This is a genomic window from Pseudomonas frederiksbergensis (assembly GCF_003732705.1).
GTDB lineage: Bacteria > Pseudomonadota > Gammaproteobacteria > Pseudomonadales > Pseudomonadaceae > Aquipseudomonas > Aquipseudomonas frederiksbergensis_F.
In genome coordinates, this window is the sequence record NZ_MOBR01000009.1 from 401,434 (window position 1) to 500,182 (window position 98,749).

At 59.4% G+C, this 98,749-nt stretch carries 90 protein-coding genes, 2 tRNA genes and 2 pseudogenes; 46 read left to right on the top strand and 48 right to left on the bottom strand.

Annotation, left to right across the window (positions count from 1 at the left end; translation table 11 throughout):
* Positions 1-133: 133 nt before the first annotated feature.
* The 5 genes from BK667_RS13480 (at position 134) to BK667_RS13500 (ending at position 5,481) form a co-directional block, all read left to right on the top strand.
* A complete protein-coding gene (locus tag BK667_RS13480; protein ID WP_123597892.1) occupies positions 134-1,159 on the top strand; it encodes a LacI family DNA-binding transcriptional regulator in 1,026 nt (341 codons plus the stop codon).
* Between the two features lie 155 nt (positions 1,160-1,314).
* The gene (locus tag BK667_RS13485; protein ID WP_123508238.1) at positions 1,315-2,097 is read left to right on the top strand and encodes a sugar phosphate isomerase/epimerase family protein; all 783 of its coding nucleotides are present in this window, start codon (positions 1,315-1,317) and stop codon (positions 2,095-2,097) included.
* Positions 2,090-3,064 carry a sugar kinase gene (locus BK667_RS13490; protein ID WP_123508237.1) on the top strand — a complete coding sequence of 325 codons (975 nt, stop codon included), beginning with the start codon at positions 2,090-2,092 and terminating at the stop codon, positions 3,062-3,064. The genes BK667_RS13485 and BK667_RS13490 overlap by 8 nt, the downstream gene beginning before the upstream one ends.
* Positions 3,065-3,183: 119 nt before the next feature.
* The gene (locus tag BK667_RS13495; RefSeq protein ID WP_123508236.1) at positions 3,184-4,482 is read left to right on the top strand and encodes an MFS transporter; all 1,299 of its coding nucleotides are present in this window, start codon (positions 3,184-3,186) and stop codon (positions 4,480-4,482) included.
* A 21-nt stretch (positions 4,483-4,503) separates the two neighbouring features.
* Entirely contained in the window at positions 4,504-5,481 is a 978-nt protein-coding gene (locus BK667_RS13500; RefSeq protein WP_123508235.1) for a 2-hydroxyacid dehydrogenase, read from the top strand.
* A 115-nt stretch (positions 5,482-5,596) separates the two neighbouring features.
* Here BK667_RS13500 and BK667_RS13505 read toward each other — a convergent pair whose 3' ends face one another.
* The 5 genes and pseudogenes from BK667_RS13505 to BK667_RS13520 form a co-directional block, all read right to left on the bottom strand.
* Positions 5,597-6,784 (bottom strand): pyridoxal phosphate-dependent aminotransferase, encoded by a 1,188-nt coding sequence (locus tag BK667_RS13505; RefSeq protein WP_123597893.1) that lies wholly within the window; start codon positions 6,782-6,784, stop codon positions 5,597-5,599.
* A 40-nt stretch (positions 6,785-6,824) separates the two neighbouring features.
* Entirely contained in the window at positions 6,825-7,688 is an 864-nt protein-coding gene (locus tag BK667_RS33955; RefSeq protein ID WP_375539170.1) for a methyl-accepting chemotaxis protein, read from the bottom strand.
* A pseudogene (locus BK667_RS33960) lies at positions 7,683-8,483 on the bottom strand (MCP four helix bundle domain-containing protein); the annotation flags it as partial. The pseudogene BK667_RS33960 and the gene BK667_RS33955, both read right to left, overlap by 6 nt.
* 714 nt (positions 8,484-9,197) lie before the next feature.
* Positions 9,198-10,340 carry a glycerate kinase gene (locus BK667_RS13515; protein WP_123597895.1) on the bottom strand — a complete coding sequence of 381 codons (1,143 nt, stop codon included), beginning with the start codon at positions 10,338-10,340 and terminating at the stop codon, positions 9,198-9,200.
* Between the two features lie 227 nt (positions 10,341-10,567).
* Entirely contained in the window at positions 10,568-11,680 is a 1,113-nt protein-coding gene (locus BK667_RS13520; RefSeq protein WP_123597896.1) for a sugar diacid recognition domain-containing protein, read from the bottom strand.
* Between the two features lie 170 nt (positions 11,681-11,850).
* Between BK667_RS13520 and BK667_RS13525 the strand changes: the two genes are divergently transcribed.
* The 3 genes from BK667_RS13525 to rarD all read left to right on the top strand — a co-directional run bounded on the left by BK667_RS13525 (position 11,851) and on the right by rarD (position 15,594).
* Positions 11,851-13,161, top strand: coding sequence for an MFS transporter (locus BK667_RS13525; RefSeq protein WP_123597897.1), 1,311 nt, complete (start codon positions 11,851-11,853; stop codon positions 13,159-13,161).
* 201 nt (positions 13,162-13,362) lie between these two features.
* The gene (locus tag BK667_RS13530) at positions 13,363-14,376 is read left to right on the top strand and encodes an aldo/keto reductase (protein ID WP_123597898.1); all 1,014 of its coding nucleotides are present in this window, start codon (positions 13,363-13,365) and stop codon (positions 14,374-14,376) included.
* Positions 14,377-14,706: 330 nt separating this feature from the next.
* Positions 14,707-15,594, top strand: a complete 888-nt coding sequence (gene rarD / locus BK667_RS13540; protein ID WP_123508228.1) for an EamA family transporter RarD — start codon at positions 14,707-14,709, stop codon at positions 15,592-15,594.
* Positions 15,595-15,728: 134 nt separating this feature from the next.
* On the opposite strand, the gene hppD is transcribed toward rarD, so the two are convergent.
* Both hppD and BK667_RS13550 read right to left on the bottom strand, forming a co-directional pair.
* Positions 15,729-16,805 (bottom strand): 4-hydroxyphenylpyruvate dioxygenase, encoded by a 1,077-nt coding sequence (hppD, locus tag BK667_RS13545; protein WP_123508227.1) that lies wholly within the window; start codon positions 16,803-16,805, stop codon positions 15,729-15,731.
* 252 nt (positions 16,806-17,057) lie between these two features.
* Positions 17,058-18,002 carry a DMT family transporter gene (locus tag BK667_RS13550; protein WP_123597899.1) on the bottom strand — a complete coding sequence of 315 codons (945 nt, stop codon included), beginning with the start codon at positions 18,000-18,002 and terminating at the stop codon, positions 17,058-17,060.
* A 69-nt stretch (positions 18,003-18,071) separates the two neighbouring features.
* On the opposite strand from BK667_RS13550, the gene BK667_RS13555 reads away from it, so the two are divergent.
* The 3 genes from BK667_RS13555 to BK667_RS13565 all read left to right on the top strand — a co-directional run bounded on the left by BK667_RS13555 (position 18,072) and on the right by BK667_RS13565 (position 21,132).
* Positions 18,072-18,944 (top strand): LysR family transcriptional regulator, encoded by an 873-nt coding sequence (locus tag BK667_RS13555; RefSeq protein WP_123508225.1) that lies wholly within the window; start codon positions 18,072-18,074, stop codon positions 18,942-18,944.
* Positions 18,945-19,006: 62 nt separating this feature from the next.
* Positions 19,007-20,542, top strand: coding sequence for an EAL domain-containing protein (locus BK667_RS13560; protein ID WP_123597900.1), 1,536 nt, complete (start codon positions 19,007-19,009; stop codon positions 20,540-20,542).
* A gap of 224 nt (positions 20,543-20,766) precedes the next feature.
* The gene (locus BK667_RS13565; RefSeq protein ID WP_123408041.1) at positions 20,767-21,132 is read left to right on the top strand and encodes a histone-like nucleoid-structuring protein, MvaT/MvaU family; all 366 of its coding nucleotides are present in this window, start codon (positions 20,767-20,769) and stop codon (positions 21,130-21,132) included.
* 215 nt (positions 21,133-21,347) lie between these two features.
* On the opposite strand, the gene BK667_RS13570 is transcribed toward BK667_RS13565, so the two are convergent.
* Positions 21,348-21,872 (bottom strand): DUF4946 domain-containing protein, encoded by a 525-nt coding sequence (locus BK667_RS13570; protein ID WP_123508223.1) that lies wholly within the window; start codon positions 21,870-21,872, stop codon positions 21,348-21,350.
* A gap of 145 nt (positions 21,873-22,017) precedes the next feature.
* Here BK667_RS13570 and gloA point away from each other — a divergent pair, with 145 nt between their 5' ends.
* Positions 22,018-22,539, top strand: coding sequence for a lactoylglutathione lyase (gene gloA, locus BK667_RS13575; RefSeq protein ID WP_123508222.1), 522 nt, complete (start codon positions 22,018-22,020; stop codon positions 22,537-22,539).
* 185 nt (positions 22,540-22,724) lie between these two features.
* On the opposite strand, the gene ahpF is transcribed toward gloA, so the two are convergent.
* The 3 genes from ahpF to BK667_RS13590 form a co-directional block, all read right to left on the bottom strand.
* Positions 22,725-24,290 carry an alkyl hydroperoxide reductase subunit F gene (gene ahpF / locus BK667_RS13580; RefSeq protein ID WP_123597901.1) on the bottom strand — a complete coding sequence of 522 codons (1,566 nt, stop codon included), beginning with the start codon at positions 24,288-24,290 and terminating at the stop codon, positions 22,725-22,727.
* Between the two features lie 131 nt (positions 24,291-24,421).
* On the bottom strand, positions 24,422-24,985 hold the full coding sequence (ahpC, locus tag BK667_RS13585) for an alkyl hydroperoxide reductase subunit C (RefSeq protein ID WP_123597902.1): 564 nt from the start codon (positions 24,983-24,985) through the stop codon (positions 24,422-24,424).
* 146 nt (positions 24,986-25,131) lie between these two features.
* Entirely contained in the window at positions 25,132-26,076 is a 945-nt protein-coding gene (locus tag BK667_RS13590) for a site-specific integrase (protein WP_123508219.1), read from the bottom strand.
* A 177-nt stretch (positions 26,077-26,253) separates the two neighbouring features.
* Between BK667_RS13590 and BK667_RS13595 the strand changes: the two genes are divergently transcribed.
* Positions 26,254-27,264, top strand: a complete 1,011-nt coding sequence (locus BK667_RS13595; RefSeq protein WP_123597903.1) for a DNA-binding protein — start codon at positions 26,254-26,256, stop codon at positions 27,262-27,264.
* On the opposite strand, the gene gorA is transcribed toward BK667_RS13595, so the two are convergent.
* Positions 27,261-28,619, bottom strand: coding sequence for a glutathione-disulfide reductase (gorA, locus tag BK667_RS13600; RefSeq protein WP_123597904.1), 1,359 nt, complete (start codon positions 28,617-28,619; stop codon positions 27,261-27,263). The genes BK667_RS13595 and gorA overlap by 4 nt on opposite strands.
* A 129-nt stretch (positions 28,620-28,748) precedes the next feature.
* Positions 28,749-29,588 carry a UTP--glucose-1-phosphate uridylyltransferase GalU gene (gene galU, locus BK667_RS13605; RefSeq protein WP_123408027.1) on the bottom strand — a complete coding sequence of 280 codons (840 nt, stop codon included), beginning with the start codon at positions 29,586-29,588 and terminating at the stop codon, positions 28,749-28,751.
* Between the two features lie 259 nt (positions 29,589-29,847).
* Between galU and BK667_RS13610 the strand changes: the two genes are divergently transcribed.
* Positions 29,848-30,036, top strand: a complete 189-nt coding sequence (locus BK667_RS13610; protein ID WP_054050563.1) for a hypothetical protein — start codon at positions 29,848-29,850, stop codon at positions 30,034-30,036.
* Positions 30,037-30,173: 137 nt separating this feature from the next.
* Positions 30,174-30,455 carry a hypothetical protein gene (locus BK667_RS13615; protein ID WP_054050561.1) on the top strand — a complete coding sequence of 94 codons (282 nt, stop codon included), beginning with the start codon at positions 30,174-30,176 and terminating at the stop codon, positions 30,453-30,455.
* 11 nt (positions 30,456-30,466) lie between these two features.
* On the opposite strand, the gene BK667_RS13620 is transcribed toward BK667_RS13615, so the two are convergent.
* Both BK667_RS13620 and BK667_RS13625 read right to left on the bottom strand, forming a co-directional pair.
* The gene (locus tag BK667_RS13620) at positions 30,467-30,697 is read right to left on the bottom strand and encodes a hypothetical protein (RefSeq protein ID WP_054050560.1); all 231 of its coding nucleotides are present in this window, start codon (positions 30,695-30,697) and stop codon (positions 30,467-30,469) included.
* Positions 30,698-30,768: 71 nt separating this feature from the next.
* Positions 30,769-31,125, bottom strand: coding sequence for a hypothetical protein (locus tag BK667_RS13625; protein WP_123597905.1), 357 nt, complete (start codon positions 31,123-31,125; stop codon positions 30,769-30,771).
* 211 nt (positions 31,126-31,336) lie between these two features.
* Between BK667_RS13625 and BK667_RS13630 the strand changes: the two genes are divergently transcribed.
* The 6 genes from BK667_RS13630 to ada all read left to right on the top strand — a co-directional run bounded on the left by BK667_RS13630 (position 31,337) and on the right by ada (position 34,976).
* Positions 31,337-31,642 carry a DUF1883 domain-containing protein gene (locus tag BK667_RS13630; RefSeq protein ID WP_054050556.1) on the top strand — a complete coding sequence of 102 codons (306 nt, stop codon included), beginning with the start codon at positions 31,337-31,339 and terminating at the stop codon, positions 31,640-31,642.
* Positions 31,643-31,671: 29 nt separating this feature from the next.
* Entirely contained in the window at positions 31,672-31,848 is a 177-nt protein-coding gene (locus tag BK667_RS33260; protein WP_185058211.1) for a hypothetical protein, read from the top strand.
* Between the two features lie 125 nt (positions 31,849-31,973).
* Complete coding sequence (locus BK667_RS13635; RefSeq protein ID WP_123597906.1) at positions 31,974-32,474, top strand: methylated-DNA--[protein]-cysteine S-methyltransferase; 501 nt, start codon at positions 31,974-31,976, stop codon at positions 32,472-32,474.
* Positions 32,471-33,160 (top strand): 2OG-Fe(II) oxygenase, encoded by a 690-nt coding sequence (locus BK667_RS13640; RefSeq protein ID WP_123597907.1) that lies wholly within the window; start codon positions 32,471-32,473, stop codon positions 33,158-33,160. Before BK667_RS13635 ends, BK667_RS13640 begins: the two co-directional genes overlap by 4 nt.
* Positions 33,150-33,830 carry a DNA oxidative demethylase AlkB gene (alkB, locus tag BK667_RS13645; protein ID WP_123597908.1) on the top strand — a complete coding sequence of 227 codons (681 nt, stop codon included), beginning with the start codon at positions 33,150-33,152 and terminating at the stop codon, positions 33,828-33,830. Before BK667_RS13640 ends, alkB begins: the two co-directional genes overlap by 11 nt.
* 78 nt (positions 33,831-33,908) lie before the next feature.
* Positions 33,909-34,976 (top strand): bifunctional DNA-binding transcriptional regulator/O6-methylguanine-DNA methyltransferase Ada, encoded by a 1,068-nt coding sequence (gene ada, locus BK667_RS13650; protein WP_123508209.1) that lies wholly within the window; start codon positions 33,909-33,911, stop codon positions 34,974-34,976.
* A 167-nt stretch (positions 34,977-35,143) separates the two neighbouring features.
* Here the strand turns inward: ada and acuI are convergent, their stop codons facing one another.
* Positions 35,144-36,127, bottom strand: a complete 984-nt coding sequence (acuI, locus tag BK667_RS13655) for an acrylyl-CoA reductase (NADPH) (RefSeq protein ID WP_123597909.1) — start codon at positions 36,125-36,127, stop codon at positions 35,144-35,146.
* A 180-nt stretch (positions 36,128-36,307) separates the two neighbouring features.
* Here acuI and BK667_RS13660 point away from each other — a divergent pair, with 180 nt between their 5' ends.
* The 10 genes from BK667_RS13660 to BK667_RS13710 all read left to right on the top strand — a co-directional run bounded on the left by BK667_RS13660 (position 36,308) and on the right by BK667_RS13710 (position 47,070).
* Positions 36,308-38,755 (top strand): autotransporter, encoded by a 2,448-nt coding sequence (locus BK667_RS13660; RefSeq protein ID WP_123597910.1) that lies wholly within the window; start codon positions 36,308-36,310, stop codon positions 38,753-38,755.
* Between the two features lie 204 nt (positions 38,756-38,959).
* Positions 38,960-40,024: an NAD(P)H-dependent flavin oxidoreductase gene (locus BK667_RS13665; protein ID WP_123597911.1), complete on the top strand. Its 1,065-nt coding sequence runs from the start codon at positions 38,960-38,962 to the stop codon at positions 40,022-40,024.
* 282 nt (positions 40,025-40,306) lie between these two features.
* Positions 40,307-41,074: a molybdate ABC transporter substrate-binding protein gene (gene modA, locus BK667_RS13675; RefSeq protein WP_054050541.1), complete on the top strand. Its 768-nt coding sequence runs from the start codon at positions 40,307-40,309 to the stop codon at positions 41,072-41,074.
* Complete coding sequence (gene modB / locus BK667_RS13680; RefSeq protein WP_123508203.1) at positions 41,075-41,755, top strand: molybdate ABC transporter permease subunit; 681 nt, start codon at positions 41,075-41,077, stop codon at positions 41,753-41,755.
* Positions 41,756-41,758: 3 nt separating this feature from the next.
* A complete protein-coding gene (gene modC, locus BK667_RS13685; protein WP_123597913.1) occupies positions 41,759-42,838 on the top strand; it encodes a molybdenum ABC transporter ATP-binding protein in 1,080 nt (359 codons plus the stop codon).
* A gap of 78 nt (positions 42,839-42,916) precedes the next feature.
* On the top strand, positions 42,917-43,954 hold the full coding sequence (locus BK667_RS13690) for a DNA topoisomerase IB (RefSeq protein ID WP_123597914.1): 1,038 nt from the start codon (positions 42,917-42,919) through the stop codon (positions 43,952-43,954).
* A gap of 230 nt (positions 43,955-44,184) precedes the next feature.
* Entirely contained in the window at positions 44,185-45,810 is a 1,626-nt protein-coding gene (locus BK667_RS13695) for an ABC-F family ATP-binding cassette domain-containing protein (RefSeq protein WP_123597915.1), read from the top strand.
* Positions 45,811-45,907: 97 nt separating this feature from the next.
* The gene (locus BK667_RS13700; RefSeq protein WP_054050533.1) at positions 45,908-46,129 is read left to right on the top strand and encodes a hypothetical protein; all 222 of its coding nucleotides are present in this window, start codon (positions 45,908-45,910) and stop codon (positions 46,127-46,129) included.
* A 129-nt stretch (positions 46,130-46,258) separates the two neighbouring features.
* Positions 46,259-46,489: a hypothetical protein gene (locus BK667_RS13705; RefSeq protein WP_054050531.1), complete on the top strand. Its 231-nt coding sequence runs from the start codon at positions 46,259-46,261 to the stop codon at positions 46,487-46,489.
* A gap of 296 nt (positions 46,490-46,785) precedes the next feature.
* Positions 46,786-47,070 (top strand): hypothetical protein, encoded by a 285-nt coding sequence (locus tag BK667_RS13710; protein ID WP_123508199.1) that lies wholly within the window; start codon positions 46,786-46,788, stop codon positions 47,068-47,070.
* A 66-nt stretch (positions 47,071-47,136) separates the two neighbouring features.
* On the opposite strand, the gene BK667_RS13715 is transcribed toward BK667_RS13710, so the two are convergent.
* The 10 genes from BK667_RS13715 to gabT form a co-directional block, all read right to left on the bottom strand.
* A complete protein-coding gene (locus BK667_RS13715; RefSeq protein ID WP_123508198.1) occupies positions 47,137-47,355 on the bottom strand; it encodes a hypothetical protein in 219 nt (72 codons plus the stop codon).
* Between the two features lie 172 nt (positions 47,356-47,527).
* Positions 47,528-47,614 (bottom strand) — tRNA-Leu (locus BK667_RS13720).
* A 352-nt stretch (positions 47,615-47,966) separates the two neighbouring features.
* Positions 47,967-48,446: a DUF3757 domain-containing protein gene (locus tag BK667_RS13725; protein ID WP_123597916.1), complete on the bottom strand. Its 480-nt coding sequence runs from the start codon at positions 48,444-48,446 to the stop codon at positions 47,967-47,969.
* Between the two features lie 208 nt (positions 48,447-48,654).
* Positions 48,655-48,728, bottom strand: a tRNA-Cys gene (locus tag BK667_RS13730).
* 228 nt (positions 48,729-48,956) lie between these two features.
* A complete protein-coding gene (locus BK667_RS13735) occupies positions 48,957-50,300 on the bottom strand; it encodes an OprD family porin (RefSeq protein WP_123508195.1) in 1,344 nt (447 codons plus the stop codon).
* 65 nt (positions 50,301-50,365) lie between these two features.
* Positions 50,366-51,571, bottom strand: coding sequence for an acetyltransferase domain-containing protein (locus BK667_RS13740; protein WP_123597917.1), 1,206 nt, complete (start codon positions 51,569-51,571; stop codon positions 50,366-50,368).
* 27 nt (positions 51,572-51,598) lie between these two features.
* On the bottom strand, positions 51,599-52,369 hold the full coding sequence (locus BK667_RS13745; RefSeq protein ID WP_259698028.1) for a DUF4198 domain-containing protein: 771 nt from the start codon (positions 52,367-52,369) through the stop codon (positions 51,599-51,601).
* Between the two features lie 385 nt (positions 52,370-52,754).
* Complete coding sequence (locus BK667_RS13755) at positions 52,755-53,243, bottom strand: Lrp/AsnC family transcriptional regulator (protein ID WP_008055821.1); 489 nt, start codon at positions 53,241-53,243, stop codon at positions 52,755-52,757.
* 45 nt (positions 53,244-53,288) lie between these two features.
* On the bottom strand, positions 53,289-53,945 hold the full coding sequence (locus tag BK667_RS13760; protein ID WP_123598015.1) for an HAD family hydrolase: 657 nt from the start codon (positions 53,943-53,945) through the stop codon (positions 53,289-53,291).
* Positions 53,946-54,040: 95 nt separating this feature from the next.
* Complete coding sequence (gene gabT / locus BK667_RS13765) at positions 54,041-55,333, bottom strand: 4-aminobutyrate--2-oxoglutarate transaminase (protein WP_123597918.1); 1,293 nt, start codon at positions 55,331-55,333, stop codon at positions 54,041-54,043.
* Positions 55,334-55,605: 272 nt separating this feature from the next.
* Here gabT and BK667_RS13770 point away from each other — a divergent pair, with 272 nt between their 5' ends.
* The gene (locus BK667_RS13770; RefSeq protein WP_123597919.1) at positions 55,606-56,532 is read left to right on the top strand and encodes a 2-hydroxyacid dehydrogenase; all 927 of its coding nucleotides are present in this window, start codon (positions 55,606-55,608) and stop codon (positions 56,530-56,532) included.
* A 139-nt stretch (positions 56,533-56,671) separates the two neighbouring features.
* On the opposite strand, the gene BK667_RS13775 is transcribed toward BK667_RS13770, so the two are convergent.
* The 13 genes from BK667_RS13775 to BK667_RS13845 all read right to left on the bottom strand — a co-directional run bounded on the left by BK667_RS13775 (position 56,672) and on the right by BK667_RS13845 (position 72,772).
* Positions 56,672-57,751: a tartrate dehydrogenase gene (locus tag BK667_RS13775; protein ID WP_123597920.1), complete on the bottom strand. Its 1,080-nt coding sequence runs from the start codon at positions 57,749-57,751 to the stop codon at positions 56,672-56,674.
* Positions 57,752-57,778: 27 nt separating this feature from the next.
* The gene (locus tag BK667_RS13780) at positions 57,779-59,236 is read right to left on the bottom strand and encodes an NAD-dependent succinate-semialdehyde dehydrogenase (RefSeq protein ID WP_123597921.1); all 1,458 of its coding nucleotides are present in this window, start codon (positions 59,234-59,236) and stop codon (positions 57,779-57,781) included.
* A gap of 228 nt (positions 59,237-59,464) precedes the next feature.
* Complete coding sequence (argE, locus tag BK667_RS13790) at positions 59,465-60,622, bottom strand: acetylornithine deacetylase (protein ID WP_123508187.1); 1,158 nt, start codon at positions 60,620-60,622, stop codon at positions 59,465-59,467.
* Positions 60,619-61,773 carry an NAD(P)/FAD-dependent oxidoreductase gene (locus BK667_RS13795; RefSeq protein ID WP_123508186.1) on the bottom strand — a complete coding sequence of 385 codons (1,155 nt, stop codon included), beginning with the start codon at positions 61,771-61,773 and terminating at the stop codon, positions 60,619-60,621. Before BK667_RS13795 ends, argE begins: the two co-directional genes overlap by 4 nt.
* Positions 61,770-63,146: an FAD/NAD(P)-dependent oxidoreductase gene (locus BK667_RS13800; RefSeq protein ID WP_123597923.1), complete on the bottom strand. Its 1,377-nt coding sequence runs from the start codon at positions 63,144-63,146 to the stop codon at positions 61,770-61,772. The genes BK667_RS13795 and BK667_RS13800 overlap by 4 nt, the downstream gene beginning before the upstream one ends.
* Complete coding sequence (locus BK667_RS13805) at positions 63,128-63,436, bottom strand: (2Fe-2S)-binding protein (RefSeq protein WP_123597924.1); 309 nt, start codon at positions 63,434-63,436, stop codon at positions 63,128-63,130. The genes BK667_RS13800 and BK667_RS13805 overlap by 19 nt, the downstream gene beginning before the upstream one ends.
* Positions 63,433-65,274 carry an ABC transporter ATP-binding protein gene (locus tag BK667_RS13810; protein WP_123597925.1) on the bottom strand — a complete coding sequence of 614 codons (1,842 nt, stop codon included), beginning with the start codon at positions 65,272-65,274 and terminating at the stop codon, positions 63,433-63,435. Before BK667_RS13810 ends, BK667_RS13805 begins: the two co-directional genes overlap by 4 nt.
* A gap of 1 nt (position 65,275) precedes the next feature.
* A complete protein-coding gene (locus BK667_RS13815; protein WP_123597926.1) occupies positions 65,276-66,151 on the bottom strand; it encodes an ABC transporter permease in 876 nt (291 codons plus the stop codon).
* Positions 66,148-67,104 carry an ABC transporter permease gene (locus BK667_RS13820; RefSeq protein ID WP_123597927.1) on the bottom strand — a complete coding sequence of 319 codons (957 nt, stop codon included), beginning with the start codon at positions 67,102-67,104 and terminating at the stop codon, positions 66,148-66,150. The genes BK667_RS13815 and BK667_RS13820 overlap by 4 nt, the downstream gene beginning before the upstream one ends.
* 45 nt (positions 67,105-67,149) lie before the next feature.
* The gene (locus tag BK667_RS13825) at positions 67,150-68,787 is read right to left on the bottom strand and encodes an ABC transporter substrate-binding protein (protein WP_123597928.1); all 1,638 of its coding nucleotides are present in this window, start codon (positions 68,785-68,787) and stop codon (positions 67,150-67,152) included.
* An 83-nt stretch (positions 68,788-68,870) separates the two neighbouring features.
* A complete protein-coding gene (locus BK667_RS13830) occupies positions 68,871-70,145 on the bottom strand; it encodes an NAD(P)/FAD-dependent oxidoreductase (protein WP_123597929.1) in 1,275 nt (424 codons plus the stop codon).
* A 25-nt stretch (positions 70,146-70,170) separates the two neighbouring features.
* Positions 70,171-70,839: a haloacid dehalogenase type II gene (locus BK667_RS13835; RefSeq protein ID WP_123597930.1), complete on the bottom strand. Its 669-nt coding sequence runs from the start codon at positions 70,837-70,839 to the stop codon at positions 70,171-70,173.
* A 460-nt stretch (positions 70,840-71,299) separates the two neighbouring features.
* Positions 71,300-72,772: an aldehyde dehydrogenase family protein gene (locus BK667_RS13845; RefSeq protein ID WP_123597931.1), complete on the bottom strand. Its 1,473-nt coding sequence runs from the start codon at positions 72,770-72,772 to the stop codon at positions 71,300-71,302.
* 242 nt (positions 72,773-73,014) lie between these two features.
* Here BK667_RS13845 and BK667_RS13850 point away from each other — a divergent pair, with 242 nt between their 5' ends.
* Positions 73,015-73,860, top strand: coding sequence for a GNAT family N-acetyltransferase (locus BK667_RS13850; protein WP_123597932.1), 846 nt, complete (start codon positions 73,015-73,017; stop codon positions 73,858-73,860).
* A 40-nt stretch (positions 73,861-73,900) separates the two neighbouring features.
* Positions 73,901-74,608: a cupin domain-containing protein gene (locus BK667_RS13855; protein WP_123597933.1), complete on the top strand. Its 708-nt coding sequence runs from the start codon at positions 73,901-73,903 to the stop codon at positions 74,606-74,608.
* Here the strand turns inward: BK667_RS13855 and BK667_RS13860 are convergent.
* On the bottom strand, positions 74,601-75,491 hold the full coding sequence (locus BK667_RS13860) for a LysR family transcriptional regulator (protein ID WP_123597934.1): 891 nt from the start codon (positions 75,489-75,491) through the stop codon (positions 74,601-74,603). The two genes, BK667_RS13855 and BK667_RS13860, sit on opposite strands and share 8 nt — an antisense overlap.
* A gap of 91 nt (positions 75,492-75,582) precedes the next feature.
* Here BK667_RS13860 and BK667_RS13865 point away from each other — a divergent pair, with 91 nt between their 5' ends.
* Together BK667_RS13865 and BK667_RS13870 are read left to right on the top strand one after the other, a co-directional pair.
* Positions 75,583-76,554 carry an NAD-dependent epimerase/dehydratase family protein gene (locus tag BK667_RS13865; RefSeq protein ID WP_123597935.1) on the top strand — a complete coding sequence of 324 codons (972 nt, stop codon included), beginning with the start codon at positions 75,583-75,585 and terminating at the stop codon, positions 76,552-76,554.
* Positions 76,555-76,611: 57 nt separating this feature from the next.
* Positions 76,612-77,400, top strand: a complete 789-nt coding sequence (locus BK667_RS13870; protein ID WP_123597936.1) for a transporter substrate-binding domain-containing protein — start codon at positions 76,612-76,614, stop codon at positions 77,398-77,400.
* A 51-nt stretch (positions 77,401-77,451) separates the two neighbouring features.
* Here the strand turns inward: BK667_RS13870 and BK667_RS13875 are convergent, their stop codons facing one another.
* Positions 77,452-78,693, bottom strand: a complete 1,242-nt coding sequence (locus BK667_RS13875) for an OprD family porin (protein ID WP_123597937.1) — start codon at positions 78,691-78,693, stop codon at positions 77,452-77,454.
* A gap of 262 nt (positions 78,694-78,955) precedes the next feature.
* Between BK667_RS13875 and BK667_RS13880 the strand changes: the two genes are divergently transcribed.
* Both BK667_RS13880 and BK667_RS13885 read left to right on the top strand, forming a co-directional pair.
* Positions 78,956-79,903 (top strand): LysR family transcriptional regulator, encoded by a 948-nt coding sequence (locus BK667_RS13880; RefSeq protein WP_123597938.1) that lies wholly within the window; start codon positions 78,956-78,958, stop codon positions 79,901-79,903.
* Positions 79,904-79,993: 90 nt separating this feature from the next.
* Entirely contained in the window at positions 79,994-80,797 is an 804-nt protein-coding gene (locus BK667_RS13885) for a putative hydro-lyase (RefSeq protein WP_123597939.1), read from the top strand.
* Between the two features lie 4 nt (positions 80,798-80,801).
* Here BK667_RS13885 and BK667_RS13890 read toward each other — a convergent pair whose 3' ends face one another.
* Entirely contained in the window at positions 80,802-81,692 is an 891-nt protein-coding gene (locus BK667_RS13890; RefSeq protein WP_123508169.1) for a helix-turn-helix domain-containing protein, read from the bottom strand.
* A 244-nt stretch (positions 81,693-81,936) separates the two neighbouring features.
* Here BK667_RS13890 and BK667_RS13895 point away from each other — a divergent pair, with 244 nt between their 5' ends.
* A complete protein-coding gene (locus tag BK667_RS13895) occupies positions 81,937-83,247 on the top strand; it encodes an ABC transporter substrate-binding protein (protein ID WP_123597940.1) in 1,311 nt (436 codons plus the stop codon).
* An 82-nt stretch (positions 83,248-83,329) separates the two neighbouring features.
* A complete protein-coding gene (locus tag BK667_RS13900; RefSeq protein ID WP_123597941.1) occupies positions 83,330-84,103 on the top strand; it encodes an L-iditol 2-dehydrogenase in 774 nt (257 codons plus the stop codon).
* Positions 84,104-84,165: 62 nt separating this feature from the next.
* Here BK667_RS13900 and BK667_RS13905 read toward each other — a convergent pair whose 3' ends face one another.
* Positions 84,166-85,176 carry an MBL fold metallo-hydrolase gene (locus BK667_RS13905; RefSeq protein WP_123597942.1) on the bottom strand — a complete coding sequence of 337 codons (1,011 nt, stop codon included), beginning with the start codon at positions 85,174-85,176 and terminating at the stop codon, positions 84,166-84,168.
* 95 nt (positions 85,177-85,271) lie between these two features.
* Here BK667_RS13905 and BK667_RS13910 point away from each other — a divergent pair, with 95 nt between their 5' ends.
* The 3 genes from BK667_RS13910 (at position 85,272) to BK667_RS13920 (ending at position 87,735) form a co-directional block, all read left to right on the top strand.
* Complete coding sequence (locus BK667_RS13910; protein WP_123597943.1) at positions 85,272-86,186, top strand: LysR family transcriptional regulator; 915 nt, start codon at positions 85,272-85,274, stop codon at positions 86,184-86,186.
* 104 nt (positions 86,187-86,290) lie between these two features.
* Complete coding sequence (locus BK667_RS13915; RefSeq protein WP_123598016.1) at positions 86,291-86,725, top strand: hypothetical protein; 435 nt, start codon at positions 86,291-86,293, stop codon at positions 86,723-86,725.
* 284 nt (positions 86,726-87,009) lie between these two features.
* Entirely contained in the window at positions 87,010-87,735 is a 726-nt protein-coding gene (locus tag BK667_RS13920; protein WP_123508164.1) for a helix-turn-helix transcriptional regulator, read from the top strand.
* A 118-nt stretch (positions 87,736-87,853) separates the two neighbouring features.
* On the opposite strand, the gene BK667_RS13925 is transcribed toward BK667_RS13920, so the two are convergent.
* Positions 87,854-88,453, bottom strand: a complete 600-nt coding sequence (locus BK667_RS13925; protein ID WP_123508163.1) for a LysE family translocator — start codon at positions 88,451-88,453, stop codon at positions 87,854-87,856.
* 541 nt (positions 88,454-88,994) lie between these two features.
* On the opposite strand from BK667_RS13925, the gene BK667_RS13930 reads away from it, so the two are divergent.
* Together BK667_RS13930 and BK667_RS13935 are read left to right on the top strand one after the other, a co-directional pair.
* Positions 88,995-89,681, top strand: a complete 687-nt coding sequence (locus BK667_RS13930) for an acyl-homoserine-lactone synthase (RefSeq protein ID WP_123597944.1) — start codon at positions 88,995-88,997, stop codon at positions 89,679-89,681.
* A 136-nt stretch (positions 89,682-89,817) separates the two neighbouring features.
* Positions 89,818-90,684 carry a helix-turn-helix transcriptional regulator gene (locus BK667_RS13935; RefSeq protein WP_123508161.1) on the top strand — a complete coding sequence of 289 codons (867 nt, stop codon included), beginning with the start codon at positions 89,818-89,820 and terminating at the stop codon, positions 90,682-90,684.
* Between the two features lie 61 nt (positions 90,685-90,745).
* Here BK667_RS13935 and BK667_RS13940 read toward each other — a convergent pair whose 3' ends face one another.
* From BK667_RS13940 to BK667_RS13950, 3 genes are read right to left on the bottom strand one after another with little or no spacing between them, the layout of a single operon-like run.
* On the bottom strand, positions 90,746-93,820 hold the full coding sequence (locus BK667_RS13940; RefSeq protein WP_123597945.1) for an efflux RND transporter permease subunit: 3,075 nt from the start codon (positions 93,818-93,820) through the stop codon (positions 90,746-90,748).
* On the bottom strand, positions 93,817-94,920 hold the full coding sequence (locus tag BK667_RS13945; protein WP_123597946.1) for an efflux RND transporter periplasmic adaptor subunit: 1,104 nt from the start codon (positions 94,918-94,920) through the stop codon (positions 93,817-93,819). The genes BK667_RS13940 and BK667_RS13945 overlap by 4 nt, the downstream gene beginning before the upstream one ends.
* The gene (locus BK667_RS13950) at positions 94,917-96,338 is read right to left on the bottom strand and encodes an efflux transporter outer membrane subunit (RefSeq protein ID WP_123597947.1); all 1,422 of its coding nucleotides are present in this window, start codon (positions 96,336-96,338) and stop codon (positions 94,917-94,919) included. The genes BK667_RS13945 and BK667_RS13950 overlap by 4 nt, the downstream gene beginning before the upstream one ends.
* Before the next feature lie 526 nt (positions 96,339-96,864).
* On the opposite strand from BK667_RS13950, the gene BK667_RS13955 reads away from it, so the two are divergent.
* Positions 96,865-98,205: a diaminobutyrate--2-oxoglutarate transaminase family protein gene (locus BK667_RS13955; RefSeq protein WP_123597948.1), complete on the top strand. Its 1,341-nt coding sequence runs from the start codon at positions 96,865-96,867 to the stop codon at positions 98,203-98,205.
* 189 nt (positions 98,206-98,394) lie between these two features.
* Here the strand turns inward: BK667_RS13955 and BK667_RS33395 are convergent.
* Positions 98,395-98,749 (bottom strand): annotated as a pseudogene (locus BK667_RS33395) (hypothetical protein); the annotation flags it as partial.

Genomic DNA, 98,749 nt, shown 5'->3' on the forward strand with positions numbered 1-98,749 from the left:
ATCCGTCGGCGTTCATGACGTAGCGGTCAACCATTCACTTGACGGGGGATTTGGTTTTGGTGTTTCCTGAAACCGGTTTCAGCGCTTTCACGAAGCGCTCGACCTAATAAATCCAATAAAAAGGTTTCAGACCGTGAACTCATTTTCCGCCGCCCAACGCAGCCGCGTCACCATGCTCGATGTCGCCGAACACGCTGGCGTGTCCAAGGCCAGCGTTTCGCGCTTTATCGGCGACGACCGTGCCCTGCTTTCCGATGCCATTGCCCAGCGCATCGAGCAAGCCATCAGCGAATTGGGCTATCGCCCGAACCAGATGGCCCGCGGCCTTAAACGCGGGCGAACCCGCCTGATCGGCATGCTGGTGGCCGATATCCGTAACCCTTATTCGATTGCCGTGATGCATGGCGTGGAAACCGCTTGCCGTCAGCACGGTTACAGCCTGGTGGTGTGCAACACCGATCGCGATGACGAACAGGAACGTCAGCACCTGGCGTTGCTGCGCTCGTACAACATCGAAGGCTTGATTGTGAACACCCTGGGTCATCACCGCGATGAGCTGCGGGAGCTGCATCGGGAAATGCCGCTGGTGCTGGTGGATCGCAAGGTCGAGCATCTCGAGAGCGACCTGGTAGGTTTGGATAATCCCGCCGCCGTTGAACTGGCCCTCACCCACCTTGAAGAACGTGGCTACCGCGATGTGTTGTTGGTGACCGAACCGTTTGACGGCACCAGTTCGCGGATCGAGCGGGTCAGCAGTTTCAAGGCGCAGATCGAGCAGCGTTCGGCCCTGCATGGGGCTGTGGTCGAAACCGGCAGCGACCTGACTTCACGTTTGAAAACCTTCCTCGACACACCCGGCCCAGGGCCGAAAGCGCTGTTCTGTGCCAACGGGATTGCGGCGTTGGCCGGCACGCATTCGTTGCGTGAACTGGGCTGCGACCTGTTCAAGGATGTCGGGCTGATTGCCCTGGATGATCTGGATTGGTATCCGTTGGTGGGCAGCGGGATCACCGCCCTCGCCCAGCCGACGGCGGAGATCGGCGCGAGTGCGTTTGAGTGTTTGCTCAAGCGCTTGCGCGGGGATGTCGGGGCGGTAAGGACAGTGGATTTTGCGGCGCGGTTGATTGTGCGTGGGTCGACGCAGGGGGATTTGCGGTGATTGTTATGGCCTCTTCGCGAGCAGGCTCGCTCCCACATTTGGAATGCATTCCCCTGTGGGAGCGAGCTTGCTCGCGATGAGGCCCGAAAGAACACCCCAAATTCCAGCCCTATTTTTTTGAATAAAAATGAAACCGGTTTCAGAGGTAGATAACAATGAATAAACCACCCGTTTCCATCAGTCTGTCGAGCTACGGCGCCGATCTGGTTCGCCAACGCGGCCAAGGCAGTTTCATCGATCTGTTGGCCGCCGCCGGTGCCACGCGCATTGAATGGCGCGAAGAGTTGCTGACTCATGAAGAGCCGGCGCTACTGGCCGACGCCACCCAGGCTCGCGGTCTGGAAAGCGTGTATTCCTCGCCCATGGAACTGTGGCTGGCCGGTCAATCGAAACCCAATCCAGAATTGGCCGTGACCTTGCAACGGGCCCAGGCCTTCGGCGCCAAGTGGCTGAAAGTCTCCCTCGGTTATTTCACCGACAACAATGATTTGCAGGCCTTGGCGCGACAGTTGAGTCAAAGCCCGGTGCAACTGCTGGTGGAAAACGACCAGACCTTGCACGGCGGACGCATCGAACCGTTCCAGCGTTTCTTCACTGAAGTCGAGCAACACAACCTGCCGATCAAGATGACCTTCGACATCGGCAACTGGCAATGGCAAGACCAGTCCGCCGCCAGCGCCGCGCGGTTGCTCGGCCGACACGTCGGTTACGTGCACTGCAAAGCGGTGGCGCGCCGGGCCGACGGCAAACTCGTGGCGATGCCGCCCAGCGCCAGCGACCTGCATTTGTGGGAACAACTGCTGCGGCACATGGCCCAAGGCGTAATGCGGGCCGCGGAATATCCGCTGCAAGGCGACGACCTGGTGCAACTGACCACCGAACATGTCGCCACCCTCGCCCGCCTCGGTCAATCACGGTTGGAGAGCGCTCATGTCTGAGTTCGATATTCTGTCGTTCGGCGAAACCATGGCGATGTTCGTCGCCGAGCAGAACGGCGACTTGGCCGCAGTTGGCCACTTCCACAAACGCATTGCCGGAGCCGACAACAATGTCGCCATCGGCTTGTCACGGTTGGGTTTCAACGTCGCCTGGTTGAGCCGGGTCGGGGCAGATTCCCTGGGGCGTTTCGTGATCGATACGCTGGAGAAAGAAGGCCTCGATTGCCGCCATGTCGAGATCGACTCGGCGCACCCGACCGGTTTTCAACTCAAGTCCCGCGCCGACGATGGCAGCGATCCGGTGGTCGAGTACTTCCGTCGCGGTTCGGCAGCCAGTCATTTGTCGGTGCAATCGATCACTCCCCAGCTGTTTAACGCAAGGCATTTGCACGCCACCGGCATCCCCCCGGCGCTCTCCGCCAGCGCCCGGGAAATGTCCTTTGAGTTGATGACTCGCATGCGCGACGCCGGGCGCAGCGTGTCCTTCGACCCGAACCTGCGGCCGAGCCTGTGGGCCAGCGAACAGCAGATGATCAGCGAGATCAACCGTCTCGCCGCCCTCGCCCACTGGGTGCTGCCGGGATTGAGCGAAGGTCGCTTGCTCACCGGTTTCGAAGACCCGGCCGACATCGCTGCGTTTTACCTCGACCAAGGGGCAGAAGCGGTGGCGATCAAGCTGGGACCCCACGGCGCCTATTACCGCACGCATCTGGACCAAGGCTTCGTGGCTGGCGTGCCGGTGGAAACCGTTGTCGATACCGTCGGTGCTGGCGATGGCTTTGCGGTCGGCATGATCAGCGCCCTGCTGGAAAACCTGAGTTTTGCTGAAGCCGTGCAGCGGGCCAACTGGATTGGCAGCCGGGCGGTGCAGAGCCGGGGGGATATGGAGGGGTTGCCGACCCGCGCCGAATTGCCAAGCCACATACCTGATCGTTCCCACGCTCCGGCGTGGGAATGCAGCCCGTGACGCTCTGCGTCACCGGGGACGCGGAGCGTCCCTAGAGGCATTCCCACGCAGAGCGTGGGAACGATCCACCGAACACCGTTACCTGCTGCGACAAAAACAACAAGCTCAGGAGCACCATTATGAAAACCGCAACACTCGCCGCCCGCCGCTGGTGGTACATCATGCCCATCGTGTTTATCACCTACAGCCTGGCGTACCTGGACCGCGCCAACTATGGGTTCGCCGCCGCCTCCGGGATGGCCGCCGACCTGATGATTACACCGGGCCTGTCGTCCATGCTTGGTGCGCTGTTCTTCCTCGGCTACTTTTTCTTCCAGGTGCCGGGGGCTATCTACGCCCAGAAACACAGCGTGAAGAAGCTGATTTTCGTCAGTCTGATCCTCTGGGGCGGCCTCGCGACCCTGACCGGGATCGTCTCCAACGCCTATTGGCTGGTGGTCATCCGTTTCATGCTCGGCGTGGTTGAAGCCGCGGTGATGCCGGCGATGCTGGTCTATCTGTGTCACTGGTTCACCCGTGCGGAACGCTCCCGCGCCAACACCTTTCTGATCCTCGGTAACCCGGTGACGATGCTGTGGATGTCAGTGGTGTCCGGGTATCTGGTGCAGCACTTCAGTTGGCGCTGGATGTTTATCGTCGAAGGTTTGCCGGCAGTGATCTGGGCGTTTATCTGGTGGCGTCTGGCCGATGACCGTCCGGCCCAGGCCAAGTGGCTCAGCGACCAGGAAAAACAGGATCTGGAAAGTGCCCTGGCTGCCGAACAGGTCGGGATCAAAGCGGTGAAGAACTACGCCGAAGCCTTCCGCTCGCCGAAAGTCATCGTGCTGGCCTTGCAGTTTTTCTGCTGGAGCATTGGCGTCTACGGGTTTGTGCTGTGGCTACCGTCGATCCTCAAGGCTGGCTTGCAGATGGACATGGTCGAAGCCGGTTGGCTGTCGGCGCTGCCGTATTTGGCGGCGGTGATTGGCATGCTCGCGGTGTCCTGGGGTTCGGACAAGTTGCAGAAGCGCAAACGTTTCGTCTGGCCGCCGCTGCTGATCGCTTCGATTGCGTTCTACGGTTCCTACGCCTTGGGCGCGGAACATTTCTGGTGGTCCTACACCTTGCTGGTGATCGCCGGGGCCTGCATGTATGCGCCGTACGGGCCGTTTTTTGCGATCGTCCCGGAAATCCTTCCGGCCAACGTCGCCGGTGGCGCCATGGCACTGATCAACAGCATGGGCGCCCTCGGTTCGTTCGGCGGCTCTTATCTGGTCGGTTACCTGAACAGCACCACCGGTTCCCCCGGTGCTTCGTATCTGTTGATGAGCGGCGCGCTGATGCTCTCGGTGGTGCTGACGATTTTCCTCAAGCCCGGCGCCAGTGACCGGGTCGTGGCCAACGCCGTCGTGAAGCGGCCGATGGCTGCTCACCCTTGAATTGAAGTTGAGACGAAGACCATGAAGAAGCAGGTTGTGCTGTACAAGAAACTCTCGCCGTTGCTGATGGCCCGCCTGCACGAGCAGGCCGAAGTGACCCTGATCGACAGCCTCGATGCCGAAGGCCTGGCCAAGTTGCGCAACGCCCTGCCCCGCGCCCAAGGGTTGCTCGGCGCCAGTCTGAAGCTCGACGCTGAACTGCTCGACCTGGCGCCGAACCTGGAAGCGATTGCCAGTGTTTCGGTGGGCGTCGACAACTACGACATCGAGTACCTCACCGAGCGGCGAATCCTGCTCAGCAATACCCCGGACGTACTCACCGAAACTACCGCCGACACCGGTTTCGCACTGATCCTGGCCACCGCCCGGCGCGTAGTGGAACTGGCGAACATGGTGCGCGCCGGCCATTGGCACCGCAACATCGGCCCGGCGCAGTTCGGCACCGATGTGCATGGCAAGACCCTGGGCATCATTGGCATGGGCCGTATCGGCGAAGCCCTGGCCCAGCGCGGGCATTTCGGCTTTGGCATGCCGGTGATCTACCACAGCCATTCGCCGAAACCGGCGGTGGAACAGCGTTTCAATGCGCAATACCGCAGCCTGCCAGAGCTGCTGCAGCAGGCGGATTTTGTGTGCCTGACCTTGCCACTCACCGCTGAAACTGAAGGGTTGATCGGCGCCGAACAGTTCGCCTTAATGCGCCCGGAAACGATCTTCATCAATATTTCCCGGGGCAAAGTGGTGGATGAAGCGGCGTTGATTCAAGCGCTGCGCGAGGGACAGATTCGCGCGGCCGGGCTGGATGTGTTCGAGCGCGAACCGCTGAACCATGATTCGCCGTTGATGCAGATGAATAATGTGGTGGCGACGCCGCACATTGGCTCGGCGACCCATGAGACGCGGGAGGCTATGGCCAAGTGTGCGGTGGATAATCTGTTGATGGCGTTGACTGGGGAGCGGCCGGTGAATCTGGTGAATGTTGGGGCGTGGAAGGCCTGAGCAATGATCGTTCCCACGCTCCGCGTGGGAATGCCGCCAGGGACGCTCCGCGTTCCGCTGTTGGCTGTGACGCGGAGCGTCACGGGATGCATTCCCACGCAGAGCGTGGGAACGATCAGGCTCTACGCGCCTCCAGCAAATCCGCCGCACAAAGGGCTATCCGCCGACACGCATCCGCCAGTTTCACCTGATCCACCACCAAGCCAATCCGGATATGCCCCGCCGCGCTCGGCCCGAACGCTTCACCCGCCAGTACCGACACGCCATAGCCTTCCAGCAAGCGCTCGGCAAACCGTTGGGCGCAGAGCCCGGTCGGGCGTATATCGACCATCACGAACATCCCGCCATCGGGCTTGATCGGCCGGATGCCAGGGCACGCGCCCAACCGCGCGCACACCAGGTCCCGGCGCTGGCGATACTCTTCGCGCATCTGCGCCACTTCCGGCAAATCCCTGTCCAGTGCAACTTGTGCGGCGTTCTGCACAAAATCCGGAATGCCAAACAACATGCACAACGACAAGTGCACCAGGTGCTCGGCCAAGGGTTTGGGACCGATCACCCAACCGACTCGCCAGCCGGTCATGGCGTGGGATTTGGACAAGCTGTTGATCGTCGCGGTACGTTCGGCCATGCCCGGTAAACTCGCCGGGCTGATGTGTTCGCCTTCGTACAGCAAATCGCTGTAGACCTCATCGCTGATCAGCCACAAATCGTGACGAATGCAGAGCACGGCCAGTTCCTGCCAGATCTTCAAGGAAAGGCTGGCGCCGGAAGGATTGTTCGGGCTGTTCAGCAGAAGGACCCGGGTTTTGGGCGTGATCAGCGCCGCAATATCGGCAGGATCAACCCGGAAGCCGTTCTCCGGCCGTACCGCTACCGGTACCACTTTGGCGCCGCAGGCACCGAACACACCTTCATAGGTGACGTACATCGGTTCGGCGACGATCACTTCGTCGCCCGGATCGAGCAAGCATTGCGCCACCGAGTACACCGCACATTGCGCGCCCGGCAACACGATCACATGCCCGGCATCCACCGTTTGACCGCTGCGTCGCCGGTGACGGCTGGCGATGCTGGTGCGCAGCGCCCGGGTGCCGCGCACGTCCGAGTAATGGGTATCGCCGGCCAACAAGCTGTCGATGGCCGCCTGGACGATGGGTCTGGGCGTGTCGAAATCGGGATCACCCACCGACAGGAGCAAGACATCAACGCCCTGCTCTCGCAACTCCAGCGCTCGATCATGAATCTGCCAGGCTGCCGCTCCGTCACCGGCAATGCGTTGGGTCAAGGCTGAATAGCGCATGTACTTCTCCTGTCGCGCGTGCTCCAGACTCAACCCTATCTCAAATTACAAAACGCGCCACCATCGCATTCAAATCCACCGCCAATCGCGACAGTTCGTGAGTGGCGGCGCTGGTCTGGTTGGCGCCCGCTGCGGATTGGGTGGCGAGGTCGCGGATGTTGACCAGGTTGCGATCGACTTCGCGGGACACCTGGGCCTGTTCTTCCGATGCGCTGGCGATCACCAGATTGCGCTCGTTGATCAGGTGGATCGACTGGGTGATTTGCTCCAGGGCGACACCGGCAGCGCGGGCCATTTCCAGGGTGCTTTGGGTGCGCTGGTTGCTTTGTTGCATCGAGGAAACCGCTTCGCCGGTGCCGTTCTGAATGCCGGCGACCATTTTTTCGATTTCCTGGGTCGATTGCGCGGTGCGATGGGCCAGTGCCCGAACTTCGTCTGCCACCACCGCAAACCCACGTCCGGCCTCACCGGCACGGGCCGCTTCGATCGCAGCGTTGAGCGCCAACAGGTTGGTTTGTTCGGCGATGGCGCGGATCACGTCCAGCACCTTGCCGATGTCACGCCCTTGAGCGGCCAGGCCTTCGATCATCACCGAGGTGTTTTGCACGTCGTGGGTCATGGTCTGGATCGCGTCGACAGTTTCCACCACACGGTTGCGACCTTCACGGGCCGCTTGGGTCGACTGGTTCGAGGCTTCGGAAGTCGACACCGCGTTGCGCGCCACTTCTTCCACGGCGGCGGTCATTTCATTGACGGCGGTGGCGGCTTGTTCGATTTCGTTGTTCTGTTGTTGCAGACCACGAGAGGCTTCTTCGGTGACCGTGCTGAGTTCTTCGGCGGCGGCGCCCAATTGGGTGGCGGAACCTGCAATTTGTTCGATGGTTTTGCGCAGGTTGTCTTGCATGGCGGACAAGGCACCGAGCAAACGGGCCGGTTCGTCCTTGCCATCGACTTCGATGGCTTTGATCAGGTTGCCGCCAGCGATGGCTTCCGCTGCCTGCACCGCACGGTTCAGCGGTTCGACGATGCTGCGGGTCAGCAGCCAGGCCAACAGCACAGTCATCAGGGCTGCAACCACCGACACCGCAATGATGCCGTTGGTGGCGAAGGAATACTGGTCGCTGGCCTCGGCATCGGCCGACGTCGCGTCGGCCTTGTTGATGGCGATCAGTTTGTTCAACTGCTCGCCCATCTGGTCGGTGCCGTCCTTGATCCGGGTGTTGATCAGCTTGCGCATTTCATCGAGTTTGTCCTGCCGCGAAAACTCCAACATCTCGCGCTGGGCTTGCAGGTAATTGTCCAGCGTGGTGGCGAACGTTTTGTACAACGTTGCTTCTTCACCGCCGGCCGGCAATGCCGCATATCCGGCCTGCGCCGTTTTGACCTTTTCTACCAGCACATCGATGCGGGTCGCGGCTTCTTGCAGGCTTGCGGGCTCGCGGTTCACCAGAATGCGGAACGAAAGAATGCGCAGGCGTAATACGTTTTCAGTCATGACGCCCAGATAACTGACGCTGGGCAGTTGATTGCTTTCCATGTCCACGGAGGCCTGGCGGATGATCGACATTCGACTCACCGCAAACACACCCAGCACAATGACCAGCAAGGCGATGAAGGCAAAACCGAGGAAAGCGCGAGGCGCGATATTCAGATTACGCATGGACATAGGATGAGTCTCGGGTGGTTGAACTTCGAGCATCCGTGCCGTGATCGCTGTCAGGTGGGCGTGTAAGCCGGCCGGATCAGCCTGGCGCCACTGTTGTAATAGGTTTGTGCGCGCCTATGAGGGTTATCGGCCGGACTTGAGGTTTTTTGCGGGGGGAGGAGAAATATATTTCAAGGGTTTACGGGTGTTTCAACGGTGAAACACATAGAGGTGGGTGGCATTTAGATCCACCCCTCACCCTAACCCTCTCCCCAGAGGGTAGAGGGGACTGACCGAGGTGTCTTGCGAGCTGCATCGACCTGAATAACCGAGTCAAACTCAGGTTCTGAAAAGGCCCCGATCGGCTCCCTTTCCCCCTCTCCCCAGAGGGTAGAGGGGGCTGACCGAGGTGTCTTGCGAGCTGCATCGACCTGAATAACCGAGTCGAACTCAGGTTCTGAAAAGGCCCCGATCGGCTCCCTTTCCCCCTCTCCCCAGAGGGTAGAGGGGACTGACCGAGGTGTCTTGCGAGCTGCATCGACCTGAATAACCGAGTCGAACTCAGGTTCTGAAAAGGCCCCGATCGGCTCCCTTTCCCCCTCTCCCCAGAGGGTAGAGGGGACTGACCGAGGTGTCTTGCGAGCTGCATCGACCTGAGTAACCGAGTCGAACTCAGGTTCTGAAAAGGCCCCGATCGGCTCCCTTTCCCCCTCTCCCCTATGGGGAGAGGGCTGGGGTGAGGGGTTGGTTCTTGAGTCCACAAAAAAATCAAACCTTGCGAGCAGCCATCCGCCACACCCGCGCAATATCACTCGCTCGCTCGCGCAACAACCGCGGCGCCTCGGCACACGCCTGCTCCAGGGTCATCGGCCCGCTCGCCAGGGCAAACGCGGCATCAATTCCGTGCCCATACAGTTCCTGATAACCCTCCCCCAGCGTCCCGGCGATAACGATCACCGGCACACCCTGTTGCCGTGCAATCCGCGCTACGCCGAACGGCGTCTTGCCGCGCAAGGTCTGGGCATCAAAGCGGCCTTCGCCGGTAATCACCAGATCCGCGCCTTTCACGGCTTCGGCCAGGCCGACCAATTCCGCGACCACTTCGACGCCGGCCTGGAATTGCGCGCCGAGAAACGCCTTGGCCGAAAAGCCCAGGCCACCCGCCGCACCGCAGCCCGGTTCGTCGCGCACATCTTTATTCAACGCCTGCGCGCACAGATCGGCAAAGTGCCCAAGGGCCTGGTCCAGTTGCTGGACTTGCTGCGGTGATGCGCCTTTCTGCGGACCGAAAATCACTGAGGCACCGTGGGCGCCGCACAATGGATTGTTAACGTCCGCAGCAATGTCGAAGCGGACTGTGTTCAGGCGCGGATCGATGTCGCTCAGGTCGATGTTTGCCAGGTGTGCCAGCGCCAAGCCGCCGGGCGCGAGAACCTGTCCCTTGGCATCGAACAGTTTGACGCCCAAGGCCTGCATCGCCCCGGCACCGCCGTCATTGGTGGCACTGCCGCCAATCGCCAGGATGACCCGTTGCGCGCCGGCATCGAGTGCGGCGCGGATCAGTTCGCCGGTGCCGAAGGTGCTGCTGATGCAGGCATCGCGTTGTGCCAGCGGCACCAACTGCAAGCCGCTCGCTTCGGCCATTTCAATAATCGCTGTGTGGTTGTGTGGCAACCAACCCCAAGCGGCTTCGACGGTTGCCCCCAGCGGGCCGCGAACCGGGGTGCGGCGCAATTCGCCCGAGCACGCCGCCAGAATCGACTCGACCGTCCCTTCCCCACCATCGGCCATCGGGCATTTGACCAATTGCGCGTGCGGCCAGACTTCAGCCAAACCCAGCGCAATGGCATCGGCTACGCCCTGGGCACTCAGGCTGTCCTTGAACGAATCGGGGGCGATGACGATTTTCATGTGAATTCTCCAGTTCCAGTGCATCCATGCTGCCAGTTGCCCCGGAGGATGACGCCGGTCAGGTGCACAAGTGGGGGTGGCGTTTGTTGTTCATTTCTACAAAACAGAGATTATGGTGGCTGGGAGGGCCCTATCGCGGGCAAGCCTTGCTCCTACAGGGATCGCGGCGCTCGCTCTTGTAGGAGCAAGGCTTGCCCGCGATGGCGTCCTCACAATCGCCACACATTTCAGTCGGTTTGCGGCAGGAGCTGCACGCCCAGATAAAGCGCCAACATCCCATCCAGCCGCAATGGATCCACCCCGCTCAACTCGGCAATCCGCTCCATGCGATACCGCAAGCTGTTGCGATGAATACCCAGCGCATCGGCACAGGCCTGGCTCTGCCCGTCGTGGTCGCACCAACTGCGCAGGGTCGCCAGCAGTTGGCCGTTGTTGTCCTTGGCGATGACTTTGCGCAATGGCTTGAGCAGTTCATCCAGGGCATCGTCGTTGCGATGTCGCCAAAGCATCACCGGCAGCCGATAACGGTTCAGCGTCAACAACCGCGAGCGCGGCAACACATCGCGTCCGTAGGCCAGCAAATCCCCGACCCGGCGATAGCAGCGGCGCAAGCCCGGCAGTCCATCGGCCTGCCCGCCGACGGCAATGCGCAGAATGTTCCAGCCCAGACCATCGAGCTTTTCCAGCAACCGTTCATGTTCGATCGCGTGGCTCGCCGGTCGGCACCACAGCAGCGAGGATTTGGCCGAACTGACGCACCAACTGTCAGGGTAACGACTGATCAGCCAGGCACTGAGGGCTTCGACGGTCTGCCCCGGCCCGTGCTCCAGGCCCAATTCGAACAGATACGGCACCCGCGTCAGTTGCGGCTTGAGGCCCAGTTGTTGCGCTTCGTCCACCAGGCGCGGCGAATCCCCGGCGTCGGTCAGCAGCAACGCGAGCAAATCATCGCAACGCTGACGCCGCCATTGCTGTTCGGCCTGCTGATTGCGCTGGCCCACCAACATCTCGGCGGTCATGCGCACCAGTTCGGCATAGGTGCGCAGTTGCTCGGGTTCACCGGTAATGCCGAGCACACCGATCAGCCGCTGATCGAGCAACAGCGGCAGGTTGATCCCCGGTTGTACGCCTTTGAGGTGAATCGCCGTTTGCGCGTCGATTTCCACCACCCGCCCGTTGGCCAGCACCAGTTGCGCGCCTTCGTGGCGGGTGTTGATGCGCTCGGGCTCGCCGCTGCCGAGGATCAACCCCTGACTGTCCATGACGTTGACGTTGTACGGCAGGATGGCCATGGCCCGGTCGACGATGTCCTGGGCCAGGTCGTGATCGAGTTCAAACATGGGGCAGATCCTTGAAAGCGTGGTGGGACGGGTTGTTCACCCGCACAGGCCTTGGTGGCAAACCCTGTGCTCAGGCACAAAGACAATCACCCAAGGGGTGGCCGAGACTCACAGGGCGATCAACGTTACCCTTTGCATCGCAAAAAATCATAATAAAGAGAGAGCCCGCCATGTCACAGAGCGCCGCCGCTACCCAGGCCATCGTTGACGAGAAAAACGCCGTCTACAAACGCATTACCCTGCGTTTGATCCCCTTCATCTTCATCTGCTACCTGTTCAACTACCTCGACCGGGTGAACGTTGGATTCGCCAAGTTGCAGATGCTCGACGCACTGAAATTCAGCGAAACCGTGTATGGCCTTGGGGCCGGGATCTTCTTTATCGGCTACGTGCTATGCGGCGTGCCGAGCAACCTGGCGCTGACCAAATTCGGCCCACGGCGCTGGATTGCGCTGATGATGATCGTCTGGGGCTCGCTCTCGACCTGCCTGCTGTTCGTCACCACACCGACCGAGTTCTACACCTTGCGCCTGTTCACCGGCGCGGCCGAAGCCGGGTTCTTCCCGGGCGTGGTGCTCTATCTCTCGCAGTGGTTCCCGACCTTCCGCCGTGGCCGCATTATGGCGCTGTTCATGTCGGCGATCCCGGTGTCAGGCCTGCTCGGCAGTCCGTTCTCTGGCTGGATTCTTAACCACTTCGGCGCCGGTCAAGCGGGTCTGGCCGGCTGGCAGTGGATGTTTTTGCTGCAAGGGATCCCGACGGTGATCCTCGGTGCCCTCGCCTACTTCCTGCTTAGTGACAGCTATGCCAATGCCAAGTGGCTGACGCCGTTCGAGCGCTCGGTGCTGGAAGCGGATCACGCCGAAGACCTAACCAACAAGCCGAAAACCACCACGGATTCACTGCTGGCCGTGTTCAAGAACCCGGCGATCTGGGCGTTTGGCCTGATCTATTTCTGCATCCAGAGCGGCGTTTACGCGATCAACTTCTGGTTGCCGTCGATCATCAAGAACCTGGGTTTCAGCGATAACCTGGTGATTGGCTGGTTGAGTGCGATTCCGTATCTGTTGGCGGCGGTGTTCATGTTGCTGGTCGGTCGCTCGGCGGACCTGCGCAAAGAGCGGCGCTGGCATTTGGTGGTGCCGATGCTGATGGGCGCCGTGGGTCTGCTGATCGCCGTGAACTTCGCCACCACGCCGGCCATCGCGATTCTCGGCCTGACCATCGCCACCATGGGCGCCCTCACCGGTTTGCCGATGTTCTGGCCGGTGCCGACGGCGCTGCTGAGCGCGGGTGCGGCGGCAGGTGGTTTGGCGCTGATCAACTCCATGGGGCAGATGGCTGGATTCTTGAGCCCGTACCTGGTGGGTTGGGTCAAGGACAGCACCGGTTCGACGGATGCGGCGTTGTATCTGTTGGCGGGTGTGATTGTGTGCGGGAGTGTGCTGGCGTTGCGGATGACCCGCACGCTGAAGGTTTGATGCTCGTTCCCACGCTCCGCGTGGGAATGCAGCCCGGGACGCTCCGCGTCCCTTTCGATATCTGGAACGCAGAGCGTCCCTTGAGGCATTCCCACGCAGAGCGTGGGAACGATCATAGGGTTGTGTCGATAAATCCGTTTGCTCCGGACAGCTGTTCTGGTATTTGATTGACGCCTTTCCCATCGGCAAAAGGATTTCGTCATGAGCTACCGCACATTGGGTCATTCGGGTCTGCAGGTGTCCACCCTGACCCTGGGCACCATGATGTTCGGCGAACAGACCAGCACCGAAGATTCCCTGCGGATCATCGACAAGGCCTGGGACCAGGGCATCAATTTAATCGACACCGCCGACGTCTACACCGGTGGCCGCTCCGAAGAGATCGTCGGTGAAGCCGTCGCCGGCAACCGCCACGAATGGGTGCTCGCCACCAAAGTCGGTTTCGGCCCGGTGGACGGCGTACCGAATCGCAGCGGCCTGAGCCGCAAGCACCTCTTTAATGGCATCGACGCCAGCCTGACACGCTTGGGCACCGACTATGTCGACATCTATTACCTGCACCGGGAAGACCACAACACGCCGCTGGAAGTGACGATTTCTGCCATCGGCGATCTGATTCGCCAGGGCAAGATCCGTTATTGGGGCCTGTCCAACTACCGTGGCTGGCGCATCGCTGAAGTCATCCGCGTGGCCGATAAGCTCGGTGTCGACCGGCCGGTGATCAGCCAGCCGCTGTACAACATCGTCAATCGCCAGGCCGAAACCGAACAAATCACCGCCGCTCACGCTTACGGCTTGGGCGTGGTGCCCTACAGCCCATTGGCCCGTGGTGTGCTCAGCGGTAAATACGCACCGGACGTGACCCCGGACGCCAACAGCCGCGCCGGGCGTCAGGACAAACGTATTCTTGAAACCGAATGGCGGGTCGAGTCGTTGCGCATTGCCCAGCAGATCCAGGAATACACCCAGGGCCGCGGCGTGGGCATCGTCGAATTTGCCATCGCCTGGGTGATCAACAACAGCGCCGTCACCTCCGCCATCGTCGGCCCGCGTACCGAAGAACAGTGGGATGCCTACACCAAGGCGCAGACGGTGAAGATCACCGCGCAAGACGAAGCCTTCATTGATTCCCTGGTCACACCCGGGCATTCCTCGACACCGGGGTTCAATGACGTCAGCCATTTCGTCTCCGGGCGTAAACCCCGTAACACCTGAAAAATCCCATTCCCCATGTGGGAGCGGGCTTGCTCGCGAAGGCGGAGTGTCAGGCAATGCAGATGTCGACTGACACGGCCTCTTCGCGAGCAAGCCCGCTTCCACAGGGGTGTGTGTTGATTGCAAATCTTGTAGGTGGCAAGGATCAAATGTGGGAGCGAGCCTGCTCGCGAAAGCGGTCTAACATTCAGAATGGATGTTGGCTGATGGTCCGTCTTCGCGAGCAGGCTCGCTCCCACATTCGGACGGTGTTGATTGATCGGTCAATATTCACCTTGAAAACCACGTATCCTCTGCGCCCCGTTTCACGTTCAACTCCGCGAGGACAGTTTGTCTAAAGGTATCGCTCTATCGGTCACAGCCTCGGTGCTGTTCGCCGTCATGTATTACTACACCTCGTTGCTCACTCCGTTGAGCGGCGTAGAAATCTTCGGCTGGCGGATGCTGCTGACCGTGCCCTGCATGACGGTGTTCATGCTGGTGTCCGGCGAATGGCGGCGCGCGGTGGAGATCCTCAAGCGTCTGGGCGGCAAGCCAAAGTTGTTGGCGGTCTTGATCGTGTCGGCGACGTTGTTGGGCCTGCAACTCTGGCTGTTCATGTGGGCACCGCTCAACGGCTACAGCCTCGACGTGTCGCTGGGGTATTTCCTGCTGCCGCTGTCGATGGTGCTGACCGGACGCATCGCATATGGCGAGCGCCTGTCCTATTTGCAAAAAATCGCGGTGTTTTTCGCCACCCTCGGTGTGCTGAACGAGCTGTACCAGGTCGGCGGCTTTTCCTGGGCGACCTTGCTGGTGGTGGTCGGCTATCCCATGTACTTCGTGCTGCGCAAATGGCTGAAGACCGACAACCTTGGCGGCTTGTGGCTGGACATGACCCTGATGTTGCCGGTGGCGTTCTGGTTTGTCTGGGGCGGTGAACAAGGTTTCGGCGTGTTCGACCAATACCCGTGGCTGTCGTTGCTGATCCCGGTGCTCGGATTGATCAGCGCTTCGGCGCTGGTGGTCTACATCATCGCCAGTCGCTTGTTGCCGTTCAGCCTGTTCGGGTTGTTGAGCTATGTCGAACCGGTGCTGTTGCTGGGCGTGGCGCTGCTGCTGGGAGAAAGCATCAAACCTGGGGAATGGCTGACCTACATACCGATCTGGTTGGCGGTGGTGGTGCTGGTGTTTGAAGGGTTCAAGCATCTGGTCCGGCAGCGCCGCAAGCCTATGTAACTGTAGGAGCGAGGCTTGCCCGCGAAGCTTTTTGTCGCCTTCAAGGACGCCTTCGCGGGCAAGCCTCGCTCCTACGGACAGCAAAAACGAAAAAGCCCGGTCAACTGACCGGGCTTTTCTATTTGTGTTGCGGCTTACTCGGTAGCCAGCACACCACGACGAACCTGATCCCGCTCAATCGATTCGAACAACGCCTTGAAGTTACCCTCGCCGAAACCATCATCGCCCTTGCGCTGGATGAATTCGAAGAACACCGGGCCCATCAGGGTTTCCGAGAAGATTTGCAGCAGCAGGCGCTTGTCGCCCGACTCGGACGAACCGTCTAGCAGAATCCCGCGCATTTGCAGTTGATCGACCGGCTCGCCGTGATTCGGCAAACGGCCTTCCAGCATTTCGTAATAGGTTTCCGGTGGCGCGGTCATGAAGCGCATGCCGATTTTCTTCAGGCGATCCCAGGTGTCGATCAGGTTATCGCTGAGGAACGCAACGTGCTGGATGCCTTCGCCGTTGAACTGCATCAGGAACTCTTCGATCTGCCCGGCGCCCTTGGACGACTCTTCGTTCAACGGGATGCGGATCATGCCATCCGGCGCGGTCATGGCCTTGGAGGTCAGGCCGGTGTACTCGCCCTTGATGTCGAAGTAACGGATTTCACGGAAGTTGAACAGCTTCTCGTAGAAGTTGGCCCAGTAGGCCATGCGCCCGCGATACACGTTGTGGGTCAGGTGATCGATGATCTTCAGGCCCGCCCCTTCCGGGTTGCGATCAACGCCTTCGATAAACACGAAGTCGATGTCGTAGATCGAACTGCCTTCGCCAAAACGGTCGATCAGGTACAGCGGCGCGCCGCCGATGCCTTTGATCGCTGGCAGGTTCAACTCCATCGGGCCTGTTTCGATATGAATCGGCTGAGCGCCGAGTTCAAGGGCACGGGCAAACGCCTGTTGCGCGTTCTTGACGCGGAACGCCATGCCGCACACCGACGGACCATGCTCGGCCGCAAAGTACGAAGCAACGCTGTGGGGTTCGTTGTTGAGGATCAGGTTGATCTGGCCCTGGCGATACAGGTGCACGTCTTTGGAGCGGTGGGTCGCGACCTTGGTGAAGCCCATGATCTCGAAGATCGGCTCCAGGGTATTGGGGGTCGGCGATGCGAACTCAATGAATTCAAAGCCCATCAGGCCCATTGGGTTTTCGTATAAATCTGCCATGGTTGGCGCCTCATCATCATTTTTAGAATTAACGGATCGTTAGTTGCTAGCAATGCTGAGACTGGCGGGTGGCGCACAGGAGATGCCCCGAACGCTGCGGGCGAGGAAGTCACCGTAGATCAATTGAAACCCAAAACTCTTCATTGTCGACCCAAGGCTCTTGCGGGCGAGGCTTCTGCTGCCAGAAGACGTTTATTATTGTATGCGTAAACCGATTCTACACAGCGTAAAACGGTTTGTCCGCCTTCTGTATCAAATCCCCTTTTTCGAGGCCGGCGCAAGCGGTTTGTTGCACAGGTAAATTCCCGTCAGAATCAGCCCGCCACCCAGGCACATGGCCAGCGTCAGTTGCTCGCCCAACAGCAACGCCCCGAGGATGACCGCGGTCAGCGGATTCAGGGCGATGAACACGCCGGAACGGGTTGCGCCGATTTTGCGGATGCCGTCGTAGTAGCCGATGTAGGCCAGTGCCGAGCCGAGCACGCCCAGGTACATCAGGCTCATCCATTGTTGCGGCCCCAGGCTGAGCAGCGCTTCAACACTCAATTCTCCGCGTACCGCGCTGGTCAGCCAGAGCATCGCCGTGCCCAACAGGATCGAATACGTCACCGTCTGCACCGGCCCCAACGTCTGATTCAGCTCCTTGGAAAACAGCGAGTAAACGCCCCAACTCAACACGCAGCCGAAAATCAGCAGATCGCCAATCCACGCATCAGCGTTGGCCGCCAGCAATTGTGGGTTGCGGCTGACGATCACCAGCCCTGCCCCGGCGATGCAGATCGCGATCCCCGCGACTTTCGTCCGGCTCAAGCGCTCCTTGAACAACAGCCACGACGCCAGGCCAATCACCGCCGGGTTCAACGCCACGATCAACGATGCCCGGGAGGCATTGATGTAATGCAGTCCATAAAAGAAGCACAGGTTGTAGAAGAAAATCCCGAAGAACCCCAGTAACGCCAATTGCAGCCATTGCCGCAGGCTTGGCCGGACTAACGTCACGCGGGCCAACGCCACAAACAACAGCAACGCCAGGCTGGCGAGCAAGAACCGCAGGCTGGCGGCAAACAACGGGCTCAGGCTGTCGGCCAAAAACCGCCCGGCCACAAAAGTCCCGCCCCAAATCATCGTCACCGCCGCCAGCTTCAGGTAAACCGGTACATCCGACGGTTTTGTCAGGCTTTGTTCATAGCTATTCATAAGTCACCAGAAGAACGGATGACGTATCATCGGACTAATGCCTGATCATCGTAAAATGAGTAAACACTCATGACCCTGACTCAACTGGAAATCTTCTCCCTGGTGGCCGAACTGCGCGGCTTCACCGCGGCCGCCCATCGTCTGGGCATTTCGCAATCGGCTGTTTCCCACGCGCTGAAATCGCTGGAACAGGAGTTGGGCGTTGAACTGCTGCGCCGCCATCAGTCTCAGGTCGAACTCAGCGATATCGGTCAGCAACTACTGTTGCGCGCCCGGGCGATGCTCGGGCTGGCCAACACGTTGCGCCAGGAAGCTGCCGATGCCCGAGGGATGAAACGCGGGACGCTGCGCATTGGTTCGTTCGGTCCGACCTCTTCGATCAAGTTGCTACCGAAGATCCTGGAAAGCTACCGTGCGGCTCATCCTGGTATCGAAGTGCACATTGACGAAGGCCCTGACCGCCAGGTGATTCAGTGGTTGGAAGAGCGGCGCATCGATGTGGGTTTCGTGGTGCTGCCCGAGGAGCGATTCGACACGTTTGCGCTGATCGAGGACCAGATGGTGGCGCTGTTGCCTGTCGATCATCCGCTGACTGCACACGATAGCTTGAGCTTGCAAGACCTGTGTCACGATCCTTTCGTGCTGACTGAGGCCGGTTCTTCGGAACTGGTTTCCCGACTGTTCAGTGCAGCCAGGCTGACGCCGAACATCCGCTATCGCTGCTCGCAGCTGCTCAGCACCTTGGACACTGTGGGCCGTGGCGCGGCCCTGACCGTCGTTGCCGAAAGCTCATTGCCGGCGGACCACGACCGCCGCTATGTGCAAAGACCGCTGTCGCCCCCCATCAAACGGCAGGTCGGGTTGGCCGTGCTGGATCAGCGCCAGTCATCCCCGGCAACGCTGGCGTTTATCGAACTGGCCTCCAAACTAAGCTATCGCTGAGCGGCATAAGCCCGAATGGCCATCTATCATGGCCATTGACTGAACTCTTTTTGGTTTCGCAAATGCCACTGACCGTCAAATCCCGCCGCAAGCGCAGCACCCGGATTGCTGTGACTATTTTGAGTGGGGTGCTCCCGGTTCTGTTGGGCGTCGCCATTCTTTATGTGCAAGCCGGACGCGTACTGAAACAAAGTACCGAACAAACCGCCGACGAAGCCTTGCGTCAATTCAATCTGATGCTCGACAACACCGCCGAGGCCGCGCGGGTATTGCTGCCCCTGGCCGGCGACAGTTGCAACGACACCAAACTGGCGTTGCGCGAACAGGTAACCCGCCGGCCCTTTGTGCGGTCGACCAATCTGGTCTGGGACAACAACATCTATTGCAGCTCGTTGTTCGGTGATTATCAGGAGAAGGTCAACCCCAGTAACTACACCCGGGGCCAGTTATGGTTGATGAGCGGCAATCCGGTAACGCCCAACACCGCGTTGCTGGTGTACCGCCTCAGCGATGGAAAAAAGGGCGCGCTGAGCACCCTCGACGGTTATCACTTGAGTAACGTACTGCGGCTGATCGGCCGTCAAACTTCGTTGTTGCTACAAGTGGGCAACAATTGGTTATCCGCCGACGGCAAAGTCCACGACAGCGCCCTGCCCGTTTTGCCGGTGGCGCAAAGCACGCGCGTTTCCGAGCAATATGCGTTCACCGTGGCCGCCGGATTCCCCGAAGGCGAAACCTGGCGCTACATGAGTCGCGAATACCCTCCGTTGTTCAGTCTGTTGATCTTTTTTGGCGGGGTGTCGGGCTTGATCGGGCACATCCTGCAAAAACGCGCCTCATCCCCCAGCGTTGAACTGCAACGTGCACTGGAGGCCGGAGAGTTCATTCCGTATTTTCAGCCCGTGGTGCATGGCGACACTAAAAAGTGGAGCGGCGCCGAGGTGTTGATGCGCTGGAATCATCCCAAGGAAGGTCTGGTACGCCCGGACCTGTTCATCCCGTTTGCCGAGCACTCAGGGCTGATCGTGCCGATGACCCGCTCATTGATGCAGCAGACCGCTGCGTTGCTGGCGCCAGTATCGGCCTCGTTTGGCGAGCCGTTTCATATCGGGATCAATATCACCGCCAGCCACTGCCAGGACCTGGAACTGGTTGAAGATTGCCGCGAATTTCTCAGGGCCTTCGCGCCTGGCAGCGTGAGCCTGGTGCTGGAGTTGACCGAGCGCGAACTGATCGAACCCACGGCCATCACTCACCAATTGTTCGAGCAGCTTCACGGATTGGGCGTGATGATCGCGATTGATGACTTCGGCACCGGCCATTCGAGCCTGGGGTATCTGCGCCAATTCAATGTGGACTTTCTGAAAATCGATCAGAGTTTTGTCGCCATGATCGGTGCTGACGCCCTCTCCCGGCACATTCTGGACAGCATCATCGAACTTTCGGCCAAGCTGGACTTGGGAATTGTTGCCGAAGGTGTAGAAACCGAGGAGCAAAGCGATTACCTGACCGCCCACCACGTGAACTTCCTGCAAGGCTACCTGTTCGGCCGGCCGATGCCTGGCGCGGACTTCATTAATGCATTAAGTCGTCATTAAACGGCGCTGCCGATAACAAAAACCCGCACCAAATTGAATCAAAAGACTGCTGCTGTTACATGAAGAAAAAGACATGATTTACTCTTGGGCAATTAACTACTACAATTTTTCTTACCTGTGCAAGATTGGCAGGTGAGCCATTATCACCGAGTCGCTACAAGGCTCTTGGCTTATAGCTTTGTTTGCGGTTGGTATCAGCCAAACACACTATTGGAGTAAAGATATTGTCCAGACTCGCTGAATTTCGTGCAGCTGAAAAGGCCCTTCAAGAACAGCTAAAGCAGCTGGAATCCTTGAAGAACGATGCCGGGCTCAAGAAAGAAATCGAATTCGAAGAAAAGCTCCAGGGGCTGATGAAAACCTACGGCAAAAGCCTGCGCGATATCATCGCCATTCTCGATCCGAACCCGGCAAAATCGGGCCTGCAACAAGCCGCAGCTCCTAAGACCCGCCGCGCCCGCGTGGTCAAGGTCTATCACAACCCGCACACTGGTGAATTGATTGAAACCAAGGGCGGCAACCACCGTGGTCTGAAAGCCTGGAAGGAACAGTACGGTGCAGCCACCGTCGATTCCTGGCTGCGCGGTTAACCCTTCGCGGCTACAAAAAAGCCCTGCTAATGCAGGGCTTTTTCATGGACGTTATCTAAAAAATGCAACGATAGTCGCCGATAAAGTTGGAAATGCCTTGTAATGAGGTCCCGCCCCCTGAGCACACTCGGTACTTGCCGTCTTACTTTGGGCTTAATCCTTTTGGGTATCTAACAACGCGAACCTTGCAAAATCCACGACCCTCAACTCTCCATCTAAAGTTTCAAGCTGTTACGGGCCGCCTCTATTTCGTCCTGACTTGCCTTATAAACCTCGGCCTGCCCGGCGTAGGAAAGAACATAAGCCTTGTCCGCCTGTACGGCGGCGACCAATGTTTGAGAGAGCACGTGTCGGCCGTTCTGGGTGACCGTGCACGTGGTTTCAAGTGCCGACAGTTGACTCAATGTGGCCGGGTGAATCTTGTTGCAGACACTTTGATACCCACCCTGGAAAAAATCTTTCTGCACCGACTTGCGCATCTCCAGCAACACGCCCTGCAAGTTCACCTGATGGCCGCTTTCCACTGGGGTCATGGTCAATTCCATCACCAGCACCTGATTGCCATCGGCGTCGTTTTTCACCGCGCGTTGCCGGGACACTTGCGGCGCGGCTTCATTTGGCGCGACGACTTCCACCTCCCAGCCGTTTGGCCAGGTGATGCTCGGGGTATCTGCCTGAACCGCCGTGGCCAGTGCAAACAAACCCAGGAAAACGAATAGCGATGCAAACGGTCGGATCATTAGGAGAGGCACTCACAAATTGAACCACAAAGTCTGAGCCTCACCCGGCCGCCAGGCAATAGCCGGGCGTTTTGGTTTGGCGATGTCGGGACGCTTGCGTATCATTGCGACCATTCGCCAGCCCCACTTATTTTCCGGAGGGCCCATGAGCCTGCACGAATTGAACACCTTCCCCGGCGTCACCGCCGCACCTGACACCGCGACCCAAAAGTTCGTCTTCAACCACACCATGCTGCGGGTCAAGGACATCACCAAGTCCCTGGATTTCTACACGCGCATCCTCGGTTTCTCACTGGTTGAAAAGCGCGACTTTCCGGAAGCCGAGTTCAGCCTGTACTTCCTGGCGCTGGTGGATAAAAGCCAGATCCCGGCCGATGCTGCGGCGCGTACCGAGTGGATGAAATCGATCCCCGGCATTCTGGAGCTGACCCACAACCACGGCACCGAAAACGATCCAGAGTTCGCCTACCACAACGGCAACACCGACCCGCGCGGTTTCGGTCATATCTGCATTTCGGTACCGGACATCCGTGCTGCGTGCGAACGTTTCGAAGCCTTGGGCTGTGATTTCCAGAAGCGCTTGAACGATGGCCGCATGAAGAGCCTGGCGTTCATCAAGGACCCGGATGCTTACTGGGTCGAAATCATCCAGCCTGCGCCAATGTAAAAACACACCACCGCCGATCGTTCCCACGCTCCGCGTGGTAATGCCTCCTGTGACGCTCCGCGTCACGCTTTTGGGACGCAGAGCGTCCCGGGCTGCATTCCCACGCAGAGCGTGGGAACGATCAGTGCCTGGCATAAAAAAACCCCATGATCACTCATGGGGTTTTGTGTTTTCAGCGCTGGCGATTAAGCCGGGGCCGAGGTGCGGATCAGGTGATCGAATGCGCTCAGGGAAGCCTTGGCGCCCTCGCCCACCGCAATCACGATCTGCTTGTACGGCACGGTAGTCACGTCACCGGCGGCAAACACACCTGGCAGCGAAGTTTCGCCACGGGCATCGACTATGATCTCGCCGCGCGGTGACAACTCAACGGTGCCTTTGAGCCAATCGGTGTTCGGCAACAGACCGATCTGCACAAAGATCCCTTCCAGCTCGACCGTGGTGAACTCACCCGAATCGCGGTCCTTGTAGACGAGCCCGGTCACTTTCTGCCCATCACCCTTCACTTCGCTGGTCAGCGCGCTGGTGATGACGTTGACGTTCGGCAGGCTGTACAACTTGCGTTGCAGTACGGCATCGGCGCGCAGCTTGCTGTCGAACTCCAGCAACGTGACATGGCTGACGATGCCGGCCAGGTCGATGGCTGCTTCGACGCCGGAGTTACCGCCGCCGATCACCGCCACGCGCTTGCCTTTAAACAACGGACCATCGCAGTGCGGGCAGAAACACACGCCCTTGGCTTTATATTGCTGCTCGCCCGGTACACCCATTTCGCGCCAGCGCGCACCGGTGGCGAGGATCAGTGCCTTGGTTTTCAGGCTGGCACCGCTTTCGAAGCGCACTTCGTGCAACTCGCCAGGGTTTTTCGCCGGGATCAGGGCCGTGGCCCGTTGCAGGTTCATGATGTCGACGTCGTACTGTTTGACGTGTTCTTCCAGGGCGCTGGCCAGTTTCGGCCCTTCGGTTTCCTGCACGGAGATGAAGTTTTCGATGGCCATGGTGTCCAGCACCTGCCCACCAAAACGCTCCGCGGCCACACCAGTACGAATGCCTTTGCGGGCAGCGTAGATCGCCGCCGATGCACCGGCCGGGCCGCCGCCAACGATCAATACGTCAAAGGCTTCTTTGGCGCTGATCTTTTCGGCCTGAAGCTCGGCACCACTGGTGTCGATCTTGGCGAGGATTTCTTCCACGCCCATGCGGCCCTGGCCAAAGATCTCGCCGTTCAGGTAAACACTCGGCACGGCCATGATCTGGCGTTTGTCGACTTCAGCCTGGAACAGTGCGCCGTCGATGGCGACGTGACGGATATTCGGGTTGAGCACCGCCATCAGGTTCAGCGCCTGGACCACGTCCGGGCAGTTCTGGCAGGACAGCGAGAAGTACGTCTCGAAGCTGAACTCGCCTTTGAGCGAGCGGATCTGTTCGATCACTTCGACACTGGCTTTCGACGGGTGACCGCCGACTTGCAGCAAGGCCAGCACCAAAGAGGTGAATTCGTGGCCCATGGGGATGCCGGCGAAACGCAGGCTGATGTCGGCACCCGGGCGGTTGATCGAGAACGATGGCTTGCGTGCATCATCACCGTTATCGAGCAAAGTAATTTGAGTGGAAAGACTGGCAACGTCTTTCAGCAGTTCAAGCATTTCCTGGGATTTCGCACCGTCGTCGAGGGAGGCAACGATCTCGATCGGTTGGGTGACCCGTTCCAGGTACGATTTCAACTGGGCTTTAAGATTGGCGTCCAACATACGGGCGATTTCCTTTACTTTATTTGAGGCGAAAAAAAACGCCCGAGCGAATCTCGCCCGGGCGTTTTTATTGGGCGGTTGCAGCTTACTGAGGTGCGGAAACCCGCCCTGATGTTGCTTTTGTCACAGACTTAGATCTTGCCGACCAGGTCCAGGGACGGAGCCAAAGTGGCCTCGCCTTCTTTCCACTTGGCTGGGCAGACTTCGCCCGGGTGAGCAGCGACATACTGAGCAGCCTTGATTTTGCGCAGCAGCTCGGAAGCGTCACGACCCACACCGCCGTCGTTCAGTTCAACGATTTTGATCTGGCCTTCTGGGTTGATCACGAAGGTGCCACGGTCAGCCAGGCCAACTTCTTCGATCAGCACGTCGAAGTTGCGGGAGATGGCGTGGGTCGGGTCGCCGATCATGGTGTATTCGATTTTGCCGATGGCTGGCGAAGTGTTGTGCCAGGCAGCGTGTGCAAAGTGGGTGTCAGTGGAAACGCTGTAGATTTCGACGCCCAGTTTCTGGAATGCGGCGTAGTTGTCAGCCAGGTCTTCCAGTTCGGTTGGGCAAACGAAGGTGAAGTCGGCTGGGTAGAAGAACACGACCGACCATTTGCCTTTCAGGTCAGCGTGCGACACTTGTACGAAGTCGCCATTTTTGTAAGCGGTAGCTTTGAACGGTTTTACTTGGCTGTTGATGATAGGCATCGGTGACTCTCCGTCAGGGTTGAAAAGTTTGGGTTGAAAAGTTGATGTGGTGAATCCTACCCACTCGATTGCCGCATGGCTCATTGGCAAAGCTCATGCTGCTCATTGGTTTTCGCTATTAGCCGACAGTATTAATAGAAGAAAACCTACTGAGCAGCGCCAATGGCTTTTTCCGTGAGGGGCGTCATCCCGAAAAACGGGCTGACTTCAACATAGCGCATGGCGGACTTCATATCCTTCCAGCCCACGTAGCTCATCAACGACTTCAAGTCCCAACCACTCTGATGGGCCCATGTTGCAAAACCGCGACGCAAGGAGTGACTGGTGTAGTGCTCGGCGGGAATGCCGGCGCGTTCCAGCGCTTGGCGCAGCAACGGGATCACGCTGTTGGCGTGCAGCCCCTCCTCGCTCAGGTGGCCCCAACGGTCAATGCCGCGAAATACCGGACCGCGCACCAATGCCGCTTCGGTGATCCAGTTTATGTAGGCCTGCACCGGGCATAAGCGCTGCAGTGCCGGCGTCTGGTAAGTCTTGCCGAGGTTTTCCCGATCGCTTTTGCTGCGGGGCAAGTAAAGCGTGATGCCTGATTGGGCGACCGCTTTTACGTGTTCGATCTGCAAGCGGCACAACTCATCACTACGAAATCCGCGCCAGAAGCCCAGCAGGATCAACGCCATGTCGCGCCTTGCCCTCAACAATCCGGGTTGGTCACCTTCTTTTCGGGCGGTTTGCGCTTCCTGCTCAAGCCACGCCACAACTTGCTCCAGGTGTTGCAGTTGCAACGGCTCGGCCTGTTTTTCCTGGGCCGGGTGCAACGCCCGAATCCCCTTGAACACCTGCCGAACCACCGGCGCCTTGGTCGGATCGGCAAAACCCTGGCTGTTGTGCCATTGCGCCAATGCGGATAGACGCAGTTTCAAGGTATTGATCGATAGCACGCTCGCATGGGCGACCAAGTAGCGCGCGACGCTGTCGCTGGTCGCCGGCAGGAACCCGCCCCAACTGACTTCGAAGTGCTCGATGGCCGCGCGGTAGCTGCGACGGGTGTTGTCGCGGGTGGCGGCTTGCAGGTAGCGATCCAGATCGGACATGGGCTCAACTCTCGAAAACGTACCGCTTTGGCGGGTGGAAACTGCGTCTACAGCTCATCACACGGGGTAATACCAGTATATCCCGTGCCATAAACTTAAAGGATTTAACTTTCTAGCTTCGATGGTACACTGCGTACTTGATGATATGTACCACAGTACGAAATCGTAGGAGAACTCATGGCTCGTGGCGGCGTAAATAAAGCGGTAGTGCAAGCGGCACGGTTGGCAATCCTCGCCCGTGGCGAGAACCCCAGCATCGATGCAGTACGGATCGAGATGGGCAATACCGGTTCGAAAACCACGATTCATCGCTATCTGAAAGAGCTTGATGGTGGCCCGGAGCGTGCGGAAACGACTCAGGAACCGATTGATGACGAACTGGCAGGCTTGGTGGCGCGCTTGGCGCAGCGCCTGAAAGAACAGGCGCAAGAGCCCATCGATCAGGCACGCGAGCAGTTCGATCGCCAGCGCAAAGAGCTGGAATCGCAACTCGACGAAGCCCGCGAGGCCAACAACGAATTGCACCAGCAATACGAGATTCAAAGCCTGGCCCTGACCCAGGAATCCGACGCGCTGCTGGAAACCCGCTCGATGCTGCAGACCGAGCAAACCCGCAACGCCGGGTTGAATCAGGCATTGTCAGATTTCGAATTACGCTTGAAGGACAAGGACGAGCAGATCCGCTCCCTTGAGGAAAAACACCTGCACGCCCGGGATGCGCTCGAGCATTACCGCAATGCGGTCAAGGAGCAACGCGAGCAGGATCAGCGCCGCCACGAAGGTCAGGTGCAGCAGATTCAGATGGAATTGCGCCAGGCCCAACAAAGCGCCCTTGTCCGCCAGGATGAAATCACCCAGTTGCACCGTGACAACGAACGGGTGCTGACCGAGAATCGCGGAACATTGCGAGAGTTGAGCCTGTTGCAGGAACATCTCAAACAAGCCAACACGCGTCAGGATCAACTGCTGGAGCAAGCCAACCGCGTGGACAGCGAGCGCACCCTCCTCCAGGAACGCCTGCGCATTGCCCTGTTGGAAAGTCAGGCGCTCAAGCAAAGCGTCGACGAGCAATCGCAGATCAATCAGTCACTGGAAATCGAATTGGCGAAGACCCAGGCCAGCCTGGATGAAAGCGTGCGTCTGGCGGCAGTCGTTGCGACAGCACCAGACGCAGCGAAGGACGATTAACTCGCGACAGGCGTACGCATGGTGACGAACTCTTCGGCGGCCGTCGGATGCACGCCGATGGTTTCGTCGAAGTCGCGCTTGGTGGCGCCGGCCTTCAGGGCAATCGCCAGGCCTTGCACGATTTCCCCGGCATCCGGGCCGACCATGTGGCAACCCAGGACTTTGTCGGTCTTGCCATCCACCACCAGTTTCATCAGCGTGCGCTCCTGACACTCGGTCAGGGTCAGCTTCATCGGCCGGAAACGGCTTTCGTAAATCACCACGTCGTGCCCGGCCTCCCAGGCTTCTTCTTCGCTCAAGCCGACAGTGCCGATGTTCGGCAAGCTGAACACGGCCGTCGGGATCATCTTGTAATCCACCGGACGATATTGCTCAGGCTTGAACAAGCGCCGCGCAACGGCCATGCCTTCGGCCAGTGCGACTGGCGTCAACTGTACGCGACCGATCACATCGCCCAAAGCCAGGATTGATGGCTCGGCGGTCTGGTACTGCTCGTCCACTTCGACGAAACCTTTCTTGTCGAGTTTGACGCTGGTGTTCTCCAGCCCAAGATTGTCCAGCATCGGACGCCGACCCGTGGCGTAGAAAATGCAGTCAGCTTCCAGCTCGCGGCCATCCTTGAGGGTCGCTTTCAGGCTGCCATCGGCCAGTTTCTCGATGCGCTCGATATCAGCGTTGAATTGCAGATCCATGCCACGCTTGGTCAGTTCTTCCTGCAAATGCTTGCGCACCGCGCCGTCAAAGCCGCGCAGGAACAGATCGCCGCGATACAGCAGCGTGGTCTCGGCGCCCAAACCGTGGAAGATCCCGGCGAATTCCACCGCGATGTAACCGCCGCCGACCACCAGAATGCGTTTCGGCAATTCTTTGAGGAAGAACGCCTGGTTTGAACTGATCGCGTGTTCGTGCCCCGGGATCTCCGGGATCTGCGGCCAGCCGCCAGTGGCAATCAGAATGTTTTTCGCCGTGTGTCGCTCGCCATTGATCTCGACCGTGTGCGGGTCGACGATCTTGGCGTGGCCTTCATGCAGGGTCACGCCACTGTTGACCAGCAGGTTGCGATAAATGCCGTTCAGGCGATTGATCTCGCGGTCTTTGTTGGCGATCAACGTCGCCCAATCGAACTTCGCCTCGCCCAGACTCCAGCCAAAACCGGAGGACTGCTCGAAGTCTTCGGCAAAGTGCGCGCCGTAGACCAGCAGTTTTTTCGGCACGCAGCCAACGTTGACGCACGTACCGCCCAGGTAGCGGCTCTCGGCCACGGCCACTTTCGCGCCAAAACCGGCCGCGAATCGCGCAGCCCGCACACCGCCGGAACCGGCACCAATCACATAAAGGTCAAAATCGTAGGCCATTTCTATCTCCTCGGCAGGCCATCAGCATACCCGCAGACGCCCATTGGGCAAGCGCTGCGAACAATATGGGGCCGGAAAACGAAAAAACCACCCGAAGGTGGTTTTCTCAATACAAGGGTTCAAGCGCTATCAGTAAGCCTTGCCCGTCTTGTAGAAGTTCTCGAAGCAGAAGTTGGTCGCTTCGATGTAGCCTTCAGCGCCGCCGCAGTCGAAACGCTTGCCTTTGAATTTGTAGGCAATCACGCAACCGTTCTGCGCCTGCTTCATCAAGGCGTCGGTGATCTGGATCTCGCCGCCCTTGCCTGGCTCGGTTTGCTTGATCAGGTCGAAGATGTCCGGGGTCAGGATGTAACGACCGATGATCGCCAGGTTCGACGGTGCATCTTCCGGCGCTGGTTTTTCAACCATGTTGCGTACGCGGTACAGGTCGTCACCGATCAAGTCACCGGCGATCACGCCGTACTTGTTGGTTTCCATCGGGTCGACTTCCTGGATCGCGATGATCGAGCAGCGGTACTGTTTGTACAGCTTGACCATTTGGGTCAGGACGCCGTCACCGTCGAGGTTGACGCACAAGTCATCCGCCAGCACCACGGCGAAAGGTTCGTCGCCGATCAGTGGGCGGCCGGTCAGGATCGCGTGACCCAGGCCTTTCATTTCGGTCTGGCGAGTGTAGGAGAACGAGCACTCGTCGAGCAGTTTACGGATGCCGACCAGGTATTTTTCCTTGTCGGTGCCCTTGATCTGGTTTTCCAGCTCGTAGCTTATGTCGAAGTGGTCTTCCAGGGCGCGTTTGCCGCGACCGGTCACGATGGAGATTTCAGTCAACCCAGCGTCCAGTGCTTCTTCGACGCCGTACTGGATCAGTGGCTTGTTTACCACCGGCAGCATTTCTTTGGGCATGGCTTTAGTCGCTGGCAGGAAGCGAGTACCGTAACCGGCTGCTGGGAACAAGCATTTCTTGATCATATAAGTCCTTGAAAGGGCTGTGTGTACGAGTTTCGGCGCAGTCTAATCAGGCGGCGTGCACCTTACAATGCCCCGCACTGGCTAACCGATGCCAACATAGAGAAATATTCTGGCGGATAGTTCCCATAAGCTTTTATTGATAGCACAGACCATCGGCTTTGCGCTGACCGAGAATCACATCACCATACGCCCATCAGCACCCGTTGAGTGCATTTGGCGGTATCATGGCGCGATTGAACCAAGCCAACGAGGCAGATAGATGTCGGTAGCAAAAAGCGTCAACGGGTACCTGATCAACCAGGCGAAGGACGGCCAATGGTGGGTAGACAGCGTTGCGGGCGAGAATATCGCCGGACCTTTCCCGACCGAAGCGTTGGCGATCGAGGTGGCATCAGTGTTGCAAGATCAACCCGCAGGCCCGAAGCGGCGCGGCAAGGACAAGTCCTGAAACGCACCTGATTCGAGCAGCCCTGCCTTCGCGCAGGGCTTTTTTATGTTTGCCCGCAACAAAGTGGCCAATCGCTATAACCTTTTGACAGCGCTGCTGTCACAGGCTTAGCCCCATCATCTGACGACGACAACGACATGAACAAACTTCTGGCACTGATTGCGGTACTGGCGCTCACTGGCTGCGCGACATCTGAAAAAACCTACCTGAACAATGGCGAACAAGGCCTGACCATCGACTGCTCCGGGGAAGCCAATTCCTGGGCCACCTGCTACGAAAAAGCCGATGACTCCTGCGCCGGCACCGGCTACCGGATCGTGGGCACCGATGGAACGCCCTCGACCAAGGAAAGCGACAAGACCCTGGGCGTCGACGTTGGCAACTTCAAGAACCGCAGCGTGGTGGTGGTCTGCAAGTAAGGCGCCCTGCCCTACATGTGGATTTCGGCAAACTTGATCCCGAGGCCGCGCACGGTCTCGATCAAATCGTCCAGCCGACTGAAGGATTCAACTTCATCGTTATCATCCACCAGGAAATAACTGCGCCCGGCGCTCTTCTTGAAAAACACGATCCACTCCCCCGAGTTCGCCGGGTTCTGAATCACGTGGGTGGCAGAGATATGGCCCTCTGCATGGCGTTCCCGTACTTGCTCTCGCTTCATGCGCGGCTCCAGAAATGACAATGCCGCCAAAGCATGGCTTTGGCGGCATCAGGCGGGCTGTCGATAATCCATCAGCCGGAAATACACGCGGTGGCGGCACGCTGTACATCCTTGGGACGTACCGGCACGTTGGACATGCGTTCATGCAGTTTGATGCCACTGCCGCCGGAACGGTCTTCGATATCAAATACCGCCGCAGGCCCCGAGGAAAATTTCCCTGGAACGATCACACGCACACCGTCCTTTTGCGGCTCAAGCTGCAAGGCACCGCGGCTGGAAGCCAGTTTCTCAACCAGGCATTGCGCATATTCATGGGGTTTTTTACCTGATATCACGCTCATGGTCGGCAGTGTTTCATTGATTTCTGCGACGTTTGCACAACCACTCACCGCCAAGACCATTGGCAGGACCAGTACACCCCATTTCATATAAAACCTCCGATAAAGACCCTCCGACAGCATAAAGACTGTTTTTCTCCGAGGCTCGTTGCATTTATCGCTCATAGAATTCCGAATAACTGTTTTTAATTGTCAAACACGACGCCGACAGCCAGATAATAACCCGTTCGGGCTGATAAACTCTGCCAATTGCCCTGCTATCGTTTTGATTTTGTAGAAAAAGCCCTTCTGGAGGCGCCTCATGAAATTTATCCACCAGCGCGAGCACCTCAATGAGGACGACATCGTCGTCATCCAGTGCTCCCAAATGTGCAACATCCGCTTGATGAACGACGCCAACTTCCGCAGTTTCAAGAATGGCGGCCGTCACACTTACCACGGCGGTGCATTCGACACGTTCCCGGCGCGAATCACCGCGCCGAGCACCGGTTTCTGGAACATTACCATCGACATGGTCAACAGCCGCAAGGCCATCAGCGTCACCCGCAAGCCGACCCTGACCCACTCGATCAAGATCGTCCGCCGCTCCAGCACAAAACTGAGCTGAGTAAAGCCCTTACACGTAAAGAGGCAATCATGACCGTGGCCCAAACGACCAAGTACGTCATCAAATACAAACTCAACGGCGAGCGCCGCTTCGAATTTGCCCAGCTTGTAAACGGCACCGAAGCCGAAGCCAAGGCCGCACTGGACGCCATTCATGGCCAGAGCGAAGACGTGATCAGCGACATCAGCGTCAGCAAAGCGCTGTAACACGATCGGGAGCGACAACAGGGACGTCGGCTCCCCCGTCCGAATTCGACCGCAAGCACCGGAGTGTTCCCTCGATCGGCGCTCCCTAGACTGGCCACCTCAACCTTTGGTTAAGGAGTCAGAACATGTCTACTTCCTCGATTCGCTACATCAGCGGCACTTGCTCGCTGGGCGTATTGTTGCTGGCCTTCAGTGACAAAGGGCTTTGTGCGTTGCTGCTTGGCGATGACCTGGCCAGCCTTGAGCGCGATCTGGCGCGGCGCTTCTGCGGCGAACGCCAACGCGATGAAGGTCTAATCCCTCAGCTGGAACAGACCTTGCGCCACCTCGACAATCCACACCAGGCCTTGGATTTTCCGCTGGATCTGGCGGGCAGCGTTTTTCAGCGCCAGGTCTGGGCGGCGCTGCGGCAAATTCCGGTCGGTCAGACCGCCAGCTATCGTGACATTGCGCAACGTCTCGACCAGCCCAAGGCTTTTCGTGCCGTCGCCAATGCCTGCGGCGCCAACCCGATTGCCGTGATCGTCCCTTGCCATCGGGTGCTGCGCCAGGATGGCAGCCTGGGTGGCTATCGCTGGGGGCTGGAACGCAAGCAGCAGTTACTGGATCGCGAGGCTCAGCTATGAGCAAGCTGGACTGGACGCTGCTGGAACAACAGCTCGATCAGGACGGGTGCGCGATTATCCGCTCGTTGTTGAGCCCCGAGACGTGCGATCAAGTGAGCAAGCTGTACCCGCAAAACGAGCCCTTCCGCTCGCAAGTGATGATGGCCCGCCACGGCTTCGGGCGCGGGGAGTACAAGTACTTCAAGTACCCGTTGCCGGAAACGGTGGCCCGGTTGCGCAGCGCGCTCTACCCGCGATTGGTGCCCATCGCCAATCGCTGGTATGAGCAAATGGACCTGCCGACCCGTTTCCCCGTCAGCCACGAAGCGTTTCTTGAACGCTGCCACGCCGCTGGTCAGGAGCGGCCGACACCGCTGTTGCTGCAATATGGCCCGCAGGACTACAACTGCTTGCATCAGGACTTATACGGCGAGCACGTTTTCCCACTGCAAGTGGCGATTTTGCTGTCAGAACCCGACGAAGACTTCACCGGCGGCGAATTCGTGCTGACCGAGCAACGTCCGCGCATGCAATCGCGGCCCCAGGTCATCGGCCTGAAGAAAGGTGACGGGCTGATCTTTGCCGTCAACCAGCGCCCGGTCAAAGGCGTTCGTGGTTTTTACCGCGTAACCCTGCGCCACGGCGTCAGTCGCCTGCACAGCGGCAAACGGCATACCCTTGGAATCATCTTTCACGATGCGTTATGAAGCCATGAACCCGACCACCCTCGACATGTTCGCCGACAGCGAGCCCGAGCAATCGCCCCGACGCGAGCAGATCGGCGAACAGTCCTACGTGCTCCGGGGCTTTGCCCTGCCCTTGATCGACAGATTGTTGCCGGCGCTGGAAGCCGTTCTACTGGCCGCACCGTTTCGGCAAATGGTCACGCCCGGCGGTTTTACCATGTCAGTAGCCTTGAGCAGTTGCGGCAGGCTGGGCTGGACCACCGATCGCAGCGGTTACCGTTACACCCGCAACGATCCGCAAACCGGGAAACCCTGGCCGGAGATGCCTGAGGTGTTTTTCGAGTTGGCGCAAGCAGCGGCACGGGAAGCAGGATTTGTCGACTTCGTGCCGGATTCCTGCCTGATCAACCGCTATATCCCAGGCGCCAAGATGTCATTGCATCAGGACAAAGACGAAGGTTCCTACGCCGCGCCCATCGTTTCGGTGTCGTTGGGTTTGCCAGCGATGTTTTTGTTTGGCGGCTTCGAGCGCAGTGACAAGAGTCAGCGCGTAGCGCTGTTTCACGGTGACATCGTGGTCTGGGGCGGAGTGGATCGCTTGCGTTATCACGGCGTCTTGCCGATCAAGGACGGGCAGCATCCGCGATTGGGCGAACAGCGGATCAATTTTACGTTTCGTACGGCGGGTTGAATTTGACCGCAAGACCCGGAGTGCTGCATTCCTGCCGACTGCTTAATCTGTACCAAACCCGTCAACGGACCTGAAGCCATGACCACCTCTTCAACCAAGATCTCGACCGAGAATGACCCTCGCTGGGCCGCCGTCATCGCCCGTGACCCCAAGGCTGACGGGCAGTTTGTCTACGCGGTGAAAACCACCGGCATCTATTGCCGCCCCAGCAGCCTGGCGCGCTTGCCGAAACCGCAGAATGTCGAATTCTTTGATACCGCCGAGCAGGCCCAGGCGGCGGGTTATCGTCCCAGCAAACGGGCGGCAACGGATCAAAGCGCTGTCGCCGCCCAGCATGCCGCGACGGTAGCGGCTGCCTGCCGTCAGATCGAATCCGCTGACAACTTGCCGGCGCTGGGTGAACTGGCCGAGGCGGCGGGCCTGAGCAGTTTCCACTTTCATCGCGTGTTTAAAGCCGTGACCGGTCTGACGCCCAAGGGTTACGCCATCGCCCACCGCTCACGCAAGGTTCGCGAACGTTTAAGTGAGGGTGATTCGGTGACCGACGCGCTCTATGACGCGGGCTTCAATTCCAACAGTCGTTTCTATGAAGCCGCCGATCAGTTATTGGGCATGAAGCCCGGCGATTACCGCGCCGAAGGCCAGAACAATGACATCCGCTTTGCCGTCGGCCAATGTTCCCTCGGGGCGATTCTGGTGGCGCAAAGTGACCGGGGTATCTGCGCGATTCTGTTGGGGGACGATCCTCACCAACTGGTGTGCGATCTGCAAGACAAGTTCCGCCGCGCCAACCTGATTGGCGCCGATCACGGGTTCGAGCAACTGATTGCCCAGGTTGTCGGTTTCATCGAAGCGCCCGCCATCGGCCTGGATTTACCCCTGGACGTGCGCGGCACGGCGTTTCAGGAACGGGTCTGGCAAGCCCTGCGGGAAATTCCCGCCGGCAGCACCGCCAGTTACGCCGATATCGCCCAGCGTATCGGTTCGCCAAAAGCGGTGCGCGCCGTGGCCCAGGCCTGTGGCGCGAACAGCCTGGCCGTGGCGATTCCCTGTCACCGGGTGGTGCGCAGCGACGGCAATCTCTCGGGTTATCGCTGGGGCGTGGAGCGCAAGCGTCAGTTGCTTGAGCGTGAAACCCAGCCCTAGACGATGCCGATATGCACCGCGACTGACTCGGGGCCGCTGTTGCAGGTGCGCACCTTCAAGCCCGAAATGCTGAACGGGGCCACGTAAACCTGTTTGACTTCCATTGAGGCGCCACTCCTTTTGATTGAAATCTGCGGCCCTTTCGAGCCGCAATGGCGCCTACCTTGTCAGCGATTGACGTCGACGACAACCCTCCCCCGCAGTTGACCGGCGAGCAAGCGCGGTGCCGCTTCAATCGCTTCACTCAGGCCGATTTCGTGGCTGATCAGCGGCAACAAGGCGAAGTCCAGATCTTCGGCCAATCGATTCCAGGCCTGAATCCGCTTGGCTTTGGGTTGGGTCACGCTGTTGATGCCGGCGAGGGTCACGCCGCGCAAAATGAACGGCGCCACGGAGGCCGGGAAATCCATGCCTTGGGCCAGACCGCAGGCGGCGACCGTGCCGTTGGCCTTGGTGCTGGCACAGGCGTTGGCCAAGGTGTGACTGCCCACCGAATCGATCACCGCCGCCCAACGTTCCTTGGCCAGCGGCTTGCCCGGTTCGGACAAGGTGGCGCGGTCGATGATGTCGCTGGCGCCCAACTGTTTAAGGTAGTCGTGCTCCGAAGTACGCCCGGTAGACGCCACCACTCGATAGCCGAGCTTGCTTAACAGTGCGATGGCAAAACTGCCGACCCCACCGTTGGCGCCGGTCACCAGCACTTCGCCCTGATCCGGTGTTACGCCGTTGTGCTCCAGCGCCAGGATGCAGAGCATCGCGGTGTAACCGGCCGTGCCGATGGCCATGGCCTGAGCCGCCGTGAATGCTTTCGGCAACGGAATCAGCCAGTCACCATTGAGCCGCGCTTTCTGCGCCAATCCGCCCCAATGCCCTTCACCCACGCCCCAGCCATTAAGTACGACAAGGTCACCGACCTTGTAGTCCGGATGCCCGCTGACTTCGACAGTGCCCGCCAAATCGATCCCCGGCACCATCGGAAATTTTCGTACAACCGGGCTGCTGCCGGTGATCGCCAGGCCATCCTTGAAATTCAGCGTGCTGTACGCCACCCGCACCGTCACATCGCCCTCGGGCAACTGATCGTCATTGATCTCTTGCAGTGTGGCCCGGTAACCGCTGTCGTCTTTGTCGATCAAAATGCCTTTGAACATCGCTGCCTCCCAATGGGGTTGCTGAGGTTGAAGTCTCATTGAAATAACACAAAGAAACACATTGCCCTACCCGACTTTGATCCAATCCCCAAATCCGCCGAGCGTTTCCATGACCTGAGGCTATGCTTTTTTCGCGGCCTTGAAATACCTGAAAAAGCCGCCCTGTCGATGGAGCTGACAATGCCTTGCCCTCGCTCGATTACCGTTTTGCTGATGCTCTGTTTGCTGGGACTCAGCAACGTTCAGGCTGCGCCGCCAACCACGCCTGCCGCCCAAGCTGCGGCGGCCCCGACCTGGCCGCAAGTCCTCACTGCCGGTGATACCAAACTGACGATCTATCAGCCGCAACTCGACAGTTGGGACGGTTATACCCTTCAGGCGCGGGCAGCGGTGGAGGCCACCGGGGCCGACGGAAAATCCACCTTCGGCATCGTCCAGTTCAGCGCCCATACGCTTGTGGACAAGGCCACACGCTGGGTGGCGCTCGATCAATACACCCTGACCAAAGCGGAGTTTCCGTCCAGCGCCGCGCAGTCCGACGCATGGGTTGCCGCGCTGAAAAAAGACGCGGCGAACCGCAAGAAAACCATTTCCCTGGATCAACTCGAAGCGGCGGTCAGTGTCCTCGCGGCTGAACAGAAATCCAGTGGCGATCCGATCGAAAACACCCCGCCGACCATCATGACTTCCGACGTCCCGGCGCTGCTGGTGTACATCGACGGCGAGCCCGCCTACCGGCCGGTGGACGGCACGGCGTTGCAGCGGGTGATCAACACCCGGCCACTGTTGCTCAAGGATGCCCAGGGCAAACATTACGTGCATGTGTTCGATGGCTGGATGGTCGCCGATCAGCTCAGCGGTCCATATGCGCCGCTGCCCTCGCCTTCAGCCGATCTGGAGAAAGCCAAAAAAGCGGCGATCCAAAGTCGTCAGGTTGACTTGCTGTCAGGCCAGAACGACCCGAAAGACAAAATTCCTACGCTGGCCAAGCCGCCGATCCCACAGATCCACATCGCGACAACGCCCACCGAGTTGATCGTCACTGACGGCACGCCCCAATGGCAGCCGATCCAGGGCACTCAGTTGCTCTATGTGACCAACACTACCGGGCATATTTTCAAGGAAATCGGGGATCAGGACAGCTTCGTGCTGATCTCCGGGCGCTGGTTCAAAGCCACAGACATGAAAGGCCCCTGGACCTTTGCCCCGGCGGACAAACTGCCGGCCGACTTCGCCAATATTCCCGATGACAGCGCCAAAGAGAACGTCAAGGCCTCGGTGGCCGGGACGCCCCAGGCCCGGGAAGCGGCGATTGCGGCAACCATCCCGCAGACCTCGGCCATCAAGAAAAGCCAGGTGAAAATGACCGCGCCGCAGTTCGACGGCCAGCCGCAACTCAAAGCCATCAACGGTACGCCGCTGCAATACGTGGTGAACACGTCGACGCCGATCATCATGGTCGATGCCAAGAGTTGGTACGCGGTCGAGAACGGTATCTGGTTCAACGCCACGTCCGTTCAGGGGCCGTGGTCGGTCGCCACCTCGGTGCCAGCGGTGATTTACTCGATTCCGCCCAGCTCGCCGATGCACTACATCACCTATGTGAAAGTCTATGAGGCCAACGGCGATACGGTGGTCGTGGGTTATACGCCGGGGTATCAGGGCTCCACGGTGGACCCGGCCAGCGGCGTGGTGGTCTATGGCACCGGTTACCCCTACACGCCGTGGGTCGGCAACGTCTGGTACGGGCCGCCGGTGACCTACGGGTTTGGCGTCGCGATTCGCTATACCCCGTGGACGGGCTGGACCTTCGGTTTCGGTTTTGGCTGGAGTTGGGGCGGCAGTACCGTGGCCATGGGTTGGGGTTGGGGCGCTTACCCGTGGTGGGGCAATTATGGCTGGGGTTACGCCTGGGGCCCGCACCTTTACCCGGCGCCGATGCCGTGGGGTGGCGCGGCTTATGGTTATCACGGCGGCGCGGTCGCCTGGGGGCCCGGCGGTTGGGCGGGGAGCACCGGCAACATTTATCGCCAATGGGGTGATCGCGCCTCGGTCAGCCGTTACGGTGCCGGCTACAACGCCTGGACCGGCAATCGTTGGGCCGGTCAGGTCGGTAATTCCTACAACTCCCGCACCGGTATCGCCACAGCCGGTCAGCGCGGCGCGGTGCACAACGTCTACACCGGCAACTATGCCGCCGGGCGCAGTGGCGAAATCGTCGGGCCCAACGGTGGGGCCGTTGCTGGCGGAAAAGTGACGGCAGGCAACGTGCGCAATGGCACTCAGGTCACCGCCAATCGCGGTGCGGTCTACAACCCCAACACCGACAAAACCACCCAGTACGGCGCTATCCGTGGACGCAACAGCGGCGCCGCCAGGGTGGGCGACAACGTCTACGCCGGGCATGACGGCAACGTCTACAAAAAGACCGACGATGGCTGGCAATCGATGGTCAAGGGCGGCGAGGCCCGGGTCAACCCAGCGAATACGCCCCAGTTGCAGAACCTCAATCGGGAATCGGCGGCGCGCTCGTTTGGCAATGAACGTCTCAACAACTTCCACGATTCGTCCCGAGTCATGAATCGCTCATTTGGCGGAGGGGGTGGTGGCGGATTCCATCGTCGTTGAATGCCGTTTGAATGATTGCTGAGGGGCTGCCATGTGACGGCCATGGCGCTTTTGCACTCGCCGCCCCTTGGCTGCCCAAGACATAAACGCCAACATCGGTCCATTCAGAAAAACCGACGCGGACCGTTCAGAAAAACCGACTGGCCTGCCCTCCTCGTTGCTGATACAAAACGGGCATTACCGTCGATGTCGGAGATAATTCAAATGAGCCAATGGCCAGACACCCGCATTCTTGACCTGCTTGGGATCGAGTTGCCGATCATCCAGGCGCCCATGGCCGGAGCCCACGATTCCGCCATGGTGATTGCGACGAGTAACGCCGGCGGCCTGGGCTCGCTGCCCGCCGCGCTGTTGAGCATCGAGCAGTTGCGTGAAGAGCTGAAAACCATTCGCCAGCACAGCCAGCGTCCGTTCAACGTCAATTTTTTCTGCCATCAACCGCCAGCGCCGGACGAGCAAAAGGCTCGTGATTGGAAAAATCTGCTGGAACCTTACTACCGAGAACTGGGCGTTGATTTCGACGCACCGACGCCGGTGTCCAATCGTGCGCCATTCGACGAAGCCGCTTGCGCATTGATCGAAGAATTTCACCCCGAGGTCGTGAGTTTTCACTTCGGCTTGCCGGAAAAGTCGCTGCTGGATCGAGTGAAAGCCACCGGGGCGAAGATCCTGTCTTCGGCAACGACTGTTGAAGAGGCGGTGTGGCTGGAGCAGCGCGGATGCGACGCGATCATCGCCATGGGGTACGAGGCCGGTGGGCATCGCGGGATGTTTCTCAGCGATGATTTGAGCAGTCAGGTGGGGACTTTCGCATTGGTGCCGCAAATCGTCGATGCCGTGAAAGTGCCGGTAATTGCTGCGGGCGGGATCACTGATGCGCGCGGAGTGGCCGCCGCGTTTCACTTGGGCGCCTCGGCGGTGCAAGTGGGCACGGCGTATTTGTTTACACCGGAAGCCAAGATCAGCGCGGCCCACCACAAGGCGTTGCGTACGGCCAAGGAAAGTGAGACGGCGCTCACTAACCTCTTCACCGGGCGTCCGGCGCGAGGACTGCTGAATCGGGTGATGCGTGAATTGGGGCCGATGAGCGACAAGGCTCCGCCCTTTCCACTGGCGGGTGGTGCGCTGATGCCGCTGCGGGCCAAGGATCCGGCGGACTTCGCCAATCTGTGGGCCGGGCAAGCGTTCAGATTGGGTGTCGAGTTGACGGCCGCTGAGTTGACCCGACGCCTGGCTGACGAAGCCTTGGCCAAACTGACCCGGCGCTAACCCCCGAGCCCAACACAAAACCCTGTGGGAGGGGGCCTGCTCGCGAAAGGGGATCAACATTCAATACACATGTTGACTGATCCATTGCCTTCGCGAGCAGGCTCGCTCCCACAAGGGATTGCGGTGACCTTTTCAGCCCAATCAAAACACCGCAATACCAACAAGTTCCGTTTACAGGCATTTCGCTATATATTCCGATATATAGCGTTTCACCCCTCGCATCGGCGCAGTTCACCCCCTATAAAAACTGCCCACTGCACTTGCCTACCACGGAGCCGTTCCATGACCATTCGTGCCTCACGTTTTGCCCCTACTTGCCTGGCGAGCCTGCTCGCTGTCTTCGCTTTCGGCTCGGCCCAGGCCGATGAAGTCCAGGTGGCTGTTGCTGCCAACTTCACCGCGCCGATCCAGGCGATCGCCGCCGATTTCGAAAAAGACACCGGGCACAAACTGGTGGCGGCTTATGGTGCAACCGGTCAGTTCTACACCCAGATCAAGAACGGCGCGCCGTTCGAAGTGTTCCTCTCGGCAGACGACACCACCCCGCAAAAACTCGAAACCGAAGGCGACACCGTCAAAGGTTCGCGTTTCACCTACGCCATCGGCACCCTCGCCCTGTGGTCGGCCAAGGAGGGTTATGTCGATGCCAAAGGCGAAGTACTGAAGAAAAACGAATACCAGCACCTGTCCATCGCCAACCCGAAAGCCGCGCCGTATGGCCTGGCGGCCACTCAGGTACTGGCTAAAGAAGGCCTGACCGACAAGGTCAAGGACAAGATCGTTGAAGGCCAGAACATCACCCAGGCCTACCAGTTCGTGTCCACCGGCAACGCAGAACTGGGCTTCGTGGCCTTGTCGCAGATCTACAAAGACGGCAAAGTCACCAGCGGGTCGGCCTGGATCGTTCCGGCCAGCCTGCACGACCCGATCAAACAAGACGCGGTGATCCTCAACAAAGGTAAAGACAACCCGGCCGCCAAGGCACTGGTTGAATACCTCAAGGGCCCGAAAGCCGCTGCTGTCATCAAGTCCTACGGTTACCAACTCTAAATGACGCTGACGAGTGCCGATTTTTCCGCCATCTGGCTGACCCTGAAACTGGCGTCCCTGACGACCCTCATCCTCCTGGTCATCGGCACTCCGATTGCGTTATGGCTATCGCGCACCCGTTCCTGGCTGCGCGGCCCGGTCGGGGCGATTGTCGCCCTGCCCTTGGTGCTGCCACCCACGGTGATTGGCTTTTATCTGTTACTGGCGCTCGGGCCTCACGGGTTCGTCGGCCAGTTCACCCAATCACTGGGGCTGGGCACCCTGACTTTCAGTTTTGCAGGGTTGGTGATCGGTTCGGTGCTCTACTCGATGCCGTTCGTGGTGCAACCGCTGCAAAACGCTTTTTCCGCCATTGGCACCCGCCCGCTGGAAGTGGCCGCCACCTTGCGTGCCAATCCCTGGGACACGTTTTTCAGCGTTATCCTGCCGCTGGCGCGTCCCGGTTTTATCACGGCCGCGATACTTGGATTCGCCCATACGGTCGGCGAGTTCGGCGTGGTGCTGATGATCGGCGGCAATATTCCAGACAAGACCCGCGTAGTGTCGGTGCAGATCTACGATCACGTCGAAGCCATGGAATACGCCCAGGCCCATTGGCTGGCCGGGGCGATGCTGGTGTTCTCTTTCCTGGTGTTGCTGGCGCTCTACTCCAGCCGTAAAACCAAAGCGGGCTGGAGCTGATTGATGATTCAGATGCGTCTGAAATTGAAGTATTCGGGGTTCGCCCTGGATGTGGACTTGCAATTGCCCGGCCGCGGCGTCACCGCGCTTTACGGCCATTCCGGGTCGGGCAAGACCACTTGTCTGCGCTGCATCGCCGGGCTGGAGAAGGCCGAAGACGGTTTTATCCAGATCAACGATGAGGTGTGGCAGGACAGCCGCCAGAAGATTTTCGTCCCGCCGCACAAGCGCGCCCTCGGTTATGTCTTCCAAGAGGCCAGTCTGTTTCCGCACTTGTCCGTGTTGGCGAACCTGGAATTCGGCCTCAAGCGCATCCCGAAACAACAGCGCCGGGTCGATATGGCCCACGCCACGGAACTGCTGGGCATCGGCCATTTGCTGGACCGTCATCCACAGCACCTCTCCGGTGGCGAGCGCCAACGCATCGGCATCGCACGGGCCTTGCTCACCAGCCCGAAACTGCTGCTGATGGACGAACCGCTGGCGGCGCTGGATAGCCAACGCAAAAACGAAATCCTGCCGTATCTGCAACGTCTGCACGACGAATTGGACATTCCGGTGCTGTACGTCAGCCATTCCCAGGATGAAGTGGCGCGGCTGGCCGATCACATCGTCCTGCTCAGCGACGGCAAGGCCCTGGCCAGCGGCCCGATCGGCGAAACCCTGGCCCGCCTCGACCTGCCGCTGGCGCAGGGTGACGACGCCGGCGTGGTCATTGAAGGACACGTCAGCGCTTACGACAGCGCCTATCAACTGCTGACCCTGCAACTGCCAAATTCCGGTCTGAATCTGCGCGTCCCCCATTCGCCAATGACCGAAGGCCAGACCTTGCGCTGCAAAGTACAGGCGCGGGACGTCAGCCTGAGCCTGCAGAGCGTGGAGCAAAGCAGCATCCTCAATCGCCTGCCGGTCACGGTGATCAGTGAGCTGGGCGCCGACAACGCCGCCCATGTGCTGATTCGTCTGAACGCTGGCGGCACGCCGCTGCTGGCGCGGATCACCCGATATTCCCGGGATCAACTGGGCATTCATCCTGGCCAGGCGTTATGGGCGCAGATCAAGGCAGTGGCGGTGCTGGCCTGAATTTGTTGGCACCACGGCGACAGTGCGCGGTCAATGGCTGTACGAGCCCTCGATTTTTCGCTGCCAAGGACTACCGCCATGCCCGATACCGCGCTGACCGATGTGTTGCCGCCCGACCTGCATTACGTCGATGACACCCAGCCCGGCATCACCCGCAGGAAACTGCGCGGCAAGTTCTGTTATTTCGATCCGGCGGGCCAGCGCATTACCGATCCCGACGAGATCAAACGCATCAATGCCCTCGCGGTGCCACCGGCCTACGTCGACGTGTGGATCAGCGCCGACCCGCGCGGCCATCTGCAAGCCACCGGCCGCGATACCCGGGGGCGCAAGCAATACCGTTATCACGTGCGCTGGCGCGAAGTGCGCGATGCCGACAAGTACTCCCGGCTGCGGGACTTCGGCCTGGCGCTGCCGAAACTGCGCAAGCAACTGGAAGCCCTGCTGGCGGCGCCCGGCTTCAGCCGCGACAAGGTCATGGCCACGGTCATCACCTTGCTCGATGCGACGCTGATCCGCGTCGGCAACACGCAATACGCCCGGGACAACCGCTCCTATGGCCTGACCACCCTGCGCAGCCGGCATGTCGAGGTCAATGGCAGTGCGATCCTGTTCCAGTTTCGCGGCAAGAGTGGCGTCGAACACCAGATCACCGTGAAAGACCGTCGCCTGGCGCGGATCATCAAGCGCTGCCTGGAAATCCCCGGGCAAAACCTGTTTCAGTACCTCGACGAAAACGGCGAGCGACACACCGTCAGTTCCTCCGACGTCAACGCCTACTTGCAAACCCTCACCGGCGCCGACTTCACGGCCAAGGATTACCGCACCTGGGCTGGCAGCGCGCTGGCGTTGTCGGTGTTGCGGGAGCTGCAATGGGAGCCGGAATCCGATGCCAAGCGGCATGTGGTGGAGATGGTCAAGAACGTCGCCAAACAACTGGGCAACACCCCGGCGGTGTGCCGCAAGTGCTACATCCATCCGGCGGTGCTGGATGGCTTTCTGCTGGGTGCATTGGCTCAATTGCCGCGCCCGAGAGTGCGCAAAGGACTCAGGGCTGAAGAGGTCGGGCTGGCAATCTTCCTCGAAAAAATGGTCGCCGCCGCTGAAAAATCCTGACTGTCACCCGGAGCTGCCGAAGGCTGCGATCTTTTGATCTTGATCTTTAAAAGATCGCAGCCTTCGGCAGCGCCTACAGAAGCCTTGATCGAATCCAAGTCCTCGTCTAGCCTGACCACCCTCACCTCCCCAGGACGACCGCAAACGTGAACAACTAAGCCTTCCAAAATGTTTCCGCGACAAGCCGCCCATGGCGCTTGTTGGATTTTCGACATTTTCCGGAGGTGCCGATGACTCACGTCACGCGTCTGCCTGCACTCGTTTCCCTGAACCAACTGGGTTTTCAGTTCGCTAACGGCGAGACGATTTTCGATTCGCTGAACCTCAGTTTCGACCGTATCCCCACCGCCATCGTTGGCCGCAACGGCATGGGCAAGAGCGTCCTTGCGCAATTGATTGCCGGGCAACTCACGCCCACCGCTGGCCGCCTGATCTGTCAGGGGCACGTGGCCTATGTGCCGCAAACGTTTTCAACGACAGGACAACAAACCGTCGCCGACGCCACGGGTTGTGCGCCAGCGTTCAATGCGCTCGCCCGATTGAATCTAGGCCATGCTTGGAGCGACGATTTCGACACACTGGCCGACCGCTGGGACCTGCCCGAACGCTTGCGTCTGGCGCTGGATGAAGCGGGACTGGAAGACATCAGCCCCGAACACTTGACGCAAAACCTCAGCGGCGGACAACAAGCACGCATCGCCCTGATCGGCGCGTTCCTTGGCCAGGCGCAGCTATTGGTGCTGGATGAACCCACTAATCATCTGGACACCGACGGACGTCGCTGGCTGATGCACAAGCTTGAGCAATGGCGCGGCGGTTTGATCGTGATCAGCCATGACCGGCAACTGCTGAATCGCATGCAAAGGATTGTCGAACTGACGTCGCTGGGGCCCAAGGTCTTTGGCGGTAATTACCAGGCATTCCAGGCTCAACGAGAGATCGACCAGGCCGCCGCCCGAATGGTCCTCGATCAGGCCCGCACCGAGCGCAATCGAGAACGCAACCGCTTGCAGCGCGAGCACGACACGATCCAGCGACATGCTGCGGGAACCCTGAAAAAGGCCGATATCGCCAATATTTCAAGTCCTGAGCGGGCCAGGATGAAAGGTTCAGCCAGGGACGCCATGGGGTCGGTGCGCCAGGCCCATCAAACCCGCAAGGACGGACTCGATGCACAGGTGCGGGAAGCCAATGCCAAGGTGCTGCCAGAAGCGTGTGTGGTGGTCAGCTTGCCAGGCACTGCCCTGCCGGAAACCCGACAGCTGCTGACGCTGGTGGATGCGCAACCGCCCTGGAGCGCGTCCCGACTCACGTTGTCGATTGCAGGCCCTGTGCGCATCGCTGTCAGCGGGCCGAATGGCTGCGGCAAATCCACCTTGTTGCGCATGCTGGCCGGCGAATATCCGCCCCGCAGTGGCGAATGCGTCACCCATGTGCCCTGCGCCATCCTCGATCAGCAACTGGCCTTGCTGGACGATCAACGCTCCGTCGTCGAGCAACTGGGTTTGCTTGACACGCCGTTGGCCGAGGGGCCGTTGCGCAGTCACTTGGCGCAGCTGCAGCTAGATGCACGCCGAGTCACCCGGCCAAGCGGTTCGCTCAGTGGCGGTGAACGGCTCAAAGCGGCCATTGCCATTGCGCTCTGGCGTAAAGTCCCGGCGCAATTATTGTTGCTCGATGAGCCGACCAATCACCTGGACCTTGAATCCATACAAGCCTTCGAACAAGCGTTACGGGATTTTCCGGGGGCGATTATTGCGGCGTCCCACGACCAGGCGTTTCTCACGGCGCTGACACCCACTCACACGTTGAAATGGCACCCGCAAGGTTGGCAACTTCAGCCCGTTGGGGATTGATCGGATAATCCAACCGACGAACTGACCTGTCTATTTTTTGCACGATTGCAAAGGGCTTCTATAGTTGATCTGAACACGAATCAGCTACGGTGGTGCCATGGAAGACATTTTCGTTGTGAAGCGTTGCAACAAGATCATCATTCATGGCCGCCGAGCCGGAGAAGTGAACCACGCACCACCGGACGCCGCCGTCTGGTATCGCATTGCCGACACCCGCACCCGCGGCTTTATCGGCGATGGCTACGATCACGAAGAAGACGCCCGCCGTGAGTGTCATCAGCTCAACGCTCGCTCACAAGTGACAGCCCGGCAAAGCTGAAAAGGTTCAAGATTTTTTACCGGGTCTATACTGAAGTCAGCTGAAGGACCAGCGACCCCATCGGCAGAGAGCTCGCATCCGCGGGCTTTTTGCTGCAACTGCCAGGTTTGCTTTAAATGGAGGTGTGTCATGTCTGAAAAAGAGTCCATCACCACCCTGCTCACCCTGCTTGACTCCCGTCAGGCTCGTCTCGCGGCCGCGTGCAAGGAAATTGCCGACTGGGTCGATCATCAAGGCGGGCACCCCACGGCCCTGAAAATTCGTGACCGGCTGAACGACATCGAGAAAGACGCACCGCTGATTCGCAGCACGCTGTCTTCGCTGCGCCCCGTCGAACCGCCGCTGCCCCGTTTCAGATAATCATCCGACTCAAGGACAGGCCTGACTCAGGAAGCATGAACGGCGACAACGTTGTCACCGAGAGCCTGCCTGCCTGATAGCCTCCTGCCATACCCGCAACCCGGCCCTGAGCTGGGCTTTTTTTTGTGTTTTCGCTTTCACATCCTGTTCACAACCAACGCCCTACTGTGGAATCACTCCTTTGAAGAATCCCTTGGCCCGCCCGCATGCGGGCCTTTTTTTGCTCTGGATTCCAGCAACGAACGCTGCCGACGCGCAGAGGTCAAACGATCACACGTCACGAAGGAGACGTTCCAATGGTCACTCACTTCAAAGTCGGCGGGCATCTGGCCTGCGGTCATGCAGGCACCAAACTGGTTTCAAGCAAAATACTTGCCCAGGTGAAATGCAGAAGTTGCCGCAACACCGATGCGTTCAAGGACGCGCGCAAAGACGAACGCAATGCGGCACGGCGCGCGGCGCGCAAAGCCAAGGTCACTCATACCGCCAATGATTGGCGTGCAGAGTGGGTGCAGCGACTGACCGCGATGGCGGGAATGCAGCGGTTGCCAAGAGGATTTAGAGGGCAGCCGTTTGTTTAGCTGACCACTGCGATTGAGTCAGCTTTGTCCATTTGGCGATCCGCAACGGTGCCCATCCTGGTCTGTTCAGGCGATAGGTGGACCACCGGGAGGATCGCTTCCGTCGCGACTGTTGATAAAGGTATTCCAGTGCACATAAGCATCGTGCTGGCGCTTGACGGCCTCTTCCCATATCGGCCCGGACACCGACCGAGATGAAATCAGCTGCATCATCTCCGTTGTTGCAGCGTCCAGATCCATAAGCAGCTCATGTGACTTGATCCTGAAATCATCGACAGATGTCATAGCCTCCCCCTTCGGTCTTATCGCCCTGAGAAGCAAATGCTTCTGGACCAATTGAGCCTGGATTCGCTTAATGATTCATAGAGGCCGATCACCGGTAGGCACACGCAAAACAGGGGACCGGAAACAAACAAGGGTTTGCATCAGCTTTCGCTCGCAAACCCTTGATTTTAGATGGTGCCCGAAGCCGGAATCGAACCGGCACGCCCTTACGAGCGGGGGATTTTAAGTCCCATGCGTCTACCAGTTTCGCCATTCGGGCGGTAGCGCGGTAAAGCGATCTGAAGGCTGCCTGAAAAATACTGGCAGTTCCGATGCTTGTGCAGCAGAGGTGGGAAATATATACATCCCTCCCCCATGAAGCAAGTTCGCAGTTGCCCTTTTCAAGACTAAATCTTGCAGGACAGCGAAATAAAAAAGCTCCGTAGATCAAGGATCTACGGAGCTCGTTTAAAGTGGAGACGAGGCCGGAACCTCAATCGCCGTCGCTGGTGACGTAACCCAGCAACAAAACAAGCAATTTCAAAAGGTTAGCAGCTTTTCCGTGGTGCGGGCTACCAAATTCTGAGGGGCGATAACCTTGCCCACAGCAGGCGACGCAGCCAACCAAGTATTCATTCCAGATGAAAGGCACATCCAGCCAGGTCTTTGCTGTCGCACTCGAGCATGATTGGTGATGGATGGTCGGAGGATGGCTTCCACTGGGACACACGTTCAATCCACATGGTTCGTTGGTACTGCTTACCAAGCTCCAGTCGCATATTCAGATACTTTCCACCGGACGTCCTATAGATGCAGCTGCTCAAAACCCCGACGCCGTTGTAATCGTCTTGGGTCAAAACAAAAAGTCCCTTTTCGAAATCCGTAACGCCTTCATTCTGCCCCCCGACTAATACACCTACCCACTCCGCGTCATCAGTCTTGGCGGGCGAGGTGAAAATCTCTGCATGTTTCTTTATCTCCTGAGGCAGCGGACAGGCTTCCTCGCTGTCCGGCCACATAGATACGTTGAAATATTGATTTTGAGCCTCAACAAAAGCCGAATAAAGAACCAATGGCAAACAACCGAGCCCCAATCGCATCAACCTGAGCACTACGACTCCCCTATCAGAATTTTGAAAGGGGGCTTAGATATCACTCACGGCGAAGTAAATATGTAGGACGTTTCCCAAGCTTTGGTAGTCTGCAAGGCGGGTCAGACGACGGACACAGTTAGCAGGTGGCCCTGGTGGAGGGATGCTTCATTTTCCTGAAGACATAAAAAAAGCCCCGTAGATCTTTGATCTACAGGGCTTTTAAGAGTGGAGGCCGAGGTCGGAATCGAACCGGCGTAGGTGGATTTGCAATCCACTGCATAACCATTTTGCTACTCGGCCTCAAACATCTGATGTCAGTAGCACGACACCAAATGCATACAAACGCTGAGCTTCGAGAGATCATTGAATCATTCTCTAACTCATTGAAAACATTGAGCTTTTTAGGCGATCAGTGCTTTCGATGGCGTGAATTATGTACTGATTTCCCGAGGCTGGCAACCCCTTGATTTCAAAAAAATTTCTTCCGGGTTGATTGCGCCGGGTTTCACGCCGCGTCGCGTTTGTTCTTCAGAATTTGCCACCCAATGGATACTCCACCGCCAGCCGAATCTGGTTGGCGTCCAGCTCAGCCTGGGCCGCGTTCCCTCGATGCACCGCATGGCGCAAGGTAAACGCCAGGTTTTTCGCCGCGCCGGATTGCACCACGTATTTGGCCTGCAGATCCCGTTCCCAGTGTTTGCCGCCCTGCCCGTAACCCAGCCATTTGTAACCGCCGCTCGGGTCCATGTGGCTGCCATCGATACCGCTGCCGCGCACATAGAGTGCGCCGAAGGTCAGGCCGGGGATGCCGTAGCCGGCCAGGTTCAGGTCGTAGCGGGCCTGCCAGGACGCCTCTTGAGGGGCGTTGAAGTCGGACAGGGCCACGGCGTTGCTCAAATAGATCGCACCGCGGGTGACGTAGTCGTAAGGCGTGTCGCCGTCGACTTTCTGATAACCCAGACCGAAGCTGTGGGAACCAGCCTTATAGGTTGTCAGAAAACTCCAGGTGGTGTTGTCGATACGGCCGGACAAGGCTTTGCCGGTGTCCTGGGTACGATACAAATTAAGGTCAAAGGTCAGGTCCTGGCCGTCCGCCAGCGGCTGGGTGTAGACCGCGCCCAAGTAGTGCTGCCGCCAGGTGTCGGCGTAAACCGCACTGAACAGGCTGGCATTCAGCCCTTTAACCGCCGTGTTGCGCACGCCCACCAGATCGAAGCTGTCGCCTTGCTTGCCATTGGAATAGTTGACCACGAAGCCTTGGTCATGACTGGTGGCGTTGCGGTCGGTGCTTTCATTGAAGTGTCCGCCGTACAGCGTGGTCGCAGGCAGTTCGCGGCTGGTCAGCAACCAACCGGTCGCGGTTTCGGGCAGCAGGCGGCTGTCGGATGAGCCGAATACCGGGGTTTTCACCCGCTGCTCGCCGTAACGCAATTCGGTGGAAGAGAAGCGCAATTTGGCCACGGCGCCACCGCGACTGAATTCGTCCTTGGGGTGGCCGTCATTGTCCACACCGAGTAACCGTGCCTTGCCCGCGCGCCCGCCTCCGCTGTCCAGCTCCCAGCCGGAATAAACATGGGCGTCGAAGCCCAAGCCTACGGTGCCGCGTGTATAGCCGGAGGTGAAATCGGCCATCAGGCCGTAGGCCCATTCCTCGGCGAGATCGCTACGTTGGGCGCGGGGCTTGTAGGCATTACGTGCGCCGTTGCTCAGCGCGCCGTGTTCGTAGTCGCGACGGTCATAGACGCTGCGGTTGAGCAAACTCCACTGGCTGTCCTCTACGAAACCTTTTGCATTGTCTTGCTCTGAAGCCAGGGCAAGCAGCGACTGCCCGCCCAACGCTAATAGCAGGGTATGTGTCGATAGGGTTTTCACAGTGCAACTCCACAGAATTCGGGGTCTGCAAGGTGTCCCGCCAGAGGGGGACACCGTTGGGCACCTCAGAGGTATTTGAGGATCGCGATGTCGCGACGGCGCTGTTTGAGGCTGGCGAACCAGCGCGTCGGGAAGAACAGCAACACCCCGAGGATCGCGCTCCACAGCCACACCGTGGGCAGGTTATCGAAGCCGTAGTACGCGCCCTGGTTGGCGCCCCAGATCGCGACCGCCACCAGGTACATCGCCTTGAGCACGTACAGGTGCAGCAAATAGAAGAACATCGGCGCCCCGCCGTAGATCGCCAGCGTCGCGGTGGACCAGCGATCCTGCAGTTTTTCGAACAACGCCAGCAGGAGCAGCCCCAGGCCGAGGGTCGGCATCAGGAACATCAAGGACGGCGGATACTTCTTCGCGCTCATGAAACTCATGAACGTGCGCAACGAGTCGCCGGTCTGCACCCACGGCTTCTCGCCATAGACGTTCAGGTAACGGATAAACACGAACGCCACCAGCAGACCCACGCCGAGTTTGACCAGGCGAGAAATCCGCTCGGCCGGCTGCATGTCCTTGCCGAACCATGGCCCGATGCCCCAGCCCAACAGGATCACGCCGATCCACGGCAACACTGGATACGTCGTGCGGGCCCGAGTGAACTCGGTGATGTCGATAAACACCTTCTGATGCAGGATCGACCACGGCACATAGAATGGCGACTCCGGCCCGACTACCACGTTATCGAACAGGTTGTGCCCGGCGACGATGACCAGCCCCAGTACGATCAGCCAGCTGCGTTTGAAGTGCAGCAACCCGGCCAGCACGATCATGCAGATGCCGATGCACCAGATCACCTGCAGCCACAGGGTCTTGGGCGGGAACTCGGCGTTCCAGGCGAAGCAGACGAAGGTAATCTCCAGAAACACCAGGAAGAATCCACGCTTGAGCAGGAACACCGAGGTTTCGCTGGCGGTGTGTTTCTGGCTGTAGAGCCAGGCCGACAAGCCGGTGAGGAAGATAAAAACCGGGGCACAGATTTCGCTGAGCATGCGGGTGAAGTACAGGTCCGGCGTGACGCTCAAGGCGTCGATCGGGTCGGTGACCTGACGGTGCAACAGAAAGGTTTCCCGCACGTGGTCGATCAGCATCAACAGCATGACGAAACCGCGCAGGGCATCGATCGCCAGCATCCGGGTGTTGGCTTTGACTGCGGGGGTGGCCAGCGCCGGGGAAATACTTCCCGCCTGCCCGGCCAATCCTGAAGATTGGGACATAGTGATGACTCCTTTAGGGGCGACGAATCAGGCCTGTTTCTTCAACCGGGCGACTTCGGAGGCCGGCAGTTGCGACGGAGCCCGTGGCAACGATGGTTTGCCCTGGGCCCGATAAAACGACAGCGTCGAGCTGAAGCTTTTCAGGTCGTACGGCTCGGACTTGCCCTGTGGGTTTACCCGTTCACCGGGTGTGCGGTCCTTGTATTCGACGGCCACCACATAAGTGCCCTGCCAGGGCAACTCGAAGCTGACTTTTCCCGTCGCATCAGTGCGCCCGGTGAAGACTTCGCCGGAACCGGTTTCCAGCATAACGTCCTGATCCGCCAGCGGTTTTTGCGAATAGTACACTTGGAACTGCGCGCTGTTTGCGTCAACGATGCCGGTGGGCACGATGTCCAGGGTCAGGTCCGGGGTGCGAGCACGCAAATCGCCGACCCATCGGGTTGCCGGCGTCCAGTAGGTTTTCAGCGCTTTGTCCGCTTCGTGCAGGTCGAAGATCGGATAATGCGGGTCTTGGGCGAGAAGCGAGTCATCACTGGCCGCCTGATGCGCCACCGCAAACGCCTGACGCTGCAAGGTCAGATTCAATGGTTTCGAATTGTTACCAATCGACCAACCCTTGAGTTGCTGAAACCGGTCCATCCCGCCCGGCGTCACCTCCAGCATGTTCTTGTCATATTCCCCGTAGTACAACGCCAACGGTTGCCCGGGTGGCTGTTCGTACCAGATTTGATGCGCCTCGCTGCTGCTTGCCAGCATGAAGACGCCGTAACCCAACAGTGCTTTTGCGTTGCTCATTCGCATTTTTTTTGGCTCCGATTGGTGTTATTCCGCGATTCGCTACAACCGCCTCGACATCAGCGACTTCACAAACCACGCCCCTCTCTCTGAACGCATTACAGCGCAGAGACTTTTGCGCTTTGTTCTGAAATCAGTGCGTGCGGGGCCATCGGTGACTGTTTTTGCGGGGGAAACAGCGGTTTATGCGGCTTGCGCCAGGATGAGGCGGCTTATGGGATTCAATCGAGGTAATGTCCAAACGCAGTGCATTGCACGCCGCGAAACAACTGTGGGAGCGAGCTTGCTCGCGATGGCGGTGTATCAGTCGACATTTCTATCGACTGACAGGGCCTCATCGCGAGCAAGCTCGCTCCCACTGAGATTTGTGTTGGGATCGGAGTCGTCAGTGCCGCAACAACTTGCGCAACGGCACGCCATCCTTGAGCACTGGAGACTTGATAACGATGTAGCTGAAGTACTTGGAGATGCCGATGTTCTTGTCCAGCAGGCTTTCGATCACTTCCTGATAGTGCTGGATGCTGCGGGTCATGAAACGCACCAGGTAATCGTAGCCACCGCTGATCAAGTGACATTCGAGCACTTCATCCACCAGGCGAATATTGGACTCGAACTTGGCGAAGTCTTCGCGCTTGTGGTCGCTCAAGGTGATTTCAGTGAAGACCGTCACCGAATCGGTGATTTTCGCCAGGTTCAGGTGCGCCTTGTAGCTGGAAATATACCCGGCCGATTCCAGCCGTTTGACCCGTTGCAGGCAGGGGCTGGCCGACAGTCCCACGGCATCGGCGAGGCTGACGTTGGTCATGCGCCCGTCCTTTTGCAGCTCAACCAAAATGCTGATGTCGATCCGGTCCAGTTTGACTAAACCTTCCATTGCGTACCTCTTGACTGCCGTTTGTAAGACAATCTTCTAGCAAAATCAGCGCCGTAAAGACAGCTGATGCTGCGCCACCAGATCCGCCATGCTGTTGATGCAGTAATCCGCCGCGCAAGGCGCCGGGTGTTTGACCCGGCCACGGCAGATCAGGCACACATCGCGACTCGCCTGCCCACTGGCTGAAGGCCGCGTCACTTGCAGGATCTCGCCGGGCTTGAACCCGTTGTCCCGCAGCCACTGCGGGTCCTGCAAAGGGTCGCTGGCCAGCGAGATAAAGTCATCGGGCATGATCCCCAGTCGTTCGCAGAGCAACCCGCGATCTTCGGCATCCCGGTCACCCTGCACCAGCAGGCGATAGAACTTGCGCAGGTACAACATCGCCCCCGGCGCGTCCTCGAACAGCGACCAACCGGCCACCGACCGGGCGAAGCTCATGCCCTCCTCCCAACTGGCTTTCAGGCCCCAGCGCTCGGCCAACTGGCGATGGGCGAAACACAGCAGTCCACTGAAGCCTAGCTCACCGAAGCGCGGATACAGTGCACGCACCACCTCGCTGTATTCGGCCAGCACCTGTTCCTTGTCCGGGTGCCCGCCCCGGCTGTCGAGCAGCGGTTGCAACGCCGCCCAGACCCCCGAGTCGCGATCGACCAGAACTTCATCGCAATCGATGAGCAGCGCTCGATATTCAGTCAGCCCCATGGTGTGCACAGCCTCCAATGATGCATTCCATCCCTCCGTGCTCCATAAACGCTCACGGGCGATGCCTTGCAGCAGCGCCCCACGCGTGCAGGAGCTCAGTTCAAGACGCGTGCCAAAGCGGCTTCGAGAATCTGCAGCGCTTCGTCGACCTGGGCTTCGGTGGCCACCAGCGGCGCAAGGAACCGCAAGACGTTGCGGTACACGCCGCACTTGATCACCAGCAAGCCACCCTTGCGGGCTTCATCGATCAGCCGCTGGTTGAGGTCGGCGTCTGGTGTGCGGGCCTCGTCATTCTTGATCAGCTCGATGGCGAGCATGAACCCGGCACCGCGCACGTCGCCGATTTGCGGGTGGCAGCTCTGCAAGCGCAGCAACCCCTGACGCAAACGCTCGCCCAACGCTTCGCCCCGCGCCAACAGCTGTTCTTCCTCGAAGGCATCGATCACCGCCAGCGCCGCCGCGCAAGACAAGGCGTTGCCGCCATAGGTGCCGCCCAGGCCACCGGGCAGCGGCGCGTCCATGATCGCGGCTTTGCCGACCACACCCGACAGCGGCAGGCCACCGGCCAGGCTCTTGGCGACGGTCACCAGGTCGGGCTGGATGCCGGCGTGCTGGAAACCGAACCACTTGCCGGTACGACCGAAACCGGTCTGGATTTCATCGAGGATCAGCACGATGCCGTGTTTTTCAGTCAGTGCACGCAGGCCCTTCAGGAACTCAACCGGGGCCGAGAGAAAACCACCGTCGCCCTGCACCGGTTCAATGATGATCGCGGCGACCCGCTCTGGTGCCACCTGGGTGGCGAGCAATTCGTCCAGCGCTTTGAGCGCCATGTCGCTGGTGACACCGCGATAAGCATTCGGATACGGCGTATGGAACACCTCCGGCGCGAACGGCCCGAAGTTCTGTTTGTACGGCTGGCTCATGCCGGTCAGCGTGGTGCCGAGCAAGGTACGACCGTGGAAACCACCGCGAAAGGCAATCACCGCTGAACGGTTGGTGTGAGCCCGGGCGATCTTCACTGCGTTTTCCACGGCCTCGGCGCCGGACGTGAAGAACGCCGCTTTATAGGCTTCTTTGCCGCCGATCATTTCACACAGGCGCTGGGCCAGATCCAGATACGGTTTGTAGGCGACCACCTGGAAACAAGCGTGGGACACCTTTTGCAATTGCGCCTGCACCGCCGCGACCACTTTCGGGTGGTTGTGGCCGATGTTCAGCACGCCGATGCCGCCGACAAAATCCAGGTAGCGCTTGCCGTCCACATCCCACAACTCGGCACCTTGGGCGCGTTCGATCACCAACGGGTGAGCGGTGACCAGGCCACGCGGCACGAATTGATCGCGCTGACGGAGCAAATGAGGGGTTTCGTCGACTTTGCTATTCATGGCAGTTCCCATCGTGAGTCCGGCAACCGGGAGGTGGTTGCGATGGTGTTCAGATTAAGGCTTGGGCGAAACGAACTACGCCGAACTTGGCCCCTGAGAAATTCGGATCGACTGTTTTCACCCTGCCAAACGGCAGATTCCTTCAGCCCGCCGAATCTGCCGCAGCCTTGGCGATACACCGTGACGCGAGCCGTTTAATCCGGCGCTTTCAACAGATCCTGCGCCGGCATTGCGCGATGATGAGAGCACCTTCACCCTTTCAGGAATTGCCCATGGCCCTGCTTTATAAAGCTGACCCTGTGCGCGGCGAACAGTGGCAAGCGCTGTTCGCCGAACACGCCCCGGATATCGAATGGCGCGCCTGGCCGGACATTGGCGATCCGTCGCAGATTGAATATTTGGCAGCGTGGCAGGCGCCGGATGATCTGCAAACCTTGTTGCCGAATCTGAAGGTTCTGTTTGCGCTCTCCGCCGGGGTCGATCAACTGGACCTCAACCGCCTACCCGCGAGTTTGCCGGTGGTGAGGTTGCTCGATCCGGGCATCACCCGTGGCATGTGTGAATACGCCAGTTTTGCGGTGCTGAGCCTGCATCGCGACATGCTGCGATATCGTCAGCAACAGATGGCGCGGTGTTGGCAGGCGCACTTGCTGCAACCGGCGAGCAAGCGCCGGGTCGGTGTGATGGGCCTGGGCGCGCAGGCGCAGCAGATTCTGGCCACATTGCAGCCGTTGGGGTTTGCGTTGAAAGGCTGGGCACGCAGTGCGCATCAGGTGGCGGGCGTGGATTGTTATGCCGGTCGCGAGCAACTCCCAGCGTTTCTCAGTCAGTGCGACATTCTGTTGTGCGTGTTGCCGCTGACTGAACAGACCCAGGGGATTCTTGATCGTGAGCTGTTTCGGCAACTGCCCCATGGCGCGGCGTTGATCAACATGGGTCGTGGCGGGCATCTGGTGGAAAGTGATCTGTTGGAGGCGCTGGACAGCGGGCAGCTCAGCGGTGCAGTGCTCGATGTGCTGCAAGAAGAGCCGGCGCCGGCGGATCATCCGTTCTGGGGGCATCCGCAGATACTGCTGACGCCGCATATTGCCGCGATGACTCAGCCTGAGAGTGCGGTTGGGGTATTGCTGGAGAATATTCGGCGGTTTGAACGAGGGGAGCCAATGGTGGGCCAGATCGACCGCGCCCAGGGTTATTAGAGGTAGATCGTTCCCACGCGCAGCAAAGGAATGCAGCCCGGGACGCTCCGCGTCCCATCCAGAGCCGAACGCGGAGCGTCCGTTGAGGCATTCCCACGCGGAGCGTGGGAACGATCATCGCAGGGGTGCGGTGGTGGGGTTAGAGAATGTCGGCGATGGCTTTGCCGACGTCTTGGGTTGAGCCCTTCCCGCCCAGATCCGGCGTGATCGGCCCGTCGGCAATCACCCGTTCAATCGCCTGCAAAATCCCATCATGCGCCGCGCGATAGCGCTCGTCGCCATTGCCCAGGAAGTCCAGCATCAACGCCCCGGACCAGATCATCGCAATCGGGTTGGCAATGTTCTGCCCATAAATATCCGGCGCCGAGCCATGCACCGGCTCAAACAACGACGGAAAACGCCGCTCCGGATCAAGGTTGGCCGACGGCGCAATGCCAATGGTCCCGGCACACGCTGGCCCGAGGTCGGAAAGAATGTCGCCAAACAAATTCGACGCCACTACCACATCAAACCGATCCGGTTGCAGCACAAACCGCGCGCACAGAATGTCGATGTGCTGCTTGTCCCAGGTGATTTCCGGGTACTTCGCCGCCATCAACGCCGTGCGCTCGTCCCAATACGGCATGCTGATGGAAATCCCGTTGGACTTGGTCGCCGCCGTCAGCCGTTTGCGTGGGCGGGTCTGGGCCAGTTCGAAGGCGAACTTGAGAATCCGGTCAACGCCGCGACGGGTGAACACCGACTCTTGCAGCACGAATTCATGCTCGGTGCCTTCGAACATCTTGCCGCCCACCGAGGAATATTCACCTTCGGTGTTCTCGCGGATCACCACGAAATCGATGTCCCCCGGTTTGCGCCCGGCCAACGGGCACGGTACGCCGGGGAACAGCCGCACCGGGCGGATGTTCACGTATTGGTCAAAGTCACGGCGGAATTTCAGCAGCGAACCCCAGAGGGAAATGTGGTCCGGCACCTTGTCCGGCCAACCGACAGCGCCGAAGTAGATCGCATCAAACCCCTTGAGCTGTTCGAACCAGTCGTCGGGCATCATCTGCCCGTGTGCCAGGTAGTAATCGCAATGCGCCCAGTCGAGCACTTCGATGCTCAGATCCAACCGCCATTTCTTGGCGGCCTGCTCCAGCACGCGCAAGCCTTCCGGCAGCACTTCCTTGCCGATGCCATCGCCGGCAATCGCGGCGATTCTGAATGTCTTGCTCATCAATCGTGCCTCCCCAGTGTCTGTGAGTTACAGCCCGCCGATGTGGAAGGCTTTGACTTCAAGGTATTCGTCCAGGCCGTACTTGCTGCCTTCGCGGCCCAGACCCGATTGCTTGATGCCGCCGAACGGTGCGACTTCCATGGAAATGATCCCGGTATTGAGGCCCACCATGCCGAACTCCAGCGCCTCGCCGAAACGCCATGAGCGGCGCAAGTCCTGGGTGAAATAGTAGGCGCCCAGACCGTAAGGCGTGGCATTGGCCAGCGCGAGGGCTTCGGCTTCATCGGTAAAACGCATCAATGGCGCGACGGGGCCGAAGGTTTCTTCGTTGGCCAGCAGCATGCCGGCGTGGGTATCGCCGAGCACCGTCGGCTGCACGAACTGGTTGTCGCCTTCGGGAATGCCGCCACAGAGCAGCGTCGCGCCCTGGCTCAAGGCATCGTCGATGTGCCGGGCGACTTTGCTGACAGCGGCCGGGTTGATCAACGGGCCAATGGTGACATCGGCGTCGAGGCCATTGCCGACCTTGAGTTTGCCGACCTCCTCCACCAAACGTTGGGCAAAGCGTTCATAGATACCGTCCTGCACTAGAATCCGGTTGGCGCAGACGCAGGTCTGGCCGGCATTGCGAAACTTGCTGAGCATGATCCCGGCCACGGCCTGCTCCAGATCCGCGTCGTCGAACACAATGAACGGCGCATTGCCGCCCAGTTCAAGGCTCAAACGCTTGATGTGCTCGGCGCTCTGGCGCATCAACAAGCGGCCCACGGCAGTCGATCCGGTGAAGGAAATCTTGCGCACGGTCGGGTTGCTGGTCAGCTCTTCGCCGATGCCGGCGGGCATGCCGGTCAGCACGTTGAACACCCCGGCCGGGATGCCGACGCGTTCGGCCAATACCGCCAATGCGAGGGCCGACAGCGGCGTCAGGTCAGAAGGTTTGACGATGATCGGGCAACCCGCCGCCAACGCCGGCGCGCATTTGCGGGTGATCATTGCGTTGGGGAAATTCCACGGCGTGATCGCCGCGCAGACGCCAACCGGTTGTTTGAGGGTCAACAGACGACGGTCGCCGCTGGGGGCTGGCATGGTTTCGCCGTAGACCCGCCGGGCCTCTTCAGCGAACCATTTGACGAAACCGGCGCCGTAGCGGATTTCGCCCTTGGCTTCGTTCAGCGGTTTGCCCTGCTCGCAGGTCATGATCAGTGCCAGGTCGTCGAGGTTGTCGATCATGGCCTGATACCAACGCTCCAGTAGCGCCGCACGTTCCGCCGCCGGGCGCGCGCGCCAGGCCGGCCAGGCGTTGTCGGCGGCCTCGATGGCGCGCCGGGTTTCGGCGCCTTGCATGGCGGGGACACGGGCGAGCAACTGGCCGCTGGCCGGGTCGATGACGTCCAGGGTCGCGGCGTTGTCGGCGCCGATCCACTGCCCGTCCACATACGCGAGTTCTGCCAAAAGGCTGGGGTCTTTCAAACGATTCTTGAGCATGGTCGAGTCCTGTTCCGAGACAGGCTTAAGTCTATGGAGGTGTGGCGGAGGAGGATGCTGAAAGCGATTTGTGGACAGTGTCGGATGCTGAAATTGATGGTGGAACGGCAGATGCTGATCGTTCCCACGCTCCGCGTGGGAATGCAGCCCGGGACGCTCCGCGTCCCTTCCAAAGCCGAACGCGGAGCGTCCGTTGAGGCATTCCCACGCGGAGCGTGGGAACGATCATCACAACTTCAGGGAACCGAGCAGGCCATCCAGAAACCGTTCCCCGGCCTCCATCTGGCTGATCTCGATAAACTCGTCTGGCTTGTGCGCCTGTTCAATCGAGCCCGGTCCGCAGACCACCACTGGCACATCCAAACGCTGCTTGAACAACCCGCCTTCAGTGCCGAACGACACCTTGGCCGTTCCAGTATCCGGTGCAGCGAAGTTTTTCAGAAAGCGCACCGCTTCTACACTCGGATGCGTATCGAGGCCCGGATAGACGTTGAGGGTTTCAATCTCGATTGCCGCGACACTCGATAGCAACCGCGCCTCGCGCACGATCAATTCCGCGCGCTCCTGCATCTGCTCCAGGAACTGCTCCAGATTGTCCGCCGGCAAATTGCGCACTTCGAAATCCAGCGTACAAAGGTTCGGCACGATATTCAGCGCCCGGCCGCCGCCGATCTGTCCGACATGCACGGTGCTGTAAGGCACGTCGTAATCCGCATCCTGGGCGCCCTGCTCTTGTAACTGCTGCTGGCTCTGCCGTAGCGCGGCGATGAAATCACAGGCGACGTGAATCGCATTGACCGAACGCGGCGCCAGGGACGAATGCGCTTCCAGGCCCCGGCAATAGGTGCGATACGAGCCCTTGCCCTTATGCCCAAGCACGAATTGCATGTTGGTTGGCTCACCGATCAGGCACAAAAACGGCCGTACCGGCGTCAGGTGCAGCACATCCAGCAAGCGGCGCACGCCGACGCAACCGGTTTCTTCATCGTGGGACAGCGCCAGTTGCAGCGGCCGGCTCAGGGAATGGTCGGCGGCGTCGAGCATCGCGTCGATGGCCAACGCGATAAAGCCTTTCATGTCGCAACTGCCGCGCCCGTAAATCTTGCCGTCCTGCACCGTCGCCTGGAACGGTGGAACGGTCCAGGCCTGCCCCGCCGCCGGCACCACGTCGGTGTGCCCGGACAGCAGAATCCCCGGCAGTTCCTTGGGGCCGGTGCTGGCAAACAGGTTGGCCTTTTTGCCGGTTTCGTCCTTGACGATCAGCGACTCGATGCCCTTGCTCAGCAGCAGGTCACGCACGTATTCAATCAGGGCCATGTTTGACTCCGAAGAGACCGTGTCGAAGGCCATCAGGCGTTTGAGAATATCCAGTACACGGGGTTTCATGAGGCCTTGCTCCGTTGCTCGGCTAAATGGGCGAACCGGCGAATGGAGAACGGCTCAATCGAAGTGCTGGTGCTGCCGGTGCTGATCAGTTCGGCCATCACGTCGCCGACGCCGGGGCCGAGCTGGAAGCCATGGCCGCAGAAGCCGAACGCGTAGAACAGGCCATCGACCGTACCGCTCGGGCCCATGATCGGCAAGGAGTCCGGCAAATAACCTTCGATGCCACTCCAGACGCGGATGATGTTGAGGTTGCCCACGCCCGGCAGCAGGCGGCGCATTTGATCCATCTGGTTGAGGATGCTGCGCGGCTCGACGTAGGCCCGGCGATTGAGCATGTCCGGTTTGCTGCGATAGCCGCCGCCGATGACGATGTTGCCGCGCGGAATCTGCCGGAAGTAGATCACTTCCTCGGGGATCTTGGTGTAGACGCCGATTACCGTCGGCAAGGCGTAAGGCACCGGTTCGGTCACGGCCATTTGCGGGCCGTGGGTGTCCAGGGGCACCGGTTCGCCGAATTGATCCGAGAGTTTTTGCCCCCAGGCTCCAGCCGTGATCAGCAGCTGTGCGGCGTTGAATTGGCGACCGTCCGTGGTCGTCACGCTGAACTCGCCGCCAACCTTCTGCACCTCGGCCACTTCAGTCTGTTCCTCGATCTGCGCACCAAGTCGTCGGGCCGCACGGGCAAATGCCGGCGCAGCCAGACGCGGGTTGGCGTGGCCATCGTGAGGCGCATAGGAGCCGCCCTTCACGTCCGGCCCGAGGAACGGAAAGCGCTGGTGCAACTCGGCGCCGCGATAAATTTTCAGATCCAATTGCGCGGCTTCGGGAGCAGCGGCATACGCCTCAAGCTCAGCAATTTCATCTTCGCGATAACACACGCGCATGTGCCCGCTGGCGATGAATTCCAGGTCATCGTCGATCAATTCCGGCAAGCGTTTCCACAACGCCCAGGAACGGTTGGCCAATTCCAGTTGCCCGAGGTAACGCCCTTGGCGCCGCACGTTGCCGAAGTTCACGCCGCTGGCGTACTGCCCGATCTGGTCGCGCTCCAGCAGGATCACCGACTGCCCGCGCTGGCGCAGGAAAAACGCCGCCGCCGAGCCCATCAGGCCGCCGCCGACAATCAGCACATCGGCTTTCTGTAGCGTCATGGCGACACCTCCTCGGTGAGCATCGAAAGGGGTTTGACCGGCGCCTGCCCGCGTTGACGGCCGACCTGCTGCACGCTGACGCCGGCAGCGGCGGCGATCACTTCGGCGCCGGCCTGAGAGCAATAACGGCCCTGGCAGCGCCCCATGCCGACCCGGCTAAAGGCCTTGGCCCGATTGACTTCGCAGGCGCCCTTCTCGCTGACGACTGCTCGCAACTCACCAGCGCTGATCATCTCGCAGCGGCAAACAATCGCGGTGTCTGGCAACGATTTGGCTTGCTCGGCGGGCCAGGGAAACGCCTGGGCCAGACCGAGACGGAACTGGTCCATCACCGCCAGGGCCTGGCGTTGTTCATCGCGCAGCCCGGCGTTCACCGGTTGCTGCAAATCTTCCAGCAACGCCATGGCGACCAGTCGTCCGGCATGTTCAGCGGCATCCGCGCCACGAATTTTTGAGCCGTCGCCAGCGGCATACACGCCGCTGACCGAGGTCCGCCCTTCTTCATCCACTGCCAGCCACCATTGCCCGGACGCTTCGTCGAAGCGCATGCGGCAACCGGCCAGGTCCGCCAATTGAGTTTCCGGGCGCAGGTGATAACCCAGGGCCACGGCATCGCATTCCACCGTTAAAGTCTCACCACGCGCGGTCAACACCCGCACACCACTGACACCACTGGCCGCATCGCCCAGCACTTGCAGTGGTTTGATCCCCAGGTGCACCGGAATCTTCGCCCGATACAGCTGCGCCAACAGTTTCATTCCGGTGAACAGCAATCCGGGACGTACCAGCAACTTCGGCAACGCACCGATACGCTTGATGAACGGCGACGTGTCGAGCACCGCCGCCACGTTCGCGCCGGCCTTCACATACTGACTCGCGACCAGATACAACAGCGGCCCACTGCCCATGAACACCACGCTATGACCAATGGAAACCGCCTGGGACTTGAGCGCAATCTGCGCCCCGCCGAGGCTGTAGGTGCCCGCCAGTTGCCACCCTTCAATCGGCATCAAGCGGTCGGTGGCGCCGGTGCAGAGGATCAACGCGTCGTAATCCACCGTCGAATGTTTGCCTTGGCTGACGCAGCATAATTGCCCTTGCGTCAGGTTCCACACCAGCGTGTCTGGACGGTAATCAATCGAGCCGCGCAAGCGGTCGAAACTCAGGTGCAAGTCCCGAGCCTTGGCCGCTTCGGTTCCATAAAGCGTGGCGTAATTACGGGTAAACCCTTCCGGTTGCCGACGATAAATCTGCCCGCCATCCCGACGATTTTCATCGATCAGAATCGGTTTGAACCCCGCCGCCAGCAAGGTTTCGGCACAGCGAATACCCGCCGGCCCGGCGCCAACGATGACTATCCGTGCAGTGGCCATGTCGCCTCCGGTTGTGTGGTGACGATGTCCAGCCCTTCGCGGACTTCATTGGAACAGGCACGCAAGCGTTCGCCACTGCGGGTCCAGACCCAGCAGTCCTGGCACGCGCCCATCAGGCAAAACCCGGCGCGCCGACCGGAATCGAACTCCGATTGGCGTAACGCGTTGCCCTGAGTCAGCAGCGCCACCATCAAGGTGTCGCCCTGCAACGCCTCGATGGCCGCGCCGTCCACCTTCAAGCTGACGGTCGGCCGGCCCTGCTCGGCCAGCCTCACAAAACGCCCCTTCATGCATAGGCTCCCTGGCTCATGGTGATCAAGTCCTGCTGGGTTTTCAGCAGCTCGGCGCTGTCGTGGTGGCAGAGGATTTCACTGCCGCCGTCGATGATCCGGCGGTTTGGCGCGGTGCGATTGCACAAGCCATCGACCCGCACCGGGCAACGGCTGAGGAAGGTGCACAGCTCCGGTACGTTGGCGTTGGGACCAATCGGCGGCAGTTCACCGCAAGTGGTGCCGCAGTTTTCCAGCCAGCCCTGACGCAATTCCGGCACCGAATGGATCAACAGGTCGGTGTACGGATGGAACGGTGCCTGGGCAAACGACTGCCGGGTGCCGGCCTGGATTTTGTGGCCGCTGTACATCACCACAATGTCATCGCACAGCGCCCGCACCGTAGAGATGTCGTGGCTGATAAACAGATAGGACACCCCCAGTTCCTGACGCAAATCGCGCAGCAATTCGAGAATCGCCGCACCGACCACCGTGTCCAGCGCCGAAGTCACTTCATCGCAGAGGATCAGATCCGGTTTGGCCGCCAAGGCACGGGCCAGGTTAACCCGTTGTTTTTGCCCGCCGGACAGTTCATTCGGCCGCCGTTCGGCCAGGGTCCGGGGCAAACGCACCAGGTCCAGCAATTCGCCGATACGTTCGCGTAAAGCGGCGCCCTTGAGGCCGAAATACATCTTCAGTGGCCGACTGAGAATGGTGCTGACGCTGTGCATCGGGTTGAGCGCGGTGTCGGCGTTCTGGAACACCATTTGAATGCGGCGAAATTGCTCGTCGGTGCGCTCGGAAAGGCTGCCGCCCAAGGGCTGACCATCGAAGGTCAACCCACCCAGCGCCGGGGTCAGCAACCCCGCCACCACCCGCGCCAGGGTCGATTTGCCCGAACCCGACTCCCCGATCACGCCGATGGCCTGGCCCCGGCGCACGGTCAGGTCGATGTCTTCCAGCACACGGATCGCTGGCATGCCTTGCATGTTCTTGTTGCCATATCCGGCGGTCAGGCCCTGGATGGTCAGTAATGGCGTTTCTTCCGCCACACCGCAGGGTGGGCGAATCGTCGTATCGGGGCGCGCCGCCGCCAACAGGCTGCGGGTGTATTCGTGGGCCGGGCCTTTGAGCAGTGGCGCGGTGGCGCTCTGTTCGAAGATCTGGCCGCCGTTGAGCACGACGATCTGGTCAGCCATTTGCGCAACGACGGCCAAGTCGTGGGACACGTACACCGCCGTCGCCCCACGCTCCCGGACCACCCGTTTGAAGGCGCGGAGCACGTCGATCTGGGTGGTCACGTCGAGGGCCGTCGTCGGTTCGTCGAGCACCACCAGCAGCGGATCGCTGATCAACGCCATGGCCGCCATCACCCGTTGCAGTTGCCCGCCGGACACCTGATGCGGATAGCGCTGGCCAATGCGGTCCGGGTCCGGCAAGGCCAGGTCGCGGAACAATTGGATGGCTTTGGCTTCGAGCGTCGCGCGGGTGCCCAGGCCATGAATCAGCGCGCCCTCCACCACTTGGTCGATCAATTTCTTCGCCGGGTTGAATGCCGCTGCCGCGCTTTGCGCAATGTATGACACCCGGTTGCCGCGCAGGCCCTGCAGTTCTTTTTCGCTGAGTGCGAGCATGTTGTGCTCGCCGACCTGCACCACACCACCGGACAACCGACAACCGCGTCGCGCATAGCCCAGCAGCGCCAGGGCGATGGTGGTCTTGCCGGAGCCGGACTCACCGATCAACGCCAGCACTTCGCCTTTTTCCAGGGCGAAGCTCACGCCTTTGACGATTTCCGTTTCGCCGCGCTCGCCACAGGCGACCACGCGCAGGTCTTCGACTCGAATCAATTCAGTCATTTCAATGCCCTCCCGTGCGGCGGCTACGTCGGGACGACAGTCTGTCGATAAACAGATTCACACCGATGGTCAGGGTGCCGATGGCCAGCGCCGGAATCACGATGGCCGGCGCGCCCTGATTGAGGCCGCCGATGTTTTCCCGCACCAGCGAACCGAGGTCGGCATCCGGCGGTTGCACACCGAGGCCGAGGAAGCTCATACCGCTGAGCAGCAACACGATAAAGCCAAAACGCAGGCCCAGATCCGTCAGCACCGGGTTGAGCATGTTTGGCAGGATTTCCACGCAAGCGATGTACAAGCGGCGCTCGCCACGGGTACGGGCGACTTGCACGTATTCCAGGGCTTCGATGTTCACCGCCATGCTGCGGGCGATACGGAACGCGCCGGGGGTGAAGCTCAGCACCGCCGTGCAAATCAGCAAGGTCACCGAGGAGCCAAACGCCGACACCATGATCAACGCCAGCATCTTGCTCGGGATCGAGATAAACGCATCCATCAAGCGGCTGATCACTTCGTCCAGCCACTTCGGCGACACCACCGAGAGCAACGCGCAACTGGTGCCCAAACCACTGGCCAATACCGCCGCGATCAACGCCAGGCCGACCGTGAATTTCGCGCCGACCAAGACGCGGCTGAGCATGTCGCGCCCAAGGTAATCGGTGCCAAACGGGTAAAGGGCACTGATGCTATCGAAGACATTGTCGGAGACCACTTCACCGACCGGGTGCGGCGCCAGCCACGGGCCGAAAATCGCCACCAGCAACCAGATAACGCACATTGCAGCCCCGATCAGACCCAGCCACGCGGGGCCATGGGACACCTTGCCAACCGACAGGTCAGGGGTCGCAGGCGTCGATTTCACAATGAGATTGTTCATTGGTTTCTCAGCCTCGGATTGGACAGAATCGCGCACAGGTCGGCAATCAGCACCAACCCCAGATACGCCGTGCAAAACAACATGGTGCAGGCCTGGACCAGCGCCATGTCACGGTTGGTCACGGCATCGACCATCAGGCTGGCGATGCCGGGATAGTTGAAGATCGTCTCGACAATCACCACCCCGCCGAGCAAGTACGAGAGGCTCAGGGCGATGGCGTTGGCAATCGGCCCGATCGCGTTGGGCAAGGCATGGCGCAGCACGATACGCATCGGGCTGACGCCTTTGAGCCGGGCCATTTCCACGTAGGGGCTGTCGAGTTGATCAATGACAGCGGCGCGGGTCATGCGCGCCATTTGCGCCACGATCACGCAGCACAGGGTCATCACCGGCAAGGCGTAGGTACGCATGAATTGCCACGGTGAAGTGATGTCGCTGGCATACGACAGCGCCGACAACCAGCCCAGGTTCACCGCAAAAATCAGCACCGCCAGGGTCGCCACCAGAAACTCCGGGACGGCGACCATGGCCAGGGTGAAGAAGCTCAGGAAACTGTCGATGCGCCCGCCCCGGCCCATTGCCGAACCGATGCCCAGGATCAGCGCCACCGGCACCGAGACCAGCGCCGTGGCGGCCGCCAGCATCAGGGTGTTGGGCACGCGGCCGGCCATCAATTCGCCGACCGGCATCGCGTTGGACACTGACAGGCCCATGTCGCCGCTGAGCAGGTTCATCAGCCAGTGCAGGTAACGCAGCACACCGGGCTGGTCGAGCCCCAGTTTCAGGCGCAGTGCCGCCACTTGTTCCGGCGTGGCGAACTGCCCCAGCGATTGTTGCGCCGCGTCCCCCGGCAATATCGCCGTGATCGCAAACACGACCATGGACACGATCAACAAAGTCACGATCGCGGCGCCCAGACGCCGGCCGATCAACCACAGTGTGTTGCTATTCATCGCCTACCCTCCTGCACTGTCCCTGACGTACCACCCGACCATCCATCAAGCGTCCAGCCAGACCTGCTCGGCGAACATGTAGCCCATGAAACCGCCCAGCGGATTGCTGCCGTAGCCTTTGATTCGCTGGTCGACGCCGTCGATGTTGCTGATGAACACCGGCACGCCGATGCCGCTGTGGTCATGCACCAGGGTTTGCATGTCCGCATACATCTTGCTGCGCTTGTCGTCGTCGGTTTCACCGCGAGCGAGCATCAGCAACTGGTCGAACTGGTCGTTCTGCCAACCGGATTCATTCCACGGCGCCTTCGACTGGAAGAACTGCGAAAACATCACGTCGGCATTCGGCCGCGGGTTGATGTTGCCGAAGCTCAGCGGGTGCTTCATCCAGTGGTTGGACCAGTAGCCGTCACTTGGCAAGCGGTTGACGTCGAGCTTGAGCCCGGCCTGTTTCGCCGATTGCTGCAACAGCACGGCGATGTCCACCGATCCAGTAGCTGCCGGGGAAGCCACCAGCGGCATGCTGATGCTTTCCATACCGGCCTTCTTCAGCAGGAACTTGGCCTTTTCCGGGTCGTAGACGGTTTGCGGCAGGTCGGCGTTGTAGTAGCGCGAACCGGGGGCAATCGGATGGTCGTTACCGACCACGGCAAAGCCACGGAATACGGCGGATTTGATCTGTTCGCGGTCCATCAGGTGCTTCATGGCCTGGGTGAATTCCGCGCTTTTGCCTGGCATCTGATCCTGACGAATGATCAAGTCAGTGTAGTTGCCCGACGGCGCATCGACGACCCGGTGCTTGGCGCTGGCCTTGATCCGGGTGGTGGAGCGCGGGTTGACCTCGTTGATCATGTGCACATCGCCGGACAGCAGCGCGTTGACCCGGGACGGTTCGTCGGCAATCGCGATGAACTCGATCTCGTCGAGGTACGGCAGGCCCGGTTTCCAGTAGCCGGTGTTGCGCGCGGCAATCGAGCGCACGCCCGGTTTGAACTCCTTGACCTTGAACGGCCCGGTGCCGATACCGGCGTTGAAGTCGGTGGTGCCTTCGGGAACGATCAACAGATGCGACACGGCGAGGATCGACGGCAACTCGGCGTTCGGCGCACTGAGGCGGATCTGCACTTCGTTGGTGCCGGTGGCCTTGATCTCGGCGAACTGTTCCATCAGCGGCATGACTTTGGAACCGGTCAGCGGGTCCTTGTGCCGCGACAGTGAGAACACCACGTCGGCGGCGCTGAGGGTTTTGCCATTGTGGAAGGTCACGTCCTTGCGCAGGGTGATGGTCCACAGCGTCGCGTCGGTGTTGTCGATGCGCTCGGCCAGTTCCAGTTGCGGCACCAGGTGCGTGTCGAAACGGGTCAGGCCGTTGTAGAACATGAAGTGGCGCACGTAGTCGGTGGACAGCGCGCCTTTGGCCGGGTCGAGGGTGTCGGCGGTGGAGCTGGACATGCCGGCGACACGAATCCGTCCGCCCGGTTTGCCTTTGCCTGGGGTCGCGGCCTCATCGGCCAGCAACTTGCCGGCGGCACCGAACAGGCTGCCGGCCCCCGCAGCGGCTACACCTGCCACACCGAGCATTTGCAGGGCGTGACGGCGCGACATGCCACGATTGAGGCCTTCGAACACGCGCAGGCTGTCCTGGCCGGAAATCAGGGGTGAGTCGATCTTGTTGTCAGTCATATCAGTTGTACCTGTCGAGAAGGAGAAGGCTCCGGTTGTCCGGGGCGTTGAAACGCAAACGACGGTGACGCCACAACATCAACTCAATGCAAATAGTCCTGGAAACGGTAATAAGCGCCCACGAACGGCAGGAACCACGGCTTGCCGAAATGCCCGGGGATCGCCGGCCAGTCGAGTTCGCGCCAGGGGTTGGCGTCGACTTTGCCGGCCATCACTTCGGCCATGACCTGGCCCATGTGCACCGACATTTGTACGCCATGGCCGCTATAGCCCATGGAGTGATAAACCCCGCCATGCTGGCCGGCCCGGGGCAAACGGTCGGAGGTCATGTCCACCAGTCCGCCCCAGCAGTAATCGATTTTCACGTTGGTCAACTGCGGGAACATCTGAATCATCGCGGCTTGCAGCACCTTGCCGCTTTTGGCGTCGTTCACGCTGTCGGACATCGCAAACCGGGCACGGCCGCCGAACAGCAGGCGGTTGTCCGGGGTCAGGCGGAAGTAGTTGCCGATCATGCGGCTGGTGACATAGGCACGACGGCCCGGCAGCAGTTGATCGATCAGTTCCTTGGAGAGCACTTCGGTGGCAATCACAAAACTGCCCACCGGCACGATCCGCCGCCGATACCAGCCCAAACCGCCGTGCTGACAGGCGCCGGTGGCCAGCAACACTTGCCCGGCGTGCAGCGAACCCTTGCTGGTGTTGACCTGATAGCCGCCGGCCTGGGCTTTCCAATCCAGCACCGAAGTGCCTTGGTGGATCAGCGCGCCGTGCCTTGCCGCTGCTTCGGCCAACCCAACGCCGAAGCGCCCGACATGCATCTGCACGCCGTTGCGTTGCAGCAAGCCACCGTGGAACTGCGCTGAATTGACTTCAGCGCGAGTCTGTTCGGCGGACAGCAACTCAACCTCGGCATCGACTTCCTTGCGAATCAATTCGCAGGTGCGCGCCAGGCCTTCGTAGTGCATCGGCTTGGCGGCCAGTTTGAGCTTGCCATTGCGAATCAGATCGCAGGCGATCTGCTCCTTTTCCACCAGCGACACCACGCTCTGCACCGCGCTTTCGTAGGCCTGGTAATAGGCCCGCGCCTTGTCGGCACCGAGACTGGCGCTAAGCCCGGCGTAATCCTGGGCCACCCCGGTGTTGCACTGGCCACCGTTGCGCCCCGAGGCTTCGCCGATCACCCGCCCGGCTTCGAGCACCACCACACTGGCGCCCTTCAGGGCCAACGCCCGGGCCGCCGCCAAACCGGTAAAACCGCCACCGACGATGGCCACGTCGACTTGCCCCGGCAATGCGCCGAGCTGAGCACCGGTGAACGCCGGTGCGGTGTCGAGCCAGTAGGATTCACTGCCCATGTCTAACCCCTTGTGCGCTGATGATTCAGAGGCCAACCAACGCGGCCAGTCCGCCGATATCGGTGATCTGCTGATAGCCGTAGAACGCGTTGCCTGGCACTTCGTGGCCACGGGCGACGAAGGCCTTGTTCTTGATCTTCATGTCGTGGGCCGGCATCAGGTCATAACGGAAGCTGGAGGACACATGCAAGATGTCTTCCGGGCCGCAGTTGAGGTTGTCGAGCATGTATTCGAACGCCGCCAGACGTGGCTTGTAGGCCTGGGCCTGTTCAGCGGTGAAGACCTTGTGGAACGGCGCGCCGAGCTTGTCGACGTTGGACATGATCTGGCTGTCGCTGGCGTTGGAGAAAATCACCAGGGGGATTTTGTCGGCGATTTTCGACAGGCCTGCCGGTACGTCCGGGTGCGGGCCCCAGGTCGGTACGGCGTCGTAATACAGCTGACCTTCGTCGCGGTATTCGATGCCCCAACGCTTGCAGGTCCGGGCCAGGGCGGTCTTGAGGATTTCGTCGTAGGGCATCCAGTCACCCATGACCTGATCCAGGCGATAGGCCGAGAAATCCTTGACGAACTGGTCCATCTGCCCGGCGGGAACACGATCTGCGAAAAGCTCGCGAGTCATCGTGCCCATGTGGAAATTGGTCAGCGTACCGTAGCAGTCGAACGTAATGAATTTGGGGCGAAGAAAGCTCATTGAGTGCGGTCCTGAAGTTCGTTGAGGTCATGGCGTGACTGGCATTCGCGTCGTTGGTAAGGCTCAGATGCAACGCTGCAGCACACCGTCATTACAACACCGTGAAATCAGCAGATGGCGTTAAAAGCGACCTCTGCTCGATACAAACCACCGTTTTAGCCACCCCCCTCAGCAGACTTTGCGGCTCGCTCCAGCCTTGGGCAAACCCCGTATTTGTGCGCTCTTATGGACCTTTATAGTCCTGTGCGGCCCGCGCGTGCCGCGATTGGCCGCAGAAACTGCGCCGGGCGGAATGAAAACGGGCGCTTCCCTGAAGAAGCGCCCGTTTGGGTAGTGATATAGAGCCTACTGAGAACCCTGTGGGAGCGAGCTTGCTCGCGATAGCGGCCTGACAGGCGACATTGATGTTGGCTGGACTGGCCTCATCGCGAGCAAGCTCGCTCCCACAGGGGGTGTGGGGTTATTGGAGGATATCGATCAGCACGCTTTTGAAGCGCAGGTTGGCCTCGAAGGCTTCACGCCCCAGGTCCTTGCCAATGCCCGAGCGCTTGTAGCCACCCGTCGGCAGGATGTAGTCATTACTGCGCCCGTAACGGTTGACCCACACCGTGCCCGCTTCCAGTTTGCGCACCAGGCGCAAGGCGCGGTTGATGTCGGCCGTGTGCACACCCGCCGCCAGGCCATAAGTGGCGTGGGCGGCCAGGCTCAGCGCCTGTTCTTCGTCGTCGAACGCCTGCACCGTCAGCACCGGGCCGAAGATTTCTTCGCAGACCGCCGGGTTGTGGTTGTCGAGGCTAGCCAGCAGTGTCGGTTGGAAGTAGGCACCGCCCAATCCTTCGAATAATCCACCACCGGTCAACACTTCAGCCCCGGCCTGGCGCGAGCGCTGGACGATACCGTCGATGCGACTGGCCTGGAGCCGGGAAATGATCGGCGACAGTGTGCTCTCGGTTGACCAGGTCGGACCGGGGCGCAGCTCTTCGAAATACGCCTGCAAGTGCGCGATAAACGGTTCCATGATCGAGCGCTGAATCAACAATCGCGAACCGGACACGCAAACCTGTCCGGCGTTACCGGTAATGGCCAGCGCCACGGTGCGTGCGGTTTTGGCGATGTCCGGGATATCGGCGAACACCAGTTGCGGACTCTTGCCGCCCAGTTCCAGGGTCACCGGTTTCGGCCCTACCAGCGCACAGGTGGACATGATGCTCGACCCGGTTGCGGTGGAACCGGTGAAGGTGACTTTGCCGATCCGTGGATGGCGGCATAACGCGTCGCCGGTGGTGCGCCCATCGCCCTGGACCACATTGAAGATCCCCGCCGGAACCCCCGCCTGTAACGCCAGTTCGGCAAAGCGCAGGCTGGAAAACGGTGTGAGCTCCGACGGCTTGAGCACCACGGCATTGCCTGCGGCCAGTGCCGGGGCGACTTTCCAGGAGGCCATGCTCAGCGGGAAATTCCACGGCGCGATGGCCGCGATCACGCCGTAAGGTTCGGCGATCTGCATGCCCAGGCGATCAGTCTGGGTCGCTGCGACCTGCCCACCGTGTTTGTCCGCCAACTCGGCAAAGAAGCGAATGCCTTCAGCGACGTAGGGAATGTCCCAGGCGATCACATCTTTATGCGGGCGGGTCGAGCCGACGGCTTCCAGCGGCGCGAGGATCTCGGCATCCGCTTCGATCAGATCGGCCCAGCGCCGCATCACTCGCGCCCGTTCCCGAGGCGCACGGCTGGCCCAATCGCTATGGTTGAACGCTTGCCAGGCATTGTTGACGGCCTCATCCACCAGGTTGGCATCGGCAATCGGTAACTCGGCATACACCTGACCGTCCGAGGGCCGCACCACCTCCAGTCCCGGTTGAGCATCGCGGTATTGGCCGCCGATAAAGTGAGCGCTGCGCACAGCAATAAGACGAGGATCGAAGCTATCCATGGAGCACTCCAAATAAGGGCTGGAGAGTCGTTGACTCAGGCTTCCATCGTAGAAAAAAAGCCCTGGCATTTGCTGCCGACCTTGTGGTGCAAATAAGCAGCAAGTGTGGTCTTGCGGCCTCTGCCTCGCGGAATCTGCCGAATGTTCGCAAGCCCCTTGTCAGCCCTTCACGCAGATGGGATACAGGCACCATCACGCCGGAAAACCGGCCGCACCTGCACACTGTTGACCGGAGACTCGCCATGTCCGCCCCTTACCTTTATCGCCCGATGACCGATGCCGATCTGACCGCAGCCCATGGGTTGTCCTTGCAGTTGAAGTGGCCCCATCGGCTGGACGACTGGGCGATGGTGCTGCGGATCAGCGACGGCTTTGTGGCGCTTGATGGCGAGCGCCTGATCGGGACGGCGTTCGCCTGCCCCCAAGGGGATTTCTCTACCATCGGCCTAGTGATTGTCAGCGACGACTATCAAGGCAAAGGCATCGGTCGCAAGCTGATGGAGCTGGCACTTGAGGCTTGCCAGTCACGTACACCGATCTTGAATGCGACCCTTGCCGGCGCACCGCTGTATGTCAGCCAGGGCTTTGTCGAGTTCGGTCGGGTTCAGCAACACCAGGGGTTGGCGCAAGCCTCCGACCCCAAGCCGCTGGCCGACGGTGAAACCTGTCGCCCGCTGCGTAACGCTGATCAGGGGCGGGTGCTGGAACTGGCCAATGCCGGGACCGGATTGGATCGCCGAACGGTGATCACGGATCTGTTCGATGTCATCGAGTCTTCGGTAGGCATCGAGCGTGACGGCCAGTTGTGCGCCTTCGCCATGTTGCGCCCCTATGGCCGGGGTCGCGGCGTCGGCCCGGTGGTCGCCGAAAACCTCGAACAAGCGCAACACCTGATCGCCGTGTTGCTGGCCCAGGTGCCGGAAACCTTCGTGCGCATCGACATTCCGGCGGACTGCGGCTTGAGCGACTGGCTCGAAGCGGTCGGCCTCAAGCAGATCGACACCGTGGCGCAAATGGCCCGAGGCACCCCGCCGCAAGCCGCCAACGGCATCTCTCAGTTTGCCCTGGTCACCCAAGCCATCGGCTGATGGCCTGACAACTCCTTTACCCGTTTGGAGCGTTACCCGTATGTCCCAACCTACCGTTCTGCTGTTGGCGCGAGCCGACGGCAGCCGCGTTGTCACGCCTTTCAAAACGTTGCCATTGAGTGCGACAGATCCGTTTATGGACACTCGCCGGGTTGCCTGGTCCGGGGGCGATGGTGTGTCTGCCGGCATCGTCGAAACTGGCGCCGTGTTTGATCTCGACGACTTCCCGCACACCGAAGTACTGCTGGTCCACGCCGGCCACGTGGTGCTGAAAACCCTGGAGCAGACACTGGAACTGGGGGTCGGCGCCAGCGCGGTGATCGGTCGTGGCACGGCGCTGCGGATCGAGGCGCATCCCGGCACGCAATGGGCCTTTTGTGCCATGGCCACCGTCGCGCCGACACCCGGCCTGACCTTGCTTGACCCGCTGGCCATGCTCTCGCCTTCAGCGGCGCCGGAACCGCAAATACTCATCGGCCCGACGCCGCAATGCCGGTCGCGCAATGCCTTCGAAGACGCGGTCACCGATCTGCGCGTCGGCATTTGGGATTCCACACCTTACGAACGCCATGGCCGGGCGCACAAGCTCAATGAACTGATGCACCTGATCGAAGGCAGCGTGACCTTGCTCGCACCGGATGGCTCCAGCGTGACGGTCAACCCCGGCGACAGCGTGTTCGTGCCCCAAGGTGCACCGTGTGCGTGGAAAAGCACGCGGTATGTGCGCAAGGTGTATGCGGTCAAATAGCGGTGTGCGCCAGCAGACACTGGACCAGGGCATCAAACACCACTTTGCAGCGCGGACTGTTGCGCAGGTCTTCATGCATGGTGACCCAGGCATCCAGTTGGAAGGTGAAGTGCTCGGGCAATACCTGCACCAGGCGGGCGTCACGCCTGGCAATGGCCGACTGGCAAAAGCCAATGCCAGCGCCCGCACGGATCAGGCTGAGTTGGGCCAGATCGCTGTCGGAGCGCAGCGAAAAGCCTTCGCGGCTCCAGCCTGGCACGCGCTTGCTGGCGGCGCGCAGGAACGGTGTCTCGGTGTCGAAGCCGATCAATGTGTGCCGAGCCAGATCTGCCGGTCCTTGCGGCGTGCCGAACTGGTGCAGGTAATCGGCCTGGGCGTGGAGCCCGATCTTGACGTTGCCAACACTGCGGGCGATGAGTTGCTCCTGTTTCGGCGCGGTCATGCGCACGGCGATGTCGGCTTCGCGTTGCAATAAATCCTGCACGCGGTTGGTGGCCACCAGTTCAATGGTGAGCTGCGGATGCGCCTCCCGCAGCCGTGCCAATGCCGGCGGCAGCACTTCCACGGCAATCACTTCACTGGCGGTCACGCGCACCGTGCCGCCGGTCGTTTGCCCCTGCCCGGCCATCGCCCGCTCCAGGGCGGCCGCATTGCTGTGCATGGCCTCGGCGTAACTGCGCAAGGTCAACGCCGCTTCGGTCGGCATCAAACCCGTTCTTGAGCGAGTGAACAACGTCTGTTTGAACGAGGCTTCCAGTTCAGCCACGTGGCGACCCACCGTAGGCTGAGTAATGCCCAGCGCCCGTGCGGCAGCCGACAGCGAGCCGTGGGTCAGCACCGCCAGAAAGCTTCGATAGAGTTCCCAACCGATATTTTTAGTCATACATAAATGTATAGTTGGTGATGGATATTCAGCAATTTCTTTCATCCCTCGTGCGAGATCAGAATCGATCTCTGACTTGGGAGACGGTGATATGACGCAGAAGGTTTTGGTACTGGGTGCAACAGGAGGCATCGGCGGCGAAGTGGCCCGCCAGTTGCGCGACGCAGGATGGCAAGTCCAGGCGCTGCAACGCGGGCTCGCGCACAGCAGCGAAACCCGCGAGGGGATTGTCTATCTGCGCGGCGATGCGTTGAATCGCGATGACGTCATGCGCGCCGCTCAAGGTTGCAGCGTGCTGGTCCACGCGGTGAATCCGCCCGGCTATCGTCGCTGGAATGAATGGGTGTTGCCGATGATGGACAACACCATCGCCGCAGCCCTGAAGGAAGGCGCCACGATTGTGTTGCCCGGCACGGTCTACAACTTCGGCCCGGACGCCTTCCCACGGCTGACTGAGGATTCACCCCAGCATCCACTGACCCGCAAAGGCCAGATCCGCGTCCAGCTCGAACAACGATTGCACGCCGCAACGCAGCAAGGCGCGCGGGCGATTGTGCTACGCAGCGGCGATTTTTTTGGTCCACGGGCCGGCAACAGTTGGTTTTCCCAGGGGATGATCAAACCTGGGCACGCGGTGAAGCGCATCAACCTGCCGAGCGATCCCGGCGTCGGTCATCAATGGGCTTATTTGCCGGATGTCGCGCAGACTATGGTGCAACTGCTCAGCCATCGGGAGCGCCTGGCACCCTTCTCGAACTTCCATATGGCCGGGTATTGGGACGCCGATGGCACACAGATCGCGACCGCCATCGCCCGCTGTGTCGAACGCGATGGTGGACAGGCGAAAATGCGCGCCTTTCCGTGGTGGCTGGCGCGCCTGGTCTCGCCTTTCGTGACCACGTTGCGTGAGCTATTGGAGATGCGCTACCTGTGGCAGCAGCCCTTGCGCATGGACAACCGTCGTTTGCTGGCGGTGCTCGGGGCGGAGCCGCACACACCGCTGGAGCAAGCGGTCGAAGCCACCCTGAAAGGTTTGGGCTGTCTTTCACTGCCCAATCCGTGAAGCTTTCAGCGATACTCGGCGCACCTCTCATAGGATTTGAAAGTGAGCGCTTAACCGATGAAAAACAAAAACCATACGCTGATCCTCTGTGGACTGCTCGCCCTGCCCTGGGGCGTGCAGGCACAGGAAACACCGTCGCACCTGGACAGCGTCATCCAGCAAGGTGTGCTGACGGTGTGCACCACCGGCGACTACAAGCCCTACACCTACAAAAATGAAAGCGGCGAGTACGAAGGTATCGACATCGCGATGGCCCGTTCACTGGCTGACAGCCTGGGCGCCAAGGTGAAATGGGAACAGACTACCTGGAAAACCCTGATGCCCGACCTAGTGGCGGGCAAATGCGACATCGCGATGGGCGGGATTTCTGTGACGCTGGAGCGGCAGAAAAAAGCCTTCTTCAGCAGCACGCTGGACGTCGATGGCAAGGTGCCGCTGGTGCGCTGCGAAGATCAGGCGCGTTACCAGACCATCGAGCAGATCAACCAGCCGTCAGTGCGGCTGATTGAACCGGCCGGTGGCACCAATGAAGCGTTTGTCCATGCCTTCCTGCCCAAGGCGCAGTTGATGCTGCACGACAATGTGACGCTGTTCCAGGCGCTGCTGGACAAGAAAGCTGACGTGATGATTACCGACGCGTCCGAGGCGCTGTACCAGCAGAAACTCAAGCCTGGGTTGTGTGCGGTGAATCCGAGCCAGTATTTCCAATATGGCGAGAAGGCGTATCTGCTGCCGCGCGATGACGTGACGTGGAAGCAGTATGTTGATCAGTGGCTGCACCTGAGCAAGGTGACCGGGAATTATCAGAAAGTGGTTGGCGAGTGGTTGGCGGTGCCTGGCCAATAATGAACGCACACAACTACGCCACTCAATGAGTGGCGTTGTTTATGCGCAGGTTTACCAAAGCCCCACCGTATAGCTGACGATCAGCCGATTCTCATCCAGGTCATTGCCGAAGTTCGAGCGCACCGATGCGTTACGCCATTTAAACCCCAACCCTTTCAACGTGCCGTCCTGCACCACGTAGGCGATATCGGTGTTGCGCTCCCACTCTTTGCCCTCCCCCGGCGCACTGCGCTGCACGTTGTCGCCGGAAATGTAACGGGTCATAAAGGTCAATCCCGGCACACCGAGAGCGGCGAAGTTGTAGTCATAGCGGGCCTGCCAGGAGTGTTCATCGATGTTAGCGAAGTCGCCGATCTGCACGAAGTTGATCAGGTACGGATCGCTACGACCGATGTACGGAAACGGATCGTCGCCACTCATGCGCTGGTAGCCGAACCCCAGTGCATGGCCGCCGAGGCTATAGGTAAACAGCGCCCCGAACGCCTGGTTATCAATCTTGCGAAAGTTGCCGTCTTCAGCGCTGCGGGCATAGCGCACGTCGCTCTTCAGCGATTGACCGGAACCCAGGTCCAGCGCGTGAACGAACCCGAGGTAATTTTGCTGGTAGATGTTTTCCAGTTTGCCGTAACGGTATTGCGCCGTGAGGCTGGGCAGGAACTGATAGTCCGCCCCGGCGAACTGGAACTTGTCACTGCTGCCGCCGATTCGGTTGGCGGTCATGTCCTGGTAGTCGGTGGAGTCGACAACGTTGATCTGGGTGAATTGCCCGGCGCTCAGTTTCAACCGGTTGATTTCCTGCACGCTCAGCAATCCACCCTTGAACGTCCCCGGTAAAAGGCGGGTGTCGTTGGAACTCACCACCGGGTCCTTGATCTGCAATGTTCCCAGTTTCAACGTGCTGTTGGACAAGCGCACTTTGGCGGTCAGGCCCAGTTCGCCATATTGATCCTGCGAGCCGCCCGATAAATCCGGCGGCAGCAAATTGGTGCCTGCTGTACCGCCACCGGAATCCAGTTTAAAACCCGCCATGCCCAAGGCGTCCAGGCCAAAACCCAGGGTGCCGGCGGTGTAGCCGGATTCCATGCGCAACAGAAAACCCTGGGCCCACTCCTCGGCTTTGTCCCGTGAACCGTCCTGGCGGAAATCCCGGTTGAAGTAGAAGTTACGGGCTTCCAGGCTGCCTTTGCTGTCAGCGATGAAGTCCGCCTGGGCGCTGGGCACCGCGATCAGGCTCAAGCCGAGCAAAGTGCCGACCGGGGTATACAACCGATAGGTGGAATTGAAATGGCGCATGCCAAGCTCCTTTTGCGGACACGAGCGAGCCTGCTCGGGGGCGTGGCGGTCGCGTCCGATATTGTTTTTATGAAGTTGTCGCGGGGGAGCGGACGCAATGACCTGCGTCGGGAGCGGATTCTTCGGGTCGGGGCACGGCGGCGTCAAACGGGAAAAAAGCGAGGTCAGGCATAAGAAAATTTGATGCGCTCAATGGCCGACTATGGAGTAACAATTGCAACCAGTCCTCTTCATAAGAACCACAAACACCAAGAGTGCCGCCATGAACCTCAAATTCCTCGAAACCTTCGTCTGGGTCGCCCGCCTGCAAAGCTTCAGCCTGACCGCCGAGAAAATGTTCAGCACCCAGGCCGCGATCTCCAGCCGGATCGCCGCGCTGGAAGACGAGTTGGGCCTGCGCCTGTTCGTGCGAGACTCGCGCGGGGTTTCGCTGACGCCTGAAGGGCTGAAGGTGCTCGACTATGCCGAGCAAATGCTTGAGGTTCAGCGCGCGTTGAAGCACTCGCTGGACAACACCAGCCCGCAGCAGGGCCTGGTGCGCATCGGTGTGATGGACACGGTGATCCACACTTGGCTCAGCCCGTTGATGTCGACCCTGATGCAGACGTTCCCCGCAGTGGAAATCGAAATCACCGCCGACGCCGCGCGCAATCTCTGCGAACAACTGCAAAAGGGCTATCTGGACATCGTGTTCCAGACCGACCTGATCCGCCACGAAAGCGTGCGCAACCTCGAACTGGCGCACTACCCCATGCACTGGATCGCCGCCAGCAACTCAATCTATGCCCGGCCCTATGCCTCGCTGATCGACATGGCCAGTGAACGCATCATCACCTTCGTCAAACACTCGCGGCCGCATCAAGACGTGCTCAACCTGTTGCACGCCCATGGCATCACCGCGCCACGGGTCAGTTGCGTCAACTCGGTGTCGGCCATGACCCGGCTGATTCGCGACGGCTTCGGCATTGGCGCCTTGCCAGCGGCGCTGGTGGCCAAGCCCCTGGCCAGCGGCGAGTTGATTCAGCTGGAGCCTGGCACCGGCCTGCCGCAACTGGATGTCGTGGCCTCGTGGCGCGCCGGCGTCGGCCTGGAACTGATCGAAAGCATCGTTGATATGAGCCGCCAGGTGGTCGGCCAATATGCGATTGATGTCGGCCCGCAACGCATGGTCGCGGCACCCGGTCTGAACAGTCGACGGCCCCTCGAATAACTTTTAGTTGTCTGGGGGCAACAACATTCCTTGTTGGACGCCATCGCCACGGTTTTCTAAAAAGACCCACGAACCTGTGGAGATGCCTTGATGAATCAACCCGCCCTGTCCTTCGAACAATTACAACAGCGCGCCCCGCTGGCCCTGCGCCAAAGCATCGCCGCCGGACACTATCAGGGCCACACCAGCGGCCTCGGCCAGGGCCGGGTGCAGGCCAATATCGTGATTCTGCCCAGCGATTGGGCCAACGAGTTCCTGCGCTACTGCACCCTCAATCGTCAGGCCTGTCCGCTGCTTGACGTCACCGAGCCGGGGGATCCGTTTTTTCGCAACCTCGGCACCGCCATCGACATTCGCCATGATGTGCCGCGCTATCGGGTGTATCGCCATGGCGAATTGAGCGACGAGCCGCTGGACATCGAATCCCTGTGGCAAGACGATCTGGTGGCCTTCGCCATCGGCTGTTCGTTCTCCTTCGAACAATCGCTGCTGGACGCCGGCATCGCCCTCAAGCACATCGATCTGGGGCGCAATGTCGCCATGTACCAGACCAACATCGACACCCGCCCTACCGCGCGCCTCGGCGGCAAATTGGTGGTGAGCATGCGGCCGATGAAAGCCGCCGCAGCGATTCAGGCGATTCAGATCACTGCGCGCATGCCCAACGTCCACGGTGCCCCGGTGCACATCGGCGATCCGTCGCTGATCGGTATTCATTCGCTGGACACCCCGGATTACGGCGATGCGGTACCGATCACCGCCGATGAAATTCCGGTGTTCTGGGCCTGCGGGGTGACGCCTCAATCCGTGGTGCAAGCCTCGCGTCCACCACTGTGCATCACCCATGCGCCGGGCTGCATGCTGGTGACGGATTTATGGAACAGCGCGGTGTGATGCTTCAACCTGCCTGCAACCGTTGCCGATATTCGCTGGGCGTCTCCTGCATTTCATGACGAAAGTGCCGGTTGAAGTTCGACAGGTTGGCATAGCCGACTTCGAAGCAGATATTCGCAACGCTCAGGCTGCTTTGCGCCAGTAAACGGCAGGCCCGCTGGACCCGCAGCTTGCGGGTCAGGTCGACGAAGGTGTGACCGGTGGCGCGTTTGAAGAACTTGGAGAACGCCGGTTCGCTCATTTCCAGACGCTGGGCGATGACGGACAGGCGCAGTTCCTCGGCGAGGTCGTTAAGAATGTAGTCAAAGACGATGCTCATGCGCTGGGCCGTCAAGGCGTCGAGCATCGGCGCATATTGCAGGCTGGCGAGGGTCTTTCTTTGGCTTTCCGGCGCCGAGGCCAACAGTTGCAGCAACGACAGAAACAGGCACAACCGCTCAAACCCCTGGCTCTGGCCGATCTGTTCAAGAAACTCGGCGGCTTTCTTGCGGGTCGCACCGCTGAACTCGATGCCTTGGGCCGCTTGGCGGAACAGGCTTTGCAATTCATTGAGTTCGGGCACCAGATTACGTAGCTGCATCAGCGCCTGGCCGTCGAACTGCAACACCACGTCACGGCCGGCAATCACCTCGCCTTTGCCCAGATCGCTGATCCAGTCGTGCGGCAACCCGGGGCCGATCAGCGCCACATGGCCAGCCTCGAACAGGCCGATGTAATCCCCCGCCAACAGCCGACCATTGCCTTCGCGGATCAGGTGAATTTCGAACTCGGGATGATGATTCCAGCGCGCCAGGTCGAAGGGATAGTCATGCTGATACCAACGAAAGCTGTGTTGTGGCTCGTTGAGAATGACTTCGAGGGCGGGCTGTTTGTCCGCAGTGGCGTAATGGCTCATCACTGTCGAGTCCTTCTTATTCTTGTAGGTCAAGCAAGATTCACACTAAGGCGTATGGGTTGCCTAGCGCAATGATGGGCGACGACTGATACTTTTTTGCCGCGCGTACGAGCGGTTAAAAAAGTATCAGTGGGGCGTGCGCCATTCATTTGTGAGGCCGTTGGGCAGCTGTTGTAATCGCTTCGCCATCCCGGATTACAACAATAAAAGATTCTGCTGCCCACGCTGCAGAGCGGAGAACACGATGAAGCTATTGCCCAACGCACTTTTTCTGTCCGCCGGTTTTTCCTTCGCCCTGCTCGCCCAGGCGGCCGACACCGTCACCATCGCCACCGTCAACAACAGCGACATGATCCGCATGCAAAAGCTGTCGAAAACCTTCGAGGCCGCGCACCCGGACATCAAGCTCAATTGGGTGGTGCTGGAGGAGAACGTCCTGCGCCAGCGCCTGACCACTGACATTGCCACCCAGGGCGGTCAATTCGATGTGTTGACCATCGGCACTTACGAGACGCCGTTGTGGGGTGCCAAACACTGGCTGGAACCGATGAATGATTTGCCCGCCGGCTACGACCTCGACGACATCTTCCCTTCGGTTCGCCAGGGGCTTTCGGTCAACGACACGCTCTATGCCCTGCCGTTCTATGGCGAAAGCACGATCACTTATTACCGCACCGACCTGTTCAAGGACGCCGGGCTGAACATGCCCGAGCACCCGACCTGGACCCAACTCGGCGAGTTCGCCGGCAAGCTGCACCACCCGGACAAAGAGCAATACGGCATGTGCCTGCGGGGCAAGGCCGGTTGGGGTGAGAACATCGCGTTGCTCTCGACCATGGCCAACGCCTTCGGTGCGCGTTGGTTTGACGAACAATGGCGACCACAACTGACCGGGCCAGAGTGGACCGCCGCCGCCAACTTCTACGTCGATACGCTGAAGCGCTACGGCCCACCCGGTGTGTCGAGCAACGGCTTCAACGAAACCCTGGCGCTGTTCAACAGCGGCAAATGCGCGATGTGGGTCGATGCCAGCGTTGCAGGTTCCTTCATCACCGACAAAACCCAGAGTAATGTCGCGGATAAAGTCGGCTTTGTGGCGGCGCCGACACAGGTCACGGACAAGGGCTCGTCCTGGCTCTATGCCTGGTCGCTGGCAATTCCCACCAGCTCTCAACACAAAGAGGCGGCCAAAGCCTTTGTGACCTGGGCGACCTCCAAGGAATACATCCAATTGGTCGCCGAGAAGGATGGCATCGCCAACGTGCCGCCGGGTACGCGGATGTCCACCTACAGCGACGCCTACTTGCAGGCCGCGCCGTTCGCCAAAGTCACGTTGCAGATGATGCAAAACGCCGACCCGGCGCACCCGTCCATGCAGCCTGTGCCTTACGTCGGCATCCAGTACGTGACCATTCCCGAGTTCCAGGCCATCGGTACCTCGGTGGGCAAGCAATTGTCCGCCGCGCTCACCGGGCAGATGTCGGTCGAACAGGCCTTGGCCAGCGCCCAACAAAATACCGAACGCGAAATGAAGCGTGCCGGGTATCCCAAGTAATCAGCGCATCCCTTGTGGGAGCAAGCCCGCTCCCACACTGGATTTATAGACCCGCCCCTGGCTCCAACAAACGGAGAAGAAAATGAAACGCCTGGAAGGAAAAAGCACCCTCATCACCGGTTCCGCCCGAGGCATTGGCCGGGCGTTCGCCCAAGCCTATATCCACGAAGGCGCGACCGTGGCGATTGCCGACATCAACCTGCAACAGGCCCGAGCCACGGCGGCCGAGCTGGGCCCGAATGCCTATGCGGTCGAGATGGACGTGACGAATCAGGCGTCGATAGACGGCGCAATCGCAGCCGTCGTCGCGACAGTCGGCAAGCTGGATATCCTGATCAACAACGCAGCGCTGTTTGATCTCGCCCCCATTACTGAGATCTCTCGCGACAGCTACGAACGCCTGTTCTCGATCAACGTTGCAGGCACTCTATTCACGCTGCAGGCCGCCGCCCGGCAAATGATCAGTCAGGGTCATGGCGGCAAAATCATCAACATGGCCAGCCAGGCCGGGCGCCGGGGCGAAGCGTTGGTGGCGGTGTATTGCGCGACCAAAGCGGCGGTGATCAGTCTTACGCAATCGGCGGGGCTGAACCTGATCAAGCATGGCATCAACGTGAACGCCATCGCCCCCGGCGTGGTGGACGGTGAGCATTGGGACGGCGTCGATGCGTTGTTCGCCAAGTACGAAAATCGTCCGCTCGGAGAAAAGAAAAAACTGGTCGGTGATGAAGTGCCGTTTGGGCGCATGGCGACCGCAGATGATCTGGTCGGCATGGCGATCTTCCTGGCGTCGGCAGAAAGTGATTACATCGTGGCGCAGACCTATAACGTCGATGGCGGCAATTGGTTGAGTTGACCCCGAAATAGGGGACCAAAAAAACGCCACTCATTGAGTGGCGTTTGCGTGTCCGAAGAAAATTAAGGTTGATCCCGATCACGAAAATCAACCGGAACAAACGTGAAACCACCCTCGCCTTCAGCCCGAATATGCCCCAGGCCCGGGAATGGAAGATGCGCGCCTGCCACCAGCTCACGTTGCGAGGCGGCACTGGCGAACTGTTTTTCACGCTGGGCCGCGGCTTCTTTAGGCGCGACATCGTAAACAATGGTGATTTTCGGTTTAGGAAACTGCACCGACGCGACGTGGACGATGTCACCGATAAACTCGATGGACTCACCCTTGCTTTCGAACCGGTAGAAGCTATGGCCAGGCGTATGGCCCGGTGTCGGAATCGCTTTGACGCCCGGGAACAGTTCGGTTACGCCATTGAATGGCACAACCTTCCCCGCTTTGACATAGGGCCCGACGGTTTTCACCGCCTCCTCGAAATAGCGCTTGTCGTAGCCGTTAACCCCATGGATGTTCGCCGGATCGAGGAACAAATCCACATCAGGCTTACCCACGTGAACGGTAGCCTTCGGGAAAACCAACTGCCCTTCGCTCACCAGGCCGCCGCTGTGATCGGTGTGGATATGGGTGAGCAAGATGTCGTTGATCTGCTCTGGCGCATACCCCGCCGCTTTCAAACTGCCGAGCAGCTTGCCGCCCTTGCCCGGACCGAACAATGCTCCAGAGCCGGTATCGACCAGGACAAGTCTGCTGCCGGTATCGATCAAGAAGGCATTGATCGACACTTCAGCCGGATTGGACAAAAAGGCATTCTTGAGCAAGCCGTCCGTTTCAGCGGGAGTGGTGTTGGTCAGCAGCGCGTGCAGATCCTGTGGCACCGTCCCATCGGACAGTGCCGTCACCTGAAAATCGCCTACCCGGTAACGATAGACGCCGGGGGCTTGGGCACGAACTTGCGCGCCAGCCAGCGCAGGCGCCACCTGCGCTTCGGTCGCGGCATCGGCACCTGAAGAAAAGACGCCAACCAGCGCTATCGACACCGCCAACGCACTCGAGACGAAAAAGCTGTTCACTCGCATAGGTCACTCCATAAGACAACATCAGTTCAATACCAACCCTAATGCCTCATAGTCGGGGCCGTGAGTTACATCTCCCTATACGAGGTATTTCGAATATGGATATCCGGCGTTCGGACCTCCCTTTGCTGATTTCATTGAATGCGCTACTTGAAGAGCAGAATGTCACCCGTGCGGCCAAACGGTTGAACATCAGCCAACCGGCGCTCTCCACGCAACTGGGTCGGTTGAGGGATCTGTTCGATGACCCGCTTCTGGTCCCGTCTGAAGCAGGCCGGGGCATGGTGCCGACTGACCGGGCGCTGGCCATTGCGCCGCGCCTGCATCAGGCTTTGCTGGATCTTCAAGGCGCCGTCGCATGGAGCGAAGACTTCAAGCCGCTCACGGCCAGGCGCGATTTTGTGGTGGCCGTGAATGACAATATTTTTACTCTGGTGGGGCTGACCGTCGCGCAGTCGATCCTGGCGCACCAGGCACCCGGCATACGCCTGAGTTTCGTGACACCGATTGAAGCGAGCCTGACGTACCGGATGGAAAAAGGTGAGATAGATCTGTATGTCGGCCTCACTCGGCAGGTGCCCGAGGCATTGAAGTCCAGATTCCTGCTGCAAGACACCTTCCGGTTGGCCCAACGCAAAGGGCATCCCCGAGGCACGGAAAATCCTGATCTTGATGAGTACTGCACGCTCACTCACGTCATGGTTTCCCAGGAAGGTCAGTTCAAAAGCAGTGTAGACAGCACGCTGGAAAGCCTGGGCCGTGAGCGCCACGTGGCACTGACCGTTGCCGGATACAATCAGATTCCCCTCGTGCTCGGGGATACCGACTGTGTAGCGACGCTGCCTGATCGCCTGCTGCAACGGTACGCCACCGGCCTGGATATCTTGCCCCTGCCCTTCCATTTGCCAGCGTTCGATGTCGCCATGGCCTGGCACCCGAGATCCCATGAAGATCCGGCGCATCATTGGCTGCGCGAGCATTTTGTGTGTGCGGCGAACCAGGGAAAAGGCTGAGCCGGCATACCGTGCCATCGGCCTGGAAAGTACCCGCAGGGCCGATCCGGCTGGTATTGTGCAGCGCTGTGAAAATACGCCGTATGACTGAGGGGAATTTGACGTTGAGTACTGAAGAGAAAATGACCGGGGATTTGTTCGCAGTCGATGATAAACGCCTGGGGCTCAAGCCCGTCGTGGACTTCAACAGCTATCTTCGCGTGGCCTTCGGCGACGGTCAATGCACTTGCATTCGTTGTGTCGAAAAACAGGGCGATGAAAGCGGTTATGAGTACCAGCACACCTTCGATCTTGAGGGGCAAGTGGTTCACCGCCGCTTCGCGTCCACCGCCGGTAGCGATGTGCTGATGGTGCTGAAGAAAGCCTGGCTGTCGTATACCAAAGCAGAGTTGGAGGTGTACGGGAATCTGGTGCTGGCGACCGTGAAGGAGTTTGTCGAACCGCCATTGCACAAGCGCCTGCAGCCGCTCTTTCTGGCCAGTGGTTTGGTCAAGGACGTTGACGGGAATCTGCAACTGCAGCAACAACTGGCTGCCTGATTATCGTTGAATTATCCGCAAATAAAAGCGCACCTGCTCTGTGCAGGTGCGCCAACTCTTTGGCCTGTTTTGACTGAGCAAACTGCTGCTCAGACTCTCTGAAATACCCTATAAAAGCCATGCTAATTTTTCAATTCGGCACAGCAAAAAACATTCTTGTCATTGCTGGCGACCGATGCTATAACTTCGTCACATTTCAACTAACATTCAATAATATTAGAGCAATTGGTCTAATAAGGGCTCTTGCTTTATAAAAATCGCCCCACTGACCGAGCCCTCTCATCATGCCCAAGCTTACCTCAAGCCAAAGCATTTTCGATTTAGTCCAGGAGCTTGAGAACAACATCCCGGGATTAAATAAAAAAGAATACGTTGAAATACTGGAATGGATATTCGGTAAGTTAGAGGTGAGTAAATTCGCCTATGTCCATATGGATTCCAGCCCCTTCGAAAGCTCCGACATCGCCATTCATAGCAACTACCCCGCCGAATGGGTAGAAACCTATCGTAAAAACGCCCTCTACAAGTCAGATCCCGTCATGGCGAACTCCGCCATCACCTCGAATCCGTTCTTCTGGAATGAAATCCCGGACGAATCAAACGGTGAGATATTTGAACAGTCACAGGAATATGGCATCCAGCAAGGTTTCAGCATTCCGCTGCATGAGCCAGGTCGGGCGTTCGGCTCAATTCATTTAACCTCGGAAGAAAATGACCCTGACTTTGTGCGAATTGTCCGGGAAAACATGTTCATCATCAAAACCATCAGCATTATTGCCCATCAGTATCGCCCCGTCGAAACCAGCACCGAAAGTGCGCTGAAATTGACGCCCCGAGAACATGAATTCCTGCACTGGCTGGCGCTGGGGAAGAACTATAAGGAAATAGGTCTGATCATGAGCATTACCGAGCGGACCGTTAAATTTCACGCCAAGCAAATGACTGAAAAACTGGACTGTATCAATGTCAAGCAGGCCATGATCAAAGCGTTATATCTGAACCTGATTTAACCCTTGGTGTACTGGATAGTTCATTCTTCGCGACAACCCACTTCATCTCAAGTTCCGTATTGCCCCAAAACTGCACGCGTATTGTGCAGAAATGGGACAGGCGTCACCTTTTTCCAGGTCACGCAAATACTACTTTGGACGCCACATTGAATAGCATCACAGATGCAAAGACCCCAATCACCACGGAAATCGTTCTATTGACCATTCTCCCGGTAATAGACGAATGCAGTTTGCGCCCGCAGTAAGCACCTGTTGCCACCCACACAAGTCCGACCGGAAAGATAATGATCGAAAACAGTGACATAAATGGCACATAACTGTTAAGCGCCAAAAAGGTGCCGGTGGGTGCAACAAACGAAACGAAAAACAATCCCTTTGGATTGGTGAGTGTCGCCAGGAACAATTCAGGAACCGTAATGGCCGCGACAACGGAAGAGGCGTTGCCTCGGGTCGAAAACCACAACTTCAACGATATATAAAACAGGAAACACACGGCGAAGATCTTGGTTCCGGTCACCACCCATGAATAGTCGACAGCCAGGCGGTCAATGAACACACCCCAGACCGTAATCTGAATCATATAAGCCAGCCACTCTGCAGCAATCAGCCGGAACGAGTGGGCGTTCAAGCCCCTGCTGATGCCCGATTGCAGCAGCAGCGAATTGGTGGGGCCTGGAACCAACAGCACGGTCAGCAGGGAAATCGCAATGTAGTACATAAGGTCATCCATACCAGAAGCCGAGGCGGCTTATATTTTCAGGAGGCGAATCAGTTCATCCTTATGCAATAAGTGCCAGGACTGATAGCGTAATATGGCATCACACCGAAAGCAGAATCGAGATTGCAAGCACACTCAGTCACCGGGCAGGACAACAATAGATGTCGACCATTATTCAAGCGGACAGAGTTCTTGGGCAAGAGAACAACGTTCCCACACCTTTATTGCTGTTTGATTACGTGAATAAAAAGCTCAACTGCGTCAATGATTCCTCACCTCCCGCCTACCCATAATGATTAGCGTTCGAAACCCCGTATCGCCGGGATTGTGATCGAGCCCACAGGCGCGCCAATAATTAATTCAATAGTCAGCATTCGATACAGGTAGGACGACTAGTATTAAAGCGCCACACCCCTCGAAAAACCAAACTATCAATTAAACAACAACTGGCGCAATCCAGACACTGTACTTAAGGACAGTTGTAATACTTTAGTCTAACGTTAACAGTAAAGTCCCCACGCACAACCAAGAACGTCCGATCATGAAACAATTTCACAGCGAATTTGAGTTTTCCGGTGTATACACCAGCATTGGCAGTTACTCGACAATCCCGCCAACAATCCTAGAGCAAATACTCTCCATTCGAAAAGTCGCTTTTATTGATAGAAAAAAATGGGACATTGAAAGCTATCAAGGCAGCGATTATGAATCTGACGAATACGACGATACGGATGCGATTTATATCTACTCCCACCAAAGAGATCGCGTCACCGGCTGCGTCCGACTTCGCCCTTCCAGCAAACCGACCCTGATGTCAGGCGCCTTAAGTTTTATGCTGGCAACAGATAAAACCAGAGCCAATACAAAACATTGCTGGGAAGCGACCCGATTTGCGCTGGCCGCCAATGATAATACTATTGGAGAACTTAATAAATCGAACATCGATTTTCGCACGGCGGCAATTTTTCTGTCAATGATAAAGTTTGCCTTTAAACAAAACGTGCATACCTATGAAGTTGTTGTAGATGCCATGATGGAAAAGATCCTGAAACGTTCCGGATGGACAGTAAATAGACGAAATATTTCCCAGGGAACAAAAGGTGAAAAGGTTATCTATGGCACACTTGCCTGCACATCATCCATATACGAAGAAGTTTTAAAGAAGAACACACCAACGGCTACAACGTTAGACGATGAAGTTCTAAGCGAAGCATTGATGGCCTGCTAATATCACACAGTCAATCCGACCTGCACGGACTTGATATCCCAAACTGAAACAAATCAGAAACACGCTGTATATACACTGATGGCATGTCGAAATTAGATAAAAACAACCCCAACCGAAATCATGACATGGAGAGCCGATGAACTTACAAAGATTATTCCCGCACGTTGGCAAAGTCATTGCCAGTACAGGCAGCCGTAACTTTCCCCGAATGCTACACGATCTGATACTCACGGAATTGCCTGTAGACGCCACCCATATTACGGAGCAGTGGATAGACGATAGGGATATTTCTGAACTGAGCACATCAAGTATTGGCTGCGTCGGACTGAATAACACGTGTATAGACGCCATCATGGACTCCCACACGGTAAAAAAGCCTTACCTACTGGCCGATGATATTTTTTTCGAAGACGCGAAATATCAGAAGCTTCCGGATTTTTCCTGCTGCTTGCTCGCCCAGGACCAGTCGGACAAAGTGCCGCCCAGGGCAGCCGCCCAATTGCACCTGACCTCCCGCAAAAATGGTCGCCGCTACGTCCTTTCTGTGTACCGCTCCCATCTTTCCCAAGGCTTTTCGCCACAGGAATGTGCCTTTCTGAAAGATTTTTCCTGCCTGCTGCTGCCCATGGTTGAAGAGCATGTTGCTGCCCTGCTCCCGTCGGCACCGTCTCGACCAGACACCCATATTGCGCTGGATGAACCCGAACACGGCGGCATGGAAACGTTGCGACAGCGCTTTGCCGATCGCCTGCTTGAATCAGGGCTGACCCTTTCATCGCGCGAAACCGAAGTGTGCGTGGGTCTGTTGGCCGGGCATACGGCGCCAGAACTCGCCGAGCAATTCGACCTGAGAGTGAATACCGTCGAGAGTTATCTCAAGCGTGCGGCGATAAAAATGGGGATCGGCGGACGCCGTTCGCTGATTCGCTGGATGCATTCGGTGGATGCGCAACAAGCCTCTGTTGAACGGATCGCCACACCTGCACTTCGAAACGCCGTCTAAAACCTCTTCCCCTATTTTCCCGACCGCAGCCCACATCAGGCTCGCGTCGGGGAATCCTGCTTCAGCCTTCATTCGCCACCTCCCTGTCGGGCAGTACGCCAACGCGACGTTTGAGCGACTGCAATACATCGTCCACATACGTAAAGATCACCGGCACCACCAACAAACTGAGCAATGTCGAGGTCAACAAACCGCCGATCACCACGACTGCCATCGGCTGCCGGAAGCTCGGGTCTTCGCCAATGCCCATCGCGGTTGGCAGCATCCCGGCGCCCATGGCAATGGTGGTCATCAGGATTGGACGGGCGCGTTTGTGGCAGGCATCGATCAATGCCTCATAGCGTCCCAGGCCAAAATCGCGGCGGGCCATGATGGCGTACTCCACCAACAGAATGGAGTTCTTGGTCACGATCCCCATCAGCATCAGCAAACCGATCACCGACGGCAGGGAAAAACTCAGGTTGCATACCAACAGCGCCACCAATGCACCGCCCAACGACAGCGGTAATGCCGACAGAATCGTCGCGGGCTGCAAGAAGTCGTGGAACAGCAGCACCAGCACCGCATAGATACAGAACACACCGATGGCCATGGCCAGGCCGAAACTGCCAAACAGTTCACTCATCAGTTGCAGCTCGCCCGACTCCACCAGTTTCACTTCGGAGGGCAGGTTGAGCATCACCGGCAACTGGGTGACCTCGGCCATGACTTCGCCGAGGGTGCGGCCGTTGAGTTCGATGGACAGCGTGATGTTGCGCAAGCGATCCAGGCGCATGATTTGCGCCGGCCCGCTGCCCATGCGCAGTTCACCCAGCGAGGCCAGCGCCACTTGGCCGTCACGGCCGGTCACGCGCAATTGGTTGATCGCATCCAGGTCGTTGCGCACCAGCGGATCCATGCGCACCCGAACATCCACCTGACGCTGGGACAAGTTGATTTTTCCGAGTGCCGAGGAATACTCGCCGTAGGTCGCCATGCGCAAGGTATCGGCAATGTCCTGGCTGGTGATGCCTTGTTCGGCGGCGCGGGCGAAATCCGGGTGCATCTGGATTTCCGGACGCTGCAAGGCAGAACTGGAGGTCACATTGCCGATGCCCTTCAATTGCCGCAGCTGCGGCTCAAGGGCGCTGGCGGTGCGCACCAGCAAGTCGCCGTCGTCACTCGCCAACACGATGTCGAGCTTCTCGCCGCTGCCATCGCCGCCGACGTTGACCCGCACGCCGGGCAGTGAGCGCAACACTTGGCGAATTTTTGCTTCGACCTCGACCTGTTTGAGTTCGCGTTCACCGCGAGGCACCAAGTCCACGGTCAGGATCGCGTCACCGTTGCCGGTAATGTCCTTGGGTCCCGAGCCCGAGCTGCTGGCGGTGCCGATCGAACTGAAGACGTGTTTGACCTCGGCCATGGCGCTCAGTCGCTCGCTGGCCTGCTGGGTGATCGCGGTGGTCTGCTCCAGGGTTGTCCCGGGCGGCAGTTCCAGGATGACTTTGCTGTGGGCCGTGTCGGCGGGCGGCAGGAAACTGGTGGGCAACAGCGGGATCAGCATCAGCGAGCCTATAAAAAACAGCCCGGCGCAGAGCATCGTGGTTTTGCGTCGGTTCAGGGTGCCGTGGATCCAGCCGAGGTAGCGCGTCATCAAACGGCTATCGTGTTCGGCTTCGTGCCGGGCCCGCAGGAAATAGGCCGCCATCATCGGCGTCAGCAGCCGCGCCACGAGCAACGAAAACAGCAACGCTGCCGAGGCCGTCACCCCGAACTCACGGAAGATCTTGCCAGCGATGCCGCCCATGAACGCCGTGGGCAGGAACACCGCGACCAGCGTCACCGTGGTGGCCAGCACCGCCAGGCCAATTTCATCCGCGGCTTCGATGGCGGCCTGGCGCGGGGTCTTGCCCATGCGCAAATGTCGGGCGATGTTCTCGATCTCGACGATGGCATCGTCCACCAGCACGCCGATCACCAGGGCCAGGGCCAACAGGGAAACGGTGTTGAGGGTGAATCCGGCCAGGTAGATCACGCCAAACGTCGGGATGATCGACAGCGGCAGCGCCGTGGCCACGATCAGCGTCGCGCGCCAATCGCGCAAAAACCACCAGACCACCAACACCGCCAGCAGCATGCCTTCGTAAAGCAGGCTCATCGAACCACGGTAATTGTCGAGGACCGACTCCACCGCATCGCTGGCTTCGACGATGTGCACGTTGGCATGTTGCTTGGAAAACTCAGTCATCGCCTCGCGCACGTCAGTGGCCACGCCAACATCGGAGAAGCCCAACGAACGCACGACCTGAAAACCGATCACTGGCTTGCCATCGCGAAACGCCCGGGTGCTGCGTTCGGCGTGGGTGTCGCGGATATCAGCCAGTTGCCGCAACGCCAGCAGGCGCCCGTCACCACTGGGAATGTCGATGGCGCCGAGGGCGGCCGGGTCGTTAATGGCCCCCAAGGTCCGCAACGACTGCTGCCCGCTGCCCAGGTTGCCCTGACCGCCCGAGTTGTCTTTTTGCATCGCCCGCAACTGACTGGCCACATCCGCGACACGGATGCCGAGCCCCGCCATCAAGGCCGGATCGAGGTTGACCTGAATCTCCCGGTCGACACCGCCCACCCGGGAGATCAGCGCCACACCCGGAACCGACAGCAGCTTTTTGCTCAGCTCATTGTCGACGAACCACGACAGCGCCTCTTCATCAAGGCTGTCGGAGTCGATAACGTAGGTCAGCAGCGAACTGTCGCTGGTGGTCAGCCGCGAGACTGACGGCGTATCCAGGCTGGCCGGCAATTGGGGAATGGCGCTGTCCACCGCGTTGCGCACTTCGTTGAGTGCCTCGTTGCCATCCTTTTCGATGGCGAAGCTGACGCTGATATTGACCGCTCCGTCGGTGATCACGGTGGTCACGTGCTTGAGCAGGCGCAGGGAGGTGAGTTGGTCTTCGAGCTTGCGTGCCACCTCGGTTTCCAGCTGTTCGGGCGCCGCGCCTTCGAGGGAGGCGCTGATCACCACCACCGGCAAGTCCATGTCCGGAAAATCCTGGATACCGAGCCGGTCGAAACCCACGAGTCCGAAGATCGTCAGCAGGATAAACAGCATGACCGCCGGGACCGGATGGCGGATCGACAGGGCTGAGATATTCATGGCTGGGCCACCTGGGGCTGGACCAGAGTCACACTCGCGCCATCACTGAGAAAGGCGCCGCCGGCACGCACGATGCGCGCGGGCTCATCCAGGCCAGAGAGGATTTCCACTGAGTTCATCAGGCGCCTGCCGACTTCGACGGGACGCTGGGCCACGTGGGAATCGTCCCCCAGCGTGAACACATAAGAACGGCCGTCCCGCAGAATCACCGCCGTATCCGGCACGGTGAGGGCTTCGCGCGGCGGCAGTTCGATCTGGCCACTGGCGTACATGCCCGCTTGGGCCGGGCTGTCTTTTGGCAGCGCGACGTACACCAGCGCCCGGCTGGTTTTGGTGTCCAGGGTCGGCGATACCAGCCGCACTGTCCCTTCCAGACGTTGCCCGCCCGGCAAGGTCAGGTGGGCAACCTGGCCGGCCTCCACGCGGGAGAGTTGACGCGCATCCAGTTCCGCCTGCCATTCGATACGTCCGTCACGCACCAGGCGAAACAGTTCGTCACCCGCCCCCGGCACTTTGCCGAGCAATGCCGTACGCGACGAGATGATGCCGTCGTCAACCGCGACGATACGCGTCTGCTTGAGTCTGATTTGCGCCGTTTGCAGCTCGGCTTTGGCGCCGGCCAGATCAGCCTTGGCGGTCGCGACCTTGATGCGGTAATCCTCGCGTTGTTGCTCGGACAACGCGCCGCCCTGCCCCACAATCCCGGCCCGGCGATCATTGGAATTGGCTTGCTGCAAACTGGCGACTGCCTGGGCGACCAGCGCTTGCTGCTTGCTCTCTTCGGCCAGAACGGTTTCCGGGGCCAGGGTCGCCAACAGCTGGCCTTTCTTCACCCGGCTGCCGACATCCGCTTCGAGGCTGGCGATGCGCAAGCCGCTGGTCTCGGCACTGATCACCGCTTCCTGCCACGGCGTCAGCGCACCGCTGGCCGACAGCAACTGCGGCCACTGTTGTCGACGGGCCTGGACCACTTCGACGCTCAAACTGCTGACGCTCGGAGCCTGCGCCACCGGTTCGGGGCCGCGCCGCAGGTAGATGAACGCAACCACCACCGTGAGCACCGCCGCTGCGATCAGCGTACGTCGAAATAAAGGCCTCATGCGCCATCACCCCGCGATGCCGTTTGCGGGTGATCGGCTTGCCAGCCACCGCCCAGCGCCTTGTACAGAGCAATCCAGTAGCGCACTTGGTCCTGCTGCAAAGTGATCAATTCAATCTCTGATGTCAGCGCCAGGCGCCGTGCGGTTTCCCGGTCAAGCAGGCTGACACTGCCAGCCTGCCAGTTACGATCGATGGCCGCGTATGACTCGCGGTAACCGGCGGTGGAACGCTCGACCTCGACTTCCCGACGCCGAGCGGCATCGAGGCGTACCAGTGACTGTTCGACTTCCATAACGCTGGTGCGCAAGGTCTGTCGATAGAGCGCCAGCGCTGAGTCGTAGTTCGCCTTGGCGCTGTCCACCACTGAACGGCGCTTGCCGGCATCGAAGATTGGAATGGATAAGGCCGGGCCGAATGTCCAGGAGCGGTTCAAATCACCGAGGATGCTGCTGACGGAGAAATTCCCGGAGAGGCTCAGACTGGGGAAGCGATCGGCCTGCGCGACGCCGATGTCCGCGTTGGCCGCGGCCAATTCGCGCTCGCTGGATGCCAGGTCCGGGCGCTGACGCAGCAGGTCGGCAGGTATCTGCTTGACGTTAAGCTGCGCGGGCTGGGGCAGTTGCGCCGGGGTGCGGCTGAGCACTTCGATCAGTTTTCCTTCATCACTGCCGGTCAGCGCCACCAGGCTTTTAAGCAGCACCTGGCACTCGCTCTGCTGGCTGATCAGGGTTGATTCATTGCTCGCAGCAGTGGCGTCGGCCAGGGCGGCATCGGCCGATGAGGTGAATCCGGCCAGCAACGATTGGCGGGTCGAGCGTGCGGTCTGTTGCTGTGACTGCGCCTGATCGCTGTAGGCCAGCGCCAGTTTCTGACAGCCACGGTATTGAACGTAACTGTCACCGACCTGGGCCGCCAGTGAGACGCGGGCGTCATGCCAATCGTCTACTCGCGCTTCAATGCGGGTTCTCGCGGCTTCTTTGTTGCGACGCAATTTGCCGAACAAGTCCAGTTCCCACGCCGCATCGAACTCCGCGGAAGAACCTGATCCGCTGATGCGGTCGACGCTGGTCAACTGTCCCCCGCGCCCTCCGGCCAAGGTGCCTTGGACATTCGGCAACGCATCCGCCGAATTGCTGTCCAGGGTCGCCCGGGCCAGGGCAATTTTTGCAAAGGCCTGATCCAGTGAAGGGCTGTCCGCTTCGGACATTCGCAACAGTTCGGCCAGTGCCGGATCGTTGAATTGCTGCCACCAATTGGCCAAGGCTGTGACCGACGCACCATGGGGCAACGGAGCTTGCCATTTGGCGGGGATCGGCACTGCCGGCTCCTTATAGTCAGGTCCAAGCATGCAGCCGCTCAGAACCATGGCGCACAGTGCCATCCACAATATTGGGCCTGAAGGCTTGAAGGCATACATAAAGGTCCCTTGGCGCCTGACGCAGGCATAGGCACGGCTCAGGAAGGCGATACATGGAGAATGATCAGTCAACGAAGACGACGAAATAGTTGTGCTTCAAAGTTGATGGCCTCGGCATGAATTAATGAGGCGGGTATGTGATTGATTTAAACCGATGCCTGTTTCTATGTCTGGCATGGGAAACAGGGACATGTCCAGGCAGATAAATTGGCGATTAATGCAGGGCTCCAGCAGAATCAAATCCGGTTCAAAAAACGCCTTTCGCAGTAGAACAAACTTCGGTTTCCACCGAGTCGAAAGTTCGTCAACCTGAACAGTTAATTCCTTTAAAAACAAACGATTGAATAACAAAAGATAACGTCGTCATCTGTTTCTCATGACATGCAAAACTTGATCGGGCCAGCCAATCAGCTGTTGAGCCAATTGGCTATTCATGCCTGATCGAAACCCATCGCGCGGGCGAACGCCTATCCCGGACTTGAACTCCGGTCAGATGATCTTTCCTACGGCCAATGAGTGATCGAATATGGAAGAGTTAAGCTATCTCAGCAACGTCGAGTCGAATGCACGAACTTATGCGCGAACGTTCCAGCGCCTGTTTGTCAGTGGCAAGGGCATGCGGGTCAAGGATGCCAGCGGCCAGGAGTTCCTCGATTGTCTGTCAAATGCCGGTACGCTGGCCCTGGGGCATAACCCGTCCGAAGTCAGGGACGCGGTGTTGCATTTCCTCGGTGGCGATCACTTGCAACAGGCGCTCGACCTGGCCACGCCGGCCAAGCATGCCTTCGTGCAGGAACTGTTTTCGATGTTGCCGGTAAAAATGCGCAACAGCAGCAAGATCTTGTTCTGCGGCCCCAGCGGTTCGGATGCGGTTGAAGCCGCGATCAAACTGGCACGCCATTACACCAAACGCTCGACCCTGATGGCCTTCCATGGCGGCTACCACGGCATGACCGCCGGCGCGCTGTCGGCGATGGGCAACCTGCACCCCAAGGCTGACAACGGCCTGATCGCCCAAGGCACGCACTTTCTGCCGTTCCCCTATCGTTTTCGCTGCCCGTTCGGTACCGATGGCGAGGCCACGGATCAGCTGTCCATCGATTACATCCGCACCGTGCTGTCGGACCCTGAAGGTGGCGTGACCAAGCCGGCGGCGGTCATTGTCGAAGTCGTTCAAGGCGAAGGCGGTTGTATCCCGGCCTCGGCGAACTGGCTCAAGGCACTGCGGGAAATCACCCAGGAACAAGGCATTTTGCTGATCGTCGACGAAGTCCAGACCGGACTGGGCCGCACCGGCAGCACCTTCGCCATCGAGCACGCGGGTATCGTCCCTGACATTCTGGTGTTGTCCAAAGCCATCGGCGGCGGCTATCCGCTGTCGGTCATTGTGTTCGCCGAGCACCTGGACACCTGGAGCCCCGGCATGCACGCCGGCACCTTCCGCGGCAATCAGATCGCGATGGTCGCCGGCGCGGCCACCATGCGTCATATCAAGGAAGGTAACGTTGTCGCCCATGCGGCGAAAATGGGCGCGCAACTGGAGAGCGGTCTGCAGCAGATTGCGCAACGTTATTCATTCATGGGAGATATCCGCGGTCGCGGGTTGATGCTTGGGGTGGAAATCACCAAGCCTGGCACCCAAGGACGCGCCGGCCCGGGCGACGGTGCCCGTGCACGGGCGATCAAACTCAACTGCTTTGAAAACGGACTGATCATGGAAACCGGCGGCCGCCATGGCGCTGTATTGCGGTTCCTGCCACCGCTGACCATCACCGAATCCGAGGTGGGCATGGTGCTGGATCGCTTCGAACAAGCGGTGAAAAAATCCGGAGAAGCCCGCCAACTCTATGCCGGTGAAAAAGCCTAAAACCTGAGCCGCCCCTTACCCTGTGGGAGCGAGCCTGCTCGCGAAGAGGTCGTCACATTCAACATCTTTGTTGACTGACACACCGCCTTCGCGAGCAAGCTCGCTCCCACAGTGGTTTTAGGTTGTTCGCAAATACCCGGTTCAACCTGACCTTCTGTAGGAGCAAGGCTTGCCCGCGAAAGCAGTGGGTCAGTCAACGAAGATGTTGAATGTTATGGCCCTTTCGCGGGCAAGCCTTGCTCCTACAAGGGTTTTGCGGCGATCACAAATACTCGGCTCAACACAGACCCATTGTGGGAGCGAGCTTGCTCGCGAAGAGGCCGTCAAATTCAACATCTCTGTTGACTGACACACCGCCTTCGCGAGCAGGCTCGCTCCCACAGTGGTTTTAGGTTGTTCGCAAATACCCGGTTCAACCTGACCTTCTGTAGGAGCAAGGCTTGCCCGCGAAGAGGTCGTCACATTCAACATCTCTGTTGACTGACCCGCCACCTTCGCGAGCAGGCTCGCTCCCACAGTGGTTTTAGGTTGTTCGCAAATACCC

Excerpts from the sequence above, each read along its gene's own strand:
- BK667_RS13485 (WP_123508238.1), top strand. The coding sequence starts at position 1,315 with ATGAATAAACCACCCGTTTCCATCAGTCTGTCGAGCTACGGCGCCGAT.
- BK667_RS13490 (WP_123508237.1), top strand. The coding sequence starts at position 2,090 with ATGTCTGAGTTCGATATTCTGTCGTTCGGCGAAACCATGGCGATGTTC.
- BK667_RS13495 (WP_123508236.1), top strand. The coding sequence starts at position 3,184 with ATGAAAACCGCAACACTCGCCGCCCGCCGCTGGTGGTACATCATGCCC.
- BK667_RS13500 (WP_123508235.1), top strand. The coding sequence starts at position 4,504 with ATGAAGAAGCAGGTTGTGCTGTACAAGAAACTCTCGCCGTTGCTGATG.
- BK667_RS13505 (WP_123597893.1), bottom strand. The coding sequence starts at position 6,784 with ATGCGCTATTCAGCCTTGACCCAACGCATTGCCGGTGACGGAGCGGCA.
- BK667_RS33955 (WP_375539170.1), bottom strand. The coding sequence starts at position 7,688 with ATGCAAGACAACCTGCGCAAAACCATCGAACAAATTGCAGGTTCCGCC.
- BK667_RS13515 (WP_123597895.1), bottom strand. The coding sequence starts at position 10,340 with ATGAAAATCGTCATCGCCCCCGATTCGTTCAAGGACAGCCTGAGTGCC.
- BK667_RS13520 (WP_123597896.1), bottom strand. The coding sequence starts at position 11,680 with ATGTTTGAACTCGATCACGACCTGGCCCAGGACATCGTCGACCGGGCC.
- BK667_RS13525 (WP_123597897.1), top strand. The coding sequence starts at position 11,851 with ATGTCACAGAGCGCCGCCGCTACCCAGGCCATCGTTGACGAGAAAAAC.
- BK667_RS13530 (WP_123597898.1), top strand. The coding sequence starts at position 13,363 with ATGAGCTACCGCACATTGGGTCATTCGGGTCTGCAGGTGTCCACCCTG.
- hppD (WP_123508227.1), bottom strand. The coding sequence starts at position 16,805 with ATGGCAGATTTATACGAAAACCCAATGGGCCTGATGGGCTTTGAATTC.
- BK667_RS13550 (WP_123597899.1), bottom strand. The coding sequence starts at position 18,002 with ATGAATAGCTATGAACAAAGCCTGACAAAACCGTCGGATGTACCGGTT.
- BK667_RS13555 (WP_123508225.1), top strand. The coding sequence starts at position 18,072 with ATGACCCTGACTCAACTGGAAATCTTCTCCCTGGTGGCCGAACTGCGC.
- BK667_RS13560 (WP_123597900.1), top strand. The coding sequence starts at position 19,007 with ATGCCACTGACCGTCAAATCCCGCCGCAAGCGCAGCACCCGGATTGCT.
- BK667_RS13570 (WP_123508223.1), bottom strand. The coding sequence starts at position 21,872 with ATGATCCGACCGTTTGCATCGCTATTCGTTTTCCTGGGTTTGTTTGCA.
- gloA (WP_123508222.1), top strand. The coding sequence starts at position 22,018 with ATGAGCCTGCACGAATTGAACACCTTCCCCGGCGTCACCGCCGCACCT.
- ahpF (WP_123597901.1), bottom strand. The coding sequence starts at position 24,290 with ATGTTGGACGCCAATCTTAAAGCCCAGTTGAAATCGTACCTGGAACGG.
- ahpC (WP_123597902.1), bottom strand. The coding sequence starts at position 24,985 with ATGCCTATCATCAACAGCCAAGTAAAACCGTTCAAAGCTACCGCTTAC.
- BK667_RS13590 (WP_123508219.1), bottom strand. The coding sequence starts at position 26,076 with ATGTCCGATCTGGATCGCTACCTGCAAGCCGCCACCCGCGACAACACC.
- BK667_RS13595 (WP_123597903.1), top strand. The coding sequence starts at position 26,254 with ATGGCTCGTGGCGGCGTAAATAAAGCGGTAGTGCAAGCGGCACGGTTG.
- gorA (WP_123597904.1), bottom strand. The coding sequence starts at position 28,619 with ATGGCCTACGATTTTGACCTTTATGTGATTGGTGCCGGTTCCGGCGGT.
- galU (WP_123408027.1), bottom strand. The coding sequence starts at position 29,588 with ATGATCAAGAAATGCTTGTTCCCAGCAGCCGGTTACGGTACTCGCTTC.
- BK667_RS13610 (WP_054050563.1), top strand. The coding sequence starts at position 29,848 with ATGTCGGTAGCAAAAAGCGTCAACGGGTACCTGATCAACCAGGCGAAG.
- BK667_RS13615 (WP_054050561.1), top strand. The coding sequence starts at position 30,174 with ATGAACAAACTTCTGGCACTGATTGCGGTACTGGCGCTCACTGGCTGC.
- BK667_RS13620 (WP_054050560.1), bottom strand. The coding sequence starts at position 30,697 with ATGAAGCGAGAGCAAGTACGGGAACGCCATGCAGAGGGCCATATCTCT.
- BK667_RS13625 (WP_123597905.1), bottom strand. The coding sequence starts at position 31,125 with ATGAAATGGGGTGTACTGGTCCTGCCAATGGTCTTGGCGGTGAGTGGT.
- BK667_RS13630 (WP_054050556.1), top strand. The coding sequence starts at position 31,337 with ATGAAATTTATCCACCAGCGCGAGCACCTCAATGAGGACGACATCGTC.
- BK667_RS33260 (WP_185058211.1), top strand. The coding sequence starts at position 31,672 with ATGACCGTGGCCCAAACGACCAAGTACGTCATCAAATACAAACTCAAC.
- BK667_RS13635 (WP_123597906.1), top strand. The coding sequence starts at position 31,974 with ATGTCTACTTCCTCGATTCGCTACATCAGCGGCACTTGCTCGCTGGGC.
- BK667_RS13640 (WP_123597907.1), top strand. The coding sequence starts at position 32,471 with ATGAGCAAGCTGGACTGGACGCTGCTGGAACAACAGCTCGATCAGGAC.
- alkB (WP_123597908.1), top strand. The coding sequence starts at position 33,150 with ATGCGTTATGAAGCCATGAACCCGACCACCCTCGACATGTTCGCCGAC.
- ada (WP_123508209.1), top strand. The coding sequence starts at position 33,909 with ATGACCACCTCTTCAACCAAGATCTCGACCGAGAATGACCCTCGCTGG.
- acuI (WP_123597909.1), bottom strand. The coding sequence starts at position 36,127 with ATGTTCAAAGGCATTTTGATCGACAAAGACGACAGCGGTTACCGGGCC.
- BK667_RS13660 (WP_123597910.1), top strand. The coding sequence starts at position 36,308 with ATGCCTTGCCCTCGCTCGATTACCGTTTTGCTGATGCTCTGTTTGCTG.
- BK667_RS13665 (WP_123597911.1), top strand. The coding sequence starts at position 38,960 with ATGAGCCAATGGCCAGACACCCGCATTCTTGACCTGCTTGGGATCGAG.
- modA (WP_054050541.1), top strand. The coding sequence starts at position 40,307 with ATGACCATTCGTGCCTCACGTTTTGCCCCTACTTGCCTGGCGAGCCTG.
- modB (WP_123508203.1), top strand. The coding sequence starts at position 41,075 with ATGACGCTGACGAGTGCCGATTTTTCCGCCATCTGGCTGACCCTGAAA.
- modC (WP_123597913.1), top strand. The coding sequence starts at position 41,759 with ATGATTCAGATGCGTCTGAAATTGAAGTATTCGGGGTTCGCCCTGGAT.
- BK667_RS13690 (WP_123597914.1), top strand. The coding sequence starts at position 42,917 with ATGCCCGATACCGCGCTGACCGATGTGTTGCCGCCCGACCTGCATTAC.
- BK667_RS13695 (WP_123597915.1), top strand. The coding sequence starts at position 44,185 with ATGACTCACGTCACGCGTCTGCCTGCACTCGTTTCCCTGAACCAACTG.
- BK667_RS13700 (WP_054050533.1), top strand. The coding sequence starts at position 45,908 with ATGGAAGACATTTTCGTTGTGAAGCGTTGCAACAAGATCATCATTCAT.
- BK667_RS13705 (WP_054050531.1), top strand. The coding sequence starts at position 46,259 with ATGTCTGAAAAAGAGTCCATCACCACCCTGCTCACCCTGCTTGACTCC.
- BK667_RS13710 (WP_123508199.1), top strand. The coding sequence starts at position 46,786 with ATGGTCACTCACTTCAAAGTCGGCGGGCATCTGGCCTGCGGTCATGCA.
- BK667_RS13715 (WP_123508198.1), bottom strand. The coding sequence starts at position 47,355 with ATGACATCTGTCGATGATTTCAGGATCAAGTCACATGAGCTGCTTATG.
- BK667_RS13740 (WP_123597917.1), bottom strand. The coding sequence starts at position 51,571 with ATGTCCCAATCTTCAGGATTGGCCGGGCAGGCGGGAAGTATTTCCCCG.
- BK667_RS13745 (WP_259698028.1), bottom strand. The coding sequence starts at position 52,369 with ATGAGCAACGCAAAAGCACTGTTGGGTTACGGCGTCTTCATGCTGGCA.
- BK667_RS13755 (WP_008055821.1), bottom strand. The coding sequence starts at position 53,243 with ATGGAAGGTTTAGTCAAACTGGACCGGATCGACATCAGCATTTTGGTT.
- BK667_RS13760 (WP_123598015.1), bottom strand. The coding sequence starts at position 53,945 with ATGGGGCTGACTGAATATCGAGCGCTGCTCATCGATTGCGATGAAGTT.
- gabT (WP_123597918.1), bottom strand. The coding sequence starts at position 55,333 with ATGAATAGCAAAGTCGACGAAACCCCTCATTTGCTCCGTCAGCGCGAT.
- BK667_RS13770 (WP_123597919.1), top strand. The coding sequence starts at position 55,606 with ATGGCCCTGCTTTATAAAGCTGACCCTGTGCGCGGCGAACAGTGGCAA.
- BK667_RS13775 (WP_123597920.1), bottom strand. The coding sequence starts at position 57,751 with ATGAGCAAGACATTCAGAATCGCCGCGATTGCCGGCGATGGCATCGGC.
- BK667_RS13780 (WP_123597921.1), bottom strand. The coding sequence starts at position 59,236 with ATGCTCAAGAATCGTTTGAAAGACCCCAGCCTTTTGGCAGAACTCGCG.
- argE (WP_123508187.1), bottom strand. The coding sequence starts at position 60,622 with ATGAAACCCCGTGTACTGGATATTCTCAAACGCCTGATGGCCTTCGAC.
- BK667_RS13795 (WP_123508186.1), bottom strand. The coding sequence starts at position 61,773 with ATGACGCTACAGAAAGCCGATGTGCTGATTGTCGGCGGCGGCCTGATG.
- BK667_RS13800 (WP_123597923.1), bottom strand. The coding sequence starts at position 63,146 with ATGGCCACTGCACGGATAGTCATCGTTGGCGCCGGGCCGGCGGGTATT.
- BK667_RS13805 (WP_123597924.1), bottom strand. The coding sequence starts at position 63,436 with ATGAAGGGGCGTTTTGTGAGGCTGGCCGAGCAGGGCCGGCCGACCGTC.
- BK667_RS13810 (WP_123597925.1), bottom strand. The coding sequence starts at position 65,274 with ATGACTGAATTGATTCGAGTCGAAGACCTGCGCGTGGTCGCCTGTGGC.
- BK667_RS13815 (WP_123597926.1), bottom strand. The coding sequence starts at position 66,151 with ATGAACAATCTCATTGTGAAATCGACGCCTGCGACCCCTGACCTGTCG.
- BK667_RS13820 (WP_123597927.1), bottom strand. The coding sequence starts at position 67,104 with ATGAATAGCAACACACTGTGGTTGATCGGCCGGCGTCTGGGCGCCGCG.
- BK667_RS13825 (WP_123597928.1), bottom strand. The coding sequence starts at position 68,787 with ATGACTGACAACAAGATCGACTCACCCCTGATTTCCGGCCAGGACAGC.
- BK667_RS13830 (WP_123597929.1), bottom strand. The coding sequence starts at position 70,145 with ATGGGCAGTGAATCCTACTGGCTCGACACCGCACCGGCGTTCACCGGT.
- BK667_RS13835 (WP_123597930.1), bottom strand. The coding sequence starts at position 70,839 with ATGAGCTTTCTTCGCCCCAAATTCATTACGTTCGACTGCTACGGTACG.
- BK667_RS13845 (WP_123597931.1), bottom strand. The coding sequence starts at position 72,772 with ATGGATAGCTTCGATCCTCGTCTTATTGCTGTGCGCAGCGCTCACTTT.
- BK667_RS13850 (WP_123597932.1), top strand. The coding sequence starts at position 73,015 with ATGTCCGCCCCTTACCTTTATCGCCCGATGACCGATGCCGATCTGACC.
- BK667_RS13855 (WP_123597933.1), top strand. The coding sequence starts at position 73,901 with ATGTCCCAACCTACCGTTCTGCTGTTGGCGCGAGCCGACGGCAGCCGC.
- BK667_RS13860 (WP_123597934.1), bottom strand. The coding sequence starts at position 75,491 with ATGACTAAAAATATCGGTTGGGAACTCTATCGAAGCTTTCTGGCGGTG.
- BK667_RS13865 (WP_123597935.1), top strand. The coding sequence starts at position 75,583 with ATGACGCAGAAGGTTTTGGTACTGGGTGCAACAGGAGGCATCGGCGGC.
- BK667_RS13870 (WP_123597936.1), top strand. The coding sequence starts at position 76,612 with ATGAAAAACAAAAACCATACGCTGATCCTCTGTGGACTGCTCGCCCTG.
- BK667_RS13875 (WP_123597937.1), bottom strand. The coding sequence starts at position 78,693 with ATGCGCCATTTCAATTCCACCTATCGGTTGTATACCCCGGTCGGCACT.
- BK667_RS13880 (WP_123597938.1), top strand. The coding sequence starts at position 78,956 with ATGAACCTCAAATTCCTCGAAACCTTCGTCTGGGTCGCCCGCCTGCAA.
- BK667_RS13885 (WP_123597939.1), top strand. The coding sequence starts at position 79,994 with ATGAATCAACCCGCCCTGTCCTTCGAACAATTACAACAGCGCGCCCCG.
- BK667_RS13890 (WP_123508169.1), bottom strand. The coding sequence starts at position 81,692 with ATGAGCCATTACGCCACTGCGGACAAACAGCCCGCCCTCGAAGTCATT.
- BK667_RS13895 (WP_123597940.1), top strand. The coding sequence starts at position 81,937 with ATGAAGCTATTGCCCAACGCACTTTTTCTGTCCGCCGGTTTTTCCTTC.
- BK667_RS13900 (WP_123597941.1), top strand. The coding sequence starts at position 83,330 with ATGAAACGCCTGGAAGGAAAAAGCACCCTCATCACCGGTTCCGCCCGA.
- BK667_RS13905 (WP_123597942.1), bottom strand. The coding sequence starts at position 85,176 with ATGCGAGTGAACAGCTTTTTCGTCTCGAGTGCGTTGGCGGTGTCGATA.
- BK667_RS13910 (WP_123597943.1), top strand. The coding sequence starts at position 85,272 with ATGGATATCCGGCGTTCGGACCTCCCTTTGCTGATTTCATTGAATGCG.
- BK667_RS13920 (WP_123508164.1), top strand. The coding sequence starts at position 87,010 with ATGCCCAAGCTTACCTCAAGCCAAAGCATTTTCGATTTAGTCCAGGAG.
- BK667_RS13925 (WP_123508163.1), bottom strand. The coding sequence starts at position 88,453 with ATGTACTACATTGCGATTTCCCTGCTGACCGTGCTGTTGGTTCCAGGC.
- BK667_RS13930 (WP_123597944.1), top strand. The coding sequence starts at position 88,995 with ATGAAACAATTTCACAGCGAATTTGAGTTTTCCGGTGTATACACCAGC.
- BK667_RS13935 (WP_123508161.1), top strand. The coding sequence starts at position 89,818 with ATGAACTTACAAAGATTATTCCCGCACGTTGGCAAAGTCATTGCCAGT.
- BK667_RS13940 (WP_123597945.1), bottom strand. The coding sequence starts at position 93,820 with ATGAATATCTCAGCCCTGTCGATCCGCCATCCGGTCCCGGCGGTCATG.
- BK667_RS13945 (WP_123597946.1), bottom strand. The coding sequence starts at position 94,920 with ATGAGGCCTTTATTTCGACGTACGCTGATCGCAGCGGCGGTGCTCACG.
- BK667_RS13950 (WP_123597947.1), bottom strand. The coding sequence starts at position 96,338 with ATGTATGCCTTCAAGCCTTCAGGCCCAATATTGTGGATGGCACTGTGC.
- BK667_RS13955 (WP_123597948.1), top strand. The coding sequence starts at position 96,865 with ATGGAAGAGTTAAGCTATCTCAGCAACGTCGAGTCGAATGCACGAACT.